Origin of the sequence: Herpetosiphon giganteus (genome assembly GCF_016907925.1) — a bacterium.
Lineage (GTDB): Bacteria > Chloroflexota > Chloroflexia > Chloroflexales > Herpetosiphonaceae > Herpetosiphon > Herpetosiphon giganteus.
This window is the reverse complement of sequence record NZ_JAFBCZ010000011.1, coordinates 1-114403: the sequence shown is the minus strand read 5'-3', so window position 1 is coordinate 114403 and position 114403 is coordinate 1. Positions and strand designations below refer to the sequence as shown.

120 protein-coding genes, 4 tRNA genes and 1 pseudogene are annotated in these 114403 nt (G+C 48.9%); 67 read left to right on the top strand and 58 right to left on the bottom strand.

Features of this window, described 5'->3' with window-relative positions:
* Positions 1-142 precede the first annotated feature (142 nt).
* From rpsG to JOD20_RS12165, 3 genes are all read right to left on the bottom strand, one after another.
* Entirely contained in the window at positions 143-616 is a 474-nt protein-coding gene (gene rpsG, locus JOD20_RS12175; RefSeq protein WP_054535173.1) for a 30S ribosomal protein S7, read from the bottom strand.
* Positions 617-632: 16 nt separating this feature from the next.
* Entirely contained in the window at positions 633-1073 is a 441-nt protein-coding gene (gene rpsL / locus JOD20_RS12170; protein WP_054535174.1) for a 30S ribosomal protein S12, read from the bottom strand.
* Between the two features lie 274 nt (positions 1074-1347).
* Complete coding sequence (locus tag JOD20_RS12165; protein WP_204755520.1) at positions 1348-2058, bottom strand: hypothetical protein; 711 nt, start codon at positions 2056-2058, stop codon at positions 1348-1350.
* A gap of 135 nt (positions 2059-2193) precedes the next feature.
* Here JOD20_RS12165 and deoC point away from each other — a divergent pair, with 135 nt between their 5' ends.
* Together deoC and JOD20_RS12155 are read left to right on the top strand one after the other, a co-directional pair.
* Positions 2194-3180 (top strand): deoxyribose-phosphate aldolase, encoded by a 987-nt coding sequence (deoC, locus tag JOD20_RS12160; protein WP_204755519.1) that lies wholly within the window; start codon positions 2194-2196, stop codon positions 3178-3180.
* 4 nt (positions 3181-3184) lie between these two features.
* Positions 3185-3550 (top strand): DoxX family protein, encoded by a 366-nt coding sequence (locus tag JOD20_RS12155; RefSeq protein ID WP_204755518.1) that lies wholly within the window; start codon positions 3185-3187, stop codon positions 3548-3550.
* Positions 3551-3747: 197 nt separating this feature from the next.
* Here JOD20_RS12155 and JOD20_RS12150 read toward each other — a convergent pair whose 3' ends face one another.
* Positions 3748-4272: a GNAT family N-acetyltransferase gene (locus tag JOD20_RS12150; RefSeq protein ID WP_204755517.1), complete on the bottom strand. Its 525-nt coding sequence runs from the start codon at positions 4270-4272 to the stop codon at positions 3748-3750.
* A gap of 165 nt (positions 4273-4437) precedes the next feature.
* On the opposite strand from JOD20_RS12150, the gene JOD20_RS12145 reads away from it, so the two are divergent.
* The 5 genes from JOD20_RS12145 (at position 4438) to JOD20_RS12125 (ending at position 11029) form a co-directional block, all read left to right on the top strand.
* Positions 4438-4866 (top strand): CBS domain-containing protein, encoded by a 429-nt coding sequence (locus tag JOD20_RS12145; RefSeq protein WP_204755516.1) that lies wholly within the window; start codon positions 4438-4440, stop codon positions 4864-4866.
* A gap of 20 nt (positions 4867-4886) precedes the next feature.
* Positions 4887-6299, top strand: a complete 1413-nt coding sequence (locus tag JOD20_RS12140) for an FAD-dependent oxidoreductase (RefSeq protein WP_204755515.1) — start codon at positions 4887-4889, stop codon at positions 6297-6299.
* Between the two features lie 552 nt (positions 6300-6851).
* Positions 6852-7697 carry an ABC transporter permease gene (locus tag JOD20_RS12135; RefSeq protein ID WP_204755514.1) on the top strand — a complete coding sequence of 282 codons (846 nt, stop codon included), beginning with the start codon at positions 6852-6854 and terminating at the stop codon, positions 7695-7697.
* A 1148-nt stretch (positions 7698-8845) separates the two neighbouring features.
* Positions 8846-10582: a S8 family peptidase gene (locus JOD20_RS12130; RefSeq protein WP_204755513.1), complete on the top strand. Its 1737-nt coding sequence runs from the start codon at positions 8846-8848 to the stop codon at positions 10580-10582.
* A 147-nt stretch (positions 10583-10729) separates the two neighbouring features.
* Positions 10730-11029 (top strand): hypothetical protein, encoded by a 300-nt coding sequence (locus JOD20_RS12125; protein WP_204755512.1) that lies wholly within the window; start codon positions 10730-10732, stop codon positions 11027-11029.
* A 54-nt stretch (positions 11030-11083) separates the two neighbouring features.
* On the opposite strand, the gene cobT is transcribed toward JOD20_RS12125, so the two are convergent.
* Both cobT and JOD20_RS12115 read right to left on the bottom strand, forming a co-directional pair.
* Positions 11084-12136, bottom strand: a complete 1053-nt coding sequence (gene cobT, locus JOD20_RS12120) for a nicotinate-nucleotide--dimethylbenzimidazole phosphoribosyltransferase (RefSeq protein WP_204755511.1) — start codon at positions 12134-12136, stop codon at positions 11084-11086.
* A complete protein-coding gene (locus tag JOD20_RS12115) occupies positions 12126-12818 on the bottom strand; it encodes a PRC-barrel domain-containing protein (protein ID WP_204755510.1) in 693 nt (230 codons plus the stop codon). Before JOD20_RS12115 ends, cobT begins: the two co-directional genes overlap by 11 nt.
* Positions 12819-12935: 117 nt before the next feature.
* Here JOD20_RS12115 and JOD20_RS12110 point away from each other — a divergent pair, with 117 nt between their 5' ends.
* A complete protein-coding gene (locus JOD20_RS12110; RefSeq protein ID WP_204755509.1) occupies positions 12936-13694 on the top strand; it encodes an alpha/beta hydrolase in 759 nt (252 codons plus the stop codon).
* Between the two features lie 102 nt (positions 13695-13796).
* Positions 13797-14582, top strand: coding sequence for an enoyl-ACP reductase FabI (locus JOD20_RS12105; RefSeq protein WP_054535186.1), 786 nt, complete (start codon positions 13797-13799; stop codon positions 14580-14582).
* A 60-nt stretch (positions 14583-14642) separates the two neighbouring features.
* Here JOD20_RS12105 and JOD20_RS12100 read toward each other — a convergent pair whose 3' ends face one another.
* Positions 14643-14855, bottom strand: coding sequence for a hypothetical protein (locus tag JOD20_RS12100; protein ID WP_204755508.1), 213 nt, complete (start codon positions 14853-14855; stop codon positions 14643-14645).
* A gap of 136 nt (positions 14856-14991) precedes the next feature.
* Between JOD20_RS12100 and JOD20_RS12095 the strand changes: the two genes are divergently transcribed.
* The 14 genes from JOD20_RS12095 to JOD20_RS12030 all read left to right on the top strand — a co-directional run bounded on the left by JOD20_RS12095 (position 14992) and on the right by JOD20_RS12030 (position 27136).
* Positions 14992-15477, top strand: coding sequence for a hypothetical protein (locus tag JOD20_RS12095; protein ID WP_204755507.1), 486 nt, complete (start codon positions 14992-14994; stop codon positions 15475-15477).
* A gap of 356 nt (positions 15478-15833) precedes the next feature.
* The gene (locus JOD20_RS12090) at positions 15834-16871 is read left to right on the top strand and encodes a WXG100 family type VII secretion target (protein ID WP_204755506.1); all 1038 of its coding nucleotides are present in this window, start codon (positions 15834-15836) and stop codon (positions 16869-16871) included.
* A gap of 23 nt (positions 16872-16894) precedes the next feature.
* Entirely contained in the window at positions 16895-17407 is a 513-nt protein-coding gene (locus tag JOD20_RS12085; protein WP_204755505.1) for a DUF4919 domain-containing protein, read from the top strand.
* Between the two features lie 4 nt (positions 17408-17411).
* Entirely contained in the window at positions 17412-18509 is a 1098-nt protein-coding gene (locus JOD20_RS12080) for a WD40 repeat domain-containing protein (protein WP_204755504.1), read from the top strand.
* Between the two features lie 313 nt (positions 18510-18822).
* Complete coding sequence (locus JOD20_RS12075; protein WP_204755503.1) at positions 18823-19977, top strand: WXG100 family type VII secretion target; 1155 nt, start codon at positions 18823-18825, stop codon at positions 19975-19977.
* 110 nt (positions 19978-20087) lie between these two features.
* Positions 20088-20456 (top strand): hypothetical protein, encoded by a 369-nt coding sequence (locus JOD20_RS12070; protein WP_204755502.1) that lies wholly within the window; start codon positions 20088-20090, stop codon positions 20454-20456.
* Between the two features lie 69 nt (positions 20457-20525).
* On the top strand, positions 20526-20852 hold the full coding sequence (locus JOD20_RS12065; RefSeq protein WP_204755501.1) for a hypothetical protein: 327 nt from the start codon (positions 20526-20528) through the stop codon (positions 20850-20852).
* Between the two features lie 188 nt (positions 20853-21040).
* A complete protein-coding gene (locus JOD20_RS12060) occupies positions 21041-21346 on the top strand; it encodes a hypothetical protein (RefSeq protein WP_204755500.1) in 306 nt (101 codons plus the stop codon).
* A 297-nt stretch (positions 21347-21643) separates the two neighbouring features.
* Entirely contained in the window at positions 21644-22849 is a 1206-nt protein-coding gene (locus JOD20_RS12055; protein WP_204755499.1) for a WXG100 family type VII secretion target, read from the top strand.
* 92 nt (positions 22850-22941) lie between these two features.
* Complete coding sequence (locus JOD20_RS12050; protein ID WP_204755498.1) at positions 22942-23748, top strand: hypothetical protein; 807 nt, start codon at positions 22942-22944, stop codon at positions 23746-23748.
* Positions 23738-24145: a hypothetical protein gene (locus JOD20_RS12045; protein WP_204755497.1), complete on the top strand. Its 408-nt coding sequence runs from the start codon at positions 23738-23740 to the stop codon at positions 24143-24145. The genes JOD20_RS12050 and JOD20_RS12045 overlap by 11 nt, the downstream gene beginning before the upstream one ends.
* Positions 24146-24440: 295 nt before the next feature.
* Positions 24441-25838 carry a WXG100 family type VII secretion target gene (locus tag JOD20_RS12040; protein ID WP_204755496.1) on the top strand — a complete coding sequence of 466 codons (1398 nt, stop codon included), beginning with the start codon at positions 24441-24443 and terminating at the stop codon, positions 25836-25838.
* 89 nt (positions 25839-25927) lie between these two features.
* A complete protein-coding gene (locus JOD20_RS12035) occupies positions 25928-26740 on the top strand; it encodes a hypothetical protein (protein ID WP_204755495.1) in 813 nt (270 codons plus the stop codon).
* Positions 26741-26743: 3 nt separating this feature from the next.
* On the top strand, positions 26744-27136 hold the full coding sequence (locus JOD20_RS12030) for a hypothetical protein (protein ID WP_204755494.1): 393 nt from the start codon (positions 26744-26746) through the stop codon (positions 27134-27136).
* A 31-nt stretch (positions 27137-27167) separates the two neighbouring features.
* On the opposite strand, the gene JOD20_RS12025 is transcribed toward JOD20_RS12030, so the two are convergent.
* Positions 27168-27734, bottom strand: coding sequence for a hypothetical protein (locus tag JOD20_RS12025; RefSeq protein WP_204755493.1), 567 nt, complete (start codon positions 27732-27734; stop codon positions 27168-27170).
* A gap of 116 nt (positions 27735-27850) precedes the next feature.
* Between JOD20_RS12025 and ppgK the strand changes: the two genes are divergently transcribed.
* A complete protein-coding gene (ppgK, locus tag JOD20_RS12020; RefSeq protein ID WP_204755492.1) occupies positions 27851-28594 on the top strand; it encodes a polyphosphate--glucose phosphotransferase in 744 nt (247 codons plus the stop codon).
* Between the two features lie 28 nt (positions 28595-28622).
* Here the strand turns inward: ppgK and purB are convergent, their stop codons facing one another.
* Positions 28623-29999, bottom strand: a complete 1377-nt coding sequence (gene purB / locus JOD20_RS12015; protein ID WP_204755491.1) for an adenylosuccinate lyase — start codon at positions 29997-29999, stop codon at positions 28623-28625.
* 590 nt (positions 30000-30589) lie between these two features.
* Between purB and rpsA the strand changes: the two genes are divergently transcribed.
* Together rpsA and JOD20_RS12005 are read left to right on the top strand one after the other, a co-directional pair.
* Entirely contained in the window at positions 30590-31900 is a 1311-nt protein-coding gene (rpsA, locus tag JOD20_RS12010) for a 30S ribosomal protein S1 (protein ID WP_239583829.1), read from the top strand.
* A gap of 311 nt (positions 31901-32211) precedes the next feature.
* Positions 32212-34725: an ATP-dependent Clp protease ATP-binding subunit gene (locus JOD20_RS12005; RefSeq protein ID WP_204755490.1), complete on the top strand. Its 2514-nt coding sequence runs from the start codon at positions 32212-32214 to the stop codon at positions 34723-34725.
* 65 nt (positions 34726-34790) lie between these two features.
* Here JOD20_RS12005 and JOD20_RS12000 read toward each other — a convergent pair whose 3' ends face one another.
* Positions 34791-35594, bottom strand: coding sequence for a YceI family protein (locus JOD20_RS12000; RefSeq protein WP_204755489.1), 804 nt, complete (start codon positions 35592-35594; stop codon positions 34791-34793).
* A 26-nt stretch (positions 35595-35620) separates the two neighbouring features.
* Here JOD20_RS12000 and JOD20_RS11995 point away from each other — a divergent pair, with 26 nt between their 5' ends.
* From JOD20_RS11995 to JOD20_RS11970, 6 genes are all read left to right on the top strand, one after another.
* Complete coding sequence (locus tag JOD20_RS11995; protein ID WP_204755488.1) at positions 35621-36574, top strand: phosphotransferase enzyme family protein; 954 nt, start codon at positions 35621-35623, stop codon at positions 36572-36574.
* A 205-nt stretch (positions 36575-36779) separates the two neighbouring features.
* A complete protein-coding gene (locus JOD20_RS11990; RefSeq protein ID WP_204755487.1) occupies positions 36780-37859 on the top strand; it encodes a HindVP family restriction endonuclease in 1080 nt (359 codons plus the stop codon).
* Entirely contained in the window at positions 37856-38785 is a 930-nt protein-coding gene (locus tag JOD20_RS11985; protein WP_204755486.1) for a DNA cytosine methyltransferase, read from the top strand. Before JOD20_RS11990 ends, JOD20_RS11985 begins: the two co-directional genes overlap by 4 nt.
* A gap of 43 nt (positions 38786-38828) precedes the next feature.
* Positions 38829-39962 (top strand): cystathionine gamma-synthase, encoded by a 1134-nt coding sequence (locus JOD20_RS11980; RefSeq protein ID WP_204755485.1) that lies wholly within the window; start codon positions 38829-38831, stop codon positions 39960-39962.
* A gap of 95 nt (positions 39963-40057) precedes the next feature.
* A complete protein-coding gene (locus JOD20_RS11975) occupies positions 40058-41104 on the top strand; it encodes a TPM domain-containing protein (RefSeq protein WP_204755484.1) in 1047 nt (348 codons plus the stop codon).
* The gene (locus tag JOD20_RS11970; protein ID WP_204755483.1) at positions 41098-42987 is read left to right on the top strand and encodes a coiled-coil domain-containing protein; all 1890 of its coding nucleotides are present in this window, start codon (positions 41098-41100) and stop codon (positions 42985-42987) included. Before JOD20_RS11975 ends, JOD20_RS11970 begins: the two co-directional genes overlap by 7 nt.
* 52 nt (positions 42988-43039) lie before the next feature.
* Here the strand turns inward: JOD20_RS11970 and JOD20_RS11965 are convergent, their stop codons facing one another.
* From JOD20_RS11965 to JOD20_RS11935, 7 genes are all read right to left on the bottom strand, one after another.
* Positions 43040-43378 (bottom strand): hypothetical protein, encoded by a 339-nt coding sequence (locus tag JOD20_RS11965; protein ID WP_204755482.1) that lies wholly within the window; start codon positions 43376-43378, stop codon positions 43040-43042.
* 454 nt (positions 43379-43832) lie between these two features.
* Positions 43833-44147 carry a hypothetical protein gene (locus JOD20_RS11960; protein ID WP_204755481.1) on the bottom strand — a complete coding sequence of 105 codons (315 nt, stop codon included), beginning with the start codon at positions 44145-44147 and terminating at the stop codon, positions 43833-43835.
* 35 nt (positions 44148-44182) lie between these two features.
* Positions 44183-44665, bottom strand: coding sequence for a hypothetical protein (locus JOD20_RS11955; protein ID WP_204755480.1), 483 nt, complete (start codon positions 44663-44665; stop codon positions 44183-44185).
* Between the two features lie 10 nt (positions 44666-44675).
* Complete coding sequence (locus tag JOD20_RS11950) at positions 44676-45089, bottom strand: hypothetical protein (protein ID WP_204755479.1); 414 nt, start codon at positions 45087-45089, stop codon at positions 44676-44678.
* A 142-nt stretch (positions 45090-45231) separates the two neighbouring features.
* A complete protein-coding gene (locus tag JOD20_RS11945) occupies positions 45232-45738 on the bottom strand; it encodes a hypothetical protein (protein ID WP_204755478.1) in 507 nt (168 codons plus the stop codon).
* 69 nt (positions 45739-45807) lie between these two features.
* On the bottom strand, positions 45808-46281 hold the full coding sequence (locus JOD20_RS11940) for a hypothetical protein (RefSeq protein WP_204755477.1): 474 nt from the start codon (positions 46279-46281) through the stop codon (positions 45808-45810).
* Between the two features lie 61 nt (positions 46282-46342).
* Positions 46343-46822 (bottom strand): hypothetical protein, encoded by a 480-nt coding sequence (locus tag JOD20_RS11935; RefSeq protein ID WP_204755476.1) that lies wholly within the window; start codon positions 46820-46822, stop codon positions 46343-46345.
* A gap of 648 nt (positions 46823-47470) precedes the next feature.
* Between JOD20_RS11935 and JOD20_RS11930 the strand changes: the two genes are divergently transcribed.
* From JOD20_RS11930 to JOD20_RS11920, 3 genes are all read left to right on the top strand, one after another.
* Positions 47471-47546 (top strand) — tRNA-Arg (locus JOD20_RS11930).
* Positions 47547-47572: 26 nt separating this feature from the next.
* Positions 47573-47664, top strand: a tRNA-Ser gene (locus JOD20_RS11925).
* A gap of 79 nt (positions 47665-47743) precedes the next feature.
* Positions 47744-47819, top strand: a tRNA-Arg gene (locus JOD20_RS11920).
* Between the two features lie 34 nt (positions 47820-47853).
* On the opposite strand, the gene pnuC is transcribed toward JOD20_RS11920, so the two are convergent.
* The 4 genes from pnuC to JOD20_RS11900 form a co-directional block, all read right to left on the bottom strand.
* Complete coding sequence (gene pnuC, locus JOD20_RS11915) at positions 47854-48489, bottom strand: nicotinamide riboside transporter PnuC (RefSeq protein ID WP_204755475.1); 636 nt, start codon at positions 48487-48489, stop codon at positions 47854-47856.
* Positions 48490-48496: 7 nt separating this feature from the next.
* Positions 48497-49501: an AAA family ATPase gene (locus JOD20_RS11910; RefSeq protein WP_204755474.1), complete on the bottom strand. Its 1005-nt coding sequence runs from the start codon at positions 49499-49501 to the stop codon at positions 48497-48499.
* Between the two features lie 9 nt (positions 49502-49510).
* Positions 49511-50275, bottom strand: coding sequence for a slipin family protein (locus JOD20_RS11905; RefSeq protein ID WP_204755473.1), 765 nt, complete (start codon positions 50273-50275; stop codon positions 49511-49513).
* A 293-nt stretch (positions 50276-50568) separates the two neighbouring features.
* Entirely contained in the window at positions 50569-51975 is a 1407-nt protein-coding gene (locus JOD20_RS11900; RefSeq protein ID WP_204755472.1) for a DUF1986 domain-containing protein, read from the bottom strand.
* 312 nt (positions 51976-52287) lie between these two features.
* On the opposite strand from JOD20_RS11900, the gene JOD20_RS11895 reads away from it, so the two are divergent.
* Positions 52288-53799, top strand: coding sequence for a helix-turn-helix domain-containing protein (locus JOD20_RS11895; RefSeq protein WP_204755471.1), 1512 nt, complete (start codon positions 52288-52290; stop codon positions 53797-53799).
* A 74-nt stretch (positions 53800-53873) separates the two neighbouring features.
* Positions 53874-55322: an outer membrane protein assembly factor BamB family protein gene (locus JOD20_RS11890; RefSeq protein ID WP_204755470.1), complete on the top strand. Its 1449-nt coding sequence runs from the start codon at positions 53874-53876 to the stop codon at positions 55320-55322.
* Positions 55323-55366: 44 nt separating this feature from the next.
* Here JOD20_RS11890 and JOD20_RS11885 read toward each other — a convergent pair whose 3' ends face one another.
* From JOD20_RS11885 to JOD20_RS11870, 4 genes are all read right to left on the bottom strand, one after another.
* Complete coding sequence (locus tag JOD20_RS11885) at positions 55367-56152, bottom strand: hypothetical protein (protein WP_204755469.1); 786 nt, start codon at positions 56150-56152, stop codon at positions 55367-55369.
* 50 nt (positions 56153-56202) lie between these two features.
* A complete protein-coding gene (locus JOD20_RS11880) occupies positions 56203-57747 on the bottom strand; it encodes a hypothetical protein (RefSeq protein ID WP_204755468.1) in 1545 nt (514 codons plus the stop codon).
* A gap of 159 nt (positions 57748-57906) precedes the next feature.
* Positions 57907-59454 carry a hypothetical protein gene (locus JOD20_RS11875; RefSeq protein WP_204755467.1) on the bottom strand — a complete coding sequence of 516 codons (1548 nt, stop codon included), beginning with the start codon at positions 59452-59454 and terminating at the stop codon, positions 57907-57909.
* A 123-nt stretch (positions 59455-59577) separates the two neighbouring features.
* Positions 59578-61122 carry a hypothetical protein gene (locus JOD20_RS11870; protein ID WP_204755466.1) on the bottom strand — a complete coding sequence of 515 codons (1545 nt, stop codon included), beginning with the start codon at positions 61120-61122 and terminating at the stop codon, positions 59578-59580.
* A gap of 258 nt (positions 61123-61380) precedes the next feature.
* Here JOD20_RS11870 and JOD20_RS11865 point away from each other — a divergent pair, with 258 nt between their 5' ends.
* The 5 genes from JOD20_RS11865 to JOD20_RS11845 all read left to right on the top strand — a co-directional run bounded on the left by JOD20_RS11865 (position 61381) and on the right by JOD20_RS11845 (position 65614).
* Positions 61381-62862, top strand: coding sequence for a menaquinone biosynthesis decarboxylase (locus tag JOD20_RS11865; RefSeq protein WP_204755465.1), 1482 nt, complete (start codon positions 61381-61383; stop codon positions 62860-62862).
* A 170-nt stretch (positions 62863-63032) separates the two neighbouring features.
* Positions 63033-63860: a hypothetical protein gene (locus JOD20_RS11860; protein ID WP_204755464.1), complete on the top strand. Its 828-nt coding sequence runs from the start codon at positions 63033-63035 to the stop codon at positions 63858-63860.
* A gap of 119 nt (positions 63861-63979) precedes the next feature.
* Positions 63980-65167, top strand: a complete 1188-nt coding sequence (locus JOD20_RS11855; RefSeq protein WP_204755463.1) for a thiolase family protein — start codon at positions 63980-63982, stop codon at positions 65165-65167.
* Between the two features lie 58 nt (positions 65168-65225).
* Entirely contained in the window at positions 65226-65426 is a 201-nt protein-coding gene (locus JOD20_RS11850) for a hypothetical protein (protein WP_204755462.1), read from the top strand.
* 113 nt (positions 65427-65539) lie between these two features.
* Positions 65540-65614, top strand: a tRNA-Lys gene (locus JOD20_RS11845).
* A 433-nt stretch (positions 65615-66047) separates the two neighbouring features.
* Here the strand turns inward: JOD20_RS11845 and JOD20_RS27005 are convergent.
* The 7 genes and pseudogenes from JOD20_RS27005 to JOD20_RS11805 form a co-directional block, all read right to left on the bottom strand.
* A pseudogene (locus tag JOD20_RS27005) lies at positions 66048-67037 on the bottom strand (recombinase family protein); the annotation flags it as partial.
* Positions 67038-67049: 12 nt separating this feature from the next.
* Complete coding sequence (locus JOD20_RS11830; RefSeq protein WP_204755568.1) at positions 67050-67208, bottom strand: hypothetical protein; 159 nt, start codon at positions 67206-67208, stop codon at positions 67050-67052.
* Positions 67183-67413: a winged helix-turn-helix domain-containing protein gene (locus JOD20_RS27000; RefSeq protein WP_420828950.1), complete on the bottom strand. Its 231-nt coding sequence runs from the start codon at positions 67411-67413 to the stop codon at positions 67183-67185. The genes JOD20_RS11830 and JOD20_RS27000 overlap by 26 nt, the downstream gene beginning before the upstream one ends.
* 5 nt (positions 67414-67418) lie before the next feature.
* Entirely contained in the window at positions 67419-68126 is a 708-nt protein-coding gene (locus tag JOD20_RS11820) for an ATP-binding protein (RefSeq protein WP_204755461.1), read from the bottom strand.
* Positions 68123-69019: a helix-turn-helix domain-containing protein gene (locus JOD20_RS11815; protein WP_204755460.1), complete on the bottom strand. Its 897-nt coding sequence runs from the start codon at positions 69017-69019 to the stop codon at positions 68123-68125. Before JOD20_RS11815 ends, JOD20_RS11820 begins: the two co-directional genes overlap by 4 nt.
* Positions 69020-69026: 7 nt before the next feature.
* Positions 69027-69263, bottom strand: a complete 237-nt coding sequence (locus JOD20_RS11810; protein WP_164689212.1) for a hypothetical protein — start codon at positions 69261-69263, stop codon at positions 69027-69029.
* Positions 69250-69591 (bottom strand): hypothetical protein, encoded by a 342-nt coding sequence (locus JOD20_RS11805; protein ID WP_204755459.1) that lies wholly within the window; start codon positions 69589-69591, stop codon positions 69250-69252. The genes JOD20_RS11810 and JOD20_RS11805 overlap by 14 nt, the downstream gene beginning before the upstream one ends.
* Positions 69592-69993: 402 nt before the next feature.
* On the opposite strand from JOD20_RS11805, the gene JOD20_RS11800 reads away from it, so the two are divergent.
* The 22 genes from JOD20_RS11800 to JOD20_RS11695 all read left to right on the top strand — a co-directional run bounded on the left by JOD20_RS11800 (position 69994) and on the right by JOD20_RS11695 (position 88372).
* Complete coding sequence (locus tag JOD20_RS11800; RefSeq protein WP_041303930.1) at positions 69994-70410, top strand: helix-turn-helix domain-containing protein; 417 nt, start codon at positions 69994-69996, stop codon at positions 70408-70410.
* Positions 70411-70859: 449 nt separating this feature from the next.
* Complete coding sequence (locus JOD20_RS11795; RefSeq protein WP_204755458.1) at positions 70860-71924, top strand: DNA cytosine methyltransferase; 1065 nt, start codon at positions 70860-70862, stop codon at positions 71922-71924.
* The gene (locus JOD20_RS11790) at positions 71893-73728 is read left to right on the top strand and encodes an ATP-binding protein (RefSeq protein ID WP_204755457.1); all 1836 of its coding nucleotides are present in this window, start codon (positions 71893-71895) and stop codon (positions 73726-73728) included. Before JOD20_RS11795 ends, JOD20_RS11790 begins: the two co-directional genes overlap by 32 nt.
* A gap of 394 nt (positions 73729-74122) precedes the next feature.
* Complete coding sequence (locus tag JOD20_RS11785; RefSeq protein WP_204755456.1) at positions 74123-75172, top strand: DUF4352 domain-containing protein; 1050 nt, start codon at positions 74123-74125, stop codon at positions 75170-75172.
* Positions 75173-75372: 200 nt separating this feature from the next.
* The gene (locus JOD20_RS11780; RefSeq protein ID WP_204755455.1) at positions 75373-76233 is read left to right on the top strand and encodes a hypothetical protein; all 861 of its coding nucleotides are present in this window, start codon (positions 75373-75375) and stop codon (positions 76231-76233) included.
* 102 nt (positions 76234-76335) lie between these two features.
* Positions 76336-76536, top strand: coding sequence for a hypothetical protein (locus JOD20_RS11775; RefSeq protein ID WP_204755454.1), 201 nt, complete (start codon positions 76336-76338; stop codon positions 76534-76536).
* A 323-nt stretch (positions 76537-76859) separates the two neighbouring features.
* Positions 76860-77123, top strand: a complete 264-nt coding sequence (locus JOD20_RS11770) for a MazG-like family protein (RefSeq protein WP_204755453.1) — start codon at positions 76860-76862, stop codon at positions 77121-77123.
* Positions 77120-77458: a hypothetical protein gene (locus tag JOD20_RS11765; protein ID WP_204755452.1), complete on the top strand. Its 339-nt coding sequence runs from the start codon at positions 77120-77122 to the stop codon at positions 77456-77458. Before JOD20_RS11770 ends, JOD20_RS11765 begins: the two co-directional genes overlap by 4 nt.
* Before the next feature lie 82 nt (positions 77459-77540).
* On the top strand, positions 77541-77924 hold the full coding sequence (locus tag JOD20_RS11760) for a hypothetical protein (RefSeq protein ID WP_204755451.1): 384 nt from the start codon (positions 77541-77543) through the stop codon (positions 77922-77924).
* Between the two features lie 178 nt (positions 77925-78102).
* Positions 78103-78330, top strand: a complete 228-nt coding sequence (locus tag JOD20_RS11755) for a hypothetical protein (protein WP_204755450.1) — start codon at positions 78103-78105, stop codon at positions 78328-78330.
* A 48-nt stretch (positions 78331-78378) separates the two neighbouring features.
* Positions 78379-78834, top strand: a complete 456-nt coding sequence (locus JOD20_RS11750; RefSeq protein WP_204755449.1) for a hypothetical protein — start codon at positions 78379-78381, stop codon at positions 78832-78834.
* Entirely contained in the window at positions 78831-79037 is a 207-nt protein-coding gene (locus JOD20_RS11745; RefSeq protein ID WP_204755448.1) for a hypothetical protein, read from the top strand. Before JOD20_RS11750 ends, JOD20_RS11745 begins: the two co-directional genes overlap by 4 nt.
* Positions 79038-79053: 16 nt before the next feature.
* The gene (locus tag JOD20_RS11740) at positions 79054-79518 is read left to right on the top strand and encodes a hypothetical protein (RefSeq protein WP_204755447.1); all 465 of its coding nucleotides are present in this window, start codon (positions 79054-79056) and stop codon (positions 79516-79518) included.
* Entirely contained in the window at positions 79440-80447 is a 1008-nt protein-coding gene (locus JOD20_RS11735) for a hypothetical protein (RefSeq protein WP_204755446.1), read from the top strand. The genes JOD20_RS11740 and JOD20_RS11735 overlap by 79 nt, the downstream gene beginning before the upstream one ends.
* A complete protein-coding gene (locus JOD20_RS11730; RefSeq protein ID WP_204755445.1) occupies positions 80416-81108 on the top strand; it encodes a hypothetical protein in 693 nt (230 codons plus the stop codon). The genes JOD20_RS11735 and JOD20_RS11730 overlap by 32 nt, the downstream gene beginning before the upstream one ends.
* Complete coding sequence (locus JOD20_RS11725; protein ID WP_204755444.1) at positions 81098-81748, top strand: Mov34/MPN/PAD-1 family protein; 651 nt, start codon at positions 81098-81100, stop codon at positions 81746-81748. The genes JOD20_RS11730 and JOD20_RS11725 overlap by 11 nt, the downstream gene beginning before the upstream one ends.
* On the top strand, positions 81729-82586 hold the full coding sequence (locus JOD20_RS11720; RefSeq protein ID WP_164689209.1) for a PRTRC system ThiF family protein: 858 nt from the start codon (positions 81729-81731) through the stop codon (positions 82584-82586). The genes JOD20_RS11725 and JOD20_RS11720 overlap by 20 nt, the downstream gene beginning before the upstream one ends.
* Entirely contained in the window at positions 82583-83494 is a 912-nt protein-coding gene (locus JOD20_RS11715; protein WP_204755443.1) for a DUF3102 domain-containing protein, read from the top strand. The genes JOD20_RS11720 and JOD20_RS11715 overlap by 4 nt, the downstream gene beginning before the upstream one ends.
* Before the next feature lie 307 nt (positions 83495-83801).
* Positions 83802-84740, top strand: coding sequence for a replication-relaxation family protein (locus JOD20_RS11710; RefSeq protein ID WP_204755442.1), 939 nt, complete (start codon positions 83802-83804; stop codon positions 84738-84740).
* Between the two features lie 99 nt (positions 84741-84839).
* A complete protein-coding gene (locus JOD20_RS11705) occupies positions 84840-85283 on the top strand; it encodes a hypothetical protein (RefSeq protein ID WP_204755441.1) in 444 nt (147 codons plus the stop codon).
* Positions 85284-85454: 171 nt separating this feature from the next.
* The gene (locus JOD20_RS11700) at positions 85455-86597 is read left to right on the top strand and encodes a hypothetical protein (RefSeq protein ID WP_204755440.1); all 1143 of its coding nucleotides are present in this window, start codon (positions 85455-85457) and stop codon (positions 86595-86597) included.
* 44 nt (positions 86598-86641) lie between these two features.
* A complete protein-coding gene (locus tag JOD20_RS11695; RefSeq protein ID WP_204755439.1) occupies positions 86642-88372 on the top strand; it encodes a hypothetical protein in 1731 nt (576 codons plus the stop codon).
* Positions 88373-88502: 130 nt separating this feature from the next.
* Here JOD20_RS11695 and JOD20_RS11690 read toward each other — a convergent pair whose 3' ends face one another.
* Positions 88503-89549 (bottom strand): serine/threonine-protein kinase, encoded by a 1047-nt coding sequence (locus tag JOD20_RS11690; RefSeq protein WP_204755438.1) that lies wholly within the window; start codon positions 89547-89549, stop codon positions 88503-88505.
* Between the two features lie 332 nt (positions 89550-89881).
* Here JOD20_RS11690 and JOD20_RS11685 point away from each other — a divergent pair, with 332 nt between their 5' ends.
* The 3 genes from JOD20_RS11685 (at position 89882) to JOD20_RS11675 (ending at position 91327) form a co-directional block, all read left to right on the top strand.
* Positions 89882-90325, top strand: coding sequence for a hypothetical protein (locus JOD20_RS11685; protein ID WP_204755437.1), 444 nt, complete (start codon positions 89882-89884; stop codon positions 90323-90325).
* Positions 90326-90341: 16 nt separating this feature from the next.
* On the top strand, positions 90342-90803 hold the full coding sequence (locus JOD20_RS11680) for a hypothetical protein (protein WP_204755436.1): 462 nt from the start codon (positions 90342-90344) through the stop codon (positions 90801-90803).
* Between the two features lie 161 nt (positions 90804-90964).
* A complete protein-coding gene (locus JOD20_RS11675) occupies positions 90965-91327 on the top strand; it encodes a response regulator (protein WP_204755435.1) in 363 nt (120 codons plus the stop codon).
* A gap of 66 nt (positions 91328-91393) precedes the next feature.
* Here the strand turns inward: JOD20_RS11675 and JOD20_RS11670 are convergent, their stop codons facing one another.
* The 25 genes from JOD20_RS11670 to JOD20_RS11550 form a co-directional block, all read right to left on the bottom strand.
* Positions 91394-93169, bottom strand: a complete 1776-nt coding sequence (locus tag JOD20_RS11670) for a hypothetical protein (protein WP_204755434.1) — start codon at positions 93167-93169, stop codon at positions 91394-91396.
* A gap of 21 nt (positions 93170-93190) precedes the next feature.
* Positions 93191-94561 carry a hypothetical protein gene (locus JOD20_RS11665; RefSeq protein WP_204755433.1) on the bottom strand — a complete coding sequence of 457 codons (1371 nt, stop codon included), beginning with the start codon at positions 94559-94561 and terminating at the stop codon, positions 93191-93193.
* 3 nt (positions 94562-94564) lie between these two features.
* Positions 94565-99592, bottom strand: coding sequence for a phage tail tape measure protein (locus tag JOD20_RS11660; RefSeq protein ID WP_204755432.1), 5028 nt, complete (start codon positions 99590-99592; stop codon positions 94565-94567).
* Between the two features lie 106 nt (positions 99593-99698).
* Positions 99699-99875: a hypothetical protein gene (locus JOD20_RS11655; RefSeq protein ID WP_204755431.1), complete on the bottom strand. Its 177-nt coding sequence runs from the start codon at positions 99873-99875 to the stop codon at positions 99699-99701.
* On the bottom strand, positions 99872-100180 hold the full coding sequence (locus tag JOD20_RS11650) for a hypothetical protein (RefSeq protein ID WP_204755430.1): 309 nt from the start codon (positions 100178-100180) through the stop codon (positions 99872-99874). Before JOD20_RS11650 ends, JOD20_RS11655 begins: the two co-directional genes overlap by 4 nt.
* Positions 100180-100617, bottom strand: a complete 438-nt coding sequence (locus tag JOD20_RS11645) for a hypothetical protein (RefSeq protein WP_204755429.1) — start codon at positions 100615-100617, stop codon at positions 100180-100182. The genes JOD20_RS11650 and JOD20_RS11645 overlap by 1 nt, the downstream gene beginning before the upstream one ends.
* 58 nt (positions 100618-100675) lie before the next feature.
* Positions 100676-101260, bottom strand: coding sequence for a phage tail tube protein (locus tag JOD20_RS11640; RefSeq protein WP_204755428.1), 585 nt, complete (start codon positions 101258-101260; stop codon positions 100676-100678).
* On the bottom strand, positions 101260-101715 hold the full coding sequence (locus JOD20_RS11635) for a hypothetical protein (RefSeq protein ID WP_204755427.1): 456 nt from the start codon (positions 101713-101715) through the stop codon (positions 101260-101262). Before JOD20_RS11635 ends, JOD20_RS11640 begins: the two co-directional genes overlap by 1 nt.
* A 4-nt stretch (positions 101716-101719) precedes the next feature.
* Positions 101720-102064, bottom strand: a complete 345-nt coding sequence (locus tag JOD20_RS11630) for a hypothetical protein (protein WP_204755426.1) — start codon at positions 102062-102064, stop codon at positions 101720-101722.
* Positions 101982-102323 carry a hypothetical protein gene (locus tag JOD20_RS11625; protein ID WP_204755425.1) on the bottom strand — a complete coding sequence of 114 codons (342 nt, stop codon included), beginning with the start codon at positions 102321-102323 and terminating at the stop codon, positions 101982-101984. The genes JOD20_RS11630 and JOD20_RS11625 overlap by 83 nt, the downstream gene beginning before the upstream one ends.
* Positions 102310-102669, bottom strand: a complete 360-nt coding sequence (locus JOD20_RS11620) for a phage head completion protein (RefSeq protein WP_204755424.1) — start codon at positions 102667-102669, stop codon at positions 102310-102312. The genes JOD20_RS11625 and JOD20_RS11620 overlap by 14 nt, the downstream gene beginning before the upstream one ends.
* Positions 102670-102671: 2 nt before the next feature.
* Entirely contained in the window at positions 102672-103007 is a 336-nt protein-coding gene (locus JOD20_RS11615; protein ID WP_204755423.1) for a hypothetical protein, read from the bottom strand.
* Positions 103008-103010: 3 nt separating this feature from the next.
* Positions 103011-103520 carry a hypothetical protein gene (locus JOD20_RS11610; RefSeq protein WP_204755422.1) on the bottom strand — a complete coding sequence of 170 codons (510 nt, stop codon included), beginning with the start codon at positions 103518-103520 and terminating at the stop codon, positions 103011-103013.
* 5 nt (positions 103521-103525) lie between these two features.
* Complete coding sequence (locus JOD20_RS11605; protein ID WP_204755421.1) at positions 103526-103792, bottom strand: hypothetical protein; 267 nt, start codon at positions 103790-103792, stop codon at positions 103526-103528.
* A 26-nt stretch (positions 103793-103818) separates the two neighbouring features.
* Positions 103819-104232 carry a hypothetical protein gene (locus JOD20_RS11600; protein ID WP_204755420.1) on the bottom strand — a complete coding sequence of 138 codons (414 nt, stop codon included), beginning with the start codon at positions 104230-104232 and terminating at the stop codon, positions 103819-103821.
* A 55-nt stretch (positions 104233-104287) separates the two neighbouring features.
* Positions 104288-105670, bottom strand: a complete 1383-nt coding sequence (locus JOD20_RS11595) for a phage major capsid protein (protein WP_204755419.1) — start codon at positions 105668-105670, stop codon at positions 104288-104290.
* Between the two features lie 32 nt (positions 105671-105702).
* Positions 105703-106833: a hypothetical protein gene (locus JOD20_RS11590; RefSeq protein ID WP_204755418.1), complete on the bottom strand. Its 1131-nt coding sequence runs from the start codon at positions 106831-106833 to the stop codon at positions 105703-105705.
* 3 nt (positions 106834-106836) lie between these two features.
* Complete coding sequence (locus tag JOD20_RS11585; protein ID WP_204755417.1) at positions 106837-108867, bottom strand: phage portal protein; 2031 nt, start codon at positions 108865-108867, stop codon at positions 106837-106839.
* Positions 108864-109082: a hypothetical protein gene (locus JOD20_RS11580; protein ID WP_204755416.1), complete on the bottom strand. Its 219-nt coding sequence runs from the start codon at positions 109080-109082 to the stop codon at positions 108864-108866. The genes JOD20_RS11585 and JOD20_RS11580 overlap by 4 nt, the downstream gene beginning before the upstream one ends.
* Positions 109083-109112: 30 nt before the next feature.
* Positions 109113-109706, bottom strand: a complete 594-nt coding sequence (locus JOD20_RS11575) for a hypothetical protein (protein WP_204755415.1) — start codon at positions 109704-109706, stop codon at positions 109113-109115.
* 293 nt (positions 109707-109999) lie between these two features.
* A complete protein-coding gene (locus tag JOD20_RS11570; RefSeq protein ID WP_204755414.1) occupies positions 110000-111253 on the bottom strand; it encodes a terminase large subunit domain-containing protein in 1254 nt (417 codons plus the stop codon).
* Positions 111222-111854: a terminase small subunit gene (locus JOD20_RS11565; protein ID WP_204755413.1), complete on the bottom strand. Its 633-nt coding sequence runs from the start codon at positions 111852-111854 to the stop codon at positions 111222-111224. The genes JOD20_RS11570 and JOD20_RS11565 overlap by 32 nt, the downstream gene beginning before the upstream one ends.
* Positions 111855-112015: 161 nt before the next feature.
* Entirely contained in the window at positions 112016-112780 is a 765-nt protein-coding gene (locus JOD20_RS11560) for a peptidoglycan recognition protein family protein (protein ID WP_204755412.1), read from the bottom strand.
* Between the two features lie 3 nt (positions 112781-112783).
* On the bottom strand, positions 112784-113179 hold the full coding sequence (locus JOD20_RS11555) for a hypothetical protein (protein WP_204755411.1): 396 nt from the start codon (positions 113177-113179) through the stop codon (positions 112784-112786).
* Complete coding sequence (locus JOD20_RS11550) at positions 113151-113786, bottom strand: hypothetical protein (RefSeq protein ID WP_204755410.1); 636 nt, start codon at positions 113784-113786, stop codon at positions 113151-113153. The genes JOD20_RS11555 and JOD20_RS11550 overlap by 29 nt, the downstream gene beginning before the upstream one ends.
* Between the last annotated feature and the right edge of the window lie 617 nt (positions 113787-114403).

Genomic DNA, 114403 nt, shown 5'->3' with positions numbered 1-114403 from the left:
ATTAGTTGGTGACAGCCTGCACGGCGGTGACGTTGTATTGTACCATAAGTATGCAGGCAAAAAGCGGCTAAACTCGCGTCTAGCCGCTCTGGTCACCGACCCAGTTGTTCACGACGCTGGTCGTGAGGGGTGGCCATAAACTTTAGAAGCGAGCGTAGTGTGAGAAGGCGCGGTTGGCTTCAGCCATACGGTGAACTTCTTCACGACGCTTGACGGTTGCACCAGTGTTGTTGAAGGCATCGACCAATTCGAGCGCCAAGCGTTCGTGCATTGGTTTGCCACTGCGAGCGCGAGCTGCGGTCAACAACCAACGAATTGCCAAGGCAATCCGGCGGTCGCTTTTAACTTCAACTGGCACTTGATAAGTTGAACCACCGACGCGCTTTGGGCGAACTTCGATGGTAGGGCTTGAGTTGCGCAACACTTGTTCGAACAACTCAACTGCTTCGCGGTTCAAGCGCTGTGAAGCAACGTCTAAGGCGCGATACACGATGTTTTCAGCGACACTTTTTTTACCGTGCATCATGACCTTGTTGATCAACATTTGCACGTGTATGCTGTTGTGAATTGGATCACCAGGCACAATACGCTTGGCAATTTTTCGTCGTCGTGGCATTGTATTTTACCCTACCTTATTTTTTCTTCTTGCCCGTTGCAACTTGAGCGTTCTTCTTGGTGCCGTACTTCGAGCGACCTTGCTTACGGTTGTTGACACCTTGTGAGTCCAAGGTACCGCGCACAATGTGGTAGCGCACGCCTGGCAAGTCTTTTACCCGACCACCGCGAATCAAGACCACTGAGTGTTCTTGCAAGTTGTGACCTTCGCCTGGGATGTAGGCGGTCACTTCCATTTGATTCGACAAGCGAACCCGTGCCACTTTGCGCAACGCCGAGTTTGGCTTCTTAGGGGTCATGGTCTTAACTTGCGTACAAACACCACGCTTTTGGGGTGCGCCGCTGCCGCGGGTAAGCTTGCCCTTCAGCGAGTTGTAGATGAAACGCAGCGCAGGTGCCTTGGTCTTTTTGACCACAGGTTTACGGGGCTTGCGGATCAACTGGTTGATCGTTGGCATTCAATTCCTCCAAAAATCTTGGAAATACCGAGTTCGGACGGTTCTCACGTCTACTATACCGTGAGCGTGTTCTAGCCTAACCAGCTATGGCATTGCCGCCCCAATGCCGCGAACAGTCAGAATCAATTGGTATTCAATCAGTCAGTTGGCTGATGAACACCAGCGAAAAATTGCAGCAAAAAAAGCATGCCCACCACGGGGCATCGACCGCCCAGTATAGCACCTGCCTAGGCCTATGTCAAACGAGATTTCATTTTTTGACGTGATTGCTTGGTTATTGATCATTTAAAAGAGGTTGGGCCTGTGCCAACAAATCCCAGCCCACTGCTGTTTCCAAGCGGGTGCAGCCAGCGCTCAACAGGTCGCGGGCTTGGCCAAGCTCAGTAACACCATTAACTTTAATCCCCATCGCTGCGTTGATTGTACGCCGTACATCGGCAACCAGTGCTACTGGAACGGTCACCAAATCAAGCTCGTGGGTCGCTGCTTGAGCACAGGCCCGTAGCCCAATTTGGGCCTGATCGCAGCTCGTTAAATTGAGTTTGATCAACGGTTTAGGATCATAGGAACCTGGCAGATTTGCCCTTAGCCAAGCCTCAAACTGTTCAGCCTCGCTCATAATGGACTGTGGCACAAGTAATTCAATCTCGCTAACGCCGAGCCGCAAGGCATGCTCGGCTTGTTCGCGGCTTGCTGTTGTAATGCCAATGCGTAGCCCACTACCAGCAGTTGCATCAACCCAGGCCTCTGCTTGTTCAAGCGGCACGACCAAGCAGCCAATTCCGGCAGCAATCGCTGCTTGGGCTTGACGTTGGAGTTCAGCGAATGGCAGCACGGTGCTGATTAATTGATCAAGCAAGGCTGCCAAGGCGCGGGGGGCATCGCTGCGGGCTTGCGGCAAACCAGCTACTTGGGCACGTTCGCGCAGCGTCCGTAGCACCATGCGGCTCACTGTGGCTTCGACCGAATGGCGAATTGTGGTCATCTGAATGAACTCCTTGCTTGCACTAAGCACAAGCGCTTGTGGTATTATCAGCGCAACAATCCGCATTGTGGATACCGAAATTCTGATACTACCAATATGGGTTGGGCGGTTGTGGCTCGACCCCAAGGATGAACTATGCAAACCGAAGTGGAGCGTGTCACGGCAATGACGCACGAACAACGTAACCCCATCAGCCCGCTCGACCTTGGCTGGGTCAATAGCCTGCGCGTCAATCGCTCGGCAGTCGAGCGCCGCGTGAGCAGCTTGCCAAATCGGCGCACGGTTAAAAAGGATTGGCAGGCAGCTTGGCTCTTAAAAGCAATTAGCTGCATGGATTTAACTACCCTCTCTGGTGATGATACCGTTGGCACTGTCCAGCGTTTATGTTTAAAAGCTCGCCAACCAATTCGTGGCGATTTGGTCGATGCACTTGGGATTCGCAGCCTTAACCTGACGGTTGGCGCGGTCTGTGTTTACCATACCTTTGTTGAAACCGCAGTGCAAGCACTTAAAGGTACTGCTATTCCAGTTGCTGCGGTCTCAACTGCCTTCCCCGCTGGCTTGGCCCCACTGGAGCTGCGCTTGCGTGAAATCGAAGCTTCGGTGGCTGCTGGCGCAAGTGAAATCGATATTGTTATTTCGCGCCATCTGGTGCTTAACGGCGATTGGGAAGCCTTATACGATGAAGTGCGGCTCTTTCGCGAAGCTTGCGGCGAAGCCCACATGAAAACTATCTTGGCAACTGGCGAGCTAGGCACTTTGCGCAATATTGCCCAAGCTAGCCTTGTTTGTATGTTAGCTGGCGCTGATTTTATCAAAACCTCGACTGGTAAAGAGCCAGTTAATGCAACTCTGCCCGTTTCGTTGGTGATGGTGCGCGCCATCCGCGATTACTATGAGCAAACCGGTTATAAGGTTGGCTTCAAGCCCGCTGGTGGCATCCGAACTGCTAAGCAATCATTGGATTGGCTGGCCTTGATCAAGGAAGAACTTGGCGATGCTTGGCTGCATCCACATCTGTTTCGCTATGGTGCGAGCGCGTTGCTGGGCGATATTGAACGCCAATTAGAGCATTATGTAACTGGCCAATATTCGTCAGCAATTCGCCATCCAATGGGGTAGTGCAATGAAACGTCTCGTTCGTGGGTTGCTTGCAAGTTTTATGCTGGGCGTTGGAGTGTTACACTTTACCAATCCCAAGCCATTCGTCAAGATTGTACCACCTTCGTTGCCCCGACCACGGAGCTTGGTCTATCTGAGCGGCCTGTTTGAGATTTTAGGTGGCCTTGGTTTATTGTTGCCTGGCGTGCGCCGCAAGGCTGGTTTAGGTTTGATGGCCTTGTATTTGGCGGTTTTTCCCGCCAACATTCAGATGCTCAAGCAAAACGCACCGCTGTTTGGCAAACAACGCCCATTCTTGTTGTGGCTGCGCTTGCCGTTTCAACCATTACTGATTTGGTTGGCATGGTGGGTTTCCCGCGACGATAGCTAGTTTTTGGATTCCCTCACCCCAACCCCTCTCCCGTGCAAAACAGGAGAGGGGCTTTAATTTAACGCTGCGGTTTTTTGGCTCCCCCTCGCCCGCGTTTTCGTAGGAGAGGGGGTTGGGGGGTGAGGGAAGGCTCCACCGCCGACCAATCGCTCAAAACCTACCCGTGTAAGGAGGGGCTTGGGGGGGGAGGGGAATGTTTACTTAACCCATGCCTGCTTGGTTTGGCGAAACAGCACATGCGGCAGGTTGGCCCGCTCAAAATTGCGTTCATAGACCATACCTAATTTTTCGGCTACTCGTTGCGAGGCAAAATTCGTTGTCATGGTGAACAACACTAGCGAATCGAGTTGTAATTGCTCAAAGGCTACCGTCCGCGCTTGACGCGCAATCTCGGTTGCCATGCCTTGGCCCCACCATTCTGGCAGCAAGGCATAGGCAATTTCGGTCTCTGGCTGATTATCCAATTGGATGAAGCGCAAACCGCCGCGCCCCACAAACGCCCCGCTAGCCCGATCGTGAAACACACATAAACCATAGCCTGCTTGCTGCCAATCTTGCACTTGGGTTTCTAAGCCTTGCTGGGTGCGTTGGCGATCTTGCAGGCCACCAAGGGTTGCCATGATGGTTGGATTTTGGTGCATCGCGGCGATTAAATCGATGTGTTCAAGGCTAATTGTGCTGGCAACCAAACGTTGCGTCGAGAAAACCTCAGGATCGAGCATAAAACCTCGTATGCAATTTCAAATCAGCGATTGTGACCAAAATTAATTATCAGTTAAGCATGGTAGGCACTGATCTTGCCTATCGCAAGAGACATAAGTATGATACTATCAGCATGGCATCGTGGCCCTACATCGTCCCCATCGCTGATAGATTGGAGGTACGCTATGAAGATCAAGCATGTGCTCGCAACCAAAAGTCCAATCATTCATACGATTAATCCCCATACACCGCTGAGCCAAGCAGTTGCGCTCTTATCCGAACACAACATTGGCGCGTTGGTGGTGATTGAAGATGATCGGATTGCGGGAATTATCTCCGAGCGGGATATTATTCGGGCAGTGGCGCAAGATCCAGCAATTGTTGAGCGCCAAGTGCAGCATGTAATGACGGCCAATGTAGTAACCGGTCGCCCCAGTGATGATCTTAAAGCGGTGCTCCAAACCATGACCAACCGCCGTTTCCGCCATTTGCCAATTCTCGATGGCGACATTTTGCTTGGCATTGTTTCGATTGGCGATGTTGTCAAGGCCCAACTTGGGGAATATGAAGGCAAGCTCGATACCCTCGAAACTCAAATTATCGAAGAGGGCTAGACGCTCAAAGGATTGTGATCATGACAACTGTGGGAACTGAAGCGCAGCCATTACGGGTTGCGATCATTGGTTCTGGGCCATCGGCGTTTTATGCAGCCGATCATTTGCTCAAACAAAGCGACTTGGTGATTGAAGTTGATATGTTTGATCGCTTGCCAACGCCGTTTGGCTTGGTGCGCGGCGGGGTTGCCCCCGATCACCAAAAGATCAAAACCGTTACCAAGGCCTTTAATCTCGTGGCCAAAAATCCGCGCTTCCGCTTTTTTGGCTATGTTGAATATGGCAAGGATCTGAGCCACGCTGATTTGGTCGAGCATTATCATCAAATTTTATATGCCACTGGCGCTCAAAGCGATCGCCATATGGGCATTCCTGGCGAAGATTTGACCAACAGTTTTCCGGCGACAGCCTTTGTGGCTTGGTATAACGGCCATCCCGATTATCGCCATTTGCAATTCGATCTTTCGCAAGAGCGGGTGGCTGTGGTTGGGGTTGGCAACGTGGCAATTGATGTGGCGCGGATTTTGTGTCTTTCACACGAAGAATTGGCGCGCACCGATATTGCCGATCACGCGCTCGAAGCGCTGAGCAAAAGCAATATCAAAGAAGTCTATTTGCTTGGCCGCCGTGGCCCTGCCCAAGCTGCCTTCACTACGCCCGAAGTTAAAGAATTGGGCGAGCTTGAAGAAGCCGATGTGCTGGCAATTCCCAGCGAAGTTGCGCTCGACGATGTGAGCCGCGCCGCTTTGGAAGCTGGCGGCGATAAAGCAGCCCAAAAGAAAGTTGAATTGCTGCAAGGCTATGCTGAACGCCAGCCAGAAGGCAAAAAACGACGCTTGATCTTCCGCTTTTTGGTTAGCCCAACCGAAGTGCTGGGCGATAGCGATGGGCGGGTGGCTGGTTTGCGCTTGGCTAAAAACGAACTTTACGCCAGCGATGCAGGTAGTATCGCCTCGCGCCCAACTGGCGAAAGCGAAGATTTGCCAGTCGGTCTAGTGTTTCGCTCGGTTGGTTATCGCGGCGCGCCCTTGGTTGATGTGCCATTTAACGAGCGCTGGGGCACCTTCCTTAACGAAAAAGGTCGGCTGATCGACCCAACCAGCCAACAGCCAAAAGCTGGCGAATATACCGCTGGCTGGATCAAGCGTGGGCCAAGCGGCGTGATTGGCACCAATAAACCAGATGCGGTGGAAACCGTGCAATGTATGCTCGAAGATGTGGCCGCTGGTCAATTGCTCAGCCCAAGCCACGCCGATCGCGAGAGCATTGAAAAATTGGTGCAAGTACGCCAGCCCAATTATGTGACCTTTGCCGATTGGCAACGTCTCGACGAGATTGAGATTGCCAACGGCGCGGCTACTGGTCGGCCACGAGTCAAATTTACCAGCATCGAAGATATGCTGGCGGCAATTGGCAAAAATGTAACCGCCTAAAAGCTTTCGCTTCGAATTGGCAGCCCACATCTGAGGCAACTTGGGTGTGGGCTTTTTTGATCCACGAAGCGCACGAAGCTGAGAAACCGCGAAGAACGCGAAGAGCGCGAAGGTGAAGGTTTGATCCACGAAGGGAAATAGGCTCTAGGCTCTTGGCTATTGGCTTTTGGAACTTGGGTCATACCATCAAACGCTCCGCTCGCCCATAGCCATAATTCCTCTTAAATTGATCCACGAAGCGCACGAAGGTTAAGTTTTAGCCACAGATTGCACAGATTATTGTTGATTAGGCTATTGGCTTTTGGCTCGCGAAATTCCTGAGCTACCACACCATGTTCCGATAGCCCATAGCCTAGAGCCACGTTGACTTTATGTTCTATGTTCTATGTTCTATGCTCTTTGTTCTTATTCTGCCTTTTGCCTTTTGCCTTTTGTTTTTCATCCCTCATCCTTCATATTTTATGTTTCTGCCTTTTGGCGGATTTGGCTTGGGCTAGAACGCGCTACAATGCATGCTGCACTACCCACTATCGCACAACAAAGGAGCTGGTTATGGCATTTGGGCGTTCATTCTGGCGTGAAACTCGTGCGTCGTATGCATTTGTTGAGCGCAACATTAATTTGATTAAACGCTATTGGGGCTGGGAAGTTGTTTGGTTGATCTATTCAATTGTCAATGCCTTATCGATTACCTTTATTGGCAAGGCGGTTGGCGCGATTACTGGCCAAGAATTCGACCAAGCAACAATTGATGCCACGATTTTGTATTTGATTGTTGGCACCTTGGTTTGGCACTATTTGGCGGTAGTATTCGATTGTATTGCTGAATCGGTGCAATGGGAGCGCTGGGAAGGCACGATTGAATATACCTTTATGGCACCGATCTCACGGCTGACCCATATGCTAGGCACGACGATTTTTGCAGTCTTTTGGGGCTTGTTTCACACCGGAATTATCTTGGCCTTTGTGGCGATATTCTTTCAAATTAGCCTTGATAATGCCAATTTCCTTGGGGCGACGGTGATTTTGCTGACGGGCAGCATTAGCTTTATTGGCTTAGGAATTGTGGCTGCGGTGTTGCCGTTGCTGTTTCCTGAACGTGGAGCGCAGATGACCAACATTGTGAAAGCCACCATTTTGTTGGTTTCCGGCGTTTACTATCCAATTAGCGTGCTGCCAACTTGGATGCAACCGCTGGCTTCGATTTCGCCAGCGACCTATGTGTTGGAAGGCATGCGCCGCGCGTTGCAGCATAACGCAGGGCCGATTGATCTCTGGTGGAACTATTTGTTGCCATTGCTTGGCAGTGGGCTACTGCTTGTACCCTTGGGCTTGTGGATATTCTTGCGCGGCGAGGACTATGCCAAACGAACTGGGCGATTAAAACGCAACGGCTAGGATAGCGTTGACAGATTTTTGCAGCAGCTTGCTTAGAATAAGCAGCTTTTGACTATAGAGTGTCAATCATTTGAGCAGTGACGCTAAAAATTAATGGTATAGATTAAAGCCGCGTTTGCTGAATGTATTTTTGCTACTGTAGTACTATAATAACCTGTATGCTAGCCCATGGTGTAGGACCAAGGTCATGCTTTACAGGCCATGGTTAAACCTTTTTGCTGCTTTGAGGGGGGGTAGCTATCCCCCTTTAGTACCAAAGAACCATTAAAAATTTTGACAAGAAACCGTTCTCGGCGTACAATAAGCCTAACAACCCACCTACGATAGCCTGTAGAAGCCATTTTATGATGAATCATCGCTATTCGGCCTAGGAATCAGTCTGGTTCATTATTGATGGTTTGCTTGTGAGTGTTCTCAGCATCAAGCGCAAAAGTTTACAAGCCATCCAGATACTCTACAGCTAGCGTATTGCCTAACACCATGACACTCCATAGAAGCTGACCAATGTATGGGATCATCTTCCTGTAGATTGCGAGGGAGGCTACCATGATCATTATCTTCTAGATCAATCGAGCTTTTGCAACTGGACATCTTTGAAGGATTTGTGTATGAGTGTGATAATCTTTTAAGTTTGAGGGTGTGCAGGTCTCGGAGTCCAACTGTTGCTCTGCCCCAAAACAGGGTGGAACACTACCGATGATTGCGATTCATCGCTGGAGTGACGAGGCATTGTGAATTCACAGCTATATTGGTTGTGTTGAGGCCATATGCACTAGCTGGGGAGGATTTCCATGATCATCATTTTCTAAAATAATCAGTACGTAGCAACTACCAAACAGCTCATGATCTTCAGATCATGGGCTGTTTTTTTGCCTACTTTTAGGACTTATGCCAAATAAATATTAATAATTTTGACAATTTCGTTAAAATGATTTAATATATCCTGCATACTCATCTAGCTGAGTACCCGACGTTGTTCGACTGGCCACTTATCTTTCATCCACAGAAAGGGGCATGCGACTTCGGAAGCTTCCAACGACCTCACCGATTCCTTCGCAACAATGATGTGTTCGTGTGGTAATCCAGCCAGTGTTTGGTTTTGGGATTGCCCATGGTAAATTTGCAACCCACATATTGAGGAGGCACCCTTGAAGCGTCTGTTTGTTTCATTTGTGTTGATCTGCAGCCTAGTTATTATCTTCAGTGCGCCCAACCCTTCATTTGGTCAAACTCGCAACCCTGGCAAACCTGTTGATCGAGTCGATGTTGCTGCACCGGCAGTAGCAGGCCAATTTGTGGTCAAATTCAAAGCCACAACCGAAAAAGCCAACCGATCAGCGGCCCTCAAATCAATTGGGGCTGTCCAAATTGATCGGATTGCAGCCCTTGATGCAGAAGTTATTGAAGTTGCAACCCTCAAAAGCAACGATACCCGCGCTGGTCGCGAAGCTGTCTTAGCCAGCTTGAAGCAAAATCCTAATGTCGAATATGCCGAACCAAACTTTATTTATTCCATGAATTTTACGCCCAATGACCCAAGCCTAAGCTCACAATGGGCATGGGGTGTCATTCAAGCATATACCGGCTGGGATATTACACAAGGTAGCAGCAGCGTCGTGATTGCAGTTGTTGATACTGGGATTCAAAGCAACCACCCTGATCTTGATGCCAAGATGGTGGCTGGCTACGACTATATCGACAACGATGCAACCCCAACCGACGGCAATGGCCACGGCACCCACGTTGCAGGCACTAGCGCCGCTGAAACTAATAACAGCACTGGTGGCGCTGGCACGTGTCCAAATTGTAAGTTGATGCCAGTGCGCGTGTTGAACAACAGCGGTAGCGGAACCTTGGCCGGTGTGGCCAACGGCATCACCTACGCTGCCGACAACGGGGCCAAAGTTATCAACTTGAGCCTTGGTGGCGGCGGTTCGACCGCATTGCAAAATGCTGTTGATTACGCTTGGGGCCGGGGTGTATTCTTGGCATGTGCCGCTGGCAACAGCAATACCTCAAGCGTCACCAACTCGTACCCAGCAGCCTACACCAACTGTTTCGCGGTTGCCTCAACCACCTCAAGCGATGCTCGCTCATCGTTCTCGAACTATGGTTCGTGGGTTGAAGTTGCTGCTCCTGGTTCGAGCATCTACTCAACCTGGATCAACAGTGGCTACAATACGATCAACGGGACATCGATGGCAACTCCACACGTTGCTGGTTTGGCTGGCTTGTTGGCCTCACAAGGATTGAGCAATAGCCAAATTCGCGACCGCATCTGCTCGACCTCAGATACTATTTCTGGCACAGGCAGCAGCTGGACGTGTGGTCGGATCAACGTCTACCGCGCAGTCAACAACGGCGGAACTACCCCAACTCCAACGCCAAATCCAACCACGCCAACCGTCGTTCCACCAACCGCAACCCCACCTCCAGGCGGCGGTAGCATCGTCAACGGTGGTTTCGAAAGTGGCACAACTGGTTGGACGCAAGCATCGAGCGGTGGCTATGGTTTGATCGATACCACCCGCCCACGCACTGGTAGCTACAGCGTGTATATGGGTGGCTACAACAATGCCAACGAAGGACTGTATCAAACCGTAACTGTACCAGCAGGTTCAACCTTGAACTTCCACTGGTATCAAACCAGCAACGAAGGCACAACAACTGCCTACGACTACCTGCGCGTGCGGGTTTACAACACCAGCGGAACTCTGTTGGGAACCTTGGCAACCCGCTCAAATGTCAACACCGAAAATGCTTGGGTCGCTGAAAGTTTGAGCTTGGCAGCCTACGCAGGTCAAACGGTGCGCATCCGCTTTGAAACCACAACAGATAGCTCATTGACAACATCATTCTTTGTTGATGATGTTAGCCTGCAATAAGCTGATCGTGCTTCCCTAGTCTGCAATCGAACAACGTCAGTCGCACCCGTCAACAGCAATGTTGGCGGGTGCGGCGTTTTACAAGCGCCCGTCGTTACGCTAAAATAGAGCCTAGCAACCACCAACCAGTTAAGGAGTGAGCGATCAATGTCCAGTGAGTCAAACAACCATTTGACCAACAAGCGTACCTATTCAATTATTGGCACGCTGTTTGTCATTGTTTTAGCAGTGCTCTCGTTTATTGTTGTGCCAATGATGTTGTTTGCTGATGATTCGCCAGCAGGGGCTTTGGCATTCTTGGCAATTATGCTGGGCTTAGTGATTACGGTTATTGCCTCGGTTTTGGCTCCACTCAAGCAACAAGAATATACCGATTTTGCGGTACGCCCACCAATGGAGCTTGATTTGGATACCTTCGATGCCAAAAAAGATGGGGTTTCGTGGTAGAACCTATTGGGTTGAAGCACGGCCAGTAGGGTCTACCTGCTGGCCGTTGCTTTTTTAGCTGGCGGTATCAACTTGGGCGCTGGCGAAGGTTGCCATTTCGCCAAGAATGTTGCAGGCTGCTTGTACTAACGGAATTGCCAAAGCAGCGCCGCTGCCTTCGCCAAGCCGTAAATCGAGTTGCAGCAAGGGCCGCAAGCCAAGCTGTTGCAGAACAATGCGATGGCCTGGCTCAGCGCCACAATGGGCCGCAATACAATAATCAATGGTCAGGGGAATTATCGCTTGGGCCACCAAGGCTGCGGCTGTGGTAATAAAGCCATCAAGTAAAATTGGCACGCGGCGTTGAGCAGCACCCACGATAATTCCTGCTAAGATGCCAATTTCAAAGCCGCCAACCTCGGCCAATGGCTCGAGTGTGCCACGATGTTCGCCAAACCGTGCCACTGCTTGGCTCACAACCTCGATTTTGCGTTGATATTGTGCCGCTTGCACTCCGGTGCCATGGCCAGTCACCGTTGCTGCTGCTTGCTGACAATAGATTGCGGTTAAACATGCGGCGGCGGTCGTATTGCCAATGCCCATCTCGCCAAGCGCAATCAAATCGTGGCCTGCATCGGCAAGCTCATGGGCCAAGGCAATGCCCCGTGCAAGAGCAGATTGGGCTTGTTCGTGGCTCATTGCTGGTTCAATTGCCAAATTCTTTGTGCCAGCCCCCAGCCATTCGCTGCGGAAATTGGGCGCATTGCTGTTGATGGCGGTTTGCACTCCAGCATCAACAATCAATAATTCGGCCCCGACATGGCGCGCCAACACGCTGACTGCCGCGCCACCAGCCAAAAAATTGCCAACCATCTGGGCGGTAACGCTTGCGGGATAGGCACTCACGCCATATTCCGCCACCCCATGATCCGCTGCTGCCACAATAATGATTGGTTTTTGAATCGTTGGCGGACATTGCTGGCGAATTCCGGCCAATTGAATTGACAAGGCTTCGAGCTGACCAAGCGCTCCTTGGGGCTTGGTCAATTGGTTTTGGCGTTGCTGCGCCTGCTCGATTGCCGCCTGATCAAGCGGCTCGATGGTAGCCCACGAATCTTTAATGTTCACTACTTGCTCCAGGAATAGGTTGATCGCCGCGCAGAATAGCATCAATCTCATCCGAGGACAACCGTTGAACATCAGCTGGGCTAGGCTTGGGTTCGCTGGGGGCTGGAGTGCTGGCGGGGACTTCAACACTCACGCGCGTGCCAGTCAACGGCATAACCATGGTTAATTTTGGGTCGGGAATCGTTGGCTCAAGCCCTTCGAGCGTATCGCGCAAGGCTTCATCGTAAATCACCACTGCATCGCTGCCGATGCCCGCCACGCCAGCGCTGAGCACATATTGGCGTTCGCCCTTCAAAACTCCACGGGTAATCACATAGCCAACAATTAAGCCAGTTTCATCGAGCAGCAATTCGCCGATTGTGCCCAATTTGTTGCCAGAGCGCCCAATCGCTGCCGTGCCAGTCAGGTGAATTTTTTTCTCCAAAATGCTGTGAAAATGGGGAATGGCGTTGGCGCGCAGCACTTCGCAGCCAGCTTTGACCAAAATCACATCGCCAGCCCAAACCAGCACTTGCGCCCATTCGACGACTGTGGCCTCGCGAAACAAACCGCCGGTGTTGGTAAGCAAGCCAACAATCCGGCCTGCAGCGTGATCGACCAACAGATCGGCAACTGAACCAATAATATTGCCAGTATCGACCCGAACAATCGATTTTTTGACCAATTCTCCTGCCTTATACATTGACTTAACTCCATAACTAAATCGCGGCTAATGACGCGCTGCGCAGTTGACGAGCCGCTAAAGCCTGCGGTATGCTTGGCTCAGTTCCAGCATCTCGGATGGAGACGAGCAGCCACCATGCATCAATTAGAGGTCATTGCTTGCACCAGTACGATGCTCGATCTGGTTGTGCCGATCGCAGTGCTTGTGCCGCCCGACCATTCGCCAAACGGGCCAGCGTGTCCGGTTGTTACTTTGCTCCACGGGTTGTCAGATAGTTATATGTGCTGGTTGGATTATACGAATATCCGGCAATATATTGCTGCGACGCGCTTAATTGTGGTAATGCCGCATTGTGGACGCTCGTTTTATGCCAATGGCCTTGGTGGCCAGCAGATTGAGGAATTTCTCGCTGTCGAGTTACCTCAATTTATTGATGCTCAGTATACGACAATCAAGCAACGTGAGGGGCGGGCAATCGGTGGCGTTTCGATGGGCGGCTATGGTGCGTTGCGTTTAGGTTTGGGCTATTCGCAGCATTGGAGCACCGTATTTAGCCATAGTGGCGCGGTTGATGCGCCGCGCTGGATCGACGATCCCTCGAATATGGTGATTTTCGGGCCGGTCGATAGCCCAATTCGCCAGCAATATAGCCTTTTCCGAATGCTTAACCAGTTGGTTGCGCCAATTCCTGCAATGCACTTTGATTGTGGGCTTGACGATTTTTTAGTCGAGGAGAATCGCTCATTTCATCATGCGCTCCGCCAACAGCATATTCCGCATATTTATCGCGAACGGCCTGGCGGCCATACATGGCGCTATTGCGATGAAAATTTAGCCGCGAGTCTTAATTGGGTTTGCCAACAACTCAATCAGCCAACTCGCTCCGATCCATAAGCAGCCCAAATGGGCGATTGCCACGTTTTTTCAGATTGTTGCCGTTGAGATTTGTTCCAGTGGTGGTGTGCCGCTGAACAATGTGCTAGTTCAGGAGACACAATGGATTTGCTCAAAGGGAAAAAAGCGTTAATTGTTGGGATTGCCAATGATCATTCAATTGCATGGGGTATTGCTCAAGCCCTCAAACAAGCTGGGGCCGAATTGGCCTTTTCGTATGCTGGCGAAAGTTTAGAGCGCCGCGTGCGCCCATTGGCCGAGCAACTTGGCGTAAGTTTTGTGCAGCAATGCGATGTGAGCGACGATGCCCAAATTGCGACCCTGTTTGAGAAGCTTGGCGCTGAGTTTGGCCAATTTGATATTTTGGTGCATAGCGTGGCCTATGCCAAGCGCGAAGATCTTTCTGGGCGCTTTATCGATAGTAGCCGCGATGGCTGGCGCTTGGCAATGGATATTAGCGCTTTTTCGTTGGTCGCGCTCACCAAGGCTGCCTTGCCATTGCTCAATCCCAACGCCAACATTCTGACCCTGAGCTACTACGGAGCCGAAAAGGTTGTGGCCAACTACAACGTGATGGGCGTTGCCAAGGCTGCGCTTGAAGCAAGCGTACGCTATCTGGCCGCCGACCTTGGCCCCGACGGTTTGCGGGTAAATGCGATTAGTGCTGGCCCAATTCGCACGCTTTCGGCTTCGGGCATTGGTAACTTTCGCCGTTTGCACAAAGCTTTTACCAATGCCAACCCGATGCGTCGCGCAATTACGATTGAAGATGTGGGCAATACAGCCTTGTGGCTGTGCTCAGATCTTGCTAGCGGCGTGACTGGCGAAGTGGTCTATGTTGATGGCGGCTTTAATGTGCTCGGGATGAGCGAAGAATCGCAAGCCTAACGTAGCTTCAGGTTTAGCATAACGCCCCCCGTTTTGAACGTAACGGTGGGGCGTTGTGGCTTAATCGGCGGCTGTCCAGCTGACATGAATATCGCTGAATAAACGACCATAACGGGCTAAACGCTCAAGCGGCTCGTTGAAGGCTTGGGCATCGTTTTTGCGGCCTGCTTCGCGCACGATGCCGCGTAATTCCTCGATATTGCTATAAAGCTCGCCAAGTTGCTCTTGAATTGCTTCTAAACGTTCAACCCATTCTTGATCGGTATCGCTCATCTTGAAAACTCCTTGTAACCAAATTATGCTGCTATTTTAGCACATCTGTCTTGATTGAGCTGCTTGACAAATGCTTGTCCGCGTGGCTATTGTAGCGTAGCGTATCATTGCAGCGTTGATAGAAAGGATGTGCCACGTGCGTTTGATTGCTATTTTGATCTTGGGCTGCATGGTATGGGGCTGTGCCAGCCAAACTGCTACGCCAACACCTAGCGCGGCGGCTCCTGTGCGGACGGATATTGACGGCTTGGCCGCGTTTGTTAGTTTGCCATTTCAACCAACCAGCGTGCAGTGGACTGCCACAACCCTAACCGCACAACCTGATCGTTCAGTGCCCGGCCCAACTGATACGCAGCTTGAAGCCGTTTTGAGCTTTGCTGCTGCTGATCTCGAACAATTGCGAACCCAAGCCCAGCCATTGAGTTGGAAGCCACAATGGAAAGAATCTACATTTAAACCATGGTATCCTCAATCTGTTCGCGCTGCATTTGCGTTCGATGGCGATGCGTTTCAGTTGACCGTCCCAAGCTACGATGCAATTCCGGTCTTTGGCTCAACTCGCCCGGGGAGCTTTTTCATCACACCTGCTGGCGATGTGTTGCTCTCAATCAGCACCAATTAATGGTTGCCTAAACCGCCTGAGGCTTCAATTAACGATATTTTATTTGACATAATTGGATATTTGCAGCGCTTAGGATAGGCAATAAATTAAAAATCCCTCACAATTAGCACGTCAAGCCTCTTGACAAAACCTATGCTGGTTGGCTATGCTGCATACGACATCGCTCCTAAACAGCTATTAGTACCTCTGTTGTTGGGCGGCGGGCTATCCAACCTCATGCCGCCACGTTCCTATTGTATTGATTCCGGTGACTAATATTGGTTTAGGAGGATTGCTCGTTCCTCTTTTTTTGGTTTGCAGTGCAAACCCGCTATTTTACGCCATGCGTTATGCTATGGCGACCACAAGGAGCCAAAATGGCAGCAGATCTCGTGCAAAGCGATTACGAACGGCTCGGACAGGTGGCAACGCAGTTTCAAAAACTGCACGATCAACAAACCCAAATGGAAGCCATGGTGCGCCAAACCTACCAACAATTACGCAGCACATGGCAAGGCGATGCGGCGGTCGCCTTTTTTGCTGAAATGGACGATGCGATTTTCCCAACCCTCAAGCGCTTGCAAACGGCATTAACCAGTGCCAGTACCCTCACCAGCCAAATTTCACAAACTTTTCGTCAAGCAGAAGAAGAAGCCTCGAAATTGATGAAATTCGATGGCAACGGCGGGGCTGCTGGCGGTGGCGCGGGAGCCGCTGCTGGTGGCGGCGCTGGGTCTGGAGCCAGCTACTCTGCTGAAGGCTCAGCATTTGCCGCAGGTGGCGGCAGCGGTGGACTTGATCCGGCGGTTAGTGCCAAATGGGCAACCCTTACTCCCGACCAACAAGCAGCAGTGTTGCAAAGCATCTCCAACAAAATTTGTGATGAATATGGCATTGAACATGTGCCGGTCACGGTTTCCGATTTGGCCGATCCGCCAGGCTTGGATTTGTTTGGCTATCGCAACGATAAAGGGGTCTTTATCGACCTTGATAACATGGGCGATGCCGACCGCGTGTTGAACACTGTGGCCCATGAAGTGCGTCATGAAGTGCAACGCCAAATGGGTCTTTTGGCCAACCCGAGCAGCTTCGATAAATTCTTGCGCTCGATGGGCATTCAAGAAAGCCCCAAATGGCCAGTTAATGATGTGACTGAAGCTATGGCCAACGAATGGCACGAAAACTTCGCCAACTACATTAGCCCAGAGAGCGATTTTGCCAAGTACGAAAGCCAGCCAGTTGAGAGCGATGCGCGCAAATATGGCGAAAGCTACCGCGATAATTTAACCTTATCCGAGTTCGAGAGCCATATTCCCAAGCCAACGCCGCAACCTGTTCCAGTGCCAACCCCTGGCCCAACGCCAGTGCCACCAACCGCAACGCCAACTCCAACACCGGTTGGTAAAACGAAGTAACTGATTAATCACAAGGATAGTCTATGACATTAAACGATGCAGCCTATCAATATTGGTCTCAGCCCAATCGCGAGCACTTTATGGCCTTGCGCGAGGCGGTGATGGCCAGCGCTAATTATTCACCTCAAATATCACCCAACGAAGTAGCGCATGCTGCTTTTAGCCAAGGCGATTACCCAACGGTGATCAAGCAGTTGCGGAGTTTGTTGCCCGGAGCCTTGCTAAGCCCAGGCTTGCATAATCTGTTGGCAATTGCCTACAACGAGCTTGGCGACAAGGATAATACCTTGCGCGAGGCCCATTTTGCCAAAACCGTGATGGATGGCATTTTAATGACTGGCGATGGCAGCCGCGAACAGCCCTACTATGTGCTCTCGGTGCAAGATGAGTACGATGTGTTGGGCTATTTGGGCAAAAACAGCCAACGCCAAACCCTTGTTCACGATCAAGACCAAAACCTCGATCTGCACATCTGCGATGATGAGAGCTGGGTTTGGTTTGAAGTCAGTTCGCTGATTGTCTTAGAAGGAAACTAAGTTCATGCGCTACGTTAACCCCTTGCAGACAATTTCGCGCGTTGTGTGCAAGCAAATTTCTTTGCTCCTGGTAACTATCGTTGGCGCACTCTTAACTGCTTGTAGTTCATCGGGAGGCAATCCAGTGCCAACAATCGGAATTAATGTTGCGCCAGGGGTTAACTTTCGCGGCGATGTGGTCGCCCTTCAATTTCAGGATAATGCCCAACTGTTGGTCGGCGTTGGCTATGATGGCGCATATCGCTGGAATCTGGCAACGCCTGCGATCGAACAAACCTTCGCCCCCAAACAACTGTTTTTTGGCCTTACGAGCGCTGCACCGCTCGTCGCCACAACCGATCGCAAAACGATTACGACGTGGGATGCAAGCACTGGCAAACAACTGGCTACATGGAATGCCAAACCACGCCACTTGGCTGCTCAAACCACTGTTTTTGAAGTTAGCGCGCTCGCAATCACGCCTGATCAGCAGACCCTGATTGCTGCCTACAACAAAGGCAGTATGTTGCAAGCCTGGAATTTGGCAACCGGAGAAGCCACCACGACCTTTGGCGCGCCAGCCGATACTGGCTCGATTGTTGAAATTGCGCTCAGCCCCGATGGCCAATTACTGGCGAGCAACGATTTTAGCGGCGTGGTGCAGGTTTGGGAGGTTGCGAGTGGTCAGCAAGTGCAGCGCTTCAAAGAAGCTAGCCTCAAATATCAGCCAGGCAAATTGGCGTGGAGCCACGATGGTAAATGGCTAGCAGCCAGCAGCGGCGATAAAAACGGCGGGAGTGTGCTGGTTTGGGATACCAATTCGTGGGCAATTGTGGCGACCCATACCAGCGCCGAGCACCAATTCGTGGGCTTGGCCTTTCATCCGAGCGCTAATACTTTGGCGATTGGCACGAGCGGTGGCTTGATCGAATTGTATGATCCTGCCAGCGACCAAGTGATGAACACCCTTAACGGCCACGCCGATCGCGTAACAACGCTCGCTTGGAACGCCGACGGCAGCCAACTGGCCTCTGGCGGTAAAGAGCCGTTGGTAATTATCTGGGATACGACGAGCCTAAGCGAAAAACAACGCTTGCTATTGCCAGCCACCACAGTCCAATAAGTACATCAGGACGTAGGCAACCGACTGGCCTTGTTGGCGGTTGCCTTGCCCTCTTTGCCTAGCAACACACAGAATGAGTTTTTGACAAAACATACAATCACTAACGATGCTGCATGCGACATTACTCCTCGTTGTAGATTAGTATTTAGCTATTCAAGTATAACTAGCATGCGTTATTTTCTTAAATTTCTCTTCATATCTTGCTAATACCAATCTGCATTCAAAGGGTACGTTGGCTTGCCCGTTTAGTTAGGGATTTAAAGATCGCTATTTTACGCTCATAGTGTTCCTGTGAGCAGCACAAGGAGCCAAAATGGCAGCAGATGTCGTGCAAAGCGATTACGAACGACTTGGCCAAGTGGCGACGCAGTTTCAAAAACTGCACGATCAGCAAACCCAAATGGAAGCGATGGTGCGTCAAACCTACCAACACTTGCGCAATACCTGGCATGGCGATGCGGCAGTTGCGTTTTTTGCGGAGATGGATGATGCAATTTTTCCAACCCTCAAGCGCTTGCAAAACGCCTTGACCAGCGCCAGTACCCTCACCACCCAAATTTCGCAAACCTTCCGCCAAGCGGAAGAAGAGGCATCAAAGATCGTTAGCTTTGATCAAAGTGGTACACAAGAGGAAAAAGCTGGTGGTAGCGACACTATTAACGATCAAATGCGTGATGCTTTGCAAGGTAAGGGCTACGACGCGAATGCGATCAAGGATATTATTGCCAATGCCACGCCTGAGCAGCTCAAAGAAATTTGGTCGGATTCGACCTTGATGGCTGAATTGCACAAAGAATTAGGCACCGATAATTATCTCAATCTGGTGGTTAGCCTTGGCATGAACCATAGCGGCTCTGTTGCCCACACCAGCGCTCCCGATGCAGACACGGCGATTCGTGATCATCTTGGCTCGTATGTTACTGATGCAGTGGCCGATAATCGCCAAATTACAGGCCGCGTTGGCGTAGTCGATGATACCAATTGGGATATTGCCGGAATAAATCATTATGGCCAAGATGTTTGGGAATCGGGCAAACGCGATGCGATCAATGGCTTTGTCGATAGCGATGGTCGGGTTTGGATTCATCAAGATAAAGGCAACCCTGGCACGATGATTCACGAAGGCGTGCATAAATATTCCGATGAAGCCATGATTGGGGTCAGCCAACCATTAAACGAAGGCGTGACTGAATACTTTACCCGCAGTACAACCGATAACCTTGGCTTACCCAGCCGTGGTAACTACCAAGGGAATTACGAATTTGTTAGCTCGTTATCGAGCTTGGTTGGCGAAGATGTCGTTGCCGATGCCTATTTCAATGGCAATATGGACGGCTTGAAGGATGCTTATGTGAATGCAGGCTACAGCGAAGCGCAATGGGATATGCTGATTGAGCATACTCAAAATAACGAATGGGCCGATGCGGAGCTATTGACCGCGCCGATTCCTGCTCCAGGAACACCCTAATGCGTTGGCTTCTTTGGCTTAGCTGTTTGTATCTCTTGGGAGGTTGCAGCAGTGCTCAGCCAAATCTAGGCAGCATGACCCAAAGCCCCATTAATGATAAGGATACGCTCATGACCCAAATTACCAATCCCCATTTGGAACGATCAGCGCGGGTACTGGCGACCAGCGACCTCAGCTTAACCCAAGAACCAGCCTTCGTGCCAGCCCAAGCGCTTGGAGCACAAGAGGCACTGGGTTTTTATAACGAAACTTGGCAAATTCATGTGGCGTTGTATGCCTTTGAAAACCAAAATCAGCATCAAGCCGCGCAGCAAAGCCTGAAGCAGCAACTGCCAAGCCAAGGAGTGTATAGTAGTTTTGGCAGCAATGGGCCAATCTTGTTTGTTGCCTATGCGCCAAACGATGGCTCGACAGGCGATCCGATTCGCGCCAAACATCAGGTTGCCAAGCTGGCGACACTGTTTGCTGGCGAAGAATAAGCTTTATGCTCTATCGAGGCTCAGACCATTAATCGTGGTCTGAGCTTTTTTTGGGCGTAGCGAGGCGAAATGAAGCAATGCAAACGGGGGTTAAAGCTGATTGGCTATGGTGTGCTGAGCGTGCTAATCGGCTTTTGTTACCTTGTGCCTACCAGCGAGTATCGTTCAGCCCAAGGCATTGCGGTCTATGATCCCGATACGGTGCTAGTGATCCAGTGGCTAGTTGCGGGCTTGCTTATTCCAGTTGGCCTGTTACTAGTTCGGGCAATTCGGCAGCGCCAGCAACGCTTTGGCTGGCTTGAATCTGGCGTGCTGCTGGCTAGTTTGATATTATTGATTTGGCGTTGGCTTGCCTTGAATGCTTATCAATATCCTTTTCCTGAAACCTTGCGTTAAATTTAATATGGCATCATTTAGTGAGTCTGATTTTGTCCATTTACTTAATCAAGCGAGGGCAAAATTAGGGGAGATCAAAGTTGTCTATGCTGAATAAATTGGTACGAATCTGTTCGCTGAATGTGATGGTACTACTCGGAGTAATATTGCTGATGGCATGTGGTTCAGGAAACAGGAGCACCAAACCGGTGCAAATTCGGGTTCATAATGCTACCGATCGCAGCATCCGCGAGGTGTGGCTTGGTTCAAGTGGCTATACCGATTCCGAGCCAGCCCGCAATGTGGCTGCTGGTGCAACCAGTGCGTACATCGGCTTTGAAACAGCCTTGCCCAATTATTATCAGCTCAATATTGTGATGGATGACGGTGCACGCTATCTTGGCATTGCTGATCCAAACCCGATGTTTGGGCAAGATGATTTGCCGCCAGGCAACTATCAATTCGAGATTAGCCTCGTCAACGATGAACCAGTTGTGACGATTGTTCAGCAATAGCTGTTTTTGGCTGGTGCTAGGCTTGATTTTACTCGGTACTCATTCCATAAAGCCCTTAATGAGTGATATAAATATACCAAAAGTCCTACTGTGAAATCATAAAATTATGTTGACAATTAGTATTAGATTGATTATATTGATAGGCATTAATCCTTGCAAGAGTTATAATCCACCACCCGTTTGTGATTCAAAATATTTGGAAATGGCAATTGACTATACCCAGCTTGTGGGTAAACACAGCGTGGGGTGGATTCATGGCATTTTTAATTGCACATTTGTGCGCTTGCGGGAGACTATATGACCGCAGATATTATTGCCAATCGGTATGAGGTTGTTGAACAAGCCGGAGTGCGATTCCAAAAACTCTACGATCAACAAGTGCAAATGGAAGCGCTGGTGCGCCGTACGTATGAGCAACTACGTGGTGGTGCATGGCAAGGTGCGGCTGCTACAGCATTTTTTGCCGAAATGACCGACGAGGTTTTTCCGGCTATGAAACGCTTGCAACAGACGCTGATTGTTGGCAGCGAAATGGCCACCCAAATCAACCAAATCTTTCGCCAAGCTGAAGAAGCTGCTGCAAAGCAAATCGTATTCGATGCTAGTGCAGTATCAGGTGGTACAGCGTCTGGTGGTGCGGCATCGGGTGGCACGTCATCGGGCGGTAGCACAAGTGCAGATGCAGCGAATGCGTTGCCAGCGCCTGTTTCAACTGATAAAATTTTCACTGATGACTACATGGATCGGATGATCGGCTCACAATTTAACGGAGCCAATGACCCTGAATTAAACAGTGCAATGGAAACGATCACGAGTGGTAAAGCTTCGGAAGCTGAAATTCAAAATGCTTTGGCCCAGATTGCCAAATCGCGCGGTTTATCAATGGAAGAAGTGACCGCGAACTACAACAAATTTAATCAATTGCGTCAGCAAGCTGCGGAAACAGCCCGTCTGAATAATAAAGATTTACCAGAAAATGTAAACATCCTGCATCCCAACTTCTTAGGTAGTACCGCAAGTTTGCGCTATGGTAAAGTTGTTGGTGATGCACTCGGTATTGATCCGGTCTTTGCTTCGATGCTTAACCCGACTGGTGGTTTAGTGGGTAATGGTAATTATGCAATTGATGCCGGTGAACGCCCTGTTGGCTATCATGGCATTATGCACGATGCAGCTGGGTATCTGAAAAATTATCATGATAAAGGCCCTGGCTATAATTACCTTGATCAAGAAAACCGTGACCCCCGTGATCCATTAACTGGTCAAGAATCCGGGATTGGCTATTGGAATCGTAAAATGGCCTATGGATTCATTGATGGCAATGGGATCAATTTTAATCCGCCAATTGTATCCAATGTAGTTGCTGAAATTGGTGGATGGGGTATTGGCACATATACTGATATTAAACGTGAAGTTCCTAAAATTTGGGAATCTACCAAAAGTACAGCCAGTGATACCTGGAATTCGCTATCCAAAGGCGTAAGTGATATTTTTTCGTTCTAAGGACTAGTAAGTAGTATATTGACATAAAAATTGATCAGCTTATACAGATTTTATAAGCTGATCAAGCTCTTTCATGAGTATTGGGAGAATTTATGCAATTAATCAGTGAAATTACCTATCCAGTCCGATTATCAAGTGCAGAATTATTTGTGCTTTTAGCACTGGTTTCCGCGCCAACGTTGCTGGGTGCTGAGGTAGAGTCTCCACGCTCGATTAGTAGCGAACGTGGTCAATTGTTATGGGAGCAAGGAACAGCCGACCTGCGAGCCAATGGCTGGCTCGTATATGATGAAGTAACACAGACTGATGTTGTTAACGAAACGCTTTTGCTGCTGCTGTTAAATGCGGTCAATGCTGAAGTTGTACTATTAACTACATGGGATCAATCTAATGGCACACATCATGGGGTCGCGCATTATGATCATGGACAAACTCTTGTTGAAATGTCGATCGTTGATGGCGTGCATGAATTTGTAATGTTTGCGCAGCGTACTGATGGATTATTGAGAATAGCACGTCGTTTAGACCCAAAATTACCACTAAACGCCGAGTCAATTCAATTTCAGCTAACTCACGAACAAGCGGCTATGGCCAAACAAAATCCTGATGTACATTTACTTCAATCATTTGGATTAAGTGAAATTGCTGCACAACAATTTGCTGGCACGCTTCAAAAGCCACGTTTATATGGCAGTATTAATCTCCTGCGCTCAGAAGCAACTGAGGTCATCGTCAACCGAATTATTGGAATTGTTCTTGCTGAAACGAGTGCATGGCTAGCATTTGTTGGTTCTGTCGACAACATCGACTACTATCATGTTAGTGAAGCTGATTTTATTCAATTACTTGATCAAGAGATGACGAAGTTAGCGGAGATCAAGGTTGTCTATGCTGAATAAATTGGTACGAATCTGTTCGCTGAATGTGATGGTACTACTCGGAGTAGTATTGTTGATGGCATGTGGTTCAGGGAGCAGTAACACCAAACCGGTGCAAATTCGCGTTCATAATGCCACCGATCGCGGCATCCGCGAAGTTTGGCTTGGTTCAAGTAGCTATACCGATTCCGAGCCAGCCCGCAATGTGGCTGCTGGTGCAACCAGTGCGTACATCGGCTTTGAAACAGCCTTGCCCAATTATCGCCAACTTCAAATCGTTATGGATGATGGTGCACGCTATCTTGGCATTGCTGATCCAAACCCGATGTTTGGGCAAGATGATTTGCCTCCAGGCAACTATCAATTCGAGATTAGCCTCGTCAACGATGAACCAGTTGTGACGATTCTTCAGCAATAGCTGCTGATCGAACGCTCTACACCCCATTTCCTCGTAGCCTTGCGTGCCAATTTAGCGCAAGGCTCAAAATTGCCCCTAAAGCTTCCGAAAAACGTGTTGACAAATAATCACCTGATTTAGTATCCTAATGAGGTATTAATCCCGTTGAGGGATTAGTACCCATCGTCTTTTTCTTGTCCAAAGTCTTGGAAATCCCATTTGGTATGGCCCGTCTTGTGAGAGAACAAGAATTGTGGAGGTTTTGTGGTATTTTTTGTTGCCGTCGCAGTTGTGACGGCGCTCGCTAGGAGGCTGCATGGCCGCAGATATTGTACAGAATAAGTTTGAAGATGTGGAGCAAGTGTCCACTCGGTTCCAAAAGTTGCACGATCAACAAGTGCAAATGGAATCAATGATTCGTCAAACCTACGAACAACTTCGCAATAACGGTTGGGTTGGCGCTGCCGCTGACGCATTCTTTGCTGAAATGAGCGATGAAGTTTTCCCTGCCTTGAAGCGCTTGCAAAATACCTTAAGCGTCGGTAGCCAAGTTGCCAAGCAAATCAACCAAATCTTCCGCCAACATGAAGAAGAAGCCTCGAAGGTCGTTACCTTTGAAGGTAACGGTTCAGGCTCAGGTGGCGGCGGCAATGGCACTGCGAGCGCTGGTGGCGGTGGTGGTAGCGCCGATGGCGGCAGCAGCAGTGGTGCTGGCGCTGGTGCTGGGGTTGCTGCTGGTGGCGGCGGCTCATCATCAGGTGGCGGCTCATCGTCAGGTGGCGGTGGTGGCGGTTCATCGTCAGGTGGCGGTGGTGGCGGTTCATCGTCAGGTGGCGGTGGCGGCGGTTCATCGTCAGGTGGCGGTGGCGGCGGTTCCTCGTCAGGTGGCGGTGGTGGTGGCAGTAGCACTGCGAGCGCTGGTGGCGGCGGTGGCGGTGGTGGCGGTGGCGAGAGCAGCCAAAGCCCAATGTCACCAGATCAAGTCTTCAATGATAAATACATGGGCGATTTGGTCGGCCAACAATTCCAAGGTGCTGGCAACCCTGAGCTGAACTCAGCCATGGAATTGCTCACCAGCGGCAACGCGACTCCTGAACAAGTCGAAGAAGCCCTGAAGAAGATTGCCGCAGCCCGTGGCTTGCCATTAGAAAAAGTTCAAGCCGACTATGGCAAGTTCCTTGAATTGCGCGATCAAGCAGCCAAAACTGGCGCAGCCAACGGTCAATCAGCAGTCGAATCCATCAACCAAACCTTCCATGGCGATTTCATGGGCAGCACCTCAAGCTTGCGCTATGGTAAAGTCGTCGGCGACGTTTTGGGCATCGACCCAGTATTTGCTTCGATGCTCAACCCAAGCGGTGGCTTGGTTGGCCCTGGTAACAAGGCAATTGACTTGGGCGATTCGCCAGTCAGCTATCACGGCGCAGTCCACGATGCTGCTGGCTACCTCTTCAACTACCACGATACCGGCCCAGGCTACAACTATCTTGGCTTGGAACGCCGCGACACGGCTAACCCATTGACCGGCCAAGAATCCGGTATTCGCTACTGGAACGAAAAAATGGGCAACACCGGCATTGGTGCAACCATTAGCAATGGCGCTGGCAGCTTGATTGGCAAAGCCCAAGATGCAGTCAATTGGTTCGGCGATGTCAAAAAGGATGTCCAAAATACCTGGGGTGGAGTCAAAGATTGGTTCTCCAAAACCTTCTAGGTAATCCTTAAGCTTAATCGTATAATGGGCAGTGGCTTGGACGTTGTTGCAACGCCGATCCACTGCCCATTTCAGCAGGAGGCCAGAAGATGGCACAAACACGCGAATTAACCTACCCATTGCAGTTCAGCACTGCCCAGTTTTCGTATCTCTTGGGGATGGTTCATGCTCAAAACGTGATCGGTGGCGATGATGCTACGTTGTTCCCAGCTGATTCGGCCCAGCGCCAAGCACAATGGGATCAAGGTTTGGCTGAACTTCAAGCCGATCAGTGGATTGTTTGGGATGAGGCTGCTGGCCATTTTTCTATGACCGATCCCTTGATGATGGTGATTGCAACCGTCGCCGAACCAGATATGGTGGTGGTTAGCGAATGGCAACATCGCGCAAGTGGTAGCCAAGGCGTAAGCCACTATTTCTCGCCCAGCGGCATCATCGAAATGAGCTTGGTCGGCGGCCAATATACCTTGGTTGCGCTTACCAACATCGATGTGATGACCGAGCGCTTGGCGCATAGTTTGGGCTATCAAGATATTGCGCAGCCAGATGCAGGCTTTAACTTCCCCCGCGAATTGGTCGAGCAAGCCAAGCAGAATCCCGATCCACGTTGGTTGGCGCAACAAGGCATCGCGCCTGAAGCCGCCCAGTATTTTGCCGAAACCTTGCAAGCGACCGCTAGCCGCGGCACAGTGACGATTTTGCGTACCATCGAGGCCAAAGCGGTTGGCATGCGCTTGGTGGGGGCATTAATTGGCGCTGGTGGTCAACAATGGCTCGCCTTGCCCCACCCCAATCAAACAATCGATTATTTTACGGCAACTACTGCCAATTTTATGGGCGTAACCAGTTCGTTGATTAACGAATTGCTGAATACGCCAATTGAAGAGCTAGTGGCTGGCTAGGCTATGAAGATCGTTCGTTTGTGGGCGCTGTTTAGTCTGTTATTAATCAGCCTTGCTGGTTGTGGTGGTGATGACATGGATAAAGTGCATATTCGAATTCGCAACGATAGCGACATAGATATTGAGAATTTTTGGCTCGGTGCTGGCGGGGTTGGCCAAGAAACTACGCCCTATGGCGCAATTAGTTCTGGCCATATTACCGAGTATCAAGCCCACGAGCCAGTGCTTGCCAACTATCGCAAGATGAATTTCGTCACGGTCGATGGCAAACAATATCTCGATGTAATTTACCCCGAAAAGCATGTTGGTACGCCCGAGTTGGCCCCTGGCTACTACACATTTTCGTATGCGTTGGTCAACGATAAGCCAGTGCTGACGTTAACCAAAGATAAATAGTAACGCTGCATACTATGCCGACACCGCAGTTTTATCCATTACTGCGGTGTTTTTTTATACGCTGCCAAAGATAAACCAAGCCCACTGCTACCAATACCACAAAGCTGCCATTAACAAATAGCCACTTGCTGGCACTCAACCATGGCGTGAGCCAATCGATAATTGGCGTGCGCTCAGGATAACGCCCCATCACCAGCGCTGCGCCACAATTTTCTGCATAATCAAGCCCTAAACCAATAATTGATACCAGATTCAGCAAGCGCCAATTGCTGTTTTCTGCAAATGCACGTTGGCCCAACCAACTAATGGCGGTGGCTAAAAACAGCGTATACGCCAAGGGCCAAATCAGATCAAAGCTAAACCGCGCGCTAACATATTCAGCCCGACCTTCTGGGCCATAGGCTTCTGCAAAGCGATATAAATCGTCAGCACTATACAACAAGCTACTATCCGGCGAACCAACATCGGCGCTATATTGCTGCGACTTTTGTGCTTGTTGCGGTAGGACGAAGCCCAAAAAACCAACGAAAATCGCCAGCCCAACCAGTACCAGCCAACCCTTGCTCTGGCGTTCAAGCCAGCGCGAAAATCTACGCATTGCAATGCTCCAACTAAGCTGTTCGTTATTGCTACGCACAAACCGCCCGCTTGGATCGGACTTCAAGGCATAGTCTGTGCTTGCATTGATTAAGCTACTTTGCGGGAGGATTATGCATGCAGATTTTAGGCCTCGATATTGGCGGCACGGGGATTAAAGCGGCTCCGGTCGATTGCGAAACGGGCAAATTATTGGCCGAGGTGGAGCGTCGCGATACGCCGCAACCAGCCACGCCCGACTCTGTGCTCGAAGTGGTGCAAGAGTTAGTTGAACATTTTGATTGGCAAGGGCCAATTGGCTGTGGCTTTCCGGCGGTGGTGCAGCGCGGGATTGTGCGCACGGCCTCGAATATTGACCAACGTTGGTTGCATTGCGAGGTAGCTTCGCGCTTCAGCAAACATTTTGATCGTGAAGTAACCGTGATTAACGATGCTGATGCTGCTGGCCTGGCCGAAATTACCTTTGGCGCTGGCCGCGAGGTGATGGGCACATTGCTGATGTTGACATTAGGTACAGGCATTGGCACCGCGCTGTTCCATGATCACGATTTAGTGCCAAATTTGGAGCTTGGCCAGATTATCGTACGTGGCAAACCAGGCCATGAATGGGCTGCCGCCAGCGTGCGCGAAGAGCAAAACCAAAGCTGGGAGCGTTGGGCGCAGGGCGTAGAGCTATTTTTGCAAACCATCGAAGTGATGCTCTGGCCCGATTTAATTATTCTTGGCGGCGGCGTAAGCAAAGATGCCGATCAATTTTTGGATCGGATTCGGATACGGGCCAAATTAGTGCCAGCCCGCTTGACCAACGATGCTGGAATTATTGGCGCTGCCTTGTTTGCGGCCCAAGCAAGCCCCGAATAACAGTGCTGCGCTTCGGGGCTAAGCGAATTTAAATCTTTTTGCGGGCCAGTTTGGCGGCTAAGCCGATGTAGGTTTCTGGGCGTAATGCATGCAATTCCTCACGCACTTCGGGCCGTACATCAAGCTCGTCGATAAAGCTATGCAAATCTTCGAGCGTAATTTGGCGACCGCGAGCCAGCTTTTTCATGGCTTCGTATGGCTCTGGGTAGCGCTCGCGGCGCAAAATTGTTTGAATTGCTTCGGTCAGCACCTCAGGATGGCTGGCCAACTCGGCGTAGGCTTTGTCGGCATTGAAGGCCAATTTGCGCAAGCCCTTGAGCAAGCGTTGATAAGCAAACAAACTATGGCCAAATGCCACGCCCAAATTGCGCAGCACGGTGCTATCCGAGAGATCGCGTTGCAAGCGCGAGATTGGCAATTTGCGGCCAAAAAACTCGAGCAAGCTATTGGCCAGCAACAAATTGCCCTCTGCATTTTCAAAGTCAATCGGGTTAACTTTGTGGGGCATTGTCGATGAACCAACTTCGCCCGCCACGCTAGCTTGGCCAAATACCGAATCAGAAATGTAGCGCCACATATCTTGTGAGAGATCAACCAAAATTGTGTTGACGCGGCGCAACGCATCGCCAACCTCAACCACGCTATCGTGCGGCTCGATTTGGGTGCTTAGCAGGGTTGGCTCCAAGCCCAAAAACTTCACAAACGCCGAGCTAAATGTGATCCAGTCAACATCAGGCAAGGCGGCTTGATGGGCAGCAAACGTGCCTGTTGCCCCATTCAGCTTGCCAGTCAGTTTGATATGAAGGAGTTGCTCGATTGCGCGATTGACGCGTGCTGCAAAGACCGCAATTTCTTTACCCATCGTGGTTGGCGTGGCTGGCTGGCCGTGAGTTTTGGCCAACAATGGTGCTTCTGCATGCTCAATTTGCATATCGCGCAATTGGCCGAGAATCTGGCCGAGCGCTGGCAACAGCACAACATCGCGCGATTCTTGCACCATCAAGGCATAGGCCAGATTGTTGACATCTTCTGAGGTCAAGGCAAAGTGGACAGCCTCTTTATACTCGCCCAACCCAAACTGATCGAGCTTTTCGCGCAGCCAATATTCGACCGCCTTCACATCGTGGTTAACTTTGCGATCCCATGTGGCAATTGCGACTGCATCTTCGACGCTAAATTGACGATATAAATTGCGTAACGCGCCAGCCAACTGACCATCGATGCCCTCGATTAGGCCAATTCGCGGTGCGCGTGCCAAAAATAATAAATATTCAACTTCAACCCGCACGCGATAGCGCCATAAAGCGGCTTCGCTAAAATGACCACTAAGCGCCTCAACATCTTTACGATAGCGGCCATCAAGCGGCCCAATCGCCAGTAAAGCCTGTTGATTAATCTCGCTCATGAGAATCCTCACTATGGTTGGTAGAATTAAATGCACTCCATTGTAGATCAAAAGTTGCCTGAGGGGTCAGGGGTCGGGTTTCAGGGGCTAGGCCTAAGGCAGAGAATGAAAGGCAGAAGGCAGAAGGCAGAGGCGCAGAGAATGTATGGCTAGAGGCTATGAGCACTGGTTCATCATGTTAACCACAACCTGCTCCCCTCATCCCCTCGCCCGCCCGCGAGGCGATGGGGAACCACGAAACCAGTGCTCCCCTCGCCCGCGTTCAGTGGGAGAGGGGCTGGGGGTGAGGGCATGCCCCGCGTTGCCAATCCAATGAACCATTACAGCTATGGGCTTTTGGCTATCGGCCAATGTTCGTGCAATTCGTGGCTTAAAAATTAACTTCGCGCTCTTCGCGCCCTTCGCGGTTGCCGTTCTTCGTGCTCTTCGTGGCCTTCGTGGATCAAAAATCAACCCCCAACCCCAACAACTGATCCCCACATCTGAAAAAAACCTTGCCTTTTGGATACTGCTTCTGTATAATTTTGATATCGGGTTCACGCTGTCCGCCCTTCCTCGGGAATCCTCTTTTGGCAAAAGGACGACGCATTATGGACGAGCAAACAAAACCGGGCATGGATCAATCTGATGTGCTTCCTAGCACAGGATTGGACGCGACCCCAGAGGCCGATCAGTTTAGCGATGATGATCGTGCTTTGCTGGAGGCCTATCTCCGTGATCCAGCCCACGATTATCGCAATCTCAAGTATGGTGATTCGGTCGATGGCACGATTGTTCGCGTTGATCGCGACGAGGTGCTAGTCGATATTGGCTCCAAGTCTGAGGGCGTGGTGCCAGGTCGCGAGATGACCAGTCTGTCGTCGGAAGAACGCGCCGAACTCAAGGTTGGCGATGTCTTGCTTGTTACAGTCGTTCAAACCGAAGACGCTGAAGGGCGTATCGTGTTGTCGATAGATAAAGCACGCCAAGAAAAGAGCTGGCGCGCCTTGCAAGTTAACCACGAAGCTGGCGATGTGATTCACGCTGCCGTGACCAACTACAACAAAGGTGGGCTGTTGGTCAACCTGACTGGGGTGCGTGGTTTCGTGCCATCATCACAGGTCAGCAGTGTTAGCCGTGGCTCCGATGTGCAAAAACAATCGGATATGGCGAAACTGGTTGGCCAAACCTTGCCGCTCAAAATCATCGAAATCAATCGCTCGCGTAATCGCCTGATTTTATCCGAGCGCCAAGCTGTGCAAGAAGTGCGCGATTCACGCAAAGATCAGCTGCTCGAAAAATTGGAGCCAGGCGCGGTGCGCAGTGGTCGCGTGACCAGTCTTTGCGATTTCGGGGCCTTTGTCGATATTGGCGGGGCTGATGGTCTTGTCCACCTTTCAGAGCTTTCGTGGAGCCGCGTCAAGCATCCAGAGGAAGTGCTGAAAGTTGGCGATGCAGTCAATGTGTATATTCTCAGCGTTGACGAAGATAAAAAACGCATCGCCCTGAGTATCAAACGTACCCAAGCCGAGCCTTGGACAACTGTTACCGACCGTTATCAAATTGGCCAAGCTGTTTCTGGCGTGGTTACTCAACTCACGGCATTTGGCGCATTTGTGCGGCTCGAAGATGGCATTGAAGGCTTGATCCACATCTCAGAAATGAGTGATGAACGAATTCAACACCCGCGCGATGTGATTAATGAAGGTGATACAGTTTCAGCCCGCATTATTCGCATCGATCCATCACGCAAACGCATTGGCTTGAGCATGCGCAATGGCAGCAGCGAAGCAACCACTGAAACAGCAGCAGATTCAACGGCTGAAACAAAGCCTGAAGCAGAACCGGTTGAAGCAGCGGCTGAACCAACACCAACTGATACTGACGCTGAATCAAGCGCCAGCGATGCTACCGACGAATAATGGCTTGCAGGTGCGAGGGTCAATAACCCCTCGCTTATGCTCCTGCTGCATGCGGCATGCCCATTTCAAGCAAAACGCTAATAAAACGGGCATGCCTGATCCGTAGATAGTGATACAATTAAGGCACGACGCTTCCGATGCGGCACACCCATTGCCAAAGAATGAAGCCGAGATGCTGCCCCAGTTTCGAGAGCACTCCCAATTAGCATTGTACGACCTATCGACACCTAGCAGCATCGACTATTGTCATAGATAACACGCCAAGGCTTAATCTTACTTATCCTAAGGTTGCCTTGCTTTGGAGCAAACATATGGGTGCATACGACAAAATGAGCCGCCGCGCTAAGCAAGTGATGAGCTTTGCCCAAGAAGAGGCGCGAGCGTTTAATCATCCCTATATCGGCACCGAGCATTTATTGCTGGGCTTGATTTTGGAAGGTGAAGGGGTCGCCGCTCGTGTGTTGGCTGAACTTGGTGTTACCATCACAAAAGCCCGGAATGCTGTTGAATTTATTGTTGGCCATGGCGATGGCCCACGCTCAACCTCAGAAATTGATCTAACCGCCCGCGCGAAAAAAGTTTTTGAGTATGCTATCGATGAAGCTCGCAAACTCAATCATACCTACATTAGCACCGAACATATTTTGCTTGGTTTGGTGCGCAATGCAGAAGGTGTCGCAACTGGCGTGCTCGAAATTATGAACGTTGGGCTTGACCAAGTGCGTACCCAAGTGATGCGCATGATGCGTCAAGGCGTTGGCGGGAGCAGCACACCAAGCCCAAGCGCTGGTGGCGAACGCCAAGCCAAACAAAGCAAAACGCCATATCTCGATGCCCTTTCAACCGATCTGACCGAGTTGGCCGAAGCTGGCCGCCTCGATCCCGTCGTCGGGCGCAAAGATGAAATTGAGCGCGTGATTCAAATTTTGTCACGGCGCACCAAAAATAACCCTGCCCTGATCGGCGAACCTGGGGTTGGCAAAACTGCCATCGCTGAAGGTTTGGCCCAACGAATTGTTGCCGATGATGTTCCAGATTCTCTCAAAGGCAAGCGTTTGGTAACGCTTGATATGGGTGCTTTGGTGGCTGGAACCAAATATCGCGGGCAATTCGAAGAACGCCTCAAGCGGGTCGTTGACGAAATTAAAGAAAGCCGCTGTATTCTCTTCATCGATGAATTCCATACGATTATTGGCGCTGGTGGAGCCGAAGGCACGCTTGATGCCGCCAATATTCTCAAACCAGCGCTTTCGCGTGGCGAATTGCAATGTATCGGCGCAACTACCCTCGATGAGTTCCGCAAATATATTGAAAAAGATGCAGCCCTCGAACGCCGTTTCCAACCAGTGATGGTCGATGAGCCAACCATCGAGGAAACAATCGAAATCTTGCGTGGGATCAAAACTCGCTACGAAGATTTCCATCAGTTGCAAATCGAAGATGAAGCGATTACTGCCGCCGCTGTGCTCAGTGCTCGCTACGTTCCCGACCGTTTCTTGCCCGATAAAGCGATCGACTTGATCGACGAAGCTTCGTCGCGGGTGCGGATGTATCGCTCAGCCACGCCATCGGCGTTGCGCGATGCCTTGCGTGGGCTTGATGCGATTCGCAAGGAAAAAGACGCAGCGCTCGAAGAAGGTCAATTCGAAGTCGTGCAAGATCTGCGGATTCGCGAAGAGCGCATGCTCCAACGCATCACCGATCTTGAGGACGAAGAAGAAAAGAGCCGTGGCTCGGAACAACGCAAAGGCAAGCCCTACGTCACCCAAGAAGATATTGCCGAAGTTGTGGCAATGTGGACTGGGATTCCAGTTATGCGCTTGGCCAGCGAAGAAACCCAGCGCCTTATGAAGATGGAAGATTATCTGCATGAGCGGGTTATCGGCCAAGAAGAGCCAATTTCGACGATTGCTCGGGCTGTGCGCCGTGCCCGCGCAGGCCTCAAAGATCCCAAGCGCCCAATCGGCTCATTCATTTTCTTGGGGCCAACCGGGGTTGGGAAAACCTTGCTGGCCAAGGCCTTGGCTGAGTTTATGTTTGGCTCAGAAGATGCCTTGATCAAAATCGATATGTCGGAATTCCAAGAACGCTTCAATACCTCACGCTTGGTCGGCTCGCCTCCAGGCTACGTTGGCTATGGCGAAGGCGGTCAATTGACCGATGCTGTGCGTCGTCGCCCATATAGCGTGGTGCTGTTCGACGAAATCGAAAAAGCCCATCCCGATACCTTCAACTTGCTCTTGCAAGTGTTGGAAGATGGCAACTTGACCGACGGCAAAGGTCGACGGGTCGATTTCCGCAATACCGTGATTATTATGACTTCGAACGTCGGGACTGAGCAAATTCGCCGTGGTTCGCGGATTGGCTTTGGTGGCAACCGCAATACAATCGATATTGAGGACACGCGCAAGAAGGTCGATGATGAACTGAAGCGCATGTTCCGCCCTGAATTTCTCAACCGGATTGATGGGACGATCATTTTCCACCCATTGACCGATATTGAAATTCGCAATATTGCACGCTTGGAAGTCGATCGCGTGCGCAAGCAATTGGTCGATCATCAAATTGATCTGTTGGTAACCGATGAAACCTTGGATCTGTTGGCCAAACGCGGCTACGATCCAACTTATGGCGCTCGTCCATTGCGCCGCGTCATCACCAATATGATCGAAGATGGTTTGGCTGAAGGCTTGCTGCAAGGTCGCTTCAAGGATGGCGACAAGATTCATATCGAGCTTGAGGATAACGAAGTGGTTTTGCGCACTGAACGTGAGGCCGCCGATTTGGAAAATCCCAGCGTCGAGCCAGAAGCCGAATTAGTTTAAACTAGCAAACAAAATCGCCCTGATCGTAATGATCAGGGCGATTTTACATTTCCTCGTCAAATCAATTATTGGGCAACTGCCTTGGCAACCAAATCCAAGGTCAACAAGACTTCATCTTCGGCCTTGAGCATGCCGCCAATATCAGGAGCATCGACATTGAAGCTGCTCATGTTGAACTTGGTGGTGGCTTTGCCGGTCAAGGTATCGCCATTCAAGGTTGCGGTTACATCGAAGGTCATTGGGTTGGTCGTATCGTGAATCGTCATATCGCCAGTGATTTTGAAGGTAAATTCGACACCTTCTTTGAGATCGCTTGGCAAGTCGCTAATCACAGCGTTCTTGAATACAGCGTTAGGATATTGCGATGATTCCAGCCATTCGCGGCGAATTGCATTGTCGCGGCGTTCGCTATCTGATTGCAATTGGCTGATGTCGACCACGATTTCGCCAACTTGCGAGTTAGCTGGGGTTGCCGTATCGATCAAAATATCGCCAGCGATGGCTTTGGTTACGCCAACTGCATCAACAATTTGGTTATCTTTCAAGAAGGTTTCGCGCACTTGATAGCTAGCACTTGATTGGCTGGCATCGATGCGGTAGATTTTAGCACCAGCAGCGGCTGGCTGTGAAGCATCTGTTGTTGGTTCGGTGCCGGTTGTGGCGGTCGCGGCAGCGCTGGTATCGCTGGCAGTGGTTGGGGTTGTTGGCGCGGCAGCAGTTGTAGGAGCCGTGGTTGGCAAGACCAACGTTGCGGCAACTGGTGTGCCAGTGCCTTTTTCTGCGTCAGATGTCAGCCACAAGCTATAGGCAATAACGCCAATGATTGCGACGGCGATAACGCCGCCAATAATTAATCCAATTTTCTTCATCGAAGAATCCTTTCGTGAGCTAAATTATGCAACAACTCGATCTTTTGTGGGAAACTGGCGATGCCGCTCAAGCGCTACAACAACGCTTTGGTTGGGATGCCGCCAGTGCCAACGCGTGGGTGTCCGCGCTGCTCCACGAGCACTATGGCCTTGCTGAGATTCAAATTTTGCGTTGCAGCATTAGCGCTGGCAATGCAATTCTTTGGCTCAAAAATGATGCTGATCGCTGGATTTTTAAAATTAGCGTTGATCATGGCCGCCATGCTCAAATCGAACAAAGTGTTGAGCTTCAACACTGGCTTTCAGTACAACAAATCTCTGTCCCGTTGATCGTCCCAAGCAAGGCTGGCCAACGAACGCTTAAGATTAACGAACGATGTGTATATCTCCAACAGTGGCTCGATGGCGCACCGCCTGACCCTGAGTCTAGCCAACAGTTGTGGAGAATTGGTGAAGAAACTGCCAAGCTTCAACAAAGTTTAACGACATATCCTGCTGCCGCAGATCTGCCCCAAGTTTTATTTCCGTTAGATCAAGTCTGCATGGGCTTGGCTGCATGGTTGGGTGATACAGCTATGGCTGAGCCATTGCAGCAGCAGCTGTATCAACTGGCGCAACAAGGGCTTGAGCATTTGCCGCGTGGCGTGTGCCATAACGATATTCGCGCTGCCAATCTGTTGTTCAAAGGTGATCAGCTGCAAGCAGTTTTAGATTTTGAAGAAGTTGGCTGGCGCTGCTTGGTGCTGGAATTGGCGTGGACAGCAGTTCATGGCTTGACGATGTATCACAATTGGCAACCAGCTACGGCGGCTCAACAACAAGCAATTATCGCTGGCTATCAAACGCTTCGGCCTTTGAATCCTGATGAGCTGGCGATTTTGCCAAACTTGTGTCGTTTACAAAGTCTTTACCTTTTATGTTCGCAAGGTTCTACGGCGCTGGATGCAATTGAGCGCTTAAAAGAATTAAATTGGGATTAAAAATCACCCCTAAATCACCAGCATGTGGGATGGCTTTTGGCCTAAATTGCGCTATACTGAAATCAAACCTTCTCCTCTCTCTTCTCTCCCACAAGCGGCTCCATTATGCGAGCCGTTTGTGGTTTTAGGCGCTTATATTTCTATGTATGCTATAATTAAACTCGATAAATTATTCTAATAAATGGCATATTTAGGAAGACCTAGAATGTTTGAGCAATTAAATCAACCAGGATTGTTTGGAATAACTAATTCTAACCGAGATTTTACAAAAAAAGAAGCTTGGGGGAAAAACCAATTTAATAATGCATTTCCTATTGCTTTAGCTTGTTTTATGTTTAGCCAGAACATTAAACCTATCTATATTCGATTAGAAAAGCGGAATATTGAACATAACTATTTTGCTGTTGATCAACTATTTCAAATTAATCCTTTAGAAGCACAGGCATTTTTTGCATTTGAACATAGCTATCATCCATATACTGAACTTATTATTGGGAAAACACCAGCAATTGATGTTGTCATTAGCAATCTGCAAAACTCTCAAATCATTAATGCTTTTGAGATAAAATTAACCGCAATTCCTGATAATACAACAGCAAACCTCCCAGATAATCTTCAAGGTTGTGAAATTGTTATTCGACCTGATACCATTGTCTATCTAGCACTCAGTATTGCTAAAGTATTTCAACAAAATCCGTTAGCGCTTTTAGATATTTTAGATCCTGTCTGTGCTAGAATTGGTGATTGGGAAGATGCAACTAGCATTCAACCAATGATTCCACTATTTTGTGAATTACTGTATACAATTTTTGATCGTTATCAAGCTGTTCAAATACCGATTTTACTTCAACCAATTTGGAAAACTCAAGGAAAATTATCAATACTACACGAAAATTGCCTTGATCTTTTTGTATGGAGCAATTTTGCCCTGGCAAAAGTTTTTTTAGATGCTTCGATAAAACCTTCTGAGAAATCAATTACTCGGCCTGAACGTACAACCGTTTGGTTAATCAAAATGCTCTATGATTTTGCTCAGAATGGCAAAATTGATTATAAACGAACGCTTGATCGGATTACCTTTAATTTGAAAAATGATAAAGCCTTTGCTGCTAGCGGAATGGTCACAAGAAAATATATGAATTCGCCAGAATTACAGAATCCACGAATAAAACGCCATTCAATTAAACATATTATTATTAATGGTGGTCAGCGTTATCTTAGCCCTGAACGGCGTTTGGATAGTGCAATTGTGAGTACACCTGGCCTTTTTGAGGAAATACTATGAAAACTATTGATTTATTTGCTGGCTGTGGTGGCATGTCTTTAGGATTTATGCAAGCAGGATTTGAGATAGTTGCGGCAGTTGATAATTGGCGACCTGCAATTAATACCTATCAGCAAAATTTTACTCACCCAATTCATGAGCTTGATTTGGCACAGATTGATGCGGCTGTATCCTTGATCAAAACGCATAGCCCAGAATTAATTATTGGTGGACCTCCGTGTCAGGATTTTTCCTCAGCAGGTAAACGTGATGAAGGTTTGGGGCGTGCCAACTTAACCCTTGATTTTGCCAAAATAGTACTAGCTATTCAACCTGCATGGGTTATCATGGAAAATGTTGAGCGTGCTCGACTTTCCAAAATTCATCAACAAGCGTGTAGTATGTTGGGGGATGAAGGCTATTCTTTGGCTCAAGTTGTATTAGATGCTAGTTTGTGTGGCGTGCCTCAATTACGCAAACGGACGTTTGTGATTGGTCATCGTCATGGTTCAATCGCTGATTTAGCAAATGTGCTTCAGCAACGTTTAGCCAAACAATCATTAACGGTTCGCGATTATTTTGGTGAAAGTTTAGATACTGACTATTATTATCGCCATCCGCGAACCTATGAGCGGCGCGCTATCTTTAGTGTTAATGAACCAAGCCCAACAATTCGTGGGGTGAACCGACCAATTCCTGCAACCTATCGCATGCATCCTAAAGATGCTGGCGATGTGTCGTTAGCACGACCGCTGACTACCAAAGAACGGAGTCTTATCCAGACATTTCCATTAGATTTTAAGTTTGTTGGAACGAAATCTGAGCAAGAGCAGATGATTGGTAATGCAGTGCCAGTTAATTTGGCGTTTTTTCTAGCAACCAGTCTTCAGGCTTATCTTAATCAGCCTAGGATGCAACAACTATCATTATTACCATCTTTCTTTTAATGTAATGATCAATGTTGATTATTAACGAATAAGGAGCACACTCGTGGATTATGGCTTTGCAACCCGCGCCATCCATGCCGGGCAAGACCCAGAATCAGTAACTGGCGCAGTCATCGTGCCAATTTATCAGACTTCAACCTATGCCCAACGTGGCGTTGGCGACCATACAGGCTATGAATATTCGCGCACCGATAACCCAACTCGCACCGCGCTCCAAACATGTTTAGCCGCTTTGGAAGAGGCAAAACACGCCTTGGTTTTTGCTTCGGGCTTGGGCGCTTCGACAACCTTGATGCTCATGCTCAAAGCTGGCGATCATGTAATTTGTGGCGATGATGTTTATGGCGGCACTTATCGTTTGTTTCAACGGGTGATGACCGAGCACGGCCTGAGCTTTGATTTCATTGATATGGCTGATCCTGAGGCAGTGCGGGCCGCGATTAAGCCCAATACGCGCTTGATTTGGTTGGAAACTCCCACCAATCCGTTGTTGAAACTGGCTCCGATTGCCGCGATTACGCGGGTTGCGCGTGAGCATGGCATTTGGACGATTGTCGATAATACCTTTGCCTCGCCTTACAACCAACGCCCAATCACCTTGGGAGCTGATATGGTCTTACACAGCACGACCAAATATATTGGCGGCCATAGCGATGTGGTTGGCGGCGCAATTATGACCTCGAACGACGAGCTGTATGAGAAATTGAAGTTTTTGCAAAATGCTGCCGGTGCTGTGCCAGGCCCCTTTGATTGCTGGTTGGTGCTGCGTGGGGTCAAAACCTTGAGCATTCGCATGCGTGAGCACGAACGCAACGCTTTGGCAATTGCCCAATTTTTAACCGAACATCCTGGGGTTGAAAAAGTGATTTACCCAGGCTTGCCATCGCACCCACAACACAATTTGGCCCGCGAGCAAATGCGCGGTTTTGGCGGCATGATCTCGATTTTGCTCAAAGGTGGCGCTGAGGCAGCCAATGCCATGGTTAGCAAAACTAAGCTTTTTACGCTTGCTGAGAGCCTTGGCGGCATTGAATCGTTGATTGAAGTGCCTGCTGGCATGACCCATATGAGCGTTGCTGGCTCGAAACTTGAAGTACCAGCCAATTTAGTGCGGCTTTCGGTAGGAATCGAAGATATTAATGATTTATTGCGCGACCTTGAGCAAGCACTTGCGTAGTAGTAACGGTAAGCCGCTATAGCCATGGCTTGGATTAGGCTATGGCATTCGTGCTTCCTAATCCAAGCTTGGTTCTTTCTTGTTGGAGGTTGGCTATGAAACAACGTCGCTGGAGCATAGTGATGCTCTGGATGCTCAGTATGATGTTCTTTGCTGCGCCTAGTTTTGCCCAAAGCGGCAAAGTGGTGATCGATAACAACGGGGTTGATGTTGACGAAAGTCGAATTAATACCGCTGCCCGCCAATTGACTGATAAAGGCGCATTGGTGGTGGTCGTGCTGACCGACAGCACTGGCGGCCAAAGTGAAACCGCCTATTTGGATAGCCGCCTCAAAGATCTAGGCATTGGCAATAGCTCAAAGGCTGGCGATCGTCCAAACAACGTCTTGATTTACTATGTTTCGTTTGACCCACGCTATAGCTCAATTTTGCCAGGCAGAGATTATAATCAAGCGCTGACGACTGGCAATCAATCGGACGCGATTCGCAATAATCAGCTGAATGCAGGGCTTAAGGCCAACGATCCTACGCGCGGATTGGTTGATGCGCTGACCGCAACCTCGCGGGTGATTAGCGATCCTGCTGGTGCAGCGTCGAGCAGCTCGCAAAGCAGCAGTAGCAGCAGCGGCATTGGCTCGAGCCTGGTCTGGGTGATTGTGATTATTGCCTTGGTGGCGATTGGTTTCTTTGTGGTGCCGGGCTTGCTCAAGCGCCGTTCAAGCCAAGCTGCCGAAGCCGGAGCACAAGTCAATACGCGGGCACGCTTTGATCAGGCTAAGAAAAACGCTGGGATTGCGATTGCAGATCTTGCCCAAGCAATGCGTGATGCAGGCGAAAAACAACGCTTTGATAAAATTAGCTATCCAACCACCCAAGCCAATGAATTAGAAAAGCGGCATCGGGCGGCTGAAAGTAGTTTTACCCAAATCAAAGTTCAGTTTGATGATATTAATGAACGAATTGATAACGTCGTAAATCCCTCAGTGACCGATTTGGAAGGCGCTGCTGGGGGCTACGATGGCATTACCAATCAAGTTCGTCAACTGACCAGCGAATTGCAAGCGATGGATGGCTTGCGCAAAGAGCTGGATACGATCAATGCCCAAGCGCCAGCAGAGGTTGACCGCGCAAAAAAATGGTAACCGACGCTGCCGATTTGTTGCAACGGATTGGTGGAAAACAGGCACAAGCCCAAGTTGCCACGATTCAGCAACAAGTAATGCAGGCCGCTCAATCATTAGCATCAAAACATGCTAACGATGCTCGGCAATCTGCAAGTGTAGCGTCGGAACAATTGATCAAACTGCAACCATTGCTTGATCGGCTGAAAAGCGCCGAAGCCCAACTTAAGGCCGCCGAGGAACATTTGCCAAGCATCACTGGCAAACGCGCTGCTGGCGTAAAACAGTTGGTCGCCGAAGGCGAGCAGGTGTTGCAAAATGCTGCCGTGCAAATTAACGAAACTGATGCCAGCGATTTAGTTGATGAAGCTGAGCGAATTGCCCAACGTGCCTATAAACTTGGGCCTGATTTCGCCAGCACCCAACAATCGTTCAACCAACGGCTCGAAGCAGTTAATGCCCGCGGCCTCGAATTGAATGGCCGTTTGGAAGCAAGCCGCAACGAGTTTGCTGAAGTCAATCAATACGCGCCCGAATCGTGGAGCGATATTCGCGGTAATGGCAGCGAAGCAGCTTCAGCAGTTGCGCAAGCACACCAACTTTGGCAAACAGCACAAGCCAAAATCGCCCCCGACCAAGATGATTGGGCTGGTGGCTTGGAAGAGTTGGAAACTGCCGAAGAGCGTTTGGTCTATGCTGATACCTTGTTGAAGGCAATTAGCAAGCGTTTGGCCGATTTGCGCGAAGCCCAAAAGAGCGCCACGAATCAAATCGAAGATGCCAAGCGTGATATTAAACTTGGCTGGGGCTATGTGCGCAACAACGATGCTGACGTGGGCAAAGCGCCAGAAAAAGCCTTATCCCAAGCTGAATCGTTGCTGCAAAATGTCGAAAGCCAATTGACCCGCGAAAAGCCCAATTGGATTAGCGTCTTGCAACAGGTAACCCAAGCTCGCCAATATGCCGACCAAGCTTTAGCTGGTGCGCGTTCTGAAGTTGAAACCATGAACGCCAAGCGTGCCCAAGCCAAAGATTTGGCCAAAGCGGCCCAGGCAGAGCTTGGCAAATTGCAAAACTTTGCCCAATTGCATCCAGTCGATGCCAAACCAGAGCATCGTAAAAAAATCGATGCCATTGGTCGCACGCTCTCTGAAGCCGATACCGCGCTGCTTTCAGCCGATCGCAACGAGGAAGAAGCGCGGGCTGGGGCTTTAGATTCGGCAATTGGTGGCTATAACACGGTTATCAGCCAAGCAGCGCCATTGTATAGCGCGATGTATGAAACCTTTCAATCGTTGGAAGTGTTGCGGCGCGAAGCTTCGGAAGCGGTGCAAGTGGCCCAACAATCGCTCAACAACGCGAACCAATGGTACACCCAATATGGCCATGTTTTGCCTGCTAATTCCAATGGGCGGAGTTTGCTGAGCAAGGCCCAACAAACGCTGCGCCAATACAATCCCAATGCTGATGCAGAGGAACTAAAAAAGATTGCGGCCAGCGCCCGCGAAGCCAACGGCTATGCGCACGAAGCGGCCCAAATTATTCAAACTGCGTCGCAAAGTTATCAACAAAGCCATCAGCCACAGTATGGCGGCCAGTATCAAAGCGGCCACTATTCTGGGCGGCGCGATAATGATGTAGGCGATTTGCTGACTGGGATGTTTATTGGCTCGATGATGAACAGCGGTCGCGATCATCACCATGGTGGTGGTTGGGGCAGCGGTGGCGGCGGCTGGGGTGGTGGTAGCTCCGGCGGCGGCAGCATCTTTGATAACAGCTCTAGCGGCTCCGGCGATTCCGGCGGCGGTTGGGGCGGCATGTTCAGCGGCGGCTCCGGTGATTCCGGCGGCGATTGGGGCGGCGGTGGCGATAGTAGCTCCGGCGACTCCGGCGGTAGTTGGTAAATAAGCAACGAGCGCTGCACTCAAAAAATGAGTGCAGCGCTCGTTTTTGTAATTACACCATGATTGATAGCAACCAAATGGCTCCAACAACGAGTTCGATGGTTGGTAATCCAAGCATTATCCACCGCAGCAATGATGGTATTTTGTAAAAGTATAAAAGGCCAATTCCAATCGCTAATAAAATCAATGCAAGCCCTGCACTAATTAACATGCCTATGCTGATCATTACACCACAAATCCCATCACGATCTACTCCGCATGTGCCAGCGCTAAGTGAAAAAAAGCCAAGCCCAAATAAGCTCGTATTTAATATATTCAAGCTCGCTACTAGCATAATGCCAAGCTTCGGTTTTTTTGGGTTTGTTGGCACATGATAATCGATTTCTGGCATCCAAATCCTGTTCAATTACAATACCATTCATTTGAGCACAGAAACGGACTGATGTGAGGGGAGATATTGGCTATGCTGCTAAAAAACAAGTTATGACCATATAAACCAAAGAATGATGAAGCTCAAAACAGTTAAGCATGGCAAAACAAGCGTTATCCACCGCAGCAATATTGATGTTTGCTTAATTAATATAAAGCCAATCACCAATAATATTATTGAAAATATGCCACTTATGACTAGTGCTAGTGCTAGCATGCCGCGACAAACGGCTTCACGATCAACGCCACATGCTCCAACGATAATCGAAAAATATACAAGGCCAAAGAAGCCTGTGTTCAATATATCTAATATAGCTAGGATAATTACGCCTAATCGGGATTGTTTAGGGATTTCTGGAACATGATATTTGGGTTGGGGCATACAAATCCTGTTCAATTACAAAAATCAAACCAATTTAGCCCAAGAATGGCGCAAGATATACCCCAAGCATCGGAATTAACGGCAACCCAAGCGTTATCCAACGTAATGGTTTTGGCGTTTTGTTGAAACGATAAATTCCAAGCAACAAGAGTACAATTGAACTAATTAGGCTGGGGATGAATAAGCCGATCAAACTCGCAAAACCGCAGATACTAGTATTACAGGTTATCAAATTAATCAGTCCGTAGCCAAATAACCCAACGCTAGCAACATTGAAAAAGCATAAGATTTTTATCCCAAAGGTCGTTTTTGCTTGATTATGCGGCACATAATACTCAGGCTCTTGCATTATATCCTCTCAAACAGCAACATTTCTCACAGCTTTTACACATATTCGCTGGTGGTTTCGTTGAGTAAATTTGGCAATACCAAGCGCACTAACACGCCGCTAATGCCAATTGCAATTGGGTGCAAAATCAATGGCCACAAAGCAGTATCGCTAGGATCAGCGCGAAGCATCAGCCAACGTACGCCAAGCATCAACCCGATGATGACGGCTGGCAACAACCACAGCAACCATTTTTCGGCTCGTTGTTGGGGGTCGAGCCAGCGCCGCCAGCTATAAATGCCCACGGTTAAGATTACGCTCTCAGCCAGGCCCAAGCCCAAGCCAAAAATTGCCCCAAAGCCCATCGCCAAGGCTGCCGCCGCCAAAAATGCTGGATGGCTAATGCCAACTAAACTAATGCACAGGCCATAAGCCGCGCCTGCAAGGCAACCAATTGCAAGGCCAAAGCCTAAACTGAATTTGCTAATCGTCCAGAAATTCGGCTTGGGATACGGAGCTGTGGTTGAATGAAGCATCATCTCTCCTTGATTAAAGTTCATCTAAGCGACTTAAAACCGCTGGGAAGGCCAATAGCATAAACAAAACGAGCAGCCAATTTGGGTAAACAATATAGATATGTAGGAAACTTAAATTGTTGCCAATGCCCATAAATGCAGCAAAATAGGCTTTGATCGAATGGTTGGCTGCAAAAAAAGGATACCAACTGAGGCTATGCAGGCTACTTAATGTGATTGGCGTTATCAGCCATAGCCCAAAATTGCTGATAAACGCTGAAGCAAACTTTTTGCGCCAGTTGTGAATGATGATTGCAACAATCGGGCTGCCAATCAAGCCCATCGCTGCCCCATAGAATACCCCAATAACCGTCGTTACTAAGGCGACCGCAAAATCAGCGAGTAGGCCAAGGGTAAAACCATAAATGCCGCCTACAACGACACCCAAACCTTAAAACATTCGTCGATTAACTCGCCTAAACTGGGTTGCGGGTTTGCCTCGCGCTGCTGGTAGTCCATCTGGCATACTCCCTTAGTAAAGCAGATTCTTCGCTCATAAGCAAGTATGCCAAGTGCATGTTACAAGCTTGTTACAAGGGCTTACTCTTGGCTGCTGAAGCAGGTTGGGAATCCAGAAGCTTGGGCAGGATAAGCCGAATCGTCATTCCAATTATTAAACTTGGCCCAATCGCATAGCAGAGGGTCTCAACTTCCAATAACCCTGCCAATGGCTGCTGCTGATAATGATCATCATTCAGCAATACCTTGTACCAAAGGCCAAAATAGCTCAAGCTAATGCTACTGGGAGCCAGCCAATAAAGATTTTGTTCGCCTAGATTGCGTGGACTGAGCCATCTGCGCCAGCAGTAAATTTCGATTGCTAACAGTAATCCGCTAATTGAGCCAGCAAACATCCCTATGATGAGTCCAAAAATTGCCCCAAAGATCAATCCAAGGAGCAGATCGACCATCAGTCCAACCACTATTCCATACAAACCGCCAAGAATCAGGCCTAAGCCCGCACCATATTCGAGACATTGGCTAAGTATAGTTATAAAACGGATAGGAGTTTTGGGTTTAGCTGAAACTTGATCCATAAATGCTCCTCGCTCAATTAATGCTGAATCTTCGTGTAATGACAGATTAAATATTGTAGATTGCACCTTTTAATAAGCCTGAGTTTCGTGTAGAATGCTTGGAATTACGATAATGAGCGTCACGCTCATAATAAGCAATGACCAGGTTACAAAAATACTTAAGAACTGAAAATGCATGATATTCATCAATAAATCGTTGATGTATGCTCTAAAACCTTGGTATGCATCGCTAATTTGATAGCAAACCACAAGATAGCTGAAGCCGATTGGCAATGGAGCAAGCCAACGAATTGCTTGCTCGCTCAACGTGGCTGGTTGCAGCCATTTGCGCCAAGCATAAATCATCAAAGCGAGCATAATTCCACCAATCAAGCCGGTGCTCATGCCAATCAGCGGCCCAATGATTAGCCCAAAAAATAAGCCCGTAAATAAGCCATAGATCGCCCCTAGAATTGCGCCCCACTTAATCCCGCACTGAATACATTCTTTCAAAATTAACCCCCAGCGCGCTTGGGCAATTTGCTGCACAGATGTTTGATTCATCTCGGCTATTCCTTAACTTAAAACGGCTAAATCCATGCTGTTGTTATGCTGCTTACAACGGCTAAGGCACTGAAATTTGAATGTTGCTGAGGATGATAGGTAAGCCAAAGAAGGTACTGGCGCTGATGATTACACTTGGCCAAACAACCAGCCTACTGAGGCGGGTATTTTGCATGCTATTTAACATAAGATCGTAGAGATAATGATTAAGCCCAAGCTGCTCACCAAGCAGGCCATAACTGATCAAGAGGTAGCCAATGACGATCATCAATGGGGCAAACCACAGCAACGAGTAGTGGCGCTGGTTGGTTGTTGGAAATAGCTGCTGCCAAGCATAAATCATAGTGGCCAACATCATGCTCCCAACAATCCCAACGATGCCACCAACCAAACTGCCGACGATAAATCCCCGCGCTACGCCGAGATACGAGCCGTAGATTGCGCCGATGCTTACACCGAGGCCTGGCCCGCGCTGAATACATGCATCCAAAATCGTTGCGAACGCTGATTGAAGGTTGGGATTGTTGGGAACATGATACATTGCTCATACTCCTTGATTTGGGTTAATATCTTCGCTCACACGCACTATGCCACACGCGTGTTACACCAGCGTTACAAGCAACAATCTTTGTAAAAGTCTAGCCTATACTGGTTTATAACAACTTTTAGGTGCTAGCTTCGTATCGGTAGGCGTAGTTTGTTAGAGGTAATTCTTGAAGCGGCTACATTACACGGATGAGCCTCTTGATATGAGCGTAGATGGCTCATTGCTCATGGAGAGACTATGATGAAGAGTATGAGTTCTGTACTTGTGATTGTCCTCGGACTGACCCTTAGCCAGTTGTAAACTGCCAATTCAGAAAGATGTGGTCTATAAACTAAACGTCACATTTAATGATGCATATCATGAAATTAAGGTTGCCCTCGATGGCCAAACTTGTATAAGCCAGCGAGCAGCTTTGTATAATAATGGGTATTTAGGCTTGGCTGTAAGTGAGGGCAATGCGCTGTTTAATAATACCTTTGTGCTCACGCCTTTGAACTAGAACCTTATTCATTAAACGCCTACGAGCAAACCCTGCAAGCTGCATAATCTAGGGTTTGCTCGTAGGCAAGCGCTAAACTTGCAAAATAGAAAGAGCTGTGCTATACTCTCAAACGTTGCTGAAACGCAACGCAAAACGAATGCGACTCCGTAGCTCAGTGGATAGAGCGTTTCCCTGCGGAGGAAAAGGTCGGGCGTTCGACTCGCCCCGGAGTCGCCACTCTTTTTACAATCAAAACCCCACTAGGGAAGGTGGCAGAGTCCGGTTGAATGTACCGCCCTCGAAATGCGGCAAGGTGTAAAAACCTTCGTGGGTTCGAATCCCACCCTTCCCGCCACCAACTTGGCAGCACGCAAATGTGCTTTTTTTATTTAATGCAGGGTGTGTTCCATAACTGTCCCTGCAAAATCTAATGCGACTCCGTAGCTCAGTGGATAGAGCGTTTCCCTGCGGAGGAAAAGGTCGGGCGTTCGACTCGCCCCGGAGTCGCCACTCAAAAAAGAGCACCCAAGGGTGCTCTTTTTGTTTAAGCTGTTTTGCGCCATAAGCGCCAGCCATTGCTAGCCAACACCAAAAAGATGCCATACAGCAATGCCACTAACAGCGTGCCTTTAACTGCATACAGCCAAATTGCAATTACATCGACCGTGATCCAATAATACCAACATTCAATCCGGCGTTGGGCCATTAAAATCGTGGCCGTGAAGCTCATAACCGTTGTCAACGAATCAATTAGCACATAGCTGGCTGGCTCAGGAAAATATTGTGGCAGCCATTGATCAATATTGCCGATGATCCAAGCCAATACTAATGTGCCAACCACGGTAATTCCCAGCGCGAGCAAATTATCGTTGCGTGAGCTATAACGCGGTTTGATTGCTGACTGATCGGCTGGCCGCGACCAGTGCCACCAGCCGTAAATCCCAGTGAAAAAATAATAAACTTGCTCAAAGGTATCTGCATACAGCCGAAGTTGGTAGAACAGCACGAAAAAAAACACTACCCCGATTAAGCCAATTGGCCAATTGCTGACCTTGCCCCGCCCAACCAGCCAAACCGACCACAAATTGAAAATTGTGCCAACCAATTCAAGGTAGCTCATGTGGTAGTCAAACAGCGTGAACGCAATCGTGTTTATATCAAAGAAGCTCGCAAGATCCATAAACACCTCAACTTGGGTTGGCTAAAAGATTCTGAAACAGTTGGTGGCGTTGTACTAAGCTTTGTACTTGGGCGATGCGCTGTTCGAGCGTGCCCTGAATCAAATAATAGGGTTGGCGGCGGGTATGCAATTCGGCCAGCAGTTGTTTTTGGAAGATCGTGCGGTGGACTTCGCCCGAGCGATCCCATGTATCGTCGTAGGGAATATCGGTATCGCACACCAGCACCAAATCGTAGCGTTGTTGGGCTTGGTCGGCCAATTGGGCCAAGCGTGGCTCGGCCATGCCATGGTAGCTCAGGCCAAAATGGTAGGTGGTTAACGCATTGGTATCAACAAATAGATACTGGTTGCTTGCTAATAAACGTTCTTCTTCGCGGGCCAAATGGCCTTCGGCAATTTCGACCAATTGTTGTGGCGTGAGCCGCCGATTGCTCTGGTGTTGCTCCCAATATTCGCGGCCATATTCTGGCATCCATTGGGTGTTGAAGCGCTCGGCCAAGGCCGCAGTAAGCGTGGTTTTGCCCGTCGATGGCGCGCCAAGCAGCACGACCTTCATAATCAAATCGCGATAAACCAGCGGGTGTAAAAACTCGCGGTAGCGATAGGGATCGCTGCGAATTTTGGTGGCTGAGATTGGCACTTGGCTGCGCGCTGCATCAACTTGACGATTGATTGCCCCAAGCGCTTGGCTCATATGCGTACCATAAAATTCGCTCGAATAAAAATGGCTGATATTGCTGATGCCAAGCTGCTTGATGACATAATCTTCGTGGAGCTTTTGAATTTCAGGGGTGTTGCCAATTGCGCTTGGCCCATCCCAGGCCTCAATCACATGGGCCTGAGGATACAGCTGGCGCAGCCAAGCACTCCGCACTGATAAGGGTATGTTGGTTTGTTCGGGGCTATCGTAAATGATAATCTGCAGCTCAGCCACTTCGCTGAGCGCAGTTTCAATCATCAATTGATGGCCTTTGTGCAACGGGGCAAATTTGCCGAGGGTTAAACCACGCATCGCTCTTTCCTAAACTTCAGGTTGGCTAAATCCACTATCGATTGTTTGATCATTGTTTGATTGATGCACATGCAGCACAATCGTATTGCTCTTGTTGCTATCGAGGGCTTGCAAGACCCGCAAATTCATCAGCGCTGGATTGCGATCGAGCATGCGCGAAGCATTGGCCAAACTGCGTAGCACTGCTTGCTCGCCACGGGCTTGTTCTAGAGCTGCGGCGGTTTCGCGTTGAACTTTGGCTTGTTGCAAAGCGGCACGTTTTAGCTCGGCAGGCAGGGTAAAATCTTTGATTTGGATATTTTGAATGCTTGCCCCAAGCTCGTTGGCTTTTGGTTGTACTAGCTCAAGAATTTGAGGCGCGATTGAGCTGCGATCAGCCAATAATTGATCGAGTGTATACTTCGCCACAACATCACGCAACGCAATCTGTAAATCGTTATAAACTACCGTTTGGGCGCTGGTATGGCTATGCAGCCAACGCTCAGGCTGATTGATGTGCAGAGTGGCGACTAGATTGAACTTAACGCTAATCAAATCGGCGCTCAACATTTCTTGGCCACTCACGCTCAGCGAACTTGGGCGCACATCGAGCTTGGTAATATGATACTGATTGCGCACGAAGCGGTGGCTGCCTGGCTCAAGCAGCGCTTGAAATTTGCCATGATTGTAGAGCAAGCCCCGTTCATGCTCATAAATTGTGGTGACAGGAAATAAACGGGCTACAACGATCGTGATAATGATGACTATAATGAATCCAATCGCAACGGTTTCCATACTCTCTCGCTTTCAAAACGATGTTACACGCCGCACCATGGGCTGCAATTGGCGGAAAGCCCGTAGCTTTGCAGGGCCAATTACAGGTACAATAGATGGATAAGCGTGTAACGAGTCAGGATTCGAACCTGGCGTTCCACAGTGATAAGCCAAAAAGGCAATTGCTTGGCTGCTACGCAACCAACAAGCATACGCTCATCAACTTAAGCATAACAAACAATTAAGCATAACAAAAGCCCCAATCTACTGATGTAGACTGGGGCCTGTGATGGAACTATGGTCAATCGTTGGGCTTATTGCAGATTTACATCGTCCACGAAGAACGAGGTGATCAAGCTGCTGTCGGTCGTGCCCACGAATTGGACGCGCACGGTTTGGCCAGCGTAGGAGGCCAAGCTCACGCTATCGAAGCTCCAAGCGTTCTTCGTGCTTGCATTGCTCCATGTGCGCAAGGTGGTAATCAAGCTACCGCTGCTGTTGTAGAGGCGAACATACAAGCGGTCGTAAGCGGTGCTGCCACTTTCTTGAGTGCTCATATACCAGTAGTAGCTAAGTACGCCGTTGGCTGGCACGGTTACGGTTTGATAAATGCTATCGTTGCCGCTGTTGTAGCCACCAAGCCACGCGCTGTAGGAGCCGCTGCGTGGGCGGTTGGTTGCAATGATGCCGCTTGGTGATTGAACCCAGTTAGCGCTGCTTTCGAAGCCACCATTTTGCAAGCTGCCACCTGGAACTGGGGTACCAGGAATTGGCGTGCTGGTTGGAACTGGGGTGCCAGGAACTGGCGTGCTGGTTGGGGTTACAGCGCCAACGTAGCCGTTGATCCAGCTGGTGTAGTTGGCAACTTTGGTGTACACGCCATATTTGTTTGGCTGAGCACAACCTTCGCCCCAGCTGACGATCCCGGTCAATTTCCAAGTGCCGCTGCTTTGGGCGACGAATGGCCCACCGCTATCGCCTTGGCATGAGTCTTTGCCACCAGCTGCGTAGCCAGCACAAACCATGTTGCCGGTAATATCGCCATTGTAGGCGTTTGAGGCATTACAGGTTGCGGTTGAAACGACTGGCACTTGCACTTTGTACAAGACGCTTGGTGATGAACCATTTTGGCTCAATGCGCCCCAACCAGTGACTGTTGAAACAACGCCAGCATTGTACAAAGCATTGTCGACAGTGGTTGCGAAAGGAATCACGGCAACCCGGCTGTTGAGGGTCACGGCGCTGCTGAGTTTCAACAAGGCAATGTCGTTATCGTAGGTCGATGCGTTGTAGCTTGGGTGAACAATCGCTTGGGCAATTGTGCGGCTTTGTTCAGTGCCTTCGTTGCTCGTCCAGTTGTGGTCGCCCATCACGACGCTCAACGATGAGACTGAAAAGCCTTGTACACAGTGGGCAGCAGTCAAAACCCATTGTGGTGCAATCAACGAACCACCACAATGCAGGCTGTTATTGCGCGCTACTCGCGCTTGCCAAGGGAATTCACCAGCGGTAGCTGCTGAGCCACCAACAATCTTATCTGGTGGAGGCAATTGATCGGAACTTGGTTGCTTTTCATCAACAACAGGGAGCGGATAGACTTCGACTTTTTTGTTGTCTTTGGCTGAGGCAGCATAGCCGCCCAACAATACTGATGTGCTCAACACCGTTGTAATGACTGCAGCCCGTACCCGACGAATTGTCCAGCGTCCAGATCGTTCCATGATAGCTCCTTATGCACAGACCATACGCTGTAGTGTTAGCGAGCCAAAGCTATGTCAGCCCTATCTGCTCGAAAGTAAAAACTTATTAACACTTACATATACGCTACTATAATTGACGAAATTGTTTGAATCAACTAGATTGTTTGTTAGATTGTTTGATGATTACGGCCTTTTTATGACGTGGCTCAAGCAATAAGACCGCCGGAGAAGCGCGAAGGCGCACACCTCAACACCGTCGTTGCCAATCATCAACCTATCAATTGTGAACCTGCTGGACAGCTCATCCATGTGAGGTTTACCGAGGTACTGCCTGTGGGACGCAAATCCAAGCAAGGTACGTCGTACCTTCGTCTACTCCGCGAAGAACGTGGGATTTCACTAACCGAGATGGTCGGGCTGGTTGGCTATACCAAAGGCTATATTTCTGCCGTCGAAACTGGGGTTTCCAAGCCAACGACTGCATTTTTGCACGCTTACGAGCGAGCCTTAGGTATTGATGAGGGGAGTTTGGCCGCCAGCGCCGAACAAGCCATTAGCCAAGTGCTTAGCACTGCCCAAGCAGGCTTGATGCCTGAGCCACCAAAAATCGACCCCAGTTTGCTGCCAGTTGCCAATAAAGGCGCGGTGCTTGAAGGTGTGCAATCGATTCTTTTGCAGGCCATCGCCATGGTTACTGCTGCCGCCAAACAAAGCCCATGGCCAGGAGCCGAAATCGTCGTGACCTTTCAAAGCGAACACGATCCGTTGACGGTTTTTCCAGAATTGGCAGTTCCTTGGCGCGCTGCTTTGCGCCAAGCCCTGCATGCTGGCTGGAATGTGGTGCATCTTTGGCGCTTGCGGATTGAAAACCAACATCGCTTTGAGTTGATTGCGCGTATGCTTTCGATGCTGGGGTATCGCGGCAAATATCAGCCCTATCTTTTCCCCAATCATGTTTTGCCTGGCGCGCCAGCCGATGTGATTATTGTGCCTGGCCAAGGGGCGTTATGGCTGTTTGGCAGCCGCCAATCCAAACATGTTGATAGTGGCTTTTTCTTTGCGCCTGATAGTCCGCATTATCAATTAATGAGCCAATTTGCAACCACGATGCGTTCGCAAACCCAACCCTTGTTGGCGGTCTATCCAGAACGATCGTTGGATTTTAAGGCCTTGGCGTTGCAATTTGAGGCCGAGGATGGCGCACAATTGTTGTTAAAAGAAGGGCTTAGTTTTCAATCGATGCCAATTGCGATTCGCAGCGCTTGTATTCAACGGATTTTGCAAGCGCCCTTGGTACGGTCGTTGCAAGAACAAACCCATCTGGAGCTGTGGTGTCAACAATTATTGGATCATCATCGCCAACGGGTGCATTTATTTGAGCAATTTTTGCAAGATCGTCAACATGAGGCGCGTCATATTGTTACAAAAACAGCAATTTTGCGTTTATTGAGCCATGGCGAGCTACCTGCCGACGATTGGCTGCGTGATCAGCCGCAAAGCCAATTGACTTTGGCCGAGGCTTTGGCGTGGTTGCGCCATGTGATTTGGCTCTTGCAGGTGTATCCAAATTATCAACTGGCGATTGTTGATGCGATTGACCCTGCCTATTTTCCCGTAGCTTGGAAAGTTGAAGGCCGCCAAACCTTGATTTTAGAATCATGGCAGGTTGCTGATACCGAAGATGGCCGCGAAAACGTCAATATCATTATTCACGATCGCACGATTGCCCATTCATTCCGTGACCATTTTTTCACCTATTGGGAGCGTTTAGCCAATCGCGAACGTAATAAAGATGCAGTGATTGATTGGTTGCAGCAGCATGTCAGCCAACCAGTTAAGCTGTAACAGACGTTTGAATTGGCGGCGTACTGGCAACGCTCTTATCTCTGTTGAATGCTTGTGTGCCGAAGGAGCCTCAAATGTCGCAACAATGGAATAGTAATATGGCACCCTATCGCCAAGATCGTTCTTCGTGTTTGCCGGTAATTCTGGTTTTATTGATCTTGTTTGCTGCGATTGGTGGCGGGATTTATTTCTTGGCGACTAAATCGCTTGATTCAGCAAAGACACCGATTCGAACCGTACAAGGAACGACGGTAGGGATTGGCAAGCCTGTAGAGGTCGAACAAGCAACCATCACTGGCTCGGTGCTCTATCATTCAACTCAATTGGCCTATGATCGCAATGGCGATGAACGCAACGAAGTGCTGGTGCAAACAACCAGCAAAAGTATCTATTCGATGGCATTGATCGATGGCGCTGATGGCAAGGCGGTGTGGCAAACGGAGCTTGGCAGCGAATCCTATGATTTGGTGGCGCTTGAGCAGTATATCGCGGTGGTCAAAGAACGTGATTTACGGCTGTTTAATGCCAAAGATGGTACGCTTGCTTGGCAAACTCGCTTGTCGGATCGGATTCAACTGTACCCACCAATGCTCTTTATTAGTAGCGATTTAATTGTGGTTCAGACCTACGATAATATTTTGACCGCCTTTGAATTAGCGAGTGGTACGCAGCGCTGGCAAAAAACCTTGGCTGATCGTTATGCGCGGGCTTTAGCCAAGTTTGGCGATGAATTATGTGGCACCGAGCGCGATGCGGAATCAGGCTTGGAATATATCATCTGCTTTGCGCTGCAAACTGGCGAGCAACGCCAAGCAATCCAATTAAATCAAGATTGGACTGAGCACATCGAATGGATGGCCGACCCGCAAACCAACACTGGTATTTTGCGCTTGCGCAGCGATAGCGATCCGGCACAGCTGGCGGCAATTGGGCTTGATCAACAGCAGCGCTGGAGTGTCGAGCTGGCTGGGGATTTTGCCGATAGTTTCAGGAGCAGCGACCGCAGGTTAGCAAGCAGCGGGGATATGTTGGCATTTGGTGCTGGTGAACAAGTTGCGATCATTACGCCTGAGCATCAAGTTGTGACCTATAGCTTAAGCGATTATGAGCTGCATCCAATTGGCTTTGATGCAGAGGTTTTGTATATTGCTGCTGTTAAACAGCGGGGCACGAATACCGTCAGTATGTTGGCAATCAATGCCAAAACTGCCGAATTGCTGTGGCGGCTCGATGATCTTGGTACGGCGAGTGATTGGAGTGGCAACAACCCCATTCAAGGGGTGATTGTGCCAGGTGAAGGCATTGTTTTTGGCTGGCTCGACCAAGAAATTGACGATTTAGTGCGGGTGCAGTTGCTCAAACGCGCCGATGGCACCGTTGGTTGGTCGTTTCAGCAAGAGATGTTTATTGGCCAATTGCCGACGTTAACCCGTAGCGGCAATGCCCTATTAATCCAAACCGGCGATGGTTTACGGATGGCAAACTTGCGCACTGGTGAAGGGTTGTGGACGCTGACTCGCTAAAAACAGCATGCCCCTTGATTGATCTCAAGGGGCATTTTCGTGGCTTATTGAGGGTGAGCAAAATTGTGCAGTACTTGCACGAGCGCTGTCAGATCGAGATTGCGCACATACAACTGGCCTTCTGCTTCGGGCACAAGCAACCATTGTTGTTGCTCGCCACAAACCAGGGTAAAGGCTTGTTGCACACTCGTTTCTGGTTTGTTTTTCAAGAGTGCCAAGGCGCTGATTGAGCGCAATTGTTCGAACGTTTGGCCAAATGCCTCGGCGACGTTGGGCGCTAAACCACCAGTTTTCAGTTGCGCAACCACCTCTTCGCGTTTGATTGTGCGGGTGCTGGCAATGCTCCGAAAGACTGTTTCGCTCAGGGTTCCCTCTAATGTTGCGCCAACCTCAAGCTCAAGCGGCTCAATAATATCCAGCGCTGCTTGCACAATCTCGCGGGCTTGGGGCAGCGCAATCACTTGGTGAATGCCGCCTTGACCACGGTGAAAGAGATACTGATTGTTGGCATGATGAATGTAATTTGCTTGTTGTTTTTGGCCAGCAGGCTGATGCAAAATGACCCACGTTTGGCTTGGTTGGCTGATAATATTCAACCATTCGGCTACCATTGGCTCTAAAACTGGCTGGTCGTCAGTTAATTCCAACATGCCATGGGCGATCAGGCTGCGTTCGGCAGTGCCAAGCACATAGTTTTGATATTGCTCAGGTAGCTCGCCAAAAACTTGGTTGGCTAAATCATCAAAGCCTAGCGGCAAGGGCAAATCGGCCACAATCAAACAAACAAATAATTCTTCTTGGCTTAACGAAAAGCCACGTAATTCACTCATGGGCTGCTCCATAGATCGAGTTGAAAATCCGATTATACCAGTCGCAGCGCCTATTCTTGAGTAAAGCGAAATTCCGCATGCTCTGGTAAGGTTTGGCTAAATTGCTCCAGCAATTGGCGAACTTCTTCAGCCATAGCTGGGTTGCGCACATAAAAACTAACCTCTTTAGCGGCAACTATGGCAACCGGCAGATCTAACTTAAGCTGCCCAAGCTTAATCCAATCATTTGGAATAAAATCTGTAAACCATTCATCATAAATCATAATCAGATTAGCATCATATTGCTCGGATAATTGATTCATCCAGCCTGGAGTTCGCGCTTTGCGATAATCAATCACATCAATAGTGGATAATCCAAATAAATCTAATGTATAGTTATTATTCATAAATGAAACTAATCCAATATCATTAACTCCAACATTTTTATTATATTTATTAGTGAATAGTGCCATTTGATATTGCTGAAGATAAATACTACTAGAAAATTTTGGTGTGTAAATTATGGGATGGGCGTAATCTAAATATATAAAAAATAGAAGTGAAATAAAAATAGATGTAAATAAATATTTTCTGATGCTACTAACTGCATTTATAATAAATTCTCTGTATAAATACATAAATACGGTAAATGCATACGTAATTATAAAGGTTTCGTAACGATAAAATAATCCAAGAGTTGTTCCAAATAATAAATAAAATGTTATAGATAATGCAGTTATATAGATAAATGAAGTATGTATTTTCTGGCGTAGTTTTAACGTAATTAATATCACCATTCCTAATAAGATAAACCATGTACGTGATTGCATTGAAATCAAAATAGTTCGAAAGAAAATATCGATTGAATTTCTATTTGAAAAGAGAGACCTTTTGATAAGGACTGAAGTTGGTAAATAATCTAGCCCAAGGCTATGTATGAAGTAGGAAAAAGCGGCTAAAAGTGAAATTATGATGATTAAACCAATCGCAGCTAGCTTACGATAGCCCTTGAAATAGAGCAATAACAGGATGGGGATTGAAATGGCAAGGCTTTCGTACCGCACTAAGGAAAGCAGCACAAGCATCATAATCAGCGATTTATTTAATTTTTGATTAATTTGTAAATCGAGGATTTGGTACAGAATGATAACGGTTAGCAATACTTGCAGAATATGCTCCATCCCCGACCATATCAGTGGAGTCATGTTGCAAATAACGATGAATAGGGCGACAAAAAAGGTTTTCTTTGCAGAACTCAGGGTATTTTGGAAAATTAAATCGATTATTTTACGAATAAAAAATAATGTTGCTAGCCCAAAGCCAAGGTTAAGGATCAAAGGCGTGAATTCGAAAAATGGTAAAGGTGCAAATAATGCTAAGAGAAATGGCCAGAGAATACTGGACGATGGCGCTGATGGCTCAATCAGGTTGATACCATAATGACCATGCGCGATATTACGCGCTAAACTTAGATGAATATAGGGATCGTCAAGAATATAAATGAATTTCCCAGCATTCAAGCTATAAATCGCCACGCCTTGGATCAACAGGATAAGTCCAAGTATCAGATAAGGTATGGCACTGTGGATTGATTGGATGTTTAGTCTGCGTTTCATAGTCCCTCAGTCTATGTACAAGGTAGTTGCGCGACAATGCTCCATGAAGTAGCGCTCAGTCATGACTGAGCGCTACTATATCATAGACCGCATGGCCTGCTATGGCCAAAGTCCTCCACTGAAAATACGTTCTCTAGTTTGCGCTCAAGCTCTTGGAACCTATTCTTGCGTAAAAATAAATTCTGCATTCTTTGGCAGAGTTTGTCTAAATTGATTGATTATTTCACGAGCTGCTTCAATATTATCCGGATTACGTACATAGAAATCAACATCTTTATGTGCTGCTGAAGAAATTCGTAAATTAAGCCGAAGCTCACCTATCTTAATCCATTCACTAGGTCGATACTTTACAAACCATTCGTTATAAATCATAATTAAATCAACATTATATCGATCTGACATGATATTCATCCAACCTGGAATTTGATTCTTACGATAGTCAATGACATCGATATTCGATAAGCCAAATAAATCTAGGGTATAATTATTGTTCATGTAGGCTACCAATCCAAGATCATTGACTCCAACATTTTTATTGTAATATTTACTGGTAAAAATCGCCATTTGATATTGTTGTAGATAAATGCTACTACTCATCATTGGAGTATAAATAATGTCATACATATAATTGAAATATACACCAATAAATGATATTAATGCGATTGATACCATTAAGTATTTTCTGGTACTGTTGATTAAATTAGGGATATTTTCCTTATATAAATATAAAAACGCAAGGATAGCATATACAATTATGTATGTCTCGTAACGATAATATAATCCAAAATTCGTTCCAAGTAATAATTGGAGTACTATAGATGAAATAACTATAAGTATAAATAAATTATGGGTTTTTTGACGTAATTTGAGGGCCAGTAAAATTACTACGCCCACTAAAAAATACCATGTTTTTGATTGCATCGAAATCCAAATATTGAAAAAGAATACCTCAATTGAAGTTTGATTTGAAAAATGAGCACCCTTAATAATGACTGAGGTTGGTAGATAGCCTAAACCAATGCGGTGGAGAAAATATGAAAAGGCTACTAATGGTGCGATTGTCAATACGAGGCTGATGAGTGCTGCCTGACGATGGCCCTTAAGATAAATAAAAAGCAGGACTGGAATACAAATTGCGAGGTTTTCATAGCGAACTAGGGCATTGATGATCACGGCAACCAGCAACGATCGATTGAACCTGTTGTTGATTTCTAAATCTAAGAGATGGTACAGAATGATCACTGCTAACAGGATCTGGAGTAAATGCTCCATGCCCGACCATATTAAAGGAGTTATCGAACCAATAATAATAAATAATGAAATGAAAAATGTTTTTTTAGCTATGCTCAGTGTGTTTTGGAAGATTAAATTGATGGTTTTATGGACAAAGTACAGAATTCCGCCGCCAAAGACTATATTTAAGATTAATGGCATATATTCAAACAAGGGCAATCGGGCAAAGATGGCGAGGATAAAGGGCCACAGAATACTGGATGATGGGGCTGATGGCTCAATCAGGTTGATGCCATAATGGCCATGGGCAATATTGCGGGCTAAAGAAAGATGAATATAGGGGTCATCAAGATTGTAGACCAGTTTTCCATCATTAAACAGATAGATTGCGATGCCTTGGATCAACAGAATCAGGCCAAGAAGCAGATAGGGAATGGCGGTATGGATTGATTGGGTGGGCAGTACTCGTTTCATAATCCCTCATTTCCATGCGCAATACTGCGCTTACAAACTGGTACTTCGATAGTATGGACTTGGGCGTGAGTAAGCGAAGACAGATTGATGATCAGCGCTCAATAATCTGAAAGCTCAACCCAGTTATTCTGGCTCAAACACAAACTCTGTATTTGCGGGCAGTGTTTGGCTGAATTGTTTCAGTAATTGGCGCACTTCGCCAACATTGCTTGAGTTTCGGACATAAAAATCAACTTCATCTAGCGCAGTTGCACCAACGAGTAGATTTGTCCTAAGTTCACCGATTTTATTCCAATTATTAGGACGATGATTAGTAAACCATTCGTCATAAATCATAATCAAATCAACATTATATTTATCTGCTATTGTGTTCATCCAATCAGATGCTCTTGTTTTACGATAATCAATAACTTCAATATTGGATAAGCCAAAGAGATCTAATGTGTAATCATTATCCATATAGGAAACAAGTCCAAGATCATTGACTCCAATATTTTTATTGTAGTACTTACTGCCAAATAGTGCCATCTGATATTGTTGACTATAAATACTATGAGACATCATTGGTGTGTAAAATATATAAATGATATGATTAAAATAATTGAAAAAGATTGCTATTACTACTACACTAAGTAGATATTTTCTGAAATTATTCAGTGCATTTACAATAATTTCTTTATATAAAAATATCCAAGCAAGCAGTGCATAAATAATCATATATGATTCATAGCGGTAATATGAACTTAAAAATGTACCGAAAAGTGCCTGTAAAAGGATTGATAATGAAACTGTTAATCTAAAATAGATATGTGTTTTTTGCCGTAATCCCACGAGCAGGAAAGCCATTATAACAAGCAAAAAATACCATGTTTTTGCGTTCGTCGCATAGCCTAAATTCTTGAGCAGAATTTCAAACGATGTTTTATCGGAAAATTGCGCACCTTTAATAATGACTGAGGTTGGCAGATAGCCTAAACCAAGGCGATGCAGAAAATACGAAAATGCGGCTATCGGCACAAGCGTCAGCACAAGGCCAAGCAGTGCTGCCCGGCGATGGCCCTTCAGAAAGATAAAGAGTAACACCGGAATCGAGATGGCGAGGCTTTCATAGCGAACGAAGCCATTCATGATCACCGCAACCAACAACCAGCGATTGAGGGTGTTGTTGATTTCTAACTCTAGGAGATGGTAAAGAATGATCACGGCTAACAGAATCTGGAGCAGATGCTCCATGCCCGACCACACTAAGGGACTGATACTGGCGACGATGCCTAAGACGGAGATTAAAAAGGCTTTTGTCGCGGGGTTCAGCCGATCATGGAAGATTAAGGTGACGATTTTATGCAGAAAATAAAGAATGGCTACGCCGAACCCAATATTAAGCAGTAAGGGCATATATTCAAACAAGGGCAATCGGGCAAAGATGGCGAGGATAAAGGGCCAGAGAATGCTCGACGATGGGGCTGATGGCTCAATCAGGTTGATGCCATAATGGCCATGGGCAATATTGCGGGCTAAGGAAAGATGAATATACGGGTCATCAAGATTGTAGACGAGTTTTCCATCATTAAACAGATAGATTGCGATGGCTTGGATCAACAGAATCAACCCAAGAATGAGATAGGGTATCGTGATGTGAATGGATTGGGTAGGCACTACTCGTTTCATAATCCCTCAGTGAAATGCGCAATACTGCGCCTATAAATTTGTGCTGGGTTACGCCAAATGGAGCGCTGTTTAATCAGGGCTGGTTAAACACTAACCGCTACTATACCATAGGCGCTCTTGATTGCTTTATGGCTAAATAGTCGCCAATTGCTTTGGGCATCTCTTGGCGCTAAAGCTCCCCCTAACGCCTGCTGATCGACGATAAATCGTGATACAATGCACAAAGATTGAACAAATCATCTGCAATGGAGCGTTATTGTGGCTGCAAAAATACCTGCAACCTTCGCCGATTTACGCGAATGGATCGCATTTTTGGAAAAACGCGGCGAATTGAAACGGATCAAAACGCCAGTTTCTTCCGACCTTGAAATTACCGAAATTACCGACCGCGTTTCAAAAATGAAGCAAGGTCAAGGTAATGTCGCATTATTATTTGAAAATGTGATTGGCTCGGATTTGCCAGTCTTGATTAATGGGGTTGGCACGGAGCAACGCATGGCTTGGGCCTTGGGCTTAGAAAAGCTCGACGATTTGCGCGCCCGCTTGGCCAGCGTCGTCAAGCCTGAAGTGCCCGATGGTGTTTTTGATAAGCTCAAAAAGGTCAGCGAGCTTTCCGAAATTGTGCGCTATCGGCCTAAAACGGTCGCCAGCGCTCCTTGCCAAGATATTGTTTGGACTGGCGATCAAATTGATTTGAATAAGTTGCCAATTCTTAAATGCTGGCCTGATGATGGTGGCCGCTATGTGACCTTAACCACCGTGATCTCGCGTGATCCGGTCAAAGGGATTCGCAATGTGGGTATGTATCGGGTGCAAGTGTACGACGAAAAAACTGTCGGTATGCACTGGCAAATTCACAAAGGCGGCACCGAACATCAACGCGAAGCGCTGCGCAAAGGTGGAGTGAAATTGCCAGTTGCGGTCGCGATTGGCGGCGATTATGCCACGATCTACTCTGGCTCTGCGCCCTTGCCCCCAGGCATCGACGAAATTATGTTGGCTGGGTGGTTGCGCCGCGAACGAGTTGAGATGGTCAAGTGTAAAACGATCGATCTCGAAGTGCCAGCCAACGCCGAAATTATTCTCGAAGGCTACGTTGACCCCAGCGAAAGTCGGCTTGAAGGGCCATTCGGCGATCATACTGGCTACTATTCGCTGGCTGATCAATATCCCGTGATGCATTTGACCGCAATCACCATGCGCAAAGATGCGATATATCCCACCACGATTGTTGGTTATCCACCACAAGAAGATTATTGGTTGGGCAAGGCGACTGAGCGCTTGTTCTTGCCATTGATGCAATTGGTCGTGCCCGAGGTGATTGATGTGAATATGCCAGCAGAAGGCACGTTCCATAATCTGCTGGTGGTGAGTATTAAGAAAAAATATCCTGGCCAAGTGCGCAAAGTGATGTATGGGCTTTGGGGCTTGATGCTGATGTCGTTGACCAAATTTATTATCGTGGTCGATGATGATATTGATGTGCAGGATATGAACCAAGTTTTATTCCATGTCACATCGAATGTTGATCCGCAGCGCGATACAGTGATTGTTGAAGGGCCGCTTGATGCGCTTGATCACTCAGCCGACCACTTTGCCTATGGCCACAAAATGGGGATTGATGCGACGCGCAAGCGCCAAGATATTGATCGCTTCCCACGTGAATGGCCGCAAGATATTCGCATGACCAAAACGATTGTTGATCGCGTGACCAAACGCTGGCGCGAATACGGCTTCTAAATTGAATTGTTGAGTATGCGAACAGCGCTAACCATTGCGGTTGGCGCTGTTTTTTTATGGCTTGCGACAACGATTTAAGCAAAAAAATGTCGCATCGCTGTCGCATGGCCTTCGCTAAGGTGTAGCTGTGTCAATGGAGAATGACCAGCTATTCAATGGTGGAGGCCAGAATGGAAACGCACGCATGGTATATGGATCTTGTGGCAGTAGTTGGCGTGGAGCAAGGCTGGAATTTAACTGCTGAAGAACAGACTGATTTGGCCAAATTAGTTGCCGATTATAGCCAGCAAAATGCTGTGAGCAAGCCAACGAAACTGAGCGAAATCACCATCAATCTTTGGCATGATTACCCAATTGTTCAGCGTGCGCTTGATCCGCAGCATCCGCAGCATGATGAAGCCCTCGATCAGCTCTATCAACAGATTAATCATTGTTTGAAGCAAATCCATGTCTTCGGGGTTGATGCCTTGTATCTTGATGAGCGGTCGCCTGATCTCTGTGCCTATGCTGATTTGACCCAAAAACTGAGCCAATTTCGCTTTGAAGCGCGCTTGAGCACCTATATTTATCAGGTGACATGGCGCGCCGTCTTGCAATGGCGACGCTCGACCAACGCATTAAAGCGTGGTGGGGCTGGCTTTAATCGTCAGCAAGCGTCTGCTGCGGCCCAACAGGTGTACTATTTAAGCCAAGCACAGCAGAATCAAGATTTTCTGCTTGAAGATATGCTCGTTGCGCCCGATCCAGCAGTTGATGATCTGGTTGCAGTGCGCCAATTGAAGCGTGAGATTTCGCATGTGGTAGTGAGTATGCATGATGATCCGTTGTATGCGGTGGCGCAGCGGATTTGGCATGAACTCTTGTTTGAGCAAACCAATATTTCGGCCTTGGCTGAAACCGAGGGCTTGGCTGCTGGAGCATTATTTAATTTGCGTGCGCGAATTGGGCGGCGCTGTCGCGACGTAGTTGAGCGTTGGTGCGTTGGGCTGGACGGATAAAAATTTGCCTAGATTGCGCCTTCGCTTTATGGTAAGATAACGTTGAAAGCTTGAATAGATAAGCCAGTGGCAAAGGCGCTGCTGGCTTTTAGCTAGTTCAAAACAAGGAGTATGGCCCCATGAGCAACGAGCGCGAACCGGTGTTGTTGAGTGCTGCCCGCACGCCAATTGGCAAGTTTGGCGGGAGTCTGGCTGATTTAACTGCGCCTCAACTCGGTGCGATCGCAATTAAGGCCGCATTGGAGCGAGCAGGGATCAATGGTGATGTTGTTGATGAAGTGATTATGGGCAATGTCGTTGGGGCCGGGCTTGGTCAAGCTCCAGCGCGCCAAGCTGCTTTGGGTGCAGGCGTGCCCGATAGTGTCAGTGCCCTGACGATCAATAAAGTGTGTGGTTCTGGCTTGAAGGCCGTGATGCTGGCTGCGAGCATGATCAAAGCTGGCGATGCTGAATTGATTGTGGCTGGTGGCATGGAAAACATGTCACGAGCGCCCTATTTGTTGCCCCAAGCACGCTTTGGCTATCGGCTTGGCAATGGCGAAATTCAAGATTCAGTTGTGCATGATGGCTTGTGGTGTGCGGTTGAGCATCATCACATGGGCAACTCAGCAGAATGGGTGGCTGATGCTTGTGGCGTGAGCCGCGAGATGCAAGATGAATTTGCCTACAATTCACATCGCAAAGCTGCCGCCGCGATTGCTCGTGGCTCGTTCAAAAACGAAATTGTGCCAGTCGAGCTGAAGAGCCGCAAAGGCACAACGATTTTTGATACCGACGAGCCAGTGCGCGCTGATAGCACGGTTGAAGCCTTGGCCAAACTCAAGCCAGCCTTCAAAGCTGATGGCAGTGTGACCGCTGGCAATGCGCCTGGAATTACCGACGGCGCTTCGGCCTTGGTGGTGGCAAGTATGGCAAAAGCCCAGCAATTGGGTGCTAAGCCGTTAGCGCGCATCCTTGGCTATGCCCAAGCAGGCGTGAAGCCCTTGGAAATCTTCACTGCGCCAGCCTTTGCTGTGCGGCGTTTGCTTGAAGTAACCAACACCAGCTTGGCCGATTATGATTTATATGAATTCAACGAAGCCTTTGCTGCTCAAGCTGTGGCCAACGGCCAAGATCTCAATATTGATTGGGATCGCTTGAACGTCAATGGTGGCGCGGTTGCCTTGGGTCACCCAATTGGTGCAAGCGGTGCTCGGGTTTTGACGACCTTGGTGTATGCACTGCAAGAGCGTGGCGGCAAGCGTGGCCTGGCAACCCTTTGTTTGGGAGGCGGCGAAGCCGTCGCCTTGGCAATCGAGTTGATCTAAGTCGGAGCGAGCGAGCAGGTTGATGACGGCAAAAAAGCAACCAGTATAAGGAGGAACAATGGGTACTGTTGAGTTGATCTCTACTTTGGATGAAGGCGTTCGTGAAGGTCGGATTGCGCCCTATTTGGCCGATTTTATTGCAGCGCAAGCCCTAAATGTTTCAGCCGACGAAGTTGGCTTTAGCGAATGGGGCAGCCCCGACCACGACGTGCTATCCCGCGTTGGAGCAACCACCGAACCCCTTTCCCGTTATCAATAAACCGAATGCGGCGCTACCCAAAAGTAGCGCCGCATTGCTATTCATTGCCTGAAAAAGTTTGTGAACCTTGTCATTTGCAATTTTATTCAGGCTGTGCTATACTCTCACGCGTTGGGCCGGTAGCTCAGTGGTAGAGCATCGGACTTTTAATCCGCTGGTCGTGGGTTCGATCCCCACCCGGCTCACCAAGCGGGATTGTTGCAAACTTGCTACGAGTTCTAGAAATGGTTCTCGTGGCTGGTAGGCGACAATCCCTTTTTTTGTGCCCCAAACGGCTGCAATGAGTGATTGTAAGGCTACGCGCTTCTCAGCTAAGGCCCCCTTCTGCTTAAATGTCCAACTAATTGATTCCAATAAATCGAAGGCCTGCTCCATATTAAAGGATGCAGCTGGCTTTTGGCGTGGTGTTTGTGATTGGGCCAACAACGCTGATTTGCGCTGCTCATATTCATCAGCCCGAATTTGGTCATTGAGAAACAGGCGCTTGAGTGCGGCAAGCTCGGCTTCAACGTTGGGTGCTTCGGGTGCTGGTTGTTGGCGTGCGGCCCATTGTTGCTGAGCAACCCGAAGAATGTCGCGCTTCCAATCGCTGGGAAATGCCAAGGCATCGAGCACGGCAATCATATGCTGATCAATTACATCGTTGCGTACCATGGCCATTGGGCATTGGTTGTAGCGGTGTTGGCTGCACTCATAATAGACAACGTTGGTTGTGCGCTTGTAGTGTTGCCACATGCGGCTGCCACAGTGCTCACAATATAAAATTTCACTGAGTAGCCCACGGCCTTGGCTCACGGGTGTCCAACCGCGCTTTTGGCCGCGCCGATCAAGCAAGGCTTGTACTGCGTCCCATGTTTTCTGATCAATCAGCGCTTCGTGTTGGCCAGCATAGATTTGGCCTTTATAGCTCACTTTGCCAATATAGGCTTGGTTGCGCAGCATCGATGCAACGTTATCTTTGGTGTAGGGAACATAGCGCCCTTGCTGGGTATTCCAAACGCGCGCCCCCCGTTGATTCATGGTATCGGCGATAGTGGTGAAGCTATACAAACCTGTAGCATAGAGCGTAAACAGCATGCGTTGATGTTCGGCATCTGCTGAAGGAACAAGCACGCCTTGCGCATTGCGTTGGTAGCCAGTTGGCACTGGGCCAGGTAGCTTGCCTGATTCCGCAGCTGCACGGCGGGCGCGTGCTACCCGTTCCCCTGTTAGCCGGCTATACAGTTCGGCCCCAGCCCCCAACATGGTGAGATTGAAACGGCCAGCGGCGGTATCCATTTCAATCGGCTCGGTAATTGAAATGAGTTGAATCCCCAGCGCGTGGAATTCATCAACCACCCGCAGCTGGAGCGAGGTATTACGAGCGCAGCGGTCGAGCTTCCAAACTAAGACAACATCAAAGCATCGTGGTTTCTGAGCGGCATCTGCACGAAGCTGCATAAACGCGGGACGATCAGCATTGCGGCCACTCTTGCCAGCATCTTGATAGACCTGCACAACGTGCCAACCATGGCGTTGGGCATGGGCCTGACAATCACGCTCTTGGCTTGCAAGGCTGCTGTTTTCAGCTTGTTCACGGGTTGAAACCCGCGTATAGATAACGGCTCGCATGAATAATCCCTTCTACGCTGCTTTCGATTGAGGCGGTTGTGTAGATGATTGATCCGCTTCTTGGTCTTTGTCAAGCATCAATGCAACCAACAAGGCTGCAAAGGCTTGGACAACGGTTTCACGTTGCCCATCGGCTTGGCCTCGTTCAATGGGTGTTGATAGTGCTTGCATTGCGACCTTCCCATAATGGAATAAGAATTGTTCGGGCGCGGACAGTGTTATCAGGAAAATCAATATAGCCACGGCGTTTGAGATCAATCAGGGAACGGCGGCATGGGCCGTATGGAATGCCAACAGCCGTAGCCAACTCTTGAATTGAAGCTTGTGGGCTTTTGGTAACAGCTGCCCATACTTTACGAACGAGGTGTTTATTCATGCGATTCATGCGGCCTTACCTCGTCGCTTGGCTAAGTTTAGCCGGCGATAATCGGCTATGCCCGTGAAGTCCAAGTGCTCAACCAGTGCAACATCGGCCAATCGGCTGGCAATGCGCCCATCAAAGCGCTTCATATCTTCGTTGGTGGTAAACACGGTTGGTAATTCACGGTTGTAGCGATGATTCACCAACTGAAAGTGTTTTTCCTTGGCCCAGCTGGTCAAGTGTTCTGTGCCCGCATCGTCGAGCACGAGCAGCGGAACATTGCGAATTCGATCAAATCGTTGTTGAAACGATTCGCCTTGTTGGCCATCGAAGGTTTCGCGTAAGGCATCGAACAAATCAGGCACTACGAAAAACATGGCGCTTTTGCCGCTGGCAACGACGGCATGGGCAATCGCAGCGGCCAAATGACTTTTGCCACAGCCATATGGACCCGAAAGTAATAGCCAGCCTTTGGGGTCACTGGCATAATCCAAGCATGCCTGCGCCAGCGAGGCTACCTGTGGCAAACTCACAAAGGTTTCAAAGGTTTTATTACCAACCAAAGTCAAATCACCATGATGGCTTGATGCCGTTGGTTTGCGACAGTCGCAAAGAATATACTCAATCGCCTTGCGGGTTTTATCATCGCTATAGCGATAGCCGAGCACGCCACTATCTTGGCAGCGCTCACAGGTGATCGTTTCTTCACGTTCCCAAATGTTGGTCATTGCGTCCTCCCCGCAGCCTCAACAAGGCGGTTGGCCAATGGCCCCCAGCGCTTGTAGATCATGTCAGTCCAATCGTCGTATTGGGCCTGAATTCGGCCATCAATCAGTTGGGCATATTGCAAGGCATCACGTTGATTTGAGGTCAGGCCTTGCCATTGCTCGGCCCCAATCCATGCAGGCCGCCGATCATCGTTGGTTGGTTCAGTTGGTGGTGCAGCTGCTGGCTCAGGATTAGCCAGGCGATGGTGAACGCCTGCCTTGAGGTCAATGGCAATTTGGGCGGCGGGGTAGTTTGGCCCAACATGGTCAAGATAGGCTTGAATTATTTCAAGCGGTTCATGGGCATGTTTCTTGGCAGTCCAAACTTGCCGATCCCGAAGTATCCGATAGGTTTCTGTGTGGTAGTTATTTTTTTGCTGCGTAGCAGGAGTAGTATTATTATTTCTTATTAATTGATTCTTGTTAATTAAACCATGCGACACTGGTGTCGCCTCTGACACGACACTGGTGTCGCCTCTGACGCGATCCTGATGTCGTGTCTGACACGACACTGGTGTCGCCTCTTCGACACGGGTGTCGCGTTGCTGGGATTCAAAGAGTTCATAAATATTGCCATGGCGGGTTTGAATTGAGGCCAACCAGCCATGGGTTTCAAGCTCCTTAAGCCAGCGCTGAATTGTGCGAATATGAGGTATTGTGTCTCCTTCAGCACATGCCTGGGCCAGGTCTTTTTGTTGGGGCCATGCAGCTTCTTCGTTTCCTGCATACGATGCAAGAATGCCCCAGAGTAACCTCGCACTGCGCGATAATCGCGAATCACGCAGGATGGTATGGGGGATCGCAGTCCACCCGTTGCGCCAGCGCACCTGAATACGATCAGATTGTGGTGCCATACAACGCCTACTTTCCATGATCAGAAGAATCGGTTGCCCGCTTCGCCACCATTTGGCGAATAATGTGCAACACGCCTTGTTGCTTGCGCCGGCTCTGCTCGGCGTGCTTAAGTTCATCGAGCGCTTCACGGCTCATGCCGCTATTGCGCAGGGCTATTTGCTTATGCGCATCGCCTATTTCGTTGTTTAGTGCGGTTGCATCTTCGACTAGGCCTATCAGTTCGTCTTGCTTAGTTTTGCCCATCGTCATCCAACCCAACAATTTGGCCACGGACAAAACCCGCAGCCTCGGCCTCAGTTTCGATTCGTTGTAAGCGCGACCGAATCCACCAAGCTACTAAATCAGCCGAGCCAGCTAAGCCAGCAATTGCCCAAAAACCGATAATCGTTGCTGGTTGGTTGAGTAAGAGCGCCCAGATGGTGAGCGCAACCCCAATGCAGGCTGTGCCAACGATATAGGCTTGTGGCCGTGACAGCCGCCAGTGGCGATGCCAAAGCAATGCATGAATGGCAATCATCAACACTGCACAGGCAAGGCCTGCTATGATGGCAGTTAAAATTGTGTGAAGCATCGCACCCTCAAATCCTTAAACAGGGATTGAAACACGTTGTCACAAATACCATCAAGGCTAGTAGGATGGTATAGTGGGTTCTGAGATTTGGTTGCGTTCAGCATCGTCGGCCAAGGCACGGAGTAGCTGGGGATGATTTAGTAGCCATAAGATGCCCTTTGGTAAATCACCGTTTGCATAACGCCACCTAGTGGCTTGGGATAAATTTTGTAATGGTATTTCTTTTAGGCATTCTCGGAATTTTTCGAGGTGTGGTTTAGGTGGAATTTTCATCCTAACCCCATTTCATATACGATATTCATATATGAAATATTATAGAAATAACTTGGATTTGTCAAATTTGAAATTCAAATATGATTATTTCATTTTTGAATTAGGCACGATATACTAGGGACTATGAGTATGATTGCAACAGGCGCATATCTTTGGACACTACGAGAAGCCATTGGCTTATCGCGTGATGACGTTGCCCATGAGGCTGGAACCAACAATGTTCAAATAATGAGAATAGAAAAAGGAGAGATTGATACAAGAGGATCATTGTTGTTATCAGTTGTTAGAGCAGTTAAGGGGAATGCCGAGCATATTGCCCAGTTATTACTTGATGCTAGTGCTACTGAAGAAGATGGACGCAATCTAGCCATTTCTTGGATTAATCGAGAAACAACATCTGCAATAGATGAATTTATTGCAGATGTAAAAAAGGATAATAAAGTTTCTGAGGCGCTGAAACTTATTCAGCAGCTGGAGGCGCTTGATCCTTCTTCCCTTGATCGGTTGTTAGGCTATGGACAAAGTTTGCTTGATCGGAATCGCTAAGACGTTCGCGTAGATAAGCTAAGATTTGCTTTACCAAAGAATCTTTTTCTTCAACTAGCAGGATTAATAAAAGGAGACAGGCTATTCCAGTAAAAAAAACTCGCTGATCTAACATTTCAAAAAGGGTGGATGACATAAATATTATGAGGCACGCCCAAGTTCCATTGTTTATCTTTTTCATCTCTTATCCCCGTACATAAGCAAAAGTCTGAGCGAGTATACCATTTTTTGTCATCCCTGAACATGAAAATTAGATTACAACAAGCCTAGGTAGTGCCTTTATGGTGCTAGAAACTGTACCTAGCATAGTAATGCAGTTAATGAAATCTATACGTTTATGGGAGTACCATGAAGGAGGTAGCTAAAATCCCCCTCGATGAGAAGCACATTCTGTGATATGCTCTGTACTCGATAGTACCATTCACCCTTGATGCTTTGTGGAGGTTAGCATGGTTGGCGCAGTCATTGATCTATTCTGTGGAGTTGGTGGGCTAACCCACGGGCTTATTCTTGAAGGTTTTGGCGTACTGGCAGGGATTGATAACGATCCTTCTTGTAAGTATGCCTATGAGCAAAATAATAGAACTCGTTTTATTGAAAAGTCTATTAGTGAAGTTGATGGCAGAGAGTTAAATGCCCTCTATCCCAATAATCAACATAAAATCTTAGTAGGGTGTGCCCCCTGCCAAGATTTTTCTCAATATACGAAGAAGAGTCGTACTGGAACAAAGTGGCAATTACTCACAGAATTTTCGCGCCTTATTCGAGAGATCGAGCCTGATATTATATCAATGGAAAATGTTCCTGAGGTTCGAACATTCAATAGAGGGGAAGTTTTTAACAATTTTATTCAATCACTTGAACAATTAGGGTATCACGTTTCGCATAGCGTGGTGCATTGTCCTGATTATGGAATTCCGCAGCAACGTGACCGACTAGTCTTGTTTGCTGCTAAACAGGGCGTTATTAAGATTATCCCCCCAACCCATACTCCTGAGAACTATCGAACTGTACGTGATGTAATTGGTTCTCTGCCACCAATTACTGCTGGCGGACACTGGGAGGGTGATAGCATGCATGCAGCCAGCAGACTAGAAGATATAAACCTTCGCCGTATTCAGCATTCTGTACCTGGCGGTACTTGGGCAGATTGGCCTGAAGAATTGATTGCAGAATGTCATAAAAAGGAAAGTGGTGAGAGTTATGGGAGTGTCTATGGTCGAATGGAATGGGATAAAGTAGCACCTACCATCACTACCCAATGTAATGGATATGGTAATGGTCGCTTTGGTCATCCAGAGCAGGATCGCGCTATTTCGCTCCGTGAGGCTGCTTTACTTCAGACATTCCCTCGAAGTTATCAATTTGCACCTGAAGGCCAACTGAAATTTAAGACAGTTAGTCGTCAAATAGGGAATGCGGTTCCAGTTGCACTGGGTCGTGTTATCGCAAAAAGTATTAAGCGTTTTTTGGAGGGTTTACATGAGCGACAGCGGGTACGAATTATCATTTAGTCTTAATACACTGAATCATTTAAGCGAAGGTCTTTATAGTAATATTCCTGCGGTTTTATCTGAATTAGTTGCTAATGCTTGGGATGCTGATGCAACTGAGGTATCTATTAATATACGACAAGATGAAATAGTCATCCAAGATAATGGTATAGGAATGTCAATTGAGGATGCTAATACTAAATTCTTACGAATTGGGCATCAAAAGAGAGAAGATTCAGCTAACACTATAAGTGGACGGCATGTTATGGGCAGGAAAGGGATCGGTATACTGGCAATATTTGGTATAGCCAATATTGCTGAGGTTTATTCTTGTAAGGATGGAGTACCCCATGGATTTATAATTCATAAAGGCGATATAGAAAGAGGGATAAGTAGCGATGTAACGTTGTATAGGCCATCGTCGGTTCCTCAAGAAGCTTTATCTATTGAATCAGGAACAAAGATTATATTACGAGAAATAAAATCTTCTATTGGAAATGCGGAGAAAACTCTAAGAACTGATCTTGCTCGGAGATTTACAATTATCAATAATAATTGTAATTTTTCTGTAATTATTAATAATACACCAATTAATGATAATGATCGTGATTATTTAAATAAAGTACAATTTCTTTGGTATCTTGGTGAAGAAAGTAGTAAATATGCTAATTTTTTTACTAAACTAAAGAAATCATTTGAAATTACGAATCTAGTAGATGGAATGTCAGGTATGACTGTTAAGGGTTGGATTGGTACTGTATATCGTCCAAGTGATATTCCAACGAGCAACCATACCATATCTATTTTTGCTCATGGTAAAATGATTCAAGAAGATATTTTAATAGATATAACTGATGCGGGTTTATATCGGCAGTATATCATAGGTGAAATTGAAGCAGATTTTATGGATAGCGATGATGAAGATGACATTATTACCAGTAATAGACAAAGAATAAAGCAAACTGATCCTCGATATCTCAAGCTACTAGAGTATGTCAAGATAGATATTATGCGAGTTATTGCATCAACGTGGACTAAACTGCGAAAGGAATACCCATCTAATCCAAAAAAAGAGGAAGTTAATGATAGTTCATTGTCAAAGGATTCCAATTCTTCTGAAAAAGAGAATACAAATGCTAGTAGTGATTCATCAACCGCTACCGAAAATGCTAGTAGTGATTCATCAACCGCTACCGAAAATGCTAGTAGCGAGACGAATGATGGCGAGGTGGAAGATAATTCCTTTTTTGATGATGATATTCCTGAACCTAGCCCTCCACCTAAACAAGAAATTACTACTGCATTTAGAGAGATGAAGAATCTTGTTAAGAATAGTAATATTCCCAATCAAATGAAAAATATTATTTTATATGATATTCAACAAGCAGCCTATGCTTATAAAGGAACATCATTTAAAGCTTGTATTGTAATGTTGGGAGCTATTCTAGAAGGTGTTATGCTTGGAACAATCCAGAGGACGGATGTACTAGAATACTTGATTGCTTTACCGCAAGTACCAAAACCATTAAGTGATTTAGGTCCTAGAAATCCTAAATTTGCTGATCGTACAGTGCTAGCCCAATATATAGGGACTACCTTTTCATTTCAGGACTGTAAGGAAATAATAGAGCTATGTGTACAAGGTACTAATAAACTAGGTGTCGATATACTTCAAACGGTTAGAAACTCTATACATCCAGGTTCAGTATTAAAAGATATGAAACAACTAGCAAGGTTCAATCATCAAAGCGCTGTTGGTTATATTGCCAAACTACATGAAATTATTAATTTAGTGATTCTATGGAATCCTCCATCTATTCCATAGGGATAGTTAAGGGGTAAAAAGCACCGTGGAGCTAACCAGCTTACGGTGCTTTTTTATTAATTGAATATCCCCTTGACTACCACAATAACTTGCAGCATCCTAGACCTGCTTCATTTAGCTACAAAGAGAATATCGATCTCATGGTTTGCTCATAGCTATGGGCTTAGTGGCGCTGCTTGGCTATTCTTCGAGTTGGGGTTGGCTATCCTCCTGCATTCTCCTCAAATAACCCCTTTATTGATTGTAGTTACCTGTTCATAAGAGATTCTCCTAAAGACGTAATCTACTCCATCACGATGCAAAAAATGGGTCTGAATTGCACCTAACCTGATCGAAGGAAACGCTTTGTTTAGGAGACGCTATGTCATACCCACAACCACCGATGCATTCCTCTATGCAACAAGTACCACCAAACAGGCCGGGCTGGCGCAAAAATATTAAGTGGATTGCGATTGCAAGTGTCGTATTTGTTTGTTCGTGCTTGGGCTTGGCATATCGGCAAGGCTCAAAGTTACAGGTTGAGCAAACGGCTACCGCCATTGTAGTTGCGAATGTCACCGCAACCGCCCAGCAAAGCAATACGAATGCAACCAGTGAGGCGGTTGCGATTGCGGCGACCGTCGAGCAGGATAATGCCAATGCTACGAAGGAAGCTATTGCAATTGCGGCGACTCAGACTGAAGAGGCTCGGCCAACCAATACTCCAGTGCCAACCAATACTCCGCTTCCGCCAACGGCAACTCCATTCGTAGCAGAGATTGGCCAAAGTAATCCGATTGGCCAATGGGAAATTACCATCCTCGATATCAGCATTGCGAATGATTTTAGCGAAGCGGCAACTGGTAAGTGGCTGGTTGTGCATGGGACGATAACCAACAAGGGCGATGACCACCTTATTGGGAAGCAAGAATTGAAGGTACGAACAAATACCAAAACAATTGAATTAGACCGGAATGCTTCCAACCAAGCGGCCAAACGCCTTAATGTTACCTCGATCGGCGATTTAGGTGGGAAGACGATTAAGCGTGGTGAACGCGAAGAGTGGGCGATTGCTTTTGATATTCCCCAAGACATTAATGAGCTATGGTTTACGCTTGAGGGAATCGATGCTGTGAAGTTTGGAGCGATTGGTGAGACGGCAGAATTACCAACGGTGACACCGCGTCCAACCGCTACGGCGGTTCCTGATATTGCAACTGAGGCTGGCGCTATTGATGTTTGTAAGCAGGCAGTCAAGCAACGCCTTACCCATCCCTCAACCGCTGATTTTCCATGGTTCGATTATCAAACCGTGCAGGAAGGCGATCTAACTTGGTATGTCCAATCGACAGTCAAGGCAAGGAACTCGTTTAATCTTGAAGTGGAATTTGTATGGGTTTGTAAAGTAACCTATGAAGGGAATAGCCGATGGAATATTGATGATGTACAAATGGCTGAACAATAGGCCTTCCTAGATTAATCCCTTGCACCATGGAGCCAGTCGTCCCATGGTGCTTTTTTATGGTCTAAATCCTATTGTTGCCTTGGATACTACTCCAGCAAATTCCGAAAATTTCGGAATTTGCGTTTCATATCTGTAATTCATTATTGACATCATTTCAAATATGATTTATATTTCAGATATGAATTTCAGGAGTGAAATATATGCAACCTCAAGAAACCACACGTCGAGAATTGACCACCCTAAGCCATGCTGCTGCTGGCATTACATTGTGGCTTGAGCACAACAACCATGGCTGGAGCGCATTTCTCTCAACCCCCAAAATGACCATTCAACACATTGGCAGCCGCTATTACGAAGTTTTTGTTGCTGAGCTAATCCAAGACGCGATTAGCTACGCCGACGAAGTGGTCCAAGAGCTTAATCCCACCCCGGCTGCACCAGCTGCACCAATCAAACCAGCTAAGAAAAAACCAACCAGCAAACCACAGCAACCCGTGTGCTATTGCCAATGCTGTAGCCCTGTTGCGGGCGCAACCGGTGTTACCCATTGCAGTGTAGGCCATGAATATGTGGCCCATAACGGCGGCGTATTGGTCGGATACTTTCCAAGCAAATCAGCTGCTATCAACAAATTGAACGATCTGCGGTATGAGATTTTGTCGCGGACTTTCCCTGAGCAGCCAGCGCACAAATTTCATGAAGATCTGGCTGATGAATTAACGCGCGAGCCGGCTGCATCTTCAGCTCCGGCGATTACCCAAGCCCCAAGCTATTTCGTGATTGGGCAATTGGTTGGCCAACTACGCCAACTCTATGCTGGCAACAAAGTCCAACTTAACGCGATCAACAAAGCCTTCTGCGAATTGGCCGTGCCTGGCTGGTCGTGGGATGGCTCAAGCCTCACTATTCGTAGCCGCTCTAATCCTTCGATTATCTACCACATTGCCGATGATAGCTGCCAATGTACCGCGTTTGCCAAAGGCACGCTGTGTTGGCATCGAGCCGCCTACAAGCTGCTGCTTCAAGCTTCAACGGCCCCTGCCTATCAACAAGCTGCCTAGGCCTGAGCAGTCCTACCTGCTCACCACATCGGCTGCATGTCTGCGTGCAGCGCCGCATGCGTAAGCGGCAACCGAACGTCAACAAGCACAATAGGAGGATCGATGGAGTTTGAAATTGTTGATTGCGATAGTAATCAATGGCACTTGTTCTTTGGGGATAGCGATTGGGGCAGCCTGTTTTTCCAAGGCCAGTTCATTCAAAACTTTTATAACGAAATTGATGCCATCGCTCACGTTGAAATAACCACTGGCAGCCCAATTCAATCGAGCCAGCGCGTCGACAACTGGCGGATACAACTCTAACCAATCCGCCATGGCCTGAGCAGACCACAACCTGCTCACCAGCGCCAGCGTGGCGCAACTCGTTATGTATCGATGCTCACCCGCTGTTGTTGGGAACGGCGGCAATGTTCGCAAGCAGGAAGCCCTTTAACAAGTGAATACGCAGTCGTGGAACATCGTGCGCAACCAGCGCAGGATCGCAGCATTCCAATGGCACAAGGCTATGGGCGATAACCCCACCTCGGCAAACTGCCGCGCCGTTGCCAGTGTTGCACCACGATCAACGGGCAGGAAATCACGTAGGCCTGCCCACAATCGATTCAATCAGCATAGAGGTTTGATTAATGAGCCAAGCAGATATTTTGGCCGCTATTGCAGCCGAACGACAAGCCCAAGATAACAAATGGGGTGAGCAAAATCACCACACCCTTGAATGGCTATCGATTTTGATGGAAGAAGTAGGGGAAGTTGCCCAGGCAATCAACGAATACCATTGGCGTAATGCACCAATGGCAAATATTCGCAAAGAACTGATTCAAGTTGCTGCTGTTGCGGTTTCAGCACTTGAATCCATCGAGCGTAACTACCCTATGGAGCCAAATCAATGATTGGGAGCCTTATACCGATGCTCGGCATAGTTGCCAGCGCTATAGCAATAGCACTGCTCAGCAAGCACCCCAAGCAACAATTAATCTCTGGTTCTAGTGCAGTGGTTTTTTGGTTTGCCGTGTGGTGTTTGCTGATTGGCCCCGAATACCTACTTTTTGTTGCCTACCTAGTTTGGCTGGTAGTGTTGGCCGTGGTGATTGTGATGTGTATCAATATGGCAAAGGCGCTGCTGCGAACATCCCAAACGGAATCACCCAAGCGGCCTGAGCCAAAGCCACACTATCCACCCATAACCCAAGGTGATATTGACCAAGGGATGAATCAGATTCGCTAGTGCGATGGCTGCCCCAGCTGGGCAGCCATCAGCTTTATGGAGATCACCGATGGAAGTAGAAGTAACCACCAAGGCAATTATTGTGTTTGATGAAGCAGGGGCCTATGGCGAATTTGAGGAAATTGAAGTTGAAACCAACGGGGTTTGGGTGCCAAGGTTTGGTCTACTGGTCAATGCCAATATTGGAATTGGCGGCCATTATCCCCTACTTCATTGTGCGGGTTTTGATAGCAGTACCCATGCGGAGGCGGTACGCACTGCTGTTGCCTACAGCGATGCGGTAATTCATCACCTAACCAAGCATGAGGCGATGGTCAAAGCCATCAATACCTATATGGATGCGAAGAAAGCTTTTTATGCCCATGGGGGGACGAAGGGTAAGTTTGAAACGGCTTTCCTTGATAGTCAAGCGCCAATTGATCATGCTTGGGCTACCTTCACATTTATCCCTGAGGCCTATGAATGAGCGGTTACAAAATAATCATGAATTATGGTGAGACAGAAGTTTTGCTGGCAATTGGCCGCCTTGACCAAGAGGAAGCCTTAATCATTCAACGCCAACTATCAAGTGCCGTTCGCTCGGTATTTGATGATATTCCGGTGGTTGGATTGCATTGCATTCCACATTACCGTGTGGAGGAATCATGCCAAAGCTATTCACCCCCGACGGCGAATTTACCAGCTTAATTGATGCCATTAAAGCATATCGCGAGCGGATTAGTAAGCAAGAGGCTGAAGAGCATCGGGCTGCATTGCAGGCAGCCCAATGCGATCCTGAGGTCCAAAGCTGGATAGCCCTAGCCGAGAACGAAGAAGCCCTTCGTAATGTGGCTAAACACGTCCGGCCCCGAAAGACCACGACAACCGCCTAAGTAGTTTGCAGGTAGTGCGGTTGCTGAACATAAAGGATTCACACCATTATGGCACATTCATTCACCACTATCAAACCCAAGCTTGAGGCCCCATTCCCCATGAATATTATCGAGATCAAGCCCACTGTTGTGACCAAGGATAAGACTCGTGCTTTAGCGATTGCTTATGCCGAAGTCCGAGCCTATCAGGATAGGCTTGATGCGGTGGTTGGTGGTGAATGGGCCGTTAGCTATCGACCATTAGGCCCAGGCGCGGTTATTTGCCAGCTGAACATTATGGGCATTGCCCGTGAAGATGTTGGCGAAGCCGAGCAAACTGACCCCAATAAAGCGACGGTTGCCGTAGCTCAAGCGTTCAAACGCGCCTGCTCGGCATTCGGGCTAGGCCGCTATTTGTACAGCATGCCCAAAGTATGGGCTGAATACGATCAGGAAAAGAAGTGCTTTGTGTACCCTGAACGTATTATTGCCCATATGTACAAGCAAGTGGGGATTAAGGAATGACCTTGATTAACCTTGCAGGCACACAACTTCAGGTGCAGGAATATTTGCGGGCTGGCCAACTAGCGGCGGCCCGCAATATTTTAATCAATCGCAATATAAGCCCTCGGTTGATAGCCAAGTGGCTAACGCCTGAGCAGCAAGAGGCACTAGGGTTTATTTCGCCGGAATTGATGGACGAGCCACACATTGATCATAAAGCATAAGTAAAGGAAGCAAATCATGGCAGTAGATACAAAGATCATCATTGTTGAAGGGAACGATTTTCGGGTACCGATTGCAATGGAGCTTGAAGCAATTCGCGCCTACCTCTCATCAACCTATCCGTCGGTTGCCAGTGCTTCAATAACGAAGGGCAAGCGAACCATCGATGGCGAAGATTATGAAACTATTGAATTCGTCAAAAAAGTTGGGACAAAAGCCAGTGACCTTGCCACACTATTAGCTGACATGCCCCCAGCTTGGCATCATTTTACGACCGAGCTACCCCCCAACTTTGCCAAACTTATCAATGGCATGCTTACCGTTGGTGAAGTGTTTGATCAAGGGTTTGATACCCATTTCAATCGCGTTATTGAAAAGAAAGATAATCTGGAAGGATTAGCGCTATGTATGAAGCTTATCGACCTCCCTGCATTACCCGTAAGCGACGACGATCTCGCATTAACCCTTCCCCTCGGCTGGTAAAGGTCAGCGAGCTTGAGCCATGCGCATTCTTTGATACAACGTTGCTTGATATGTGGTCACATGTACTTAATGGGATATACATAACTGCTTTATATGACAAAAAGTACTTTGAAGAAATAAAGCATGAGCAACTGAAGTTATCAGCAGGGAAACGGTACTTTGTGCGCATGGCCTACCAAATTGAGACGTTGATTCACACAAGCATGGAATTTTATGAGTTCCTTGATTGGCGATCATTAATGCAGCCTGATATGACCGATGAAGATGAACTCTACGATAGCTATAGCCTTGAGTTGCGCTTTTCGGTTGCGAAGAAATGGTTTAGCGAAACACCGCTGGCCGTTTATGGTCTCCCGATTAGTTTTTATGAAATTGCTACCGATTATCATCTGGCAACATGGATATTACGATATCCATTCATGAAAACTGCATTGGCAACCCATGAAGGTGATTTTGAACTGGCGTTGCAGGATGGGTTTGATGTCATTGCTGGCTTAAAGCAAATACCAGTGCTTCCTTCACGGCTTGCGCGGTATATGCAAGAGTTTCTTTTCATCCTGAGCCAAAGCCCTATTCATGGATTCAATTTAGGATTGCTGATCCCATTTGCCTTACGGATAACCGGCAATGAATTTGCCGATTATGCCATGGCTGAAGTTGATGAAGATGGGGGCTTCACAATGTATATTGATTGGCTTAATCCTGAAGCCGTTGGATTGATTATTGAACGGCAAAAGTTTGGGTGTGATTTAGCTGATCAATTTGAGGCATTCAGCGAGTTTTTAAATGGGAATGAATCAGCCACCATCGATATTTTTGTGCATATCTATGGCGCGGCAGCGGTGGTATTAGCGAATCATCCTTCTACTGAGCCAACTACATTAATGGAGTTATTCTATGAAACAGAAGCCGCGACCCTACCCGCGTGAAGTGATTTTTGATACCCCGCCAAAGCTGCAACTCGACTTTTTTGAAAACTGCATCATTCTGACGCAGCGAACAAAAGTAGGCTGGTCATCATATCCCATTGATGCAGCTGATGTAGCGCAGGTATTGAGTAATGTTCCTTCATCAACAGGCCTGTTGCCACCCAATACCCTCGCCTATGGAATCGCTCAAGGATCACCGTATTACTGTATCTATGTGCCACCACGGGTTATCAAGCTATCATTTGATGATTGGGCATCTGGGGGGACGTTTCACATACCAACCCCACCGCTTATATGGAGCGGTTGGAAGCGAGACTATACGATCTGGGCATTGAATACGCTTGAATATCCATCAGAAGAGACCCTATTAGCTTATGCCCCGTTCCCAAATGTCTATACAACCGATGGGGGAATTTGCTGGGGTGATAGTGATGAACGGGCAATAGCCAGCCAATCGACGATAATGCCAATGCTTGACCTTTTTCTCACAGGATCTCGGTTCAATACTCATTTAGCAGGCAGTAAAAGTAATAGAGCAGCAGGCAATATTACCAATCTCTATTATCAGATCAATGGCTTGGATTCCTATCCTCTTGATGATTTACGGCTTTCATCACGAACCGTTGGTGATGTCATCAAAGGAGCATGGAATGCTTCCTAACCTCAATAACTATCATATTGCAACTGGGCAGAACCCAATCCCCAATCAGCCAGGTATTACCTGGCTGATTGCTTTAAACGGTGTCTTTAAATGTGGTTGCAATGCCAACCAGCAAATCATTATTCAAACATCATTACAATCGATACCCATCCCCGGCCTTGTCGGTATCCTGCCATCAGTGTCTTGGAAGGGCTGTCATCAGCGCTTGCCAAGCTCATGGCTATCGCTGCTGTTGAATGATGCGCAACAGGCTGCACGCATCGAACATGGGATTGCTCGGCCTATAGAGAAGCAATACTTTATCACCACCCAGCATACGACCATTCGCTTGATCCCAGCCCGCCAAACCAGCACGATTCATCATATTGCGTATGAAATGCCCAGCGATCCTGTTCTTGTCGATATTCATAGCCACCATGGAATGCCTGCTTATTTTTCGCCAACTGATAACGCCGATGATACAGGCTTATCAGTATCTTGTGTTATCGGGAATATTTTCAAAAACCCCGAAATCATCTGCCGGCTGAACGTCTATGGGCATCATCAAGTTGTCCCAATTACAACAATTTTTGATGGGAACGGCCCATTTATCGATATTGCGCAGCGAGAGGAAAAAGCGTATGCAGACGTTGACTTTTGAGCCTGTTTCTCCCTTTGTGATAGGGAATCATTCCCGTTTTCATATCGTTATCGTTGGGGCTGGGGGAACGGGATCGTTTGTGCTTCAAACCGTAGCGCGATTGATGGTACATTGCCAACACAGTAGTATCAACATTCTTACATCAATTGTTGATGGTGATGTGATTGAGCCAAAAAATATTGGCCGTCAACTCTTCGCTCCAGCTGAGATTGGAAGAAACAAAGCCTTAGCGCTAGCCACGAGGTTCAATCAATCCTTTGGGTTGAAAATTCATGCAGTTCCGGCCATGCTCAATAGATCGATGGGCAACCAACTTCACCGTGGCACATGGCGGGATCAACGACCTTTTACGATTGTTATTGGTGCGGTTGATAATGCGTTAGCGCGGCAAGCAATCCATGAGAGCTTAGAAGCAAAATTTGATTTGTGGATTGATGGGGGCAATCACGAGCACGGCGGGCAAGTGTTGATTGGAAGCAAGCAGAGCATCCGATCAGTAGAAGGGTGTTGTTCGCTTGGCAGTTTATGCGATGCGCTGCCATCACCGGCCTTAGTGGCACCTGAATTAATCAAAGTACCAGCTGAGCCACAACAGACTGATTGTGCAGATGCAATGGCCAATAATCGACAGTCGCTTTTGATTAACCAACAGATGGCTACCATTATTGGGCAGTACCTCAACCAATTGATCTTTACCGGTCGAATAACAACCTATGAAACAATTGTTGACTTAACCTCTTTGACAATGCGAAGCACTTCAATCACCCCATCGAATCTTGCCAAGAGCTTGAATAAAAAACCTGAATTTTTTACTACTAAAGGATCGGTGAAACCATGACAAGCACACAATTAACCCTCTTCGATTACAATGCCCTTGACAGTGAAACCCGTGTAATTGTGCAGCAAAAAGCGGTTGAAATTCGGGATCGCATGCGCAGCGCTGCGCAGGCCGTCATCGAAATTGGTGAGCGGCTGATCGATGTGAAAGAACGCTTGGGCCATGGCAAGTTTGGGCAATGGCTTGATGCAGAATTTCAATGGTCAGCTGATACTGCCCGCAATTATATGAATGTTGCCGAGCGATTCGGCCAAAATCCGAAAATTTCGGAATTTGCCCCGAGCGCGTTATATTTATTGGCAGCCCCATCGACACCAGAAGATGCCAGAACTGAAGCGATCACTCTAGCCGAGCAGGGTCAAAAGATTACCCATGCGGTAGCAAAGCAAATTGTAAGCACGCATAAAGAGCAAGCGCTACCAAAGCCCAATCCAGCAGCTGCACCAGCGCCAAAACCCGAACCAAAGCTAGAGATTCCCCCAATGTTGCTTATTGGTGATCAAGCGGTGCCAAGCGCTGAATTTACTGGCATTTCAGCCAGCCCTATTGATGCCAGCGAAGAGCTAGCCAGCCAACCACTGGTTGAAACGCCACCTGCACAGCCCGACTTGCCACCAATGCTTACCATTGGCCAACCAAGCCCAGCGGCTGCGGTTGACATTGATACAAAGCCACTAGCTTATGCCATTGTCGTACAAGAATTGGCGCGCCAAATGGTAAACATGGCCAACCAGCGGGTGAAGCTCTTAGAAGATCAAATTGAGGCCCAAGGCAAAGAAGTTATTCAACCCTTCATTGATACCGAACAAATGGCTGAAGCAGCTGCATCATTCATTGAAACACCTGCATTCAAGTCACAAGCTGGCCTGTTGGCGTTTGGGGTGAAGGTTAATCTTCGGGATTTCTAATGCCGTTCGCCAGAAGCCACGAATCAAGCCCAATCACCATAAACTAGCAATCAAATGTTAGCCGCGCTTCGTGAAGGAAGCGCGGCTTTTTTTTGTGAGCGCGCCATCTTTTTGCGTGCCGTCATTTGGTACGGGGAGGTTGGACGCGTTCAAACCGTATTCATATCGTGTTCTTTCTGTATTACTACCACTCACAAACCGACAAGAAATCTATAGCCCATCAGAATGGCCTAAACTGGCCGTTTGGTCGTGCCGACATTCTTTAATAGGCTGCACAGCCACCTTTTTATGCTGAGGAGGATATTCCATGGCGCATTCCACAACAATTGGTCTCAATCCGATCGAGATACAGGTCTTACTCTTGATTGCCCGCATTGGGCGCTTACTCTCTCGCCACCTCGGCACGGCATGGGGCCATCCGTTTACGGTGACGATTCAGACCGTTAATCGCACCTTGGCCAAGCTCGTCGATGCCAAACTGCTGACCTATTGTGAGCACTTTCAATCGCATGGCTATGATCCGCGTGGGGCGCTGAGCTGGACACGCCATGGCCGCTTGTATAGTCTCACGCCCCTCGGGTGGGAGATCGTGAAACAGGCATTTCCGACGCTGGAGGAAGGCAGTGAACGACTGGCTCCCACGATGTTCAATCCGCAGCACCAAGCCGAGCACCAGATTGAATATGCAGAGGTCATCACCAGCTTGATTCAATCGCTGTCGTATGTGCCTGGCATTGTGGGGATGAGCAGTTATATCGAGATGGACCTAGGGCCAACGGCGCGGCCCCGTGCCGATGGGATTGTGGTCGTGCGTCGCTGGGCTGATGCAACGCTGCCTGATTGCGAGCGCTCGTCGATGTATCCGTGGCTCGGTCTTGGCCAACAACCAGGGCAGATTGATCAACTCTCTGCGATTGAAATCGATCGGGGCACCGAGGAATTGAGCATTATTACGGGCAAAGCCAACTCGTATCGTGAATTATATCGATCACGCTATTGGGAAGGGCGCTATAGCTGGCCGCTGATTGCCTTTACCGTGCCAACCGAACGCCGCAAACGGGCCGTGCTTGATGCATGGGAAATCGGCTGGCCTGGGAGTCAGCTGCTGATTGCCACGATTGACGATGTGCGCGAATCGGGGGTACTTGCGCCGATCTGGACAACGCAGTACACGAAGCAAGGCCAACGAATCCAGCAACCGCATCGCTTTTTGCGAGCGGCGTGGTTTGAGAATATCATCGCATAAGGAATGGAGTAACTGAATCTACTAGACATCCTATACACCAATACAGCATGCTGCTATACTTTTGATTGCCAATAGTCTGAATAGGAGCGAGGAGCATCGATGGAACTCCATCACTATCGAAATACCAAAAACCGCACGATTATTGAAGAATTAACATTGTTAGTAAGCACGTCTGAACCTGATGATCCCTATCGAGCCGTCTATATCATGTATCTTGATCTGCTTGCCGATCTCGTGGCCATCCCCTATCCAACGCCATTACTTGTTGGAAAAAGCATGACGACTTTAACGTTTCGTCGCGAAGCATACCCCGATCACGCCCCAGTTTGTATTACTGGGTGGCAAGGGTGGTATACGATTGATGTATACGCTGAGCCAGCAACTGCGCCATGGCCCGATGCTCAAATTATGTATAAAACGCGTGATCGTGCGGAAACCATTCGGTATCTACTTTGGGGAATTGAGGCTAATCCGACGTTTCAGTATCCATACGATCAAGAGCACTATACGCGTTGGAAATCGCTCCAAACTACCGAGGAATAACGAACACGCTTAATATCTACAACGATATGGGTTACTGATGGGGCATAACCTATCTTGGTATGCAAAACTTTCTCTATCTACTGAGTCTATGAAGTTAATTTTGTCTAAGTTATTTCCATCAATATTTATATTGTCATAAGCTTGTGAGTATATTTTATAAAGGAGAATTAATTGTCAGATAATAACCTACCACTCATAACAGGCCCAATATCCTACCGAAATTGGAAATATGCGCTTTCTAATTTTCCTAAAACTGGAGGATTTGAATTTCCGCTATTTACTGATGCACATATTACCTCTCAATTAACTGATGGAATTGGTCCCTATAAGTTGATAAATACAATAGCTATTGGTAGATCTAAAGCTACACGACCGAGTATTATATTAAGAACAGATATTCATATTAATGAGCCTCTTCCTGATATGAATAAAACAAATATTGATGCCTATCACTCTGGTTATTTTCAAGATGAGATTACCGCTCTAGTATCATTGTGTATGGGAATTCGTCTAAAGGCTGGTGGAGAAACACGAGAGTTTGAATCTGATGATCTTATTGGTCGTCCTATAGCATACAAGGCTTCCTACGACCCAGTTGTACCAATAATTGAAGAAAGTGAACGTTCACCAGTTATACCTAATATAGTAGGAGAGCATTCATTAGAAGATGCTAAATTACTTACAACTATACCAATGCTAACATCCCAGCAAGCAATTACGCTTATTCGGGCAGCCAGACTCTATCAGGATGCATTATGGATTGCTGAAACGGAATCAGAACTGTCATGGATCATGCTGACATCAGCTATCGAAACTGTAGCGGGCTTTTGGAAAAATGAGTTAGTAACACCAGTTGATAAACTTAAACTATCTAGACCAGAATTAGTCAATATTCTTATGGAAGCAGGGGGTGAAGAACTAGTGATCAAAGTTGCTGAAGAAATTGCTCCTTATATGGGCGCGACTAAAACGTTTATAGATTTCATTCTCTATTTTTTGCCAGCACCTCCCGAGCCGCGACCAAGTTTGTTTACTCAACTGTCTTGGGAGCATTCAGCAATGAAAAAAACAATGAAGATTGTGTATAAGTATCGATCTCAAGCATTGCATGGAGGTACTCCCTTTCCTGCGCCTATGTGTATGCCTCCTAGGAAACATGATGGAAACTATGCTGAAATTCCATTAGGACTTGCAATGAGCACTAAAGGCGCAGTCTGGTTAGCCAAAGATACTCCAATTTTACTCAATACATTCGAGTATATAGTACGTCATACAATCCTAAATTGGTGGAGATCAATAATTCCGTTGTCGTAAGTTGAGAAACTTCATTGGCTAAAGACTTATCGGAGATAAAGATAATGAGTCATAAAAAAAGCAAGCGTGCACGTAAACACCAAAAAGCTCAGCAGTTGCAGCAGAGTTCCGAGAGTTCACCAGTGCATCTTCCTTCAGAAGTTTCGCGCACTCTTCTTGATGTGACTCAAAATCATCCCATTGCTGGACTCCAGCATGCACTTAGAGCGCAACAAATTGCTGAGGTTTTTGACGAATATACCGATCAACTTGGTCTTAGCATGTGGACAGACGCACTTTATAAGTTTGCTACTGTACGCCCTCTTGTATACTTTAATAAGCAAATTATTTTAGACTGTAAAGCGTATCTTAATGAGAATCCTCAAACTACTATTGATGGACTCATAAAACTAAAAAGAGAGTTATCTCATGCTATTAAATCACTTCTAAGGCCAAATGTCAGTTGGGAGAAGGAAGAACACCTTGAGTTGGGAATACCTAGAGATATCCTAGACTTCGAATCTATCTGGCATCCTGAATATCAGCGATACTGCGAACATATCTTCAATCACTTCATCAAAATACCACTTTATATTCTTGGTCAAGAAAAAAACAAAGATTATACCAAACCTTCATTACCTGAGCGCGTAAAGCTTCTTAATGATAATAATTTAAATTTTACTGAAGGTTACAACCAAGTGGTTAGAAATGCTCTTGCTCATGGGACTATTGATTTTGGACTGAACGAGATTCACTATATAGAAAAAGAAAACACAAAGGTTATGCGTTCTAGGGAGTTCGCTGTTTTATTTGATAATCTTGTAAATACATGTCATTCTCTTCTTATAGCGATAATTCTATTTATAGCAGAAAACGAGGATCTTATTGATGAAAATGGAATTGAGAATCTTCCGCTAGGCCTTCGAGGAATGGTTATCGAAGCAATGGCATCTTACAAAGATTTTGAGATATTGAACTTTACAGAAAACGATTTAGGAGATGGAATAAAACAACTTCTTGTTGCAACAAAGATTACGACACGTTCCCGTAATGCAATGATGTTTGAAGGAGTACATCTTGGATGGTTTATTCATTTATATAGTGGTACTGCGTATGATCGCGTAGGTATATCATTTGATTGTGGCACCGGAATAGACTCAATCCTTTTTCTCAAGATGGAAAGATTGCGAACAGCGATGAGAAATAAAGAGCTAGTTGAAAATTGTTTATTGGAGATAATACAACCATCATTATTGTGGACTGATGAGCAGGATACAAATGATTTTTCAGTAAGAAATTGTCTTTATCTAACTACTGCTATTTATAATGATATTCTTTTTGATACAGATTTGAACTTTGGAGTTGAAAATCAAAGATCAGAATATACCTTACGTCACTTAAAGAATGCCAGTAATCATCTTTCTCATCGTCTTTTTGTTTCTATAGTACTTAGAAAGTGGCTTCCGATTCGGAGAGAATTTATTCAGCAGATCATTGCCCATGCAATTGAAATCCTTAAGACATATAAAGTTAAAAAATATGGATTAGAAGGAGAATATGGAGATGAACAAGTACCAGAATATATCTATGTACATCTTTATCGAAGTGATGCACGAATCCGAACGCTAAGCGTAAAATCATCTTGGAAGCATGGAAATCTTTTAGCACGAGCTGAGTGGATATTAAACTGGAGAGGTCATTCATATGATACTCTCCAAGAATATTATGTATTTGATAATGGTCTTGCTATTGAATATAATCCACAAATAGATGAATGGATTGAGCAGAAGCCATGAATTTTATTTTTATAATTTCTAATCCTTATATTATATATCTTCGTAATCTTCTATAAAAAATGATATATTTATGAATATTACGAAGATATATAATTAATATATGGCAATATTTGTAATATTTTAATTTACTTTATTTTTCCCATTCGTTGTCAGGCGGTAAGAAATCTAGACGAAACAGTTGTATATGTGCACAATTATTGCATACAAGTATTTTCCATGCTGGATCACCTACTATCTTGAATCCAAAATTTAAAGCAAAATTTGAAGAAGAATTTTTATCTGTCGTTTTAACTATATAATATCCAGAACCACAATAAGTGCATGGATGTTTTATATTCTTTGAAATTGGGGTAAATTCCTTTTCAATAAGTCGGATAGTTTGTTTCAATAGGACAATAATACTATTAATAGAATATCTTTTATCTGGTTCATCTTGAATCATTAAATCCAATAAATTATTGACATGTTCCATGTAGATGTTATTCCAACCTAATAATTTATCGTTATTAATTCCTTTTAAATCCCATTGTACTTCTCTATGTTTCTCACGAGAAAATATTTTATTAGATAACATCCAATAAAGTAGTTTTCCAAGAGAATAAACATCACTTTTACCTGATATGGTATTTGCACGACCATCTTCTAGTTCTGGTGCCATATAGGAGCGAGGCCCAACAGCTTCTTCAGTTATTGTTAGACGAGCGCCATTATCATCTATATAGCAAATACCAAAATCACCGATTACTGGAGGCCCATTAGGGGTTCGAAAGAAGATATTTTGTGGTTTGATGTCACGATGGAAAATGTTATGCTTATGGGCATAGGCAATTCCCTCGCAAATTTCATAGAAAACCTTTAGTGCCTTAACCGCGTCACCTTCCCATATAGATCTTGCTTGTGTTAGATCGCCACCGGTACAGTATTCAAAAACCATATAAGCCTTAGGTGCTTCTAGATCAAAGTCTACCAGCGAGACGATATTAGTATGCTGCAATAAACGGACTGCTTCAACTTCTTGCCTAAATCGTTCGATCCGGTTATTATTTTTCAGCCGTTTTAGTACATATTCGATATCGCCTCCTCCCTTCAAATCTTTTACGCGAAAAACTAATCCTTGGCCTCCTTCTCCTAAACTCTTGATAATTTCCCACCGTTCCCCATAAATCGTTGGTGCCATGTAGAGTGCCTCCATTGTTACTATGATAATATAGAGGCTTTAATCTTATGAGATGGGATACAGTTTGTACAGATTTATTTATAGTGTCTCTAGTGTTGGATCGTAAGTCCATCCCTTATGTTGTTTACGTGTGCCATCACGAAGCCGTTTCATATATCCATCACTAAGCCCATGCTCTTGGTAGAAATCAAAGATATGGGTAATAATCACTTGCTCTCCAGATGGTGAGATATAGCCGTACCAAGTTACCATTTTCTGGTGCTTTGGTAACTATCAAACCCTAATCACACACCCTTACTTCGTCTAAAATGAGCCAACTTGTAGGAGGATTTATGGCCAAACGCGATCCGAATGAGTTTACCCAACCCACAGTCAAGAAGCTTGCAGAACGAGCTGGCTATATATGTTCAAATCCACGTTGTAAAGCACATACAGTTGGGCCTCATGCAGAAGATGTACGCGCCGTTATAACAGGTGAAGGAGCACATATTCGGGGTGGAAAACCAAAGTCTGCTCGGTACAATTCGAGCATGACACCAGCAGAACGTAGCACTATAACAAATGGTATTTGGCTTTGCGGTCGGTGTGCTAGTCTTATTGATAAAGATGAAAGAACATATACAGTGGAGGTATTATATTCATGGAAGAAAGCGGATGAGCAGGAAATATCAAATAAGATTAGTGGTGTGTTTTATGAGAATGAAGCAAAGATGATTAACTTGAGAAAATTAGAAGATAAAAGCGGGCTGAGCGAGGACGTATTATCCATCGATTGACGACAGGAAGATGTGTATGCGCTCATTTAATATTATGAATAGCAGTGATTTTACTGATCCCGAGATGAATGCGGTTCGAACGGCAATGAATGCGGCCAAAGAAGGCAAGCCCTATGCATGGGTTCAGTATCGCCGCCGCGAGACGATTACCTACTATATTCCCGAGTACGGCGAATCGGCGGATTACTTAATTGCGTTGATCGATCGCATGGTCGTGGCCGACCCACGCATTCAAACCGCCACCGTCTTGAATGCGCACTACCATATCCTGTGGACGGTTGAGCGAAATACCCAGCATGGACAACTGATTGAACAAGCAACCGATGAAGCGGGCAGTTGCTATGCATGTTGGGAATGTGGCCATAGCCAAGCAACCACCTTCTGGCGATGCCCACGCTGTTTAACCAACAACACGTGTCAACCGTCAACTCTTCGCGGGGTTTCTAACCATCGTGTGGATCATGTCGCGCAGTACTGATTTCGTGCTGCTTCATGGAGTCGTTCTTGCTCTGCGTTCGATGCCCCATCGTTGCGTTGCTTCGTTCTGTTCGGACTAAGCGACGGGTGTGCCTGCTCCGCCGTATGCGCTCGGCGTGCGCAGCAGGGCTGTTGATTGCATGCGCCAAGGACCGATCAGCGATGCCTATCTTCATTCTTGTTGTTGATGATGAACCCGCAATCCGGGAATTGTTTGAAGATATGTTGATGGAAGAGGGCTATCTGGTACAGACCGCCGCAACGGGCCAGCACGCCTTAGACCTCTATCACAACCAGCGACCCGACCTGATTTTTATTGACATTATGATGCCCGGGATGGATGGCATGACGCTATGTCGTCGGATTGCCACCCTCCCTGGTATTATCGCACCACCGATGATTCTGATGAGTGGGGGAACCCGGATTTCGTTTATCGATGGTCCCTATCACGCCTTTCTGGCCAAACCCTTTGACCTAACCAAGCTCCTCGACCTTATCCATGCGGTGCTTAATCCGTCCCCATAGGCTACTGCCCAATAGTGGCGATCGCCGATCCGTAAAGGATCGGCGATGTTGCTTTAGCAGCTGGACTTAGCGAATGCGGCGGGTGTCTTGGGCGGGGCCAATATCGGTCAGGTTGGCCAAATAGTGCTCAACCGTGGGAATGGGTTCCTGCGGGGTAATCGTGCCCGTGCCTGCGCTGGCATCAATGGATTGCTCGGCCACAATGAACTTGCGCAGGTTGGCCTCGCTGAAGGAAGCGGGCAAGTCGGTGATGGTGATGGTATCGCCTGGCTCAATTTCATCGAGCGGATACACGCCGCCTGACATATCGGTAAGGCGCTGCGGCACCACATCAATTTGCGCATTGCGATTCTTGCTATCGTTCAGGGCATAGGTGCGGGCCGCTCCTGCCAGTGCCGCGTTGGTCGTATCGACCTTGACGGTTTTTCGGCGGGTAATGCCATACAGCAACGTTGACACGGCATTCGTGCTATAGGCCGTTTGCACCAGTACGCCCTTGGCGGATTGATAGGCCGCCCGAATGCTGTTATAGAGCTTATCAAGTGGCCGCTTCATGGTGATTTTGGTGCGGCTCGAAGCCCACGCTCGCGCATACGTGCCACGTGGCCGATAATATAACCGTCCCTCCCGATCCACACCATACACATAGTCGGTATCAACGGCTAAATCATCGAGCAGCTTGCGATAGCTCTCATTGATCCATGTGCGTTCCTCTTGATCTTCGCCGCTATTCACAATCAGCATTTTAGCAGCGGACAAGCCACAGTTTGGATTCAGCGTGCGCAGGTTGGCCAGTGCATCTTCAATGATTTCCTTATCGGTAATCACAATGCCTTTGACGGTGCTGCCGATTGCGTGATTCTTGGCAAAGTCAGCAATGAAGGTGGTCGCGGTTTTGCTCTTGACCACCACGCTTTCGCTGTTGACTGCGCCGGTTGCGGAGGTCGTAGACTCAAACACGAGCCGTTGACCAACATACACATTCGCCATCGAGGCGAGCGTGACAACACGGTTTGCGCCAGCGGTGATTGCAGCGGTCGTGGTGACGGTATTGACCATGTTGGCACTGGATGCAGCGACGCGCCAGTTTTTGATCCGAAAATAGATATCGCCCGTTTCGCCTGCATAGAGGGCTAATGCCGCGTCATACCACATATCCATGCTGATAATATCGGTATCGCTGAATGCCTCGCACAATGCGCCGTTGACGATGGTGCCCGCGCCTGCGCCACTGCCGGTGATCGTGAGAATGCGCGCCAGAAAGCCAAAGTTGGCATCGCTACGCTGAAGCACGCCCGTCCAGTTGGTTGGCGCGCGAAACTCGAAATCGCACTGCATGATCCGTTGCTTGCGGGTTGCCCCGCTCGGCACTTGCAGGGCTTTACTGCCAATAAACCCAACACTAAAGCGCTCATCCTTCTTGGGATAGATTGATGGGTATTCGCTGCCAAACTCGTGCAGTTCCTCAGCCCGATTACTGACGCGCTCTTTGCCGACGGGAAGCCAGTTGGCATCATCCATCGTTGACCATTGCACACAGGCCTCATCATCGTCAAGGCAGGCAATCAGGTTAAAGCATTCAAATAACAGGATATTGTTGGCTTCGAGTGCTGGCGTGTTTAAGCGAAACACAAACCGCTTGCCATCGCTGCGGCGCACAATCGTGTGCAGGGCTGGCGGATTATCAAGGTACACGGCTGACTCATCGGCCAAGGCACGCATGCGGAACGTGAGCGCATCGATGGAGACATCAATATCGAACGCGCGTTTGCTGAGGTTGGCCACCATGGTGTTGGTGGCCGGATTCAGCAGGCTAATCGTATAATCATAGATTTTCATCATCGCTGTTTTTCCTCTCTCTCCTTAGCGTGGAATCAATGAGGCCGTGCGGCGTTTCAATGTGGCCGTGACCTGCGGAGCTGCCCCGCTGCCGCTGGGCATGATCTTCCATGACGTGCCGTTGGTCGTCAGGATTTGCAGCTCATGAATTCGACCCTTCAGGAAAATCCGTGCATCGCCTTCGCTGAATACATCGAGCGGCCCTGCTGCGGCTTGTGCATAGCTGAGATTTGGTGTGTCAGCGCTGAGGTAGTTGTCATTGATTGAAAGCGTGCCTTGATTGTTATTAGGCCGTGTCACTGCGCCATAGGGAATAATCGCCGTGCGGCCTTGATCGAGAGCGACAAGAAAGATGTCCGCAATATCGAGTGTGCCAAGGCCCGTCGCGGTTGCGGTAATGCCGACGTGCAGCTGCGCCATCGCACTGGGCGAACTGAGGATACCAAGGCTGACGATGCGCGGTGACGTGCCACTGGCTTCATCGATATGGGTATAGCGGCCATAGATCAACTGCCCACCGAGGGTCGTGGCAATGGGCCGAATGCTAAAGCCTGCACTCACAGAATTGTTGCGCACTTTGGCAAACACTAAGCAGCGTTTGGTTTGATTGATGGATTGCTTGGTGGTATGCACCACCTCGCTTGTGCTGGGCGGGGTATAGCGCATCACAGCTCCCATGGGCGCATTATTCGCGGCATCAGCAACCGAACTATAGCCTGTGCCCGTGGCCAAGGGCGCGGCGTTGAATGGAAATAAGCTACCATTTGGGCCAATGACCACCGTCCCCGCCGGAATCGTCGGCATGACAGCGGCGGTGGGCAAGCTGCTCAACGCCAAGTCAAGACTTGCGGGACTAGCGATATCGGCTGCGATGGCGAAGCTAAGATTCGACAGCATCGCATCAGCATCACCACTTGGACTATTTGAATTCACGACGATGCTGTTGCATAGAATCGGGCGGCGCGGAAATTCCACCTTCACATTGCGGTAAAAGCGGTTATTGGTATCGACGAGAAAATTACTGGTGAGCGTAATCCCAAAGCGCGCTGGCTCAACCGATGCCATCAGCGCATCGTAGGCTACGCCATTGTTGATCTGCTCGCGCCAGATCACGGGTGTGCTGCTCATCCCATCATTGAAATCAGCAGCATCGTCGAGGATCGCTTGCAGGGCATTTAGATTGACGCTCACTTCATCTTCATCAACGCCGCCAATGGCAACCTCAAAGGATTCGGCGGTATCGAGATATGGCTCGCCACTGCCTGGATTGCGGTCTGGGATTGGCGGCTGCCAGCGGTTTTGTTCCATGCGATATTTCCAATTGACCGACTGATCGTTTAAGTTGAGGACAATCGGTACTTCTGCTTGTTTGATAATCCAAAATCCATGAGCCATGGGTTATTTCCTCCGGTAGGTTTGTTGCTTGATGCGGGCCTTCCCTGCAATCTGCTTCGATCCCTCGTTTATGCCTTGACGCGCCGCGTCGCGCACGCCTTGGCTATCGGTCGCGTTGAAATACTGGTTGATGATGTAGTTTTCGGTTGTGGTGGCCGCTGCGGGCATGGATGGTTGGAAGCCATTCATCCGTGCAGGCATGCGGGTGAGACTGCTTGGGAGTTGCAGCGCACTTTGCATCGGGGTCAACAGGTCGCGCATCGTTTGCGCGGCTGGCGTGACCTTCAGTCCAGCAGGCACATCAAACAGGCCCGGCCCAGCCAGCACGTCAATGCCGCTGCCCGTGACTCGTTCGAGGCCTTCCTCGCCCATCACCGTCAGACCTCCACGCGTAATCCCCCCTTTCGCCATATAGGCAATGTGTCCAATGGCCGTGCCCGGATTGACCATATTTAAGCCGTCAATGACGGTGTTGATGCCGGAAATAATCGGATTGATGATGCGTGCAACAAACGAGCGGAGATTACTCAAGCCGCTTGAAACCGCATCGCTAATCCCGTTGGCAATGCCGCTGCCGATCTCCTTGGCCTTCGTCAACGCTTTACCAGCGGTCTCCCCAATCCAGTTGCTGATTTCCGTCCAGATTTCGCCCAACTTGCCGCCAATAACCGGCAGCACGTCGGTGCTAATCCAGTTAATAAAGGCGAGGCCAATTGCGGCCAGTTTCGGTGCAATACCCTCCAGCACGCCTGCAAGGAACCCATAGATTGCCTCGCCAATTTTGAGCAACGTGCCAGGTAGCCCGGGTAACACATCGGTGATAATCCAGCCGATAAATTTCGCGCCTAGTTGGGCAAGGTTGGCGACGACTCCGGGGATTGCCTCAATGATGAAGCCCAAGAGCTTGCCAATAAATTCGCCTAGGTTGGTTGCCAGTCCGGGCAACGCATCGATTACCCAGCCAATGATGGATGCGCCCCAGCCTGCAAGCTGAACCACGAGGTTGGGTACGTTCTCCACAATGAAGGTGAAGAGCTTGCCAATAAATTCGGCTAGGCCATCGAGCAACGGCGGAATGGCTGCCACCACCCACTCAAAAATAGCCTTACTCCAGCCCACAAGCGTGGTTACGACTTGCGGCAGCTCGGCTGCGAGCCAATTCAGCAATCCGCCAATAAAGGTATTGAGTGCGCCGAAGAGGCCGGGGATTGCATCAAGCACCCATTGGCCCAGCTGCGCCGTCCAGCCTTCCAGCGCGGCTTTCAATTCCGGCGATTGATTAAGCAGCAGTGCAATCGCGCCGCCAATAGCCACAAATGGCGCAACGGCGGCGAGCAATGGCCCAAGCAATCCGCCGACAGCACTGCCCACGGCTCCTAGTGGCCCAAGCAGCGCACCTAACGGGCTGACCAACCGTGTAACCCAGCCAAAGAGCGATGAGAATGTCCCCAGCAGCTTGGATAGCCCTGCGCCGATCGGTCCAAGCGCTTTGGTGACAGCCGCGCCAATGGGGGCCAGCACCCCGCCAATCCATGTGCTGAAGGTGGTAAAACCGCCAATGATCAGGTCAATAATCCCCGCCACGTTGAGTGCAAACCCTTTGAAGGTTTTGATAAAGACGAGGAACAGATCATCGAGCGCGCCAAGCAACGGCTTGAATGCACCGCCGATTTTGGCGAACATTGTCGTGATGCCGGGGTTTGGCCCTGAGAAGGCCAGCGCCAAGCCACCCCACAACACGGTTGCGGCTGGTGCAAAGCTGATTGCGCCGAAGATGGTGGTTAATCCGGCAAGGATTCTGCCTGGCAAGGTATCGAACACCTTTGACCAATCGAACGTGCCCAGCTTAGCAAAGCCCGCCTTGAGTGCATCACCAATGATGCGGCCCACGCCGGATACGCCTGCGGTGATTGCCCCAACCAAGCCGTTTTCATCGAGCGCGGTTTTGACATCGCTGATAAGGGTCGCAATTTGCGGCAGGATGCTTGCTTTCAGCGTCCCGCCCCACTGTGCGCCAAGCTCGCGTAATGGCCCCATCACATTGCCAAGCGATACGAGGATTCCTTGTAGCGCTGTTGAGAAGGGATTTTCTTTGACGAAGCCGACGGCGGCATCGAGCGCTTCGAGCTGGCGATCCTTGAAGTCAACAAAGGATTGGGCGGTATCGGTGACGGTTTTCTGAATATCCTCAATGGGCTTGGGAATGGCCCCCGCTGCGCCCTTGAGATCGGCCAATTGCCCGCTGAGATTGCCCACGCCACCCGCTGCGCCCTTGGCCGCTCCGCCTGCACCCTCAGTTGCTTTCGCGCTGGCTTCCTGCTCGCGTTGGTACTGTTGTTCAACGCTATTGAGTTGGGTGCGAATGCGCCAATACTCGGATGATCCTTTTTCCGCTCCTTCTAATTCCTTCTGCAGCATGCCAATCTTGCCCGCCGTATCCGCCGTGGCATACTGGTAATCGCGCTCCGCTTTGGCGGCTTCGGCGTTCTTTTTCTCAACCTCGGCTAAAGCCTTTTCACGCTCCTTTTCGACCTTCACAATCTCTTTTTGGATTTTGTTATATTCTTCAGAGCCGACGGCGTATTGGCTCTGCTCAGCCTTCAGGCTGGCAAGCTTGGTTTCGGTATCGGCCAGTGACAACTCATAGTCGCGTTGCGATTCGGCGCTCGCCTCCAGCTCGCGTTGGTACTGTTGCTCCGTGCTGGTAATTTGGGTTTTGAGCCGCCAATACTCCGCGTCAGCCTCGGTATATTTGGATTGTTCCTCACGCAGCAACGCGATTTTGCCAGCGGTGTCCGCCGTGGCAAATTGATAGTCCCGTTGGGCCTTGGCTGCGGCCTCGGCTTTCTTGGCCGCATCGTCCATAGCCGCGCCGCCGCCGCCACCGCCGCCTGCGCTCGCCGCTTGACTCAACAGCGCAATCTGGCGTTGAATCAGATCGTTGTGCCGTTGTTGGGCCTTGATCTGCTGGTTTTGCAGACTAATGTCAGCCTCCAGCACGCTCTTGGCTTTAGTAGCAGCATCGAGCTTGGCCTGTGCAGCGGATTGCTCCGCGCCTTGGGATTTCTTGGTGTCACGAATCTTCTTTTCGAGGTTCAGGGCTTGCAGCTCCAGCGCAGCGGCTTGGCGTTCAGCCTCGTCGCCACCCGTGCTGTTGATTAATTCTTGCAACTGCGCGGCCCGCTGCGCATCGCGCACATCGGCCTGCTGATCGCGGATTGCTTGCAGCTGCGCATCGAGCGGCGACAGAATGGCGTTGTATTTCTCGGTGATTCTGTTCAGCTCGCGCTGCGCGGTGGCGGCATCGCGGTTGGCCTGCTCCATTGCCACCATTGAGCGAAACATGCGATCAACCTGATCGCCTGCGGCTCCGGCGCTGCTGCGCACAGCGGCGAACGCACGCTCGGAGACGGTTCCCGTGGTGCGCAATTCGTCAATGGCTGCGGCCACAGCGGTTTGCGAGCCAAGCAGCATCGGGATCATACCCTCTTCCGGTAGTACGCCCGTATCGACCATCGACTTCAGCAACGATTCAATGGTTGACCCGATTTGGTCAAAAATCTGGTAATCGACCTCCCCCCAGCCATCCATCCAGACTTGGGCCGTTTCCGTTCCCCATGTATCGATATCCGGCAGGATTTTTGGTGGTGAATGGGGTTCGAGCCAGTAGGTGATCATGCTGGCAATCGAGTTAAGCGCCTGCATCACAGAGCTGGCAGCGCTCAAAATCCCGTTGGCCAACTGTTCGCCAATGTTGCGTCCATAGTTCACCGCGGATTGGGCCAAGTCGATAAACACGCCAAAGGCAGCTTGTGCGCCATTCGCAAAGGCGGCGAAGTAGGGGCTAACAAACTGAATCGCCGCGCCAATCGCATCAAACACGCCCAGCACGATGCTGCTGATTTGCGGCATGTGCGCCTGGACCCAATCGGCAAAGACAGCAAAGGTGGGGGCAAGGCGATTGGCAACATCAAGCAGCAAGGTCGATAAAGATGCTTTGATATAGTCAATTGAGCGGCCAATACCCTGATCCATGACCTGAAAGGCGCGCTCGGTTGCGCCAGAACTATTGGCCATTTGGTCGAGCGCGGCGCTAAACGATTGCGTATTGCGGCCTGTCAGGGCGAGGGCTGCGCCACCGGCTTCCACGCTCCCAAACAGATCATTGATACCGACCTTGTTCTGGCGTGCCGCTTCTTCCATCAAGATCAAGGCATCCTGAAGATTGTGGCCTTGGGCAATAAAGTCTTTGAAGCCCACGCCCGCAATGGTTTTGAAGGTTTCGGCAGCCTCACCACCGGATTGGGATAATTCAACGAGGAGCTGGCGTAGCTGCGTGGTGCTGACGCTCGTGGGCACGCCCATCGCGGTCATGGACGCAATGGCCGCTGTCACATCGCTAAAGGAGATGCCAAGCGCTTGGGCATTGGGAATCACGTTATAGAGCGAATTGGAGAGGTCGGCAAAGGATGTTTTGCCATAGGCTACGGCGGTAAACATCTGGTCGCTGGCATCCTGCACGCTTAGCACGTCCGCGCCGTAGGCGTTGACGACGCTGGTCAGGCCGTCCACCGTGGTCTTGGTGTCGGTTACGCCGCCAATGGCTGCTTTTTGGGCCACTGCCAAGAAATCAAAGACATTGCCCTCGGGCACGCCAGAGGACAAGGCTTCATACAGGGCAGGAACAACATCCTTGGGCAATACGCCAAAGTCCGTGGCAAAATCCTTGACTTGGCTGGACATCGCGCTCATGGCCTGCTGCGAGGTATCCGGCAGCAAGGTAAACACTTCTTGGATTTGGCGCTCAAAGCCAATAAACGAGGTCATGGCCGATGCAGTAACGCCTGCAATGGCCGTGGTAATGGCAGCGCCAGCGAGGATAACGCCCGATTTCAGCGTGCTGGCAATGGTTCCGCCAATGGACGTAAAGCCACGTTCAGCTACGCCATGAGCTTCCTCAATCCCACTATAGAGGCCGTCTAAATTAATTTCGGTGCCAAGGGCGGCACTACCTAAAGAGAATTCTGCCATCGCACACTACCCCGTTGGGGATAAACACATGGGCACGGGATAGTGGCGATGTGCGGGTTTGCCATGGGCGCGTGGTGCGGCGATGGCGGCTACTTAACCGATTGGGTTATTGCGTTCGGGTTCCGCGCTCGCGAAACCATGCGCGAGCTTTGGTTGGGCTTTGTTCGATTACGGCCATGGGCGTGCGCGGTATACGCTTCGGGTCTAAATACATTTTCTTGATTGCATTGGCCATGGACAATAAGGATCGATAGAGTATTGTCCAGAAGAGTTTTTCGTTCATGCAGGTTCCTTTTCCTTGGTTTTGATGCGCATCCCCATGGATGCAAACCATTCCTCGGCCTTGGCCGGATTGATTTCTTCTTTCTCCATCGGCTGCGCAATCGGTCGTGCCTCGGTAAAGGCCACGCTACGCAAGTGGCGAATCTTCTCGCGATAGTCTGAGCGCTTTAAATGTGGTGCTGTGGCCACGTCAATGCCGACAAGCTGGTCGCTTGCATCGAGCGCAGGCATTTGGCGTGACAGAATGTCAATTTGCCAAATGGGTAACTCGAAAAACCGATCAGGGTCGATGTTATAAAAGCGCACTATCCGCGCGAAGATTTTTTCCGGATCGGCTTCGTGACCAGTGTCGTCCCCGCTGCCGTCTCCGGCGCTTTCACTTTTGGGGCGGTTTCTTCCCTCCACCAGTTCATAAATTGCAGCTTTTCAACCAGTGACATGTGTTGGCAGACTTTGGTTGTCACCTTTGGTACAACGGCCTTAATGAATGAATTCAAGAGTTTTTCGAACTGCTGATTGGCATGCTCGTACTCGGTTTCATGTTCATCATCTTCGACTTCAACATCGGCAAGCGCGGCTAATACCGCTTGGTGGGCTGCGATTTGCGTCTGCAAGCGATCAATGATGGCAAGACTGCGCAAACCAAATTGGTTAGGCCGCAAGACATCGTATTTATTTCCATCGTAGTCGCTAAAAACCAATGGTTCTGGTGCAAGATTAAGCAGCGTAAATTCTTTTGGCATTGGAAACTCCTTATCGTGATTCGTGGGCGGTGATGAGCCGCCCTGATACAACAATCGATTAGTTGATTTGAACGGTGCCCCATCCCATTTTGTCGTCGTCGCTCGCTTGAGCGTCGTCTTCAAGCGTCATAAACTCACATTCCAACTCGGCGCGGGTGGCCTTGCCACGGGCAGGGGCAGGATTGCCGGATTGCACACAGCGTGGAATATAGTTTTGACCTGGGTACTGCCCATAGGGGCTATCAGCTGACCCACGCAGTAGGAGCGCATATTCGGTTGGGGTTGCGCCCCGCTTGAATCCCAACCGCTTGACGTTGGCGGAACCACTGGTTCCTGTCGCAATCCGGCCAACATTATTGATAATGCGGGCATATTTTTCATAGGTCATATCGACCACGGTGAACGTCACCATCAAATCTTCTTCGGGCCGCGTGACCTTCACGGGGCCTTGGTGATCATTATCGCGAAACACTTCCAGATCACCGGAGTGTTCGATGGTTTGATCGCCCGTGGTTGGGCCAAGTTTGTACCATGTCGCAGGTACTGCCGCATCGATTGCAGGCTCGGCAGTGCCATAGGGGGCGACATACACGTCAACTGGGCCAACCAGTTGGGCGTAAGGACTCATTGCAGTTCCAGCCATTAGTGATACTCCTCAAGTGCATATTCATGGATACGGTAGCGGGCATAGCCAACCACCATATCGATCGACAAATCAGGGTCAACGGTCGTAAACGGCGATGCGTCCATGACGAGGAAATAGATCAGCGCCGTGCCGTTGCTGGTATTGGCCGTCGTGCGGCCTGGTATGGCGCGCATTAATTCGATCAGGGTGTTATAGACCTTCCGCGCCGCTGCGGACGTTGCGCCATAACAGCGCAGCTCCACGCGGCCCACATGATCGCCAATGTCGATATCGGGGACGCTGCCCGGATCATCTTTGGCAACAATGCAGGACTCTCCCGTTTTCCATGCATTTGGGCTGCCCGCTTGGGCAAACTTATGCTTGCCAGCGACGCGATCTCCAACAATCTCGCGAACGTTGGTGTTATCGCTGAACAGTTTCAGAATGGCAGCAATCGGATCAATCATGGACATCGTGCTAACCCCTCATGTGGCGTTCGATAATCTCAATCACGCTCGGAATGGTCTTTTGTAAGCCTTTGGTCAAATATTCATACTTGCGATGAATCACCCGCGCGTAGGCGCTCACAGCGCCTTTGGTTGTGCCAATTCCGCCAATGATGCGCCGCCCACGCGTGACGGCGGGAATGGACGTAATCGACCGTCGCAGCGCACCCGTGCGTACGCCGTGGCCTGGGTAGAGTTCGGCTTTGGCGTGGCGCTCAGCGGTGCGATCAATTTCATTCAGTGCTGCTGTGGCTCGGTTGGTCACTTGGCGTAGCGTTTGGTCGCCGCGCCAATCGAGCTTTACCCGCTTGCGCATCAGCAGTTCCTTCTGGTTTTGGTTCCGGCGTTGGCTCAGGGTCAGGTTCTGGACTTGGCACCGGCTCTGGCGTTGGCTCAGGATCAGGCTGCGGCTCTGGTTCTGGCGTTGGCTCGGGGGGCAGTGCTTCTTCAACTAATGCTTCGATCTGATCAGCCGCAATAAACACGCGGCCCCGAATACTGATCGCATTGCCGGTTGCCAGTAACCAATCAATGGTTGGCCGTTCGACTTCGGTCGGTCGTTCAACGTCGGTCATGGAAATACTCCACAGTACAGGTGATATGGCGCTGGCTCTTGGCGCGGCGTGGCTTGATTTGATCAATCCGGTACACGCCAGGTGTGGCAACGCCATCAATCACAAGATTCACAATTTGGTCGCCGTGCTTGATATCCGTGCCTGCGCGCAGCATCAGCGCATAGGTCGTGATCACGGCGCGTTCGGCTTCATCGGTTCGCTGCACACGTTCTTCCTTGATTACAAGGCGACAGACCACATCGGTGAGGAGGGTCTTCCACGCTAGGATGTCCGTGTTGTAATCATCCTGCGTGGTTTCCGCTCGCTGAATCTCGCATCGGTGATTGAGGTGTGGATCGATTGCCATGATTAGACTCGCACGGGATACAGCGTTGCCGCTGCGCTAAAGGTCACCTGAATGGTGCCATCGGCTTGGTTATAAATGGTGGTCGGAAATGGGCCAATGGCTTGCTGCTTCGTTGCACCAACTGACGCGGTCAGGTCGGTCACAGCTAAACCATCGACCGTCCCCGGTGTTTGCACGGTCACAGTGCAACCTGGGGTTGAGGTGACAAGCAAGACCACGCGGCCATTGTTGGGAATGAAATACGTATCGCTGGAGTTGACGACAGTGCCACCATCGGTCACATTCAAGCCGTTTGAACTCCGGCGGGCATCGTTGGGTTGAACGGTCTGGTTTGCCATTGCTTAGACTCCCGTAAAAACTAAAGTTCGATAGATGCGGGTGCGTTCACGCTCCCAATCAGGAGCTTCGTAGCTATATTCTTGGGCCACCGACTCACGCACCATGGCCGTGCGCTCAATCGCGCCTCGGACAAGCTCAATCGTGGCTGCTTTGCGGTTTGGGCGATCATCGGCGGGCACATAGACCACACGCACCCGCGCACCCCAGCGGACGTAGAGTCGTTCTATGCGTCCGCCATCCTCCCAGACCTCGTAGAGATTGCTGGCAACGGGGGAATAGGCTCCGGTGTCGCGATCCTCAACACTGGTCACGCTCACGATGCGATGCGGCAGATAGAGGTTGGTCGCACCGCCACGCACCACCTTGGTGACGCTGGCAACGCCATCGTTTGGCGCGCCAATGCGACTCGTCATAATCGCTTCTTCGCGTTCGACAATCACTGCAAGTGCGGTATCGTCGATTCCGGTTGTGACCACGGCGCGAAACTCGGCCAGTGTTAAGAGACTTGCCATCGGTCTTACTCCGTTGCTTTTTTCTTACCTTTTGATGCCTGCTCGTCAGGCGCTTGGGTTTGACCCTGATCATCAGGTTTTTGCTCGAGTTCTGTTTGCAGCTTGGTCATAGCCTGCTCGGCAGCTTCAAGTGCTGATAGGTCAACAAATGAATCTGGCGAATCGTGCAGCAGGTGTTGGCCAATTTTTTCATCAACCTCAAACACATCGCCTTCGGCATACGCAACCTTCAGTGGTTTATTGCTGTAGGCGCTAATACATTCGAGTTTCAACAAAACCTCCTTATACGTGCAATCGCCTATGCAGCGGGCAGTAATTTGCCAATCAGCACCACATCAAGGTCAGCGGTTGTTGGCGCGTATGCGCCGTTGGTCGTAACCGACACGCCGACCAATACACCTGGGTTGATTGGCGCGGCATCGACACGCTTCACACCAACGGCTTGTTGTACAAGGTCACTCAACACAGCAGTTGGGCCATTGCCCAGCACCACGCCGCCCGCTGTTACCGCGAACGTGGCGGTTCCGGCTGCTAAGTCGGCATTGCTCGCACCGCTTAAGCAGATAGGATGAAATTGATAGCCTGGGGGAACCTTGAAGCCCGTTGTGCCCTGCGGAAACGTCAGTGCAGTTGTGGCACTGGCGGCGGGGTTGGCGATGCTCAAGATCAAGGTCACATCAGTGCCATCATTGCGATCTAATTCATTGGCCATAACTACCTCAAAGAATGAGCGTTCGCCCTACGCGCACAGGGCGACGCGAAATTGATTACACGGCGACGTTGCGGCAGCCAGCGGTGTGCTTGGCAGTTGACCGCGTGCCATGGGCTGCGATAGCTTGACGGAAGCTGCTGACCATGATGTAGGTGCGAGCGCGCACATCGCGATCTACTTCGATCAAGAGGTCGCGCATAAAGCCAACAGTCCACATGGCGCGGTTCATTGCAGTAAAACCACCCAGCGTATTGGCAGCAGGAATGTTTGATTGCTTGCCATCAGCTTCAGCCTTGTTGTAGGATTCACTGAGCACGATCGGCACGCCGCGATAGGAGCCTAATTGCCCACTCAAGACCACGGCACTGGGGCCAAATTTATCGATGGTGGTTACGGTATCCAACTTGAGAAACCCGCCCAAGTAGGTGCTGACATCGGTCAAGATGGCTAATTTTGATGGATCAGTGGCATATTTATCCATCTTGCCAAGGGTTGAGGTGATATCGCCATCAACCAACGCATCGCCACCAGCATCAAAATTTTGGGCAGTGTTATCGACCAACCATTGATGCCGAATGCCGTCTTGCCCTTCGCTGAGATAGTAGCTATCGGCATCAGGGGCAGCGTCGTCACTATTGATATTGCCGCTGCTCGCCAAGGTGCTATCAGCATTCAAGGCAAAGGCATCCATGGCCTCGCCACCCGACAACGCCAAGTTGGCACGCATGGCTGGCATCAGCGCCACGACCGCCTCTTCGTTCAGGGTGTATGACCATTCCTGATCGGCAACCAATTCGGTTGCGGTCAAGGTGACTTTTTGGGTACTTGAGTCGCTGGTTGTGGTGCGGGTGCGCTCCTTGCCTTTGCGCCATGTTGGACGGCCTAAGCCTAAGGGCATTTCGAACGGATTGCTGGTCATATTGATGGGTTGCATCAAGCCAATAATGCGCGATGCCAAATACATGTCATCCCACAATTGCGTGGCCATATCGGTTGGGACAATTTCAGCACCCGTGCCTGTGCCTTCAGCAGTCATGGTCTTGATTGCCATATCCAGATCATCGGAAGGGGCATTGACGAGTTTTGGCATAAGGGCATGGGCACTTTTGATCAGGTTGTGCGCCATCCAGAGGTCAACCGGCTTGACCTTGGTTGCACCATAGCGGCTGCTGCCAGCTTGCTCGAAATTCTTGAGCATGCCGTGGTAGCGGTTGCTCTTCGATAGCACTTCGCCGTTGGGGCCAACCAACGCGCCAGGTACACGCCGATCTGGGGCATCCTCCAGCTTTTGCTGGGCTTGCATATCGGTCAAGGCCTTGAATTGGGTCGCAAACTCGGCCTTGAGTTTTTCGGAATCAATCAACCCGCCTTCGCGGATTGCATTGGACAATTGGGCGATTTCGCCTACCAATGTTTCAAATTCGGCTTGTGTTGCCATGGATATACCTCAATAGAAAAAGTGTTGATTACTTAGCGTTTAATGACGGTCTTGAATGAGGCGATCACCTCACGAATATTGGTTTTGTCGATGTCGATCACCTCCTCGGGTGCTGGTTGCGCTTTAGTGGTTACATCTTCGTCAGCCTCGGCCTTGGTTTCGTCACTGCCACAGGCTGCGCCCAATGCGCACGCAGTATCGTGCATTTGTTGAACGAGATTCATATCTTTGGTGCTGTGCCGTGCTCCCGCCTTGCCAATGACCTGAAGCATCGAGCGCTCAATGGTTGTCATGGTGGTGCTGATTTCCGGCCACTCGCGATCTACTTCAACCCACTCATCGCGTGGTTGAACCTTGACCAACCCAGCCTCAATCGTGAAATCAACGCGGTAGAAGGCAAGGCCAATACAGGCAATCGCGTGATCCTCGTAGACTGCTGCCACGTGGCGACGCACGCCGTCATAGTGGTAATAGCCATCGCTATCCCGATCCCACAACACCCGATAAATCGCGGTGCTGACTTCCTCAACCAAGCGATCAAGGCTGATACTTTTCTGAAGCAAACCACCACCGTCGAGCACGGGAATGGATGGATGCATGGGTGCTTTCGCCATAGATTCAAATCCTCCATAGAAGCGGCGAACAACCTCGGCAGATGGTTGCACGCCTAATTGGCGTAACGCATCAGGGTTCATCGGAATGGGCACGAGTGACCACTCCACAAATTCCCACGATGGAAAAATGAAGCCACCGCTGGAATTGGCTTTATAGGTCAGTGGCCGCATACCGATGCTGGCACAACGCACCCAACCGCCCGTCCATTGCAACAGGATGATGGTTTGCGGATCAAAATCATTCGCTGCTGGGCGCATCTCGAAATCAATGTCGATATACTCTTTCGTGCGATCAATCACGAGTGAGCGGCCAACGGTTGACCATGGATCGGCATAGTTGTGCATCCATTGCACAACCGGATTGAGCAAGTAGTTATCGAGAATCGCTCCACTCGGTGGAATGATGTCGTTTTCACGGTCGAGCCGTGCGGTATTAACCCGAATCCTGCCGCCTGGCGTTTCGCCTTCTTCCGCCTTGCGAATTACTTCAAAGTTGAATGTTTTGTGAATGACTGGCGCATCGGGGCCAGCCTTGATAATGCGAGCCATGACCTATCCTTTCGGTTCTACTGGTGCAAATGCGCGGGTACAGTTGGGGTGCTGCAACAGTTTTTGCTGCGCTTCCTTGAGTGTCCATTTTTGGCCGTTTGCGATTTTGCAGGCCGAATCAGGATCGTCTTGGCCGTTATCAAAAACTTCCACCTCCTTAATGCCAGCGTCCTTATAGCGGGCCAACGTGCAGATGTTTTGGGCCGTCCCCAGCTCGGTGCGGGCAATCGTGCGAGCACGATTTTTATAGGTTTCCTGAATCAGTACCTTGATACCTGGCTGGTTCTCATCGCCTTTGATTAATTGACTTATCGTCCAGCCTTGTTCGGTTGCATATTTCAGCAGCGCTTGCAAGGCCGTCTTGGTCGTTTCGTCAATCATGCGGACTTGCTCGCCTGCTTGGTCGAGCGCTGCGACGACTGCCGCGTTATCGGCATCAAATTCAACCGTGACCCCTAAGGCCTTATTCCACGTCTCCCAGCTGGCTTCGCAAATCTGTAAATAGAAGCTGCCAACAATGTCACCAAGTTTGGTCACATCGTCGTCCGTGATCAGCACGTCAAGGTCAGGCACCGCTTTTCTGGTAATGGCCTTGTGCCAAAATCGTGCGAATTTATTGGCACGAGCACGCGACACAACGTTGTTGGCCAACTCCTCGAAATAGCCTTCAATCGCCACTTCCATATCCGCCGCAACGCGCTTGCGAATCTTTTGGAGTGCGCGGCCTGTGCGGGCTGCGCTCGGCTTCTTGGCTCTAGCTAAAACCTCAACGCCTTTGGTTTGCGGCGCTGGCAGCGGGACGCCCATTTCATCAGCCGGAATCAGGTTTGATGGCAGATAGCCCACGTCGCCACCTGGAATTGCCCCAATGCCAAGACTGAGTGACCCATCAACGACATTGAAGGGCACGCCCATAAGGAAAAGCTTGGTTGCTCGTTCGAGCAGCGCATCATCATCTTGTTGCAGCGCACTGACATCGCTGACATCGGTTTCGATGCGCTCGCCCTTATTCAGGAGCGGCATGGTGTAGGTGAAATGCTTGGTATAGACCGAATCACGCCGCCCGATGTAGGGCTTCAGTGTGACCCGCCATAGCAAGCGTTCAGCCATTTTCAGGTTGTCATAGGTATCTTTGCCATAGCCCATAATCTCGTCTGGAATCCCAAACAAGCCGCCGATTTCATCACGGGCAAAACGCCGCTGCTCAACCCACTCCATATCCTTTGGTGCCCAGCTGTATGGCACGATGGTGGTTTCATCGTCGAGCATCAGGGGTCGGCCAGTCCCATGTTTGTCCATCACCTGCTGTTCAAGGCGCTCTTTTTCACCATCGGTCAAGAACTTCTTGGTCGTCACGGCAAACTCTGGCTTGGCTCCCGTGGTCACAATGCTTTCATTCCAGCGTTGGCCAGCAACATCGAGCTTTACGCCCGTGCGCAGCGCGCCAAGCACCGTAATGCCACGCCATACGTTGCGCGGGTTGTAGAAACGATCGAAAATCATATGACTTGCAGGGACGCGGATCGGGTCAGCGTCTTGTCCATAAAACACAAATTCGGCAATGCGCGGGTAGTTGAGTCGCGCATAGTCCGGCAGAATCCACAACCGATCAGGCCGTCGATTCCACATCTCAATCACTTTTGTTTTGGCCTTGTTCGTGACTAATTCGACCGGATTCTCACCACCAAGAATCAAGTGAATAAAGTATTGTTGCCAGTGTTGACTGGGCGTGGTTGTATCGTTGATATAGCCGAACAAGTCATTGAGCGGGTGCGATTTGAGCGGCTTGCCATTGCTATCGACAACGCGCACGGGCAGCGGAGCCAGCGACTCAACAATCACGTTGACGGCTTTGCGCACCCACACATAGCTGTTGTAGATGCCCGCGAACTCCATGTAATTGTCGATTTCGTACAACGAATCGCCCGTGCGGGCACTACTAAAGACATGCTCAATACCATGCAGATGCGGCAGGTACTTGCTGGCTTTTCGGATTGCAGCGACGCGCTGCTTGATTGCCTCAATAAACTTCATAGCCGGCCACTCCGATAGCCTTCAACCACTGCCGCGATGAGCCAGATACAGAACGAAACCACCACCCCAACGAACCAGCCAAAGACAAACGGAACAACCAACAGCACGATGGGCAGCGATTCGCGCAGCCATTGGCCAAGCAGCTGCACCCACACCACAACCATGGCAATGACTTCGATACAAAAGAGTTTGATTGGTGTGGTGATGCGCTTCATGGATTCCTCCACTTGGGAAATTCCCAAGTGCTAGTCGTTGGTGGTAAACCGCTCAATCATGCTCATAATCAGCCGACTTGCTGCTCGGCGACGGTCAAACGTTTTATCGTCGTCGGTCAGCGTAATCAGAACATCGTCGATGTCCTTTGTTAGCTGCTTCAAGCGATCGCTATCCACTACCGCCTTGCACACGGCTGCCGAAAAATCTGGCTCTGCTGGAGCTGGAGCAAACAACGCTTCGAGTTCAGCAATGATTTGTTGCTTTTGGGTGGCAGCATTCCCAACAGGCCCGCCTGTCAATCGCCAGCGCTCAAAGAGGCGAAAAACCAGATCATCACGAGTTGGCACAGAATCGCGGCGTGCATCGCCACGTTGGCGGGCATAGACGTTTTGCATGGTGTCGAAAAAATCAAAGAAGTTTTGACTGAGTGTCGCAACCGCCTCGCCCACTTCTTCAGCAAATGGATGAAGTGCGGCAGTAGCGGTTGGCGTTTCTTCTACCGCCTGCGCAGCAGACTGACACTCATTAACTTGCCCTGACACAAACTCAACCCAACGTTCAACTGCATTGAGTAAGGGAGCCATGTATTGAGCCACTTCTTTGTGCATCTGGTCTTGATCCATGAAAGATCTCCTGTATGAAAAACCTGCATTCGTAGCCTGGCTTTTAGATTGTCCATTCGGCGCTTTCCTTACAGCCTTGATGTGAAGTGCTCGAATGTTTTCGTTATATCCGCCTCGGTTAGCGGCGATGTATCAACTGGCGTATCGAATGAGCCAGCGAACAAGGTTGGGTCATCCTTGCGCTTGAGTAATGCCTCCATAAGCACCCAATCGAACGGCCTAACTTCTTCAATCCCCGGTAGCTCTTGCTGGAGTGCTCGGCGCTCCCGTTTTCTGCGGCTTTTGCGTCCCATTTAGACAATCCCCCGCCGAATACGCCCAATGATGTAGCGCTCAGCGTCCATAAAGTGAAATGTCGATTTATCCTCAATTTCCTCGGTCGGCTCGCCTTCCTTATCCAGTGCTCGGCTATAGCTCCCCTTCTCGGCTAAGTAGCCATCACAATCATCAAAGACATAGATTTCATTGCGCGCGTGTGCGCCAAACACACGGTTAATTCCAATTTCAACTTCTTTGATGTCAGGCTCGTTGACGGGTAAGCCTGCCATCCGAAACTCACGCCGCCATTGCCCCTCGCTCTTCGAGCCGCCCACACAGAGTGGAATCATTGGCTCGCCTTTGCGCAGGTCGCGTGCATGCTCCGCTGCCGTCTTTTCGCCTGCTTTGTATTCGCGATACAGATACAGTTTTTTGCTGGTTGGCTCCTCGGCGTAGAACAATCCGGCGGTATTCACGCCGCCGAAGTCAAGCCCTAGGTAGCGCTGCCAATCATCTGGAATCGTGAAGCGCGGAACCTTGTGAATCTCCGGCTTGAATGACCCATAAATCAGCCCCGCAGGCCGCTCAAACATCCCCTTGTAAAACATCCTGAACTTCCACAAGGGAAGCTCTGCCCGTGCCCGCTCGTACTCCGCTCGCGGAAACACCGGATTCATAATTGAGGCGAAATTCACCACCTCAATCGTTTTGTCGCCCTTGAGCCACTTGTCGTGCAACACCTTCAGCCAACCAAGGTCATAGGGTGTTGTCGTGATTAGGGCGCGTCCTTCATTGAGTGACAGCCGCCGCTGGAGCGCTTCCCAGCTGGCGAGCTTGAACTTCTTTTGCCCTGCTTCGTCACACCAAACCGCTTTGGCGGTTGCGGATTCGAGCGATTCCGGATCAGCCGCATAGCCAAAAAACACCGTGGTTGTGTCTGCATTCAGACCAAAGATTCGCTTTGCACCAGCCTTGCTGAATTCAAAGCGCCGAACCGGCGATCCGTAGTAGCGGCCTAGCTTCAGCGTTTGCTCAAACAAGCGCCGGAATTCCGGCAATGCCTTGACCTCTAACAGCGGATAGGTGGGCGTGACCACCATATAGTCGCCAGGCCCGCGTTGTTTAATCTCGCGATACAGCCATTGCGGCCCAAACGATGTTTTGCCTGATTGCGTCCCAGCAATAACCGCAATGAATCGGCGTTCCGACTCCCAAGCCTGCGTCTGCCCATAGTGCAGATCAAGCTCAAGCCGACCATTAGTCGTCGTCCAGAGCTGGGGGACGCTCATGGCTCTTCTTTACAACGATTTCAGAAATTTCAATTGGGCCACCATCCTCGCCAGTGACTTCCGCGCGATCCACCCACATCGCGTGATACTTGCCCAGCGTGGTCAGTGCATCCTGCGCGTTGTATAGCTCTATTGATTCACCTTTTGGTCCCAACGAATACTTCTTAATCAAGTGCATCTTGCCGAGGTTTTGGGCTTTGACGAGGCTGAGGTAGACAGCCGGACGCATGGCTTTCTCCTCGGTTTCCTCCAAAATTACCTCTTGCCCTTGACGGCCCTTGTCATCAACGCTGATCTGAATCCGGCGTTTTTCAATCGTTCGCTCTTCCATGCCGATAAAAAAGAAATCCTGCATGGTGCCACGAGCTTGCTGTGCGAGCCGCCCCAAGATTTCAGCCTTGGGCATGATGCTGTCGAGTCGGCGATTGATCTCGGCCTGAATCTCAGGTTTTGTCAGGTTTTCTGATCCGATGCTCCGCGCCGAACGTTCCGCATATTGCGCACGAATGGCCGCCTGTGTGGCGTTGAAATCGACCAAATATTCATCAACAAAGCGCCGTTGTTTCGCCGTCAATGCTTTTTCTGCTTTGTTGGTGGTCATTGGTCACCGCCTCGGTCGTGTCGCCGCTGGCGCGGCGGGTAATAATACGTTTGAGTTCTAGGGTTCTTGATCAAGGTCTCTGAAAAATCGCCATAAATCGATATTGATAGCGATCAAAAAGACATACACGAAGCCGAGATAGCCCAGCGCACACCAGATCATTAGGCTATTTTTCGCGATGTTGTAGGGTGAACAAAACCACGCATGTCACCACTGTTCAGCCATTCATCAATACCGGCGATTGATTGACCACGGGTAATGCCGTACACATCAAACTGATAACCAACCGGATAGACCACGGCAATTCCTGCTTGGGTCGTAGGCGCTTGTCGAACGTTGGCTCCATCTGGGCTAATAACTTCGTAACGACCAAGGCGATCCGTTTCATTTCGCCACGTTTTGATCTTGTCCATCAGCGGGATGCCTGGGCATTCGCTGGGATTCCACTCCTTATGACCCAATGTTTTGGACTTCGCATGAAACCCGCGATCATCAGCCAACGCATTGAACAGTTTGATCATGGAATCCCATTGTTTATCCGCTGGGCGTTGCTTGCCACCAATAGGCGCATGGACGGCAACGGTTGTGTTGTTGCCCGTCGCATTGCCACAATGCCAAAGGATGTCACTCTGGTTGCGTAGCCAGTAGATAGTCCCGCTCGCCCCAACGGCGTAGTGGTACATGACCCCATGGCCATAAATAGCTACGCCTTGGGCATAGCCCCAAATTTTCCCAACGTGATACTTGGCAATCGCCTGAAGATGTCGAATCTCCGCGCTTTCAAGCACGGCAATATCGGTTGCATCGCCGTTGTAATGCACCGCACTGCCACCAATGTTTTTTAGTGGCCGTGTGATGAGATGGCGCGATGGACGTCGCAACAGCAGATGCCGAATATCAACAACTGGCAAATCAAGGATACCCATTGGCTACACTCCGTCGGTTACAACCGGCACGAACGAACTATCAATCAATATTGGCCGAAGGCGCTCTTGTTTGGCCGCTTCGGCCTCAATCAATGGTGTCAGTGTTTTAGGATCAAGGTCGATATCAAACCGCTTGGCATAATTGATGGCTGCGTTGACCGCAACGTCTTTGGCTGATTCCCATGCATGTTCTGGGGTAAAGCCTTGCGCAGCGGCGGCTCGTTCGCCGACTTTGACGGCGGCATACAAAACTGCCTGCTGATGTTCAGTCAATTTCGAGTTGATGAAGGCTGTACCAAGCTTGATCAGAGCTGGGCCTGAATGGGCCAAGATGCCAAAAATGACCGAAAGTAGCACAGGGACAATGGCGTTAGCGATTGCGTTGATGGTTACGAGCATTGGGCTTACCCTCCTGATTCGTTGGTAATGATTGATTTGGTTGGGTTGGGTTCCGACGTTCGCGGCTCAGCTGGGGTTGACGGATATAGGCATAGATGCCTGCGATATCCAGCTTCATATCATCGAGGTCTTGGCGTGAGGCCCGCAGTTCTATTTGAATGGCTTGCATGGTCATCACGGCTTGGGTATTGACCTCCGTATTTTTCTTGTAGGCATCCAGTAACTCGCCATCATAGACATGCGAAAGAAGCTCAAGTTCCTCGCGTCGTAGTCGCGATTCACGCTCTTGTGCATCTTGCTTAGCCTTCTGCTTGGCATCAGCACGTTCGGGATTGAACCACGAGACAAACCAATCCCAAATTTTGCTTGCGACTGCTGATCGACTTAGAAAAAACAACAGCACTATCAGGATTCCAATAAGGCCATTGCCATTAATCAATTTGATTGCTTGTTCAGCCTCGGCCATTGGGCGATCCTTGAAAATAACAAACGTAAGGCCAGCATCGAAATCCGGTAGAAGGTAGGTTAAAAAGCAAAAGCTCGCGCTAGTTCCCCAAGGAACTAACACGAGCCGCTTCTTCGTGAGCGTGATACCAGCGACAATCATCAAGCCAGCCATCACGAACGGATATGCAAATGTATTAAGAATTTAGCACATTTGTTTTCAATCGTCAAGTGGTTTGCCTAACGATCCCTAGTCGTTGCTTTTTACGCCGCTGCCGTTTTGGCGCATACCAAACCGTTTGGTTCTTGCAGGCTCCACAGGTGATTGGGGTGGTGGTTGTGATGCTGGCAAGCCCACAGATTAATGCAAAGCCATCATGTGGAATGAAACCCAACGGCGTACCACAGTGGGAACAATAAAAAATTTGAAAAGTCATGACTTTATCCCACATATCCCACATATCCCACATTTTTCCGAATTCCGAAAATTTCGGAATTTGGTGTCAGTTTCTTTTTTGCGGTTTTGAAACTGGTGTCACTGTAGGATTGGCTAGTGTCACTGGTCGATGAATGAATCGAACGCCATCTAGAAATACATCATCAAGCTGAAGGCGTAATCCGGCTTGATTCTGGTTGAACTTCAATGGTACGCCGCTGATCTGGCAATACACTATGGCGCTGCGCAGGTGGTTTGTCAAGAAGTGTGCAAAATCAATCTAGCCAGGCATGCGAATTTTACGAAGCTGGAGCGTCCGAACGACCGCATAAAAGAGTAATAAA

Excerpts from the sequence above, each read along its gene's own strand:
- rpsA (WP_239583829.1), top strand. The coding sequence starts at position 30,590 with ATGGACGAGCAAACAAAACCGGGCATGGATCAATCTGATGTGCTTCCT.
- JOD20_RS12030 (WP_204755494.1), top strand. The coding sequence starts at position 26,744 with ATGAAGATCGTTCGTTTGTGGGCGCTGTTTAGTCTGTTATTAATCAGC.
- JOD20_RS11575 (WP_204755415.1), bottom strand. The coding sequence starts at position 109,706 with ATGGATCAAGACCAGATGCACAAAGAAGTGGCTCAATACATGGCTCCC.
- JOD20_RS11600 (WP_204755420.1), bottom strand. The coding sequence starts at position 104,232 with ATGGCCAATGAATTAGATCGCAATGATGGCACTGATGTGACCTTGATC.
- JOD20_RS11935 (WP_204755476.1), bottom strand. The coding sequence starts at position 46,822 with ATGTATCATGTTCCCAACAATCCCAACCTTCAATCAGCGTTCGCAACG.
- JOD20_RS11720 (WP_164689209.1), top strand. The coding sequence starts at position 81,729 with ATGCAGACGTTGACTTTTGAGCCTGTTTCTCCCTTTGTGATAGGGAAT.
- JOD20_RS11660 (WP_204755432.1), bottom strand. The coding sequence starts at position 99,592 with ATGGCAGAATTCTCTTTAGGTAGTGCCGCCCTTGGCACCGAAATTAAT.
- purB (WP_204755491.1), bottom strand. The coding sequence starts at position 29,999 with ATGAGCGAGATTAATCAACAGGCTTTACTGGCGATTGGGCCGCTTGAT.
- JOD20_RS11590 (WP_204755418.1), bottom strand. The coding sequence starts at position 106,833 with ATGGCTCGCATTATCAAGGCTGGCCCCGATGCGCCAGTCATTCACAAA.
- JOD20_RS11785 (WP_204755456.1), top strand. The coding sequence starts at position 74,123 with ATGCAACAAGTACCACCAAACAGGCCGGGCTGGCGCAAAAATATTAAG.
- JOD20_RS12125 (WP_204755512.1), top strand. The coding sequence starts at position 10,730 with ATGTCCAGTGAGTCAAACAACCATTTGACCAACAAGCGTACCTATTCA.
- JOD20_RS11685 (WP_204755437.1), top strand. The coding sequence starts at position 89,882 with ATGGCCAAACGCGATCCGAATGAGTTTACCCAACCCACAGTCAAGAAG.
- JOD20_RS11905 (WP_204755473.1), bottom strand. The coding sequence starts at position 50,275 with ATGGAAACCGTTGCGATTGGATTCATTATAGTCATCATTATCACGATC.
- JOD20_RS11755 (WP_204755450.1), top strand. The coding sequence starts at position 78,103 with ATGCCAAAGCTATTCACCCCCGACGGCGAATTTACCAGCTTAATTGAT.
- JOD20_RS11810 (WP_164689212.1), bottom strand. The coding sequence starts at position 69,263 with ATGGGCAAAACTAAGCAAGACGAACTGATAGGCCTAGTCGAAGATGCA.
- JOD20_RS11670 (WP_204755434.1), bottom strand. The coding sequence starts at position 93,169 with ATGATGAAAATCTATGATTATACGATTAGCCTGCTGAATCCGGCCACC.
- JOD20_RS11805 (WP_204755459.1), bottom strand. The coding sequence starts at position 69,591 with ATGCTTCACACAATTTTAACTGCCATCATAGCAGGCCTTGCCTGTGCA.
- JOD20_RS11645 (WP_204755429.1), bottom strand. The coding sequence starts at position 100,617 with ATGCCAAAAGAATTTACGCTGCTTAATCTTGCACCAGAACCATTGGTT.
- JOD20_RS11690 (WP_204755438.1), bottom strand. The coding sequence starts at position 89,549 with ATGGCACCAACGATTTATGGGGAACGGTGGGAAATTATCAAGAGTTTA.
- JOD20_RS12155 (WP_204755518.1), top strand. The coding sequence starts at position 3,185 with ATGAAACGTCTCGTTCGTGGGTTGCTTGCAAGTTTTATGCTGGGCGTT.
- rpsL (WP_054535174.1), bottom strand. The coding sequence starts at position 1,073 with ATGCCAACGATCAACCAGTTGATCCGCAAGCCCCGTAAACCTGTGGTC.
- JOD20_RS11855 (WP_204755463.1), top strand. The coding sequence starts at position 63,980 with ATGAGCAACGAGCGCGAACCGGTGTTGTTGAGTGCTGCCCGCACGCCA.
- JOD20_RS11960 (WP_204755481.1), bottom strand. The coding sequence starts at position 44,147 with ATGCAAGAGCCTGAGTATTATGTGCCGCATAATCAAGCAAAAACGACC.
- JOD20_RS11910 (WP_204755474.1), bottom strand. The coding sequence starts at position 49,501 with ATGCGTGGTTTAACCCTCGGCAAATTTGCCCCGTTGCACAAAGGCCAT.
- JOD20_RS11610 (WP_204755422.1), bottom strand. The coding sequence starts at position 103,520 with ATGGCAAGTCTCTTAACACTGGCCGAGTTTCGCGCCGTGGTCACAACC.
- JOD20_RS11970 (WP_204755483.1), top strand. The coding sequence starts at position 41,098 with ATGGTAACCGACGCTGCCGATTTGTTGCAACGGATTGGTGGAAAACAG.
- JOD20_RS11745 (WP_204755448.1), top strand. The coding sequence starts at position 78,831 with ATGACCTTGATTAACCTTGCAGGCACACAACTTCAGGTGCAGGAATAT.
- JOD20_RS11875 (WP_204755467.1), bottom strand. The coding sequence starts at position 59,454 with ATGAAACGAGTACTGCCCACCCAATCAATCCATACCGCCATTCCCTAT.
- JOD20_RS12075 (WP_204755503.1), top strand. The coding sequence starts at position 18,823 with ATGGCAGCAGATGTCGTGCAAAGCGATTACGAACGACTTGGCCAAGTG.
- JOD20_RS12045 (WP_204755497.1), top strand. The coding sequence starts at position 23,738 with ATGCTGAATAAATTGGTACGAATCTGTTCGCTGAATGTGATGGTACTA.
- JOD20_RS11730 (WP_204755445.1), top strand. The coding sequence starts at position 80,416 with ATGAAACAGAAGCCGCGACCCTACCCGCGTGAAGTGATTTTTGATACC.
- JOD20_RS11665 (WP_204755433.1), bottom strand. The coding sequence starts at position 94,561 with ATGGCTCATGGATTTTGGATTATCAAACAAGCAGAAGTACCGATTGTC.
- JOD20_RS12040 (WP_204755496.1), top strand. The coding sequence starts at position 24,441 with ATGGCCGCAGATATTGTACAGAATAAGTTTGAAGATGTGGAGCAAGTG.
- JOD20_RS11885 (WP_204755469.1), bottom strand. The coding sequence starts at position 56,152 with ATGAGTGAATTACGTGGCTTTTCGTTAAGCCAAGAAGAATTATTTGTT.
- JOD20_RS11680 (WP_204755436.1), top strand. The coding sequence starts at position 90,342 with ATGCGCTCATTTAATATTATGAATAGCAGTGATTTTACTGATCCCGAG.
- JOD20_RS12090 (WP_204755506.1), top strand. The coding sequence starts at position 15,834 with ATGGCAGCAGATCTCGTGCAAAGCGATTACGAACGGCTCGGACAGGTG.
- JOD20_RS11635 (WP_204755427.1), bottom strand. The coding sequence starts at position 101,715 with ATGTCCATGATTGATCCGATTGCTGCCATTCTGAAACTGTTCAGCGAT.
- JOD20_RS12150 (WP_204755517.1), bottom strand. The coding sequence starts at position 4,272 with ATGCTCGATCCTGAGGTTTTCTCGACGCAACGTTTGGTTGCCAGCACA.
- JOD20_RS11890 (WP_204755470.1), top strand. The coding sequence starts at position 53,874 with ATGTCGCAACAATGGAATAGTAATATGGCACCCTATCGCCAAGATCGT.
- JOD20_RS11860 (WP_204755464.1), top strand. The coding sequence starts at position 63,033 with ATGGAAACGCACGCATGGTATATGGATCTTGTGGCAGTAGTTGGCGTG.
- JOD20_RS11560 (WP_204755412.1), bottom strand. The coding sequence starts at position 112,780 with ATGGGTATCCTTGATTTGCCAGTTGTTGATATTCGGCATCTGCTGTTG.
- JOD20_RS12085 (WP_204755505.1), top strand. The coding sequence starts at position 16,895 with ATGACATTAAACGATGCAGCCTATCAATATTGGTCTCAGCCCAATCGC.
- JOD20_RS11880 (WP_204755468.1), bottom strand. The coding sequence starts at position 57,747 with ATGAAACGCAGACTAAACATCCAATCAATCCACAGTGCCATACCTTAT.
- JOD20_RS12100 (WP_204755508.1), bottom strand. The coding sequence starts at position 14,855 with ATGAGCGATACCGATCAAGAATGGGTTGAACGTTTAGAAGCAATTCAA.
- JOD20_RS11735 (WP_204755446.1), top strand. The coding sequence starts at position 79,440 with ATGTATGAAGCTTATCGACCTCCCTGCATTACCCGTAAGCGACGACGA.
- JOD20_RS11625 (WP_204755425.1), bottom strand. The coding sequence starts at position 102,323 with ATGACCGACGTTGAACGACCGACCGAAGTCGAACGGCCAACCATTGAT.
- JOD20_RS11940 (WP_204755477.1), bottom strand. The coding sequence starts at position 46,281 with ATGAATCAAACATCTGTGCAGCAAATTGCCCAAGCGCGCTGGGGGTTA.
- JOD20_RS11620 (WP_204755424.1), bottom strand. The coding sequence starts at position 102,669 with ATGGCAATCGATCCACACCTCAATCACCGATGCGAGATTCAGCGAGCG.
- JOD20_RS27000 (WP_420828950.1), bottom strand. The coding sequence starts at position 67,413 with ATGAATAAACACCTCGTTCGTAAAGTATGGGCAGCTGTTACCAAAAGC.
- JOD20_RS11780 (WP_204755455.1), top strand. The coding sequence starts at position 75,373 with ATGCAACCTCAAGAAACCACACGTCGAGAATTGACCACCCTAAGCCAT.
- JOD20_RS11615 (WP_204755423.1), bottom strand. The coding sequence starts at position 103,007 with ATGGCAAACCAGACCGTTCAACCCAACGATGCCCGCCGGAGTTCAAAC.
- JOD20_RS12080 (WP_204755504.1), top strand. The coding sequence starts at position 17,412 with ATGCGCTACGTTAACCCCTTGCAGACAATTTCGCGCGTTGTGTGCAAG.
- JOD20_RS11585 (WP_204755417.1), bottom strand. The coding sequence starts at position 108,867 with ATGAAGTTTATTGAGGCAATCAAGCAGCGCGTCGCTGCAATCCGAAAA.
- JOD20_RS11565 (WP_204755413.1), bottom strand. The coding sequence starts at position 111,854 with ATGACCACCAACAAAGCAGAAAAAGCATTGACGGCGAAACAACGGCGC.
- JOD20_RS11830 (WP_204755568.1), bottom strand. The coding sequence starts at position 67,208 with ATGCAAGCACTATCAACACCCATTGAACGAGGCCAAGCCGATGGGCAA.
- JOD20_RS12005 (WP_204755490.1), top strand. The coding sequence starts at position 32,212 with ATGGGTGCATACGACAAAATGAGCCGCCGCGCTAAGCAAGTGATGAGC.
- JOD20_RS11965 (WP_204755482.1), bottom strand. The coding sequence starts at position 43,378 with ATGCCAGAAATCGATTATCATGTGCCAACAAACCCAAAAAAACCGAAG.
- JOD20_RS12165 (WP_204755520.1), bottom strand. The coding sequence starts at position 2,058 with ATGACCACAATTCGCCATTCGGTCGAAGCCACAGTGAGCCGCATGGTG.
- JOD20_RS12110 (WP_204755509.1), top strand. The coding sequence starts at position 12,936 with ATGCATCAATTAGAGGTCATTGCTTGCACCAGTACGATGCTCGATCTG.
- JOD20_RS11550 (WP_204755410.1), bottom strand. The coding sequence starts at position 113,786 with ATGATTGTCGCTGGTATCACGCTCACGAAGAAGCGGCTCGTGTTAGTT.
- JOD20_RS11850 (WP_204755462.1), top strand. The coding sequence starts at position 65,226 with ATGGGTACTGTTGAGTTGATCTCTACTTTGGATGAAGGCGTTCGTGAA.
- JOD20_RS11870 (WP_204755466.1), bottom strand. The coding sequence starts at position 61,122 with ATGAAACGAGTAGTGCCTACCCAATCCATTCACATCACGATACCCTAT.
- JOD20_RS12050 (WP_204755498.1), top strand. The coding sequence starts at position 22,942 with ATGCAATTAATCAGTGAAATTACCTATCCAGTCCGATTATCAAGTGCA.
- JOD20_RS11630 (WP_204755426.1), bottom strand. The coding sequence starts at position 102,064 with ATGCGCAAGCGGGTAAAGCTCGATTGGCGCGGCGACCAAACGCTACGC.
- JOD20_RS11715 (WP_204755443.1), top strand. The coding sequence starts at position 82,583 with ATGACAAGCACACAATTAACCCTCTTCGATTACAATGCCCTTGACAGT.
- JOD20_RS12145 (WP_204755516.1), top strand. The coding sequence starts at position 4,438 with ATGAAGATCAAGCATGTGCTCGCAACCAAAAGTCCAATCATTCATACG.
- JOD20_RS11750 (WP_204755449.1), top strand. The coding sequence starts at position 78,379 with ATGGCACATTCATTCACCACTATCAAACCCAAGCTTGAGGCCCCATTC.
- JOD20_RS11995 (WP_204755488.1), top strand. The coding sequence starts at position 35,621 with ATGCAACAACTCGATCTTTTGTGGGAAACTGGCGATGCCGCTCAAGCG.
- JOD20_RS11955 (WP_204755480.1), bottom strand. The coding sequence starts at position 44,665 with ATGATGCTTCATTCAACCACAGCTCCGTATCCCAAGCCGAATTTCTGG.
- JOD20_RS12000 (WP_204755489.1), bottom strand. The coding sequence starts at position 35,594 with ATGAAGAAAATTGGATTAATTATTGGCGGCGTTATCGCCGTCGCAATC.
- JOD20_RS11975 (WP_204755484.1), top strand. The coding sequence starts at position 40,058 with ATGAAACAACGTCGCTGGAGCATAGTGATGCTCTGGATGCTCAGTATG.
- JOD20_RS12135 (WP_204755514.1), top strand. The coding sequence starts at position 6,852 with ATGGCATTTGGGCGTTCATTCTGGCGTGAAACTCGTGCGTCGTATGCA.
- JOD20_RS11945 (WP_204755478.1), bottom strand. The coding sequence starts at position 45,738 with ATGGATCAAGTTTCAGCTAAACCCAAAACTCCTATCCGTTTTATAACT.
- JOD20_RS11555 (WP_204755411.1), bottom strand. The coding sequence starts at position 113,179 with ATGCTCGTAACCATCAACGCAATCGCTAACGCCATTGTCCCTGTGCTA.
- JOD20_RS11800 (WP_041303930.1), top strand. The coding sequence starts at position 69,994 with ATGATTGCAACAGGCGCATATCTTTGGACACTACGAGAAGCCATTGGC.
- JOD20_RS12070 (WP_204755502.1), top strand. The coding sequence starts at position 20,088 with ATGACCCAAATTACCAATCCCCATTTGGAACGATCAGCGCGGGTACTG.
- JOD20_RS11990 (WP_204755487.1), top strand. The coding sequence starts at position 36,780 with ATGTTTGAGCAATTAAATCAACCAGGATTGTTTGGAATAACTAATTCT.
- JOD20_RS11820 (WP_204755461.1), bottom strand. The coding sequence starts at position 68,126 with ATGACCAACATTTGGGAACGTGAAGAAACGATCACCTGTGAGCGCTGC.
- JOD20_RS11985 (WP_204755486.1), top strand. The coding sequence starts at position 37,856 with ATGAAAACTATTGATTTATTTGCTGGCTGTGGTGGCATGTCTTTAGGA.
- ppgK (WP_204755492.1), top strand. The coding sequence starts at position 27,851 with ATGCAGATTTTAGGCCTCGATATTGGCGGCACGGGGATTAAAGCGGCT.
- JOD20_RS11725 (WP_204755444.1), top strand. The coding sequence starts at position 81,098 with ATGCTTCCTAACCTCAATAACTATCATATTGCAACTGGGCAGAACCCA.
- JOD20_RS11765 (WP_204755452.1), top strand. The coding sequence starts at position 77,120 with ATGATTGGGAGCCTTATACCGATGCTCGGCATAGTTGCCAGCGCTATA.
- JOD20_RS12065 (WP_204755501.1), top strand. The coding sequence starts at position 20,526 with ATGAAGCAATGCAAACGGGGGTTAAAGCTGATTGGCTATGGTGTGCTG.
- deoC (WP_204755519.1), top strand. The coding sequence starts at position 2,194 with ATGCAAACCGAAGTGGAGCGTGTCACGGCAATGACGCACGAACAACGT.
- JOD20_RS11795 (WP_204755458.1), top strand. The coding sequence starts at position 70,860 with ATGGTTGGCGCAGTCATTGATCTATTCTGTGGAGTTGGTGGGCTAACC.
- JOD20_RS12115 (WP_204755510.1), bottom strand. The coding sequence starts at position 12,818 with ATGTATAAGGCAGGAGAATTGGTCAAAAAATCGATTGTTCGGGTCGAT.
- JOD20_RS11695 (WP_204755439.1), top strand. The coding sequence starts at position 86,642 with ATGAGTCATAAAAAAAGCAAGCGTGCACGTAAACACCAAAAAGCTCAG.
- JOD20_RS11705 (WP_204755441.1), top strand. The coding sequence starts at position 84,840 with ATGGAACTCCATCACTATCGAAATACCAAAAACCGCACGATTATTGAA.
- JOD20_RS11580 (WP_204755416.1), bottom strand. The coding sequence starts at position 109,082 with ATGAAGCGCATCACCACACCAATCAAACTCTTTTGTATCGAAGTCATT.
- JOD20_RS11770 (WP_204755453.1), top strand. The coding sequence starts at position 76,860 with ATGAGCCAAGCAGATATTTTGGCCGCTATTGCAGCCGAACGACAAGCC.
- JOD20_RS11675 (WP_204755435.1), top strand. The coding sequence starts at position 90,965 with ATGCCTATCTTCATTCTTGTTGTTGATGATGAACCCGCAATCCGGGAA.
- pnuC (WP_204755475.1), bottom strand. The coding sequence starts at position 48,489 with ATGGATCTTGCGAGCTTCTTTGATATAAACACGATTGCGTTCACGCTG.
- JOD20_RS11790 (WP_204755457.1), top strand. The coding sequence starts at position 71,893 with ATGAGCGACAGCGGGTACGAATTATCATTTAGTCTTAATACACTGAAT.
- JOD20_RS11740 (WP_204755447.1), top strand. The coding sequence starts at position 79,054 with ATGGCAGTAGATACAAAGATCATCATTGTTGAAGGGAACGATTTTCGG.
- JOD20_RS12035 (WP_204755495.1), top strand. The coding sequence starts at position 25,928 with ATGGCACAAACACGCGAATTAACCTACCCATTGCAGTTCAGCACTGCC.
- JOD20_RS11595 (WP_204755419.1), bottom strand. The coding sequence starts at position 105,670 with ATGGCAACACAAGCCGAATTTGAAACATTGGTAGGCGAAATCGCCCAA.
- JOD20_RS11775 (WP_204755454.1), top strand. The coding sequence starts at position 76,336 with ATGGAGTTTGAAATTGTTGATTGCGATAGTAATCAATGGCACTTGTTC.
- JOD20_RS11655 (WP_204755431.1), bottom strand. The coding sequence starts at position 99,875 with ATGAACGAAAAACTCTTCTGGACAATACTCTATCGATCCTTATTGTCC.
- JOD20_RS11640 (WP_204755428.1), bottom strand. The coding sequence starts at position 101,260 with ATGGCTGGAACTGCAATGAGTCCTTACGCCCAACTGGTTGGCCCAGTT.
- JOD20_RS12105 (WP_054535186.1), top strand. The coding sequence starts at position 13,797 with ATGGATTTGCTCAAAGGGAAAAAAGCGTTAATTGTTGGGATTGCCAAT.
- JOD20_RS12140 (WP_204755515.1), top strand. The coding sequence starts at position 4,887 with ATGACAACTGTGGGAACTGAAGCGCAGCCATTACGGGTTGCGATCATT.
- JOD20_RS12055 (WP_204755499.1), top strand. The coding sequence starts at position 21,644 with ATGACCGCAGATATTATTGCCAATCGGTATGAGGTTGTTGAACAAGCC.
- JOD20_RS12025 (WP_204755493.1), bottom strand. The coding sequence starts at position 27,734 with ATGCGTAGATTTTCGCGCTGGCTTGAACGCCAGAGCAAGGGTTGGCTG.
- rpsG (WP_054535173.1), bottom strand. The coding sequence starts at position 616 with ATGCCACGACGACGAAAAATTGCCAAGCGTATTGTGCCTGGTGATCCA.
- JOD20_RS11710 (WP_204755442.1), top strand. The coding sequence starts at position 83,802 with ATGGCGCATTCCACAACAATTGGTCTCAATCCGATCGAGATACAGGTC.
- JOD20_RS11815 (WP_204755460.1), bottom strand. The coding sequence starts at position 69,019 with ATGGCACCACAATCTGATCGTATTCAGGTGCGCTGGCGCAACGGGTGG.
- JOD20_RS11900 (WP_204755472.1), bottom strand. The coding sequence starts at position 51,975 with ATGGAACGATCTGGACGCTGGACAATTCGTCGGGTACGGGCTGCAGTC.
- JOD20_RS11570 (WP_204755414.1), bottom strand. The coding sequence starts at position 111,253 with ATGAGCGTCCCCCAGCTCTGGACGACGACTAATGGTCGGCTTGAGCTT.